The sequence below is a fragment of the Streptomyces sp. NPDC012508 genome, assembly GCF_042902595.1.
Lineage (GTDB): Bacteria > Actinomycetota > Actinomycetes > Streptomycetales > Streptomycetaceae > Streptomyces.
This window is the reverse complement of the sequence record NZ_JBIBEO010000001.1, coordinates 631,670-744,392: the sequence shown is the minus strand read 5'-3', so window position 1 is coordinate 744,392 and position 112,723 is coordinate 631,670. Positions and strand designations below refer to the sequence as shown.

Here is a 112,723-nt window from a genome sequence, read left to right as displayed (position 1 = left end):
CGCCGCCGCCGTAACCCTGTCATCCCTGGCCTTCCTGGCCGCCCCCGCCGCCGACGCCGCGGACAACCCCTACCAGCGCGGACCTGCGCCGACCGTGGCCTCCATCGAGGCGGCGCGCGGCTCCTACGCGGTCTCCCAGACCAGCGTCTCCTCCCTCGCCGTCACCGGTTTCGGCGGCGGCACCGTCTACTACCCGACGTCGACGAGCGACGGCACGTTCGGCGCGGTCGTGATCTCCCCCGGCTTCACCGCCTACGAGTCGTCGATCGCCTGGCTGGGCCCGCGTCTTGCCTCGCAGGGCTTCGTCGTCTTCACCATCGACACCCTCACCACGCTCGACCAGCCCGACAGCCGGGGCCGTCAGCTCCTCGCGGCCCTCGACTACCTGACCCAGCGCAGCTCGGTCCGCGGCCGCGTCGACGCCTCGCGCCTGGGCGTGATGGGCCACTCGATGGGCGGCGGCGGCACGTTGGAGGCGGCCAAGAGCCGGCCCTCGCTGAAGGCCGCCATCCCGCTCACCGGCTGGAACACGGACAAGACCTGGCCCGAGATCAGCACGCCCACCCTGGTCGTGGGCGCCGACGGCGACACCGTCGCATCGGTCGCCACCCACTCGGAGCCGTTCTACGAGAGCCTGCCGGCGTCCCTGGACAAGGCGTACCTGGAACTCAACGGCGCGACCCACTTCACGCCGAACAGCTCGAACACGACGATCGCGAAGTACAGCATCTCCTGGCTCAAGCGGTTCATCGACAACGACACCCGCTACGACCAGTTCCTCTGCCCGCTGCCCCGGCCGAGTCTGACGATCGAGGAGTACCGGGGCACCTGCCCGCTCGGCTCCTGACGGCTGCCGCCGTCCCCGCCACGCGCCCCGAGCATGGAGCGCGTGCGCGGGGCGGGGGTGACGCTTGTCCCGGTGCACAGCGGGTGTCCCACAGGTGTGGGCCCTGGCCCAACACACAGCCCTTCCCCCGGTCCTTACCCGCCAGTACCGTTGCGGCGTGAGTGGAGCGACGAGGGCCGCCGCTGCTCCGCGGCTGTACGACCGTACGTCCGAACTCGCCGCCGGGGCGGCGCTCGCGGCGCGGGCCGCCGAGGGGTCGGGCGGTGTTCTGCTGGTCACCGCGGGCCCCGGCATGGGCCGCACGGCGCTGCTCGACCGGACGGTACGGGAGTGCGCGATCCGGGCGCACCGCGTGGGCGCGCCGAGCGGCAACCGGGTTCCCTGGAGCGGTGTGCGGGCCCTGGTGTCCGCACTCGCCCCGACGCCCTCGGCCGCGCGACGCGCCGTGCGGGCGGCCCGCGGCCCGGAGGGCGTGGCAGGGGCGCTGACCGCCCTGCGCCCCGGTGAACCCCTGCTGCTCTGCGTGGACGACCTCCATCTCTGGGACGCGCACTCGCGCACCGCGCTCGACGCGGTGTGGCGTGCGAGCCCCGTGCCCTGGGCGTGGGTCGTCTCGTTCGCGGGGCACCACCGGCCGCCCGAGGTGCCCGGTTCCCGGGTGCTGCGCCTGGGGCGGCTGGGCAGGCAGAGCGCCGCCGCCCTGCTCGACGAGGCGTGCCGGGCGCCGCTGACCGCCTCCGTACGCGCCCGGCTGCTCGACGAGGCCGCCGGGCACCCCGGGGTCCTGACGGCGATGGCCGCACGACTCTCCGCGGCGGACGGGCCGGCGGGTGCCGGGGGCGGCCCGCCGGGCTCCGTGACGGACGACGCGGTGCTGTCCGAGGTGTACCGGGGGCTGCTGGAGTCCTTACCGGCCGAATGCGAACGGGTGTTGACGCTGGTGGCGGTCGCCGGCGAACCGGACCCGGCGGCGGCCGGGCCTGGTGACGTGCGCCCTGTCGGCGCCGATGCCGTCCTGGCGGCGGCACGCGCCGTACGGGCATCGCCCGAAGCGCTCGACCGGCTGGTGGCCTACGGGCTGCTGCGGGGGACCCGCGAGGCGCTCCGCTTCGAGGACGCCCTTCTGCGGCGCGCCGTCCTGGGCACCGTACCGCCGTCACGGCGCCGGGAGTTGCGTGCGCTCCTCGCCCCACCGGCCGGGGCTGGGGCCGTGGTCGGGGCGGGGGCCGCCGTTGCCGGGGCGGAGGAGGAGCCCGACCGGCTCCGGGCCGCCGAGGAGGTGCGCGCGCCGGCCGGCGTGGTGCGGGGACGGGCCGAGCTGGTGCGCGGTCTGGCCGTACTGGCCGACGGCCCGGCCGGGGACGCCCACCAGGTGCTGCTCCTCGCCGCCTCGCTGCTGCGCGAGGCCGCGCCCGAGGAGGCGGCCGAGGCGCGGTTCTTCGCCATGGAGGCCGCCTGGGCCGCGGGGGACGCCGAAGCCTGCGCGACCGCGCTCGGCGGTGGCGACGACATCCGTACCCGCGGCACAGGACTCTCGGACGCGTCCACCGACGCCGCCGAGCGGGACTTTCGTGACGGGATGTGCGCCGCGCTCGCCGTCCGGCTGCACGAGGCACGCGCGCCGCTGGCCCGCGTCGTGGCCCATGACGGAGCGGCCGAGGAACCGCGCCACCTGCTGCGCGCGGGGGCAGCCGCGCTGGTGCTGGGGGACGCGCCCACCGCCGTACGCGTCCACGCCCGCGCGCTGGCCAAGGTACGGGCCGAGGGCCGTACCGCGCTGCTCCCGCGGGTCCTCGAGCACCTGGCGTACGCCGAGCTGAGGGCCGGATGCCACGAACGGGCCGCCGCCCACGCCCGGGAGGGGCTCCGTACCGCGGAACTCACGGGCCAGCGCAACGCGGCGGCCCACCAGCACGCGGTGCTCGCCCTCGCCGCCTCGGTCTCGGGCGACCGACACGCCGTGGCCGAACACGCCGGCCGGGCGCTCGGCACCGCCCGGCCGCACGGGCTCGTCCAGGCGACGACCCTCGCCGAGTGGTCACTGGCCCGGGCGGAACTGGCCGACGGGCTCGCCGCCCAGGCCGCGGCACGCCTCGCCCCCCTCGTGGGCCAGGGGCCCCGCAGCGGCCACTTCGCCCTCCGGATGCTGGCCGTGCCCTGCTTCGTCGAGGCCGCCTGCGCGGCGGGCCGGGCGGCGGACGCCCGGGCCGCGGCGGAGGAGTTCGCCGTCTGGGCCGGTCTGGGGGTCGATCCCCAGGCACCCGCCCAACTGGCCCGCTGCCGTGCGCTGCTGGCCGGTGCCGACGACTCCGCGCACTGGTACGGGGAGGCGGTACGGCACCACGAGGAGAGCGGCAACGACTTCGAGCGGGCGCGGACCCTGCTGGCGTACGGAAAGTGGCTGCGCAGGCGCAGGCGGCCGGTCGATGCCAGGGGACCCCTCAGCGACGCGCTCGTCACCTTCGAGCGGGCGGCGGCCGGTGTCTGGGCCGACCAGGCGCGGGCCGAACTGCGGGCTACGGGCGGCGCCGTGGGCGGTACGGCCGCGACGTCACCGGAGGTCGCGGGCGAGCTGACGCCCCAGCAGCAGCGCATCGCGGGTCTGGTGGCGGCGGGAGCGACGAACCGCGAGATCGCGGACCGGCTCTCGCTGAGCCCCCGTACGATCGACCACCATCTGCGGAACGTGTTCGCCCGGCTCGGCGTCCGCTCCCGCGTCGAACTCTCGGGGCTCCTGGCCCGCACCGCCGGGAGCACCGGGGACACCCGGCACGCTCCGGACGCACGCCGGACCGGCCCGTGACGAAGCCGCGGCCCTTCGGTCGTCGGCCCCGCAGGTCACTGCAGCTCAGGCGTCGTCGTCCGGGCCCGCCGACTCCGCCGAGGACGGCGGGGCCGTGCGGTGGACGCTGCGGACGGCCTCGATGTCCGCGGAGACCGCGGGCTTCGGCAGGTGTGCGCTGAACGCGTCGAGCCGGCGCCGGACGCTGGTCGCGATGCCCTTGCCGAGGACGAAGCGCGTCGGGGTGAGAGCCCGGGGCGCGGCGTCGAGGAGCCGGTGGGCCTCGCGGCTGCGCAGACCGGTGTGGGCGAGGACGAGGTGGGTCAGACGGTGCTCGCGCCCGGCCAGCGTCTCGCCGATCGCGGTCGCGGCGCCCAGGTCGACGTGGTTGTCCGCCGCGCCCAGTGTGCCGGCGGCGCGGACCCGGCCGAGGTCGAGCAGTTCGACGCCCGCGCCCGCCGCCGCTGCGACGAGCCGGGCGGTGGCCTCGGGCCCGATGCCGTTGCTGGCGACGGAGAGCCGGGTCGTGCGGCCGTACGGCGCGCGCTCCAGCGCGTCCGCGAGGAGCAGTGCCCCGTCGTCGCCCAGCCGGGCCGCCGAGGCGTACAGCTCACCGACCGCTCCGGAGGCGAGCAGCGCGGCGAGCGGTGCGGCCCCGGTACGGCCGAGCGGATTGCCGCCGACGAAGAGCCGTTCGATCCGGCGTCCGGAGGCCGCCGCCGCGAGCAGCGCCTCCGCGAGAACGGTGAGCCCCGCAGGGTCGAGGCCGGTCTGTACGAGGTCGAGGGTGCGAAGCCCGGACGCGGCGGCCACCAGATCCGCCGCCGCCCGGCCCCCGTCCGTGCCGAGCGGGTTGCGCTTGAGCCAGACCCCGCTGACGACGTGCTCGGAGGCCCGCAGACTGTCGGCGATCCGGCAGGCACCGCCCGCGGTGATGCCGTTGCAGCCCAGATAGAGGGTCTCGACGCCCGCGCCGACGGTCTTCTCCGCGACGTCCGCCGCGCCCTCGTCACCGAGCCCGTCCGTTCCGAGAAGGAGATGACGGACCTGCGTCGGACCGGCCGGGTCGCCCAGGGCCTCGGCGATCAGCGCGGCGCCTTCGGGACCGAGGGCCTGCTTGCACAGGTCGAGCCGTCCGTCCGGCATCGCCGTGCCCGCCGGGAAATCGAGCCTGCGGTCGGCGGCCCCGCCGCCGCGCAGCCAGTCGATCAGCGGACCGAGGTCGGCGATCGAACGGGGGAGGACAGGCGGCACGCCCGCGAAGGAGGTGCCGTCGTCGTCCCCTGCCGAGTTCTCCGGACCGGTCACCACTCCGCCTCCCGGTAGTCCTTGAGGAAGACGCCCGACACCGGCGCGCCGGCCTCGCCGCGCACGATCGGGTCGTACACCCGCGCCGCCCCGTCCACGATGTCGAGCGGCGTACGGAACCCGTCGGCGGCGAGGCGGTTCTTCTTCGGCAGGGGGTTCTCGTCGGTGATCCAGCCGGTGTCGACGCTGCACATATGGACACCCTGGGCGGCGAGTTCCGGCCCGCTCGTGCGCGTGAGCATGTTGAGCGCGGCCTTCGCCATGTTGGTGTGCGGGTGCCCGGCGGTCTTGCGCCGCGCGGCGAAGCGGCCCTCCACCGCGGTCACGTTGACCACGTAACGGTTCGGCCGGGGCGAGGCGAGCAGCAGCGGAAGCAACCGGTCCACCAGGAGAGCGGGCGCGAGCGCGTTGACGAGCTGGGTCTCCAGGAGCTCCGCCGGGTCCAGCGCACCGATCCGGGCCGACCAGGAGTTCACCGGGGCGTGATCGGGCAGCAGACCCGCCTCGTCCGCCTCGGTGAGGACGAGCGCGAGCGCGCCCTCCGCGGAGGGCGCCTCCAGAGCCCGCAGCGGGGCGTAACCAGGGGCGGCCCAGGCGGAACGCGGGAGTGCCGCCGTCTCGCCCGCGGCGAGCAGCGCGTACGACTCGGGCGGGCGACGGACCGTCTGGGCGGCGTTGTTGACCAGGATGTCGAGCGGTTCGCCGTCCTCGCGGAGCCGTTCGCAGAGCCCGAGGACCTGGCGCGGGTCGCGCAGGTCGATGGCGACGACCGTCAGCCGGTCGAGCCACGCCTCGCTGCCGGGCGCGGCCTCGAACCGGCGAAGCGTGTCGTGGGGGAAGCGGGAGGTCACGAGGAGTTCGGCACCGTCCCGGAGCATCATCAGCGCCAGCTGGAAGCCGATCTTGACCCGGCCGCCGGTGAGCAGGGCACGGCGCCCGGTGAGGTCGGTCGACAGGGCGCGGCGGGTGGTGTTGTCGGCCGCGCACGCGGGGCAGAGCGCGTGGTAGAACGCGTCGACCTGCCGGTAGTGCGCCTTGCAGACGTAGCAGCGCCGGGGCCGGTGGAAGACCCCGCCCCCGCCCGCGTGCTCGCGCCCCAGCGGAGCGTCCTCGCGGCGCGCGGCGGCGCCGGTCGCCGTGGCGGCCACGACCGTGGCGTCGGCCTCGCCGAGTGCGCCCTTGCGGGCCTTACGGCGCCGCGTGCGGCCGTCGCGGGCGAAGGATTCGGCGACCTGCTCGGCGCGGAGACGGACCGGATCGTCGACGGGCAGGGCGCGGAGCTTTCCGACCGTACGGTCGAAGGCGGCGAGCTCCTCGTCGCTGATCTCCTCGCCGACCCGCCCCATGTCCGTTCCGCCCCGCTGTCGTTCGATGCCGTGGTCCCGGCCGGGTTCGAACCGGCGTGTCCCCTCCGAGGAGGAGGGCGCGACTGCCTCTGCGCTACAGGACCGGAATGGGCCCGGAAGGTCGGATTCGAACCGACGTGACCCGACCTGAGAAGTCGGTGCGACTGCCTCTGCGCTACATCCGGGTGCGGTGATCATACCGGCGGCGCGCGGGGCACCCGTCGGGCCCTGGCTCCTGCCCGGAACCTCGTGGGACAGGCCCCGGAACCCTCCGGCCCGACGCGGCGTACAGTGGGGGCGGGCGCGGTGTGATCACGAGGAGTATGTGTGACCGCGGTGAGTCTTGAGCACGCCACCGTCCCCGCCGATGCCGGCGAGGTGACCCTGCTGATAGCCCGCCGGGTGGAGCCCGGCTACGAAGCAGCCTTCGAGCGCTGGGCGAAGGGCATCCTGGAGAGCGCGGCCGCCTTCCCCGGCCATCTCGGCTACGGACTCTTCCGCTCCTCAGGCGGCGACGCCCCCTGGTTCCTCGTCCACCGGTTCCGGGACGCGGAGGCCTGCCGGGCCTGGCAGGAGTCGCCGGAGCGGGCGGCCTGGTTCGCCGACTGCGAGGGCCACCATCACACCGAGATCGCCCGGCGGAAACTGACCGGCATGGAGACCTGGTTCGCCAAGCCGGGCTCGACACGGCCCGCGCCGCCCCGGTGGAAGATGGCGATCAGCGCGACCCTGGCGATCTACCCGATCTCCCTGCTCGGCGGCCTCTTCCTCGTGCCCCGCCTGACCGCCCTGCCCCTCGTGCTCAGCAGCGCGGTGATCGCCGCCGTCTTCAATGTCCTGATGACCTACGTGGCGATGCCGGCCGTGAGCAGGCTCCTCCGGGGATGGCTGGGTCGCTAGTGCCGTCCCCCGGCCCTGACCGGACCCCGGCCGGCGGCCGCTGCGGATGCTGCTCCTCGGTGCGGTTCCCGGTGGCGGTCACGAGGTCAGCCCCGTGAGGTCGGCGAGCAGTTCGGAGACCGTCACCGGGTCGATGTCGGCGAACTTCAGGACGTGGTCGCGGCCGGCCCGGTGATCGCACGGCCGCTTGTCGAGCCAGATCGTCTCCAGCGTCTGGTTCTCGAACATCTCGGTGTTGCCCACCGCGATGCCCGGATCCAGGGCGATCACCAGATGCCGCTCGGGGCCGATCCGCCGGGAGAACCACCGCTCCACGCCCGCGTCCTGGGGCTCTCCCCGCTCCCATCCGCGCTTCTGCAGCCCGAGCAGCCTGCCGACCGGAACGGTCACACCCTCGAAGCGGGTGAGGCGGGCACCGGCGGCCTCCTCCTCGGTCGCGGCGAGGACCGGCCGCCCGAGCTGCGGGAAGGGCTGCACGATCTCGTGGTCCGCGAACAGCTCCGACCAGGTGTCGAGCTCGGCGCCACCCAGGTGCAGGGGGTGGGCGAGAATGACGGTGGCGTCTCGGCGACGGAGACGGCCTCGTCCTCGGCGTCCGCGTACGTACGGTCCTCGGCCACCCGGAACGCGGTGACCGTACCCTCCTCGTCGGCGAGCCACACCAGACGGCGCACCAGATGCCACACCAGCGGATGCTCCACGAACAGCTGCCGGAACTCGCCGCCCGTCCAGGAGCGCCGCGTCACCATCGCCTGCTCCAGGCGCCGCACCTGGTCCGATGCGATCGTGCGGGCATCCTTCTTCAGGGCGGTGAACCGCTTGCGCTCGGCCGGGGCGAGCTCCGCGTCGTCCCGTGCGCCCGGCTTCGGAAGATCCTTCAGATGCCGGCCGTCCTCGTCCCGTACGAACGGCTTCAGCTGCTCGTCGAAGCCGACCGTGAAGCGGCGGCCGCCGTAGTCGACGACGGTGCTGCCGTCGGCGTCCAGGCCGAGATCCGGCACCAGACGGTCGGCGAGCTGTTCACCGGTCAGGCCGAGCCCGGCGGCGACGGAGGAGATCTTCTCCTGGGCGCGGAGCTTCAGCGCCTTGAACTTCACCCGCTGGGCGATGCCGTGCAGATGCAGCAGAGCCACGTCGGTGCCGATCGCGGCCAGTACCTCCAGACCGTCGACCGCACGGTGGTGCGCACCTTCGCCCGGCCAGACGCGGATGACCGGAGTCAGCGCGCGGACCGTGTCGTCGTCCCCGAACCAGCCGAGCGCATGCAGGGCCCACGCGTCCTTCGGGGGCATTCCGGCGAGCCGCCACTCCTCGAACAGCGCCCAGGCGAACGCCGCGAGGGAGTCCTTCTCGCAGAGTTCCCGTACGACGGCCACACCCGGATACTCGGCACCCGGCTTGGAGAGGGCGAGCATCGTGAGGAGGTGACCGACGGCCGAGGACGGGAGCGCACCGCCGGCGGATGTCACCAGCTGCGGAAGCGCGAGCGGATCGGCCCACGCGCCCAGCTCGGGCATCCGGGCGGGCAGCGCGGCCGTCAGCGGATCGGAGTCGAGCAGGACCTCGACCGCCTCGGCCGCCTCCTGGCCGTACTCCGCCGCCGCCTTCCGTACGACATCGGCGCCGTGCGCCGACACGATCAGAGCCAGTGCCCGCTCGGCGGCGGTCCGTGCCGCGCCGGGCTTGCCCAGGGCGTCGGGGACGAGCAGCCGCGCCGCGTCGGCGCCGTGCCGGACGAACCATGCCCTGGCCGTCTTCCCGGCCGTCTTGAGCCGTTCCAGCCAGTCCGCCATCAGCCGGGCCACGGCGGGATCGACGAAGGGCATCAGGAGCGGCGCCAGCGCGGTCGGATGGTCCCTGGCGACGCGCAGGACCGCGGGGAACGCGAGGAGTTCGTGCCGGGCGACGAACGGCTTGTATATCTCCGGGCCGTCGTAGGAGCTGTCACCGGGGGTCCAATCGGCGAGCAGCGGCCGGACCGTCTCGACGGGGCCGTGCGTGAACACCGCCACGTCGTGCCAGGAGTTCCGCGAGCCCGAGCGCATCTGCTCGATCAGCTCCTCCATGGGCCGGTACGGCTGCCAGCCGCTGATCCAGGACTCGGCGACCCTCCACAGCTGCTGCTCGCCCGGCTCCCACACGATGCGGGAGTCCGCCGGAGCGACGAGCCCGGCCACCACCCGCGGCTCGACGACCGTGCGCGGCCGGGTCCACGGCGGCGCGGCCAGCAGCTCGGGCAGGGAGCCGAGGGCGACCTCGTCCATGCGTCCGTCCCGGCGCGCGAGAGGCCCCACGATCTCGGCGACCTGCTCGGGGAGGTCCGGAAGGACGGCGAGCGCCGTCTCGCGGTGGGCGGCGACATGCGCCGTGAGCAGCCGCCGGACGGTGGCCGAGGTCTCGCCCCCACCGCCCGCGGCCTCGCCGAGCAGGCGCAGCGCCCGCACCGGGAAGCGGCGCGCGGCGGTGACCAGGACGCTCCGCACATGCTTGTCGTCGACACGGGCGACCAGTTGACGGAAGGCCTCGTCCGAGGGCAGCTCGCCGAGCGCGGTGGCCATGGCCTTGGTGCCCTCCGCGTCGGTGTACTGCCCGTTCAGTTCACCCGCGAGCAGGGGGGCCATGGCCGCCCCCACGCCCTCGCCGACCGTCGCGAGGACGGCCGGGCTCCAGCCGCGCCAGCCGAGGTCGCAGCGGTCACCGAAGAGGGCGGCCTGCTCGGCGGTTCCCAGCGAACACAGCAGCATCATGCGCACATGGGAGTCGGCGTGCACCGGATGCCGCAGCCGTGCGCAGCACTCGTCCACCCACGCGATCTCCGAGGGAACGAGGTACGACACCCTCACCGCCCTGCGGACACTGTGCCGGTGCTCGGCGAGGGCCTCGACCGCGGCCCGGTACGTGGCATCGTCCGTCCCGGCCAGCAGGGCCCTGATCCGGTCGAGGGCCGATCCTGTGACGCCCTGTCCCCAGCCGCTGGAATCCTCGGGGTTCACCTCGACCCCGACGAGGAGGCTGCGGCGGTCCTTCTGCAGCCACACGTTCCGCGCCTCCCCCAGCTCGACCGCGGCGCAGGCGGCGAACGGCAGCCCGAACTCCGCCACCCAGGCGTCCGCGACCGCCCCGTAGGCCCCGCGCTGGAAGTTGACCAGCCGCGCGAGCACCGCCGCTCCGACGGCGTCCGGCGTCCCGTTCCGGTGCCTGCGGGCCGCCTCGACGAGCGCGGGGTCGCTCTGCTCGGACTCCAGCGCGCGCTCGATCGCGTCGGCGTCGCGCGCGAGCCAGACGCGGAGCTTCTCCGGCGCGTCCGCCTCGACCGCGGGCACGGTCCGCCGGACCCCGCCGCGCCGCGGATGCAGATTCCGCTTCCATGCGGCGGGCAGCACGAAGGCGTCCTCGTCGGACAGGGCCGTGGGCGCGGACCCGGCGACCTCGGCAGCCTTCGAGACCTCCGGCTCCGCGCAGTACTCCCAGCGCCGCATGGGCCCTCCCCCTTTTCCCCGATGATCAGTTGTCCGCACACTAACGGGCACCTCTGACAGGGGACGGCCGACGGCCTCGACGGTGCGTCAGGCGCCGGCGGGGGAGACCCGTTCCTGGTGGACCCGCAGGTGCAAGGTCGCCAGGTCGAGGAGTGGGGTGGGTACCGACAGGGTGCGGGCGCGGGCCACCAGGTCGCCGAAGAGGTGCTCGACCTCCGTCGGGCGTCCGGCGATCAGGTCCCGGTAGAGGGAGGGCACCATCGGGGACCCGGTCGCGGTCACGATGCCCAGGGTCGCGGCCCGTTCCGACTCCGGTACGGGATGTCCCGCCGCCGCCGAGACGGCCGAGGCCTCCGCGAGGACCGCCGGGCCCAGGTCCGCGCCGCCCGGGACGGCGTTGATCTCGCCGACCGTGCCGCGCATCAGGCTCGTCACCGCCCCGAAGGTGGTGATGAAGACCCACTTGTGCCACATGGAGGCCATCACGTCCTCCGGGACGAGGACGTCGATGCCGGCCTCGGCCAGGACGGCCCGGATCTTCTCCACCCGGGCGACGGGGACCCGTCCTGCTCGCCGATCGTCAGATGGGCGAGCGGCGCGAGCCGGACGATGTCCCCCTCGTCGCTGAGCGTGGTGACCACCTTGGCGACACCGCCGAGCACCGGCACGGCGCCGAAGCGGGCGTTCAGGGCCTCGACATGGGCGAGACCGTTGAGCAGCGGCACGATCGCCGTGTCCGGCCCCACGGCCGGAGCGATGTCCTCGATCGCCTGCGTGAGGGCGGTGGACTTCACGGAGAGAAGGACGAGGTCGTACGGGGTGGTCAGCTCGTCGGCCGTGACGAGCCGGGGCTCCAGGGTCCACTCCTCGCCACGTCCGGTGATGCGCAGACCGCGGGCGCGCAGCACGGCGGCGCGGTGCGGACGGACCAGGAAGGTGACGTCCTCTCCGGAACGGGCGAGCAGCGCCCCGAAGTAGCCTCCGGTGGCTCCGGCGCCGACGACCAGGATCTTCATGAGTGCGGACCTCTCGGGGAGCGTGGGGTGGTGGACGGTACGAGCAGGGGGCGGAGCAGCCGGTGCGGCCGGGCGAGGGCCGCCGTCACCGGGTCGTCGTCCCCGGTCGGAGGGGGGAGCCCGGGGCCGGGCGCCACGACGAGGTCGCCGACCGGGACCGGGGCCCCGCAGCCCGTACAGCGGCCGTCCCCGGCGACAAGGGCCTCGTCGTCGGCGTGGCGGAAGACGCGCCGTGGGCCGCCGCCCGCCGCGTAGAACTCGTCGCCCCAGGAGGTGAGCGCGCGGACTGCGGGCCACAGCGCGAGCCCCTTGGGCGTCAGCCCGTACACCTCGCGCCGTCCCGTGCCGGGAAGGCGGGCGAGCACACCGGCCTCCGTGAGGCCGGCGAGCCGGTCGGCGAGGACGGCCCGGGGGAGGCGGAGATGTGCGGCGAACTCGCCGAAGCGGCGGACCCCGTAGAACGCGTCCCGGACGATCAGCAGGGTCCAGCGCTCGCCGACGATCTCCATGGAGCGGGAGAGGGAGCAGCTCTGGCCGCTGTAGTCGCGGGGGAGTGGCATGCCGCAGACAGTAGCGCAGAGAGTTCGGTGGTTGAACTCTTTCAGGGGAGAGACGCGGAGTGGGAGGGAAGGGCGAGGTGGGAGGGAGGGGCGAGGCGGATTAGGCTCGACGCACGATGACGAAGACTCCGCGGACCGGGGACGCTCGCCCGAAGGAACGGAAGCCGGTGGAAGAGGGCCGCCCGGCCGAGGGCACACCGGCGGCGGGCGCACCGGCGGCGGGCGCGCGGGCTGCGGGCGCACCGGCGGCGGGCGCGCGGGCTGCGGGCACGCGCGCGGCAGGCACGCCCTCGCGGAGTGCGCCCGGTGAGGAGCGGACGCGGGTGGCGTCGCTGCCCCGGGAGCCCAAGGCCGACAAGGCGAGCGTACGGCGGCACAATCTCAGTCTCGTCCTGCGGACCGTCCACGACGCCGGCGAGACGACCCGCGCGGCCGTCGCCGCGCGCGTGGGGCTCACCCGTGCCGCCGTCTCCTCCCTCGTCGAACAGCTCCTGGAGCAGGGCTTCCTGGTCGAGTCGGGCAAGACCTTCAGCGGACAGGCGGGGAGGCCGGGGACGGTCCTGAAGGCGGCCGACACCGGTCCGGCCGGGCTCGGGGTCGAGATCAACGTCGACTACGTGTCCGTCTGCGTCGTCGACCTCGCGGGAGCCGATCGGGTCCGGGTCACCGAACCCCTCGACAACCGCGCGGCCGAGCCGGACGAGGTCCTCGCGCGCGCGGCCGGGATCGCGGCGCGCGCCCTGCGGAGCGCGGCGGACCTGGAACTGCGTCCGGTGGGCGCACGGCTCGCCCTGCCGGGTCTGGTCTCGTCCGGAACCGTACGCCAGGCGCCCAACCTCGGCTGGAACCGCGTGGCGGCCGACCGGCTCTTCGGCGCCGCGCTCGCGAAGCACCGGGCGCGGCCGGAGCTTCCGGTCGCCTCGGACAACGAGGCGAACGCGGCGGCGCTGGCTGAGCTGTGGTTCGGTGCCCTGGGTGACGTGCGCAGCTTCCTGTACCTCACGGGCGAGATCGGGGTGGGCGGGGCGATCGTCGTCGACGGCGAACTGCTGCGCGGCGCACACGGCTTCGCCGGCGAGATCGGCCATCTGCCCGTGGACGCGAACGGCCCCCTCTGCCGCTGCGGCTCACGCGGCTGCCTCGAACAGTACGCGGGCCAGTCGGCGCTGCTGCGGACGGCGGGCGCGGCCGACGTGGAGGAGCTGGCGCGCCGCGCCGACGCGGGGGAGCCACGGGCCGCGACCGCCGTCGAGGAGGCGGGGCGGATGCTCGGGCTCGCGCTCTCCGGCGCGGTGAACCTGCTCGACCCCGAAGCCGTCGTCCTCGGCGGGATCTACCCGCGGCTGATGCCCCGTCTCGGCCCGGCCGTCGACGCCGAACTCGCCCGCCGCGTGGTCTCCGGCCTCTGGACGCCGGAGGCCGGCCGCCTCCGCGCCGCCTCCACCTCCAGCTCGGCGGCCCGCGGCGCGGCCGCGTTCGTCATCCGCCAAGTCCTGGCGGACCCCCTCTCGTACGAGCCCTGAGCCCCCGGCTCATCGCGGGGGTCGCGTTCGGCGACGTGCTGGGAGCGGGCCAGCAGCATCGGGGTCGAGGTGCCGTTCTCCGTGTCGTGCGTCCGGGCACTGTGCCGTAGCCGGCGAAGCGTCCAGCCGACGGTCGGGCGGCACCGGCCGCCGCTCGATGCCGATCGTGGGAGCGCCTTCGATCCAGCCGGTTGACGGTGTCGGCGTCCATCTCGTCCGCCCACGCCGCCGCCAGCTCGGCCAGCACCTCCGGCAGTGCCGGTTCGCCGGCGAGCGTCCATCCCCACGTCGTCAGCGAGCTCCGGTAGGTCCCCTGCGGAGGACTTCGCGATGCCCGCGCCGGTGAGATGGCGCTCGACCGCCGTGGTGTACGACGGGGCGGGGCGGCCAGAGGTACGACCCGAGCGCGCGGCAACCGAAGCGCACCCCCACGCCCGCGCTCGGTACGCCTCGCCCCGGCGGCCGGAACGGCTCGCCGCATGTCGCGGCGATCACGGGCGCGCAGGGCCTCTGTCGCGGTAAATCCGCCCATTACCGAGGCAGTTGCGAACGCGTTGGCGCAGTCGCGTGCTCACCTGGGGCATGCCCCAGATCCTCCGTCACGGGCAGGCACTCGGCGAGCAGGTCGACGACGTCGCGCCAGGCTCGCTGCGCGTGCCGTGGGTGGTAGCCGACGCCGGGGACCACGGGGTGGTCGACCGGCGGGTGGTGGAAGGCGTGCAAGGCGCCGCCGTAGACCGCGAGGCGCCAGTCGACGCCAGCGGCCTGCATCTCAGCGGTGAACGCGTTCCGTTGCGCGGGCGGCATGATCGGGTCCTCCGACCCGACCCCGGCCCACACCGGGCAGCGAATGCGCGCCGACTCGCCCGGTCGGCCCGTGGTCAGTGCGTTGACCGTCCCGATCGCACGCAGGCTGACGCCGCCGCGCCCGAGTTCCAGCCCGACGGCGCCCCCGGTGCCGTAGCCGACGGCGGCGATCCGGTCGGGGTCGGTCCGCGGTTCGGTGCGCAACACGTCGAGCGCCGCTTGGCCGATGCCCCGCATCCGGTCGGGATCGGCGAGCAGCGGCAGGCAGCGGGCCAGCATCTCCTCGGGGTCGCCCAGATAGCGCCCGCCGTGAAGGTCGAAGGCCAGCGCTACGTAACCCAGTTCGGCGAGGGCATCGGCCCGGCGGCGCTCGACGTCGCTGAGCCCCATGCCCTCTGGTCCGAGCAGCACCGCGGGCCGGCGGCCGACACCGGCCGGGAGCGCGAGGTGCCCGATCATCGTCAAACCGTCGGCCGGATACTCGACCGTGCGCGTCGTCATCGTCGTCATGGGACTGGACGGTAGTGATCGTCGAGCCCGGTCCGGCTGGTGTTCTGCCACCGGCAGAACAGCGCCCACCGCTCGGCTCAGCCCGTGGCCCACGCGGTCCTGAGCCACCGACCCTCGTCCCTGCCCCGAGCCACCGCCTCCGGTTCTCTCATCCCACTCTCACGCGGGCCTTATCCAGCCATCACCGCGCGCACCTAGCTTCGCGCCCATGTTCTTCACCTACCTCCGGCGCGAGCTGCGCCGTCGCAGAAAGGCGGCGCTCGTCGTCGCCTCCGGGCTCGCGCTCGGTATCGCGTTGGTCATCGTCGTCAACTCCGTGGCATCCGGCATGAAGCAGGCCCAGACCCAGGTCCTGGAGTCCCTCTACGGCCTCGGTACCGATCTGACCGTCACCAAGGCCCGTGAGGAGCCCCAGGCCGGTGGCCAGGCTCAGCGGCCGCGGTTCGAGTTCGACGCCGACGAGGACGGCGAGGAGCAGAGCAGCGACCGGCTGATGGTCCAGGGGTTCCAGACCCTGCCCGCCTCCACGTCCGCCACGGTCGCGAAGCAGGCCGGCGTCGCTCAGGCCGTGGGCGGTCTCAGCCTCCTCAACCTCAAGATCGACGGTGAGTTCAAGCGCGGCGAGTTCAAGCAGACCCAGCCCGCCCAGCCCGGCACCCCGGGCGGCGGCAACGGCGGCGGCAGCGGCGGTGGAGGCCGGGTCGAAGGCGGTGGCGCCGCCTTCGACGTCAACTCCTTCACCCTCTACGGCACCGACGTCACCGCCCCCGACCTCGGCCCCCTCACCACCTCCACCGTCACCAAGGGCCGCACGTTCAAGGCCACCGAGACCGACTCCGCGGTCGTCGTGATCGACAGCGCCTACGCCAAGCAGGAGGGCCTCGACGTCGGCGAGACGCTCACGGTCAAGGGCGTGAAGTTCGAGGTCGTCGGCATCGCCACCGCCGACAGCGGCCAGGCCGCCGCCCAGGTCTACCTGCCGCTCACGAAGGCGCAGACGCTCTCCGACTCCAAGGACAAGATCACCACCGTCTATGTGAAGGCGACCGACTCGACGAAGATCGAGGCCGTCAAGGCCGCCATCCAGAAGAACGTCACCGGCACCACGGTCACCACCTCCGCCGATCTCGCCGAGACCGTCTCCGGTTCCCTCGACACCGCCGCCAACCTCGCCACCAACGTGGGCAAGTGGCTCTCGTACGCCGTCCTCGTCGCCGCCGTCCTCGTCGCGGGGCTGCTCACCTCCTCGGCCGTCAGCCGCCGGGTGCGCGAGTTCGGCACGCTCAAGGCGCTCGGCTGGAAGAGCGGCCGGGTCACCCGGCAGGTGATGGGCGAGGCGCTCGTCAACGGCCTCATCGGAGGCGCACTCGGCATCGCCGTGGGCCTCGGCGGCGCGTACCTCGTCACCGCCGTCAGCCCCACCCTCACCGCGGAGCTCGGCGGCGGCGCGCTGACGGGCGGCGGCGGTGGCCGGATGCTCGCCGGACCCGGCATGGCCGCGGCCCGCGACGCCGGCGGCGGCAACACCCTCGACATCGCCCTCACCGCGCCCGTGAGCCTCACCACCGTCGGACTCGCCGTCCTCCTCGCCCTCGGCGGCGGGCTCGTCGCGGGCGGCTTCGGCGCCTGGCGCGCCTCGCGCCTGCGCCCGGCGGACGCGCTGCGCCGCGTCGAGTAGCCGGTAGCCCGAACCCCCTTCCCGTATCGCAGGAGTTGCACCATGTACGAACTCACAGGCGTCACCAAGCAGTACCGCAGGGGCCAGGAGAGAGTCGACGCCCTCGCCGGGATCGACCTCACCATCAGGGAGGGCGACCGGCTTGTCATCCAGGGCCCCACCGGCGGCGGCAAGTCCACGCTGCTGCAGATGCTGGGCGGTCTCGACCGGCCCACGGCCGGCAGTGTCATGCTCGACGGCGTCGATCTGGCCAAGCTGCCGGAGAGCCGGCTGACCGCCGTACGCAGTCAGAACATCGGCTTCGTCTTCCAGTCCTTCAACCTCATCCCCACGCTCACCGCCCAGGAGAACGTGGAGACCGCGCTCGTCCCGATGGGCATCAAGGCCGGTGAACGGCGCTCTCTCGCGGCGGAGGCGCTGGACGCCGTCGGTCTCGGCGAGCGCAGGGCGCACCTGCCGTCCGAGCTCTCGGGCGGACAGCAGCAGCGCGTCGCGATCGCCCGCGCCCTGGTGAAGCGGCCCAAGGTGCTCCTGGCCGACGAGCCGACCGGCAACCTCGACGAGTCGATGCGCGACGAGATCGTGGAACTGCTCGAAGGGCTCTGGAAGGAGCACGGGCTGACGTTCGTGATGGTCACCCACGACAGCGCCATCGCCCGTCGCGCACCGCGCCTGGCGACCATCCGCAAGGGCCGGATCACGATCAAGGAGAACCGCCACGCGGAGGCCGTGGAGGCGTAGGACCCGGACCCGCCACCCCGGACCCCCCGGTGATGCCATGATGTGCGCCATCACGTACGAAACTCGCACAAAGACCCGGGGGGGTTCGTGGGAACGATCGGGACCGCGCTGGCCGAGCTGAAGTCCGCCCAGAAGTCAGCGAAGGGGGTCTCGCTCTACTCGCGGTTCGTGAACCGTCCTGTGGGGCGCCTCCTCGCGGCAGGTTCGTACGCCGCAGGACTGACGCCAAATCAAGTCACTCTGATCAGCGCTCTCTTCAGCTTCGCCGCTGTCGCCGGAGTGGCCCTGGGCGGTCCGTCCTGGGCGCTCGGTCTGCTGGTCTGGATCGGTCTCGCCGTCGGATTCGCCTTCGACTCCGCCGACGGGCAGCTCGCGCGGCTGCGTGGCGGTGGCAGCCCGGCGGGGGAGTGGCTCGACCACGTCGTGGACTGCGCGAAGATCACCGCGCTGCACACCGCGGTACTGATCGCCTTCTACCGCCACCCCGAGCATTTCGGTACCGAGGCGGACGGCTGGCTCCTCGTCCCGCTCGGGTTCCAACTCGCCGCCGTGGTCACCTTCTTCGGCGGTCTGCTGACCGAGAAGCTCAAGCCCCGCCCGGCCCCGGGCAGTCCCGCCCCGCAGCCCTCCACCCTGCGCGCGGTGGCCCTGCTCCCCGTCGACCACGGCGTCTTCTGCCTGGTCTTCCTGCTCCTCGGTGGCGGATCGGCCTTCCGCTGGGGCTACACCGCGCTCGGCGTCGCGAGCGCGGTGTTCCTCCTCGCCTTCCTCGCCAAGTGGTTCCGCGAACTCAGCGCAGCCCCTCGCTGACGCCGCTGATCCCGCCCACGCCGGTGCCGACACCGGCGACCCCGGATCCCGGCTCGGCCTCCTGCGTCAGGAGGTCGAGCGCGCGCCGGAGTTGGGTGCTGGAGGTGTGCATCGTGTACGGGAAGTAGACGATCTCCACCCCCACGCCCGCGAAGTCCCGCTCGAGCCGGTCCCCCTTGGGTGTCCCGCGCCAGTCGTCACCCTTGAACAGCACGTCGAACCGGACCTGCTTCCAGGTCTCCAGCTTGTCCGGCACCGTCTCCACGAAGGCCGCGTCGACGTACTTCACATGGCGCACGATCTCCAGCCGCTCGACGAGCGGAATCACCGGCCGCCGGCCCTTGGCCAGCTCGGCCATCTCGTCCGAGACCACACCCGCCACCAGGTAGTCGCACTGGCTGCGCGCGTGCCGGAGGATGTTGAGATGCCCGATGTGAAAGAGGTCGTAGGCCCCCGGCGCGTAGCCGACGCGGTACGGCCTTCCTGTGGTCATGTACGAAACCCCCCAGGTGCGTTCGCGCTCCCCAGCGCGAAGGAGTTTCGACGATAGCGTGCACGTTCCGTTGAGAGTGGGTGAACGACTAGGGTGATGACCGGTTCGCGTCGGGGGAGAGGGGCGGTCGCGTGGGCGGACGGACGGCGGGGAACAGCGGCTCGGGTACACCGGAGGGGCGCAGGCGCCTGCTGATGGTGTCCACCAACTATGCACCGGAGCACGCGGGTATAGGACCCTACGCGACACAGATCGCCGAACACTGGGCGGCCGTCGGCCACGAGACCCATGTCCTCGCCGGAATGCCGCACTACCCCTCCTGGACCCTCGACCCGGCCTACGCCAAGGTCTGGCGCCGCACCGAAGAGCGCGCAGGAGTCGTCGTCCACCGCCGACGCCACACCGTCCCGCCTCGCCAAACCGCCCTGAGGCGCGCCGCGTTCGAAGCGAGCGTGCTCGCCCACGGCCTGGTGGCACCGCCCACGATGGCCCGTCCGCACGCTGTCCTCGCCCAGATGCCCAGCCTCGCCGGCGGCATCATCGGCGCCCGGCTCGCGGCCCGTTGGCGCGTTCCGTACGTCCCCGTCGTCCAGGATCTGATGGGCGCGGCGGCAGCACAGAGCGGGATCGCCGGCGGGGACCGCGCCGCCGCGCTCGCCGCCCGGGCCGAGACGTACGCCCTGCGTCGCGCCGCCCTCGTCGGTGTCATCCACGAGACGTTCGTCGACAAGGTCGCCGCCATGGGCGTCGACCGCGGCCGCATCCGGCTCGTCCCCAACTGGTCCCATGTGACCGGCCCTTCGGCGCCCCGCGCCGAGACCCGGCAGAGGCTCGGCTGGAGCGAGGGCGAGACCGTCGTCCTGCACTCCGGAAACATGGGCCTCAAGCAGGGGCTCGAGGTGCTCGTCGAAGCGGCCCGCCGCGACCCGAAGACCAGGGTCGTACTCCTGGGCGACGGCAACCAGCGGGCCCATCTGGCGGAGCTGGGCGCCGGCATCCCCAACCTGGAGTTCATGGCGCCCGTCGGCGACGACGAGTTCCCCGACACCCTCGCCGCGGCCGACGTCCTCGCCGTCACCCAGCGGGCCTCGGTCCTCGACATGAGCGTGCCGTCCAAGCTGACCTCGTACTTCGCCGCCGGACGCCCCGTCGTCGCCTCCGTGGCCGCCGAGGGCGGCACCGCACACGAGGTCCTGCGCTCCGGCGCCGGCGTCCTCGTACCTCCGGAGGATCCCGACGCGCTGCTCGCCGAGATCCGTAGACTCGGCGACGATCCGGCGGCCGCCGAGGCGCTCGGCGCCCAGGGGCCCCGCCACGTCGAGGCCCATCTGACGCGGGCGGCCGGGCTCGCCCGGATCGACGCACTGATCGAAGAGGCTCTGGGGGGTCCGAGCACGTGACACACTCGCACGTCACCGCGGTGGAGGACGACGAACCGGAGCTGCTGCGCGACCAGTTCCGCCAGCTCCTGCGCTACCGCGCGATCATCGCCGCCGGCATCGGGATCGGTCTGCTCGGCGGCGTCTGGTTCGGGATGTCCAACGCGGACACCTACGTGGCCACCAGCCAGGTCGTTCTCCGGGCTCCCGTCAACGACCCCTTCAACCCCAGCATCTCGCAGGAGAAGACCCTCAACATGGGGTCCGAGCGGCAGACGGCGCTCAGCAGCAGCGTCGCCGAGCAGGCCGCGAAGAAGCTCCGCTGGACCGGCACCGTCGGCAAGCTCCAGAAGGACCTCCAGGTCACCAACCCGCCCCAGAGCCAGGTGCTCCAGTTCACCTACACGGCCGACACCCCGCAGGCCGCCGCCGACCGGGCCAACGCGGTCACCCAGGCCTACCTCGACCTCCGCAAGAAGCAGTGGACCGACCTGAGGGCCACCATGCTGGACGGGCAGCAGAAACAGCTCGACGAGGTGGCCAAGAAGCACGACCAGAAGACCAAGGAACTCGACCGGATGCCCGACGGGGCGGCCCGGGACGCCGAGTACGGCGTGAAGACCAACCTGCTCAACCGCATCAACGAACTCGACGGCCGGATCTCCCAGCTGAAGTCGCTCGACATGTCCCCGGGCACCGTCATCCGCGTCGCCACCGCCCCTGGCTACTCCGACGGTCCCGGTCTCCCCATGAGCCTCGGACTCGGCGCCCTCGTCGGCGTGGCGCTCGGTCTGCTCGTGGCCTGGGTCAGGCTCGTCTTCGACCCCGCGCCGCGCTCCGCGGGCGACGTCGCCCGCGCCGTGCGCGCCCCCGTCCTCGGCACCCTGCCCCGCGGGGCCACCGACGTCCTCCTCGCCGAGGACCACACCGACGCCCGGGCCGCCGAGGAGTACCGCTCCGTGGCCTTCCGGCTCGCCTACGACCAGCGTTTCGCCGACCGCCGGCGCCTCCTCGTCGTCGCCCCGCGCGGCTCCAACGAGGCCGCCGTCGCCGTCGCCTCCCACCTCGCGGCCTCCTTCGCCGAGACCGGGAAGGACGTCCTGCTCATCGAGGCCGACCTGCGCGCTCCCACCCTCTCCGGACGGCTGCGCGCCCACGCGGCGGCCGCTCCGCGCTGGAGCAACCCGGTGGAGAGCGAGGAGAGCGGCTGGCCCGCAAGGCGCCAGCTCTCCGTCGACGCGGGGGAATCGGGCTCCTTCGGTCTGGTGCCGGGTGAGCGGGTACGGAACGTGGCGCGCGCCCTGACCGGCCCCCGGGTCTCCCGGCTGATCGCCGAGGCGGACTCGCCCAACTCCACCGTCGTCGTGCTCGCCCCGCCCGTCCTCAACTACGCAGACGCGCTCGCGCTCGTCGACCGCGTCGACGGTGTCCTCATCGTCTGCGACCCGCGCGGCGTCCACCGTACGGACCTCCAGCGCATCCGCGAGCTGATAGCGGGCGCCGGCGGTACCGTCCTGGGCGCCGTCGTGTACACCCCGGGCCGCGGCCGCCGCCGGGCCGCCAAGCAGCAGGCCGCCCGCCGCGGCTCGGGCGGCGGTCGGGGCGGACGGACCGCACCGGAGCCGGCCGGGACGGAGGAGTTCGCCGCCGAACCCGAGCAGATCCTCGTGGGCGACGGCTCCGATACCGTCGCCCTGCGCGCGCTGCGCACGGAGGACCTGCGGACCGGCGACATCCGCGCGGGCGACCGTTGAGACGTGCCGTCACCGTCGCCGCCTCGGTCCTCGACCAGGCGGCGGCCAGTCTCACCAACATCGCCGTCCTGGTGATCGCGGCGCGGGCCTCCAGCGCGGACGGCTTCGCCGCCTTCTCCATGGTGTACATCGTCTTCACCGTGCTCCTCGGCCTGGGCGCGGCCTACGTCGGGCAGAGCGTCGTCCTGGAGAAGGGCGAGGAGCACGAGACCGGAGCGGCGGTCCGGTCCGCCGTCGCCTTCACCGCCACCGCCTCCACGGCGGCCGGGGCCCTGCTCCTCGCGGCCGGCGCCGTCCTCGGCGATGCCACCGGACTCGCCGTGCTCGCCCTCGGCGCGGTCCTCCCCGTCGTCCTCGTCCAGGACGGTCTGCGCTACGGCTTCTCCGCGCTGCGCAGGCCCCACCTGGCCCTCGCCGCCGACCTGCTCCGGCTCGCCTGCGCCGTACCGGCCCTGCTGCTCCAGCCGCACGGCAGCTCACCGGCCCGCCTCGTCCTCGTCTGGGGCCTGTCGGCGCTGCCCGCCACCCTCCTCGGGCTCGCCCTGCTCCACCCTTACGTACGGAACCGGCCCTGGTCACTCCGCCGCCTGCTGGGCAAGGACCACCTCGGCCGGCGCTTCGTCGTCGAGTTCGGCGTCGGCAGCGCCTCGAGTCAGCTCGCCGTCCTCGGTCTGGGACTCCTCGCCGGCCCCCTCGTCGTCGGCGCGCTGCGCGGGGCGACCACCCTCTTCGGCCCGCTCAACACACTGTTCACCTCCGTCAACGCCTTCGGCCCGCCCCTCCTCGGCAGGGCCGGCGGCCGTCGCGCGACGGTACGGGCCGCCGCCGCGCTCGCCGCCGTCCTCGCTCTCGTCGCGCTCGGGTGGGCCGCCGTCCTGTACGCACTGCCCGACCGCGTCGGACGCCAACTCCTCGGTGCCACCTGGCAGTCCACCGCCGCGCTGCTGCCCGCCACCGGCAGCCAGTACGCCGTGATGGCGGCGGGCACCTGCGCCCTGGTCACCCTCCGCGTCCTCAGCCCGCGCGCCACACTCTCCGTGCAGGTGGTCTTCTCGCTGCTCTCCGTCGCCCTGATGCTCGCCGGATACGGAGTCGGCGGCGCCGCGGGCGCGGCCTGGGGCCTGGCGGCCGGCTCCGCCCTGAAGGCCCTCGCCGCGTGGACACGGGTGGCGCGCGCCCGCCCCGAGCCGGCCGCGTCGCGGCCGGAGGATCAGCGCAGCGCCGCGCCCTTGTCCTGACGCCAGGTCATCACCAGGGCGACACAGATCAGCGCGATCGCCACCCGCCCGGAGGCCTGGAGCAGCGGGCCCCGCAGCAGGATGAAGGAGTAGCCCGCCACCAGCGGCACCACCAGCGAGATCAGAGAGCCCGGGGGAGCCCTGCGCGTGCCGCGGCGGGCGAACCGCCCGTCGACCCGGGCCGCCGCGTAGCCGAGCCCCATCATCCCGGCGCCCATGCCCACGGCCCCGAAGTCGATCCACAGCTCGGCCCAGACGGGAGAGGAGAGATTGGTGTTCACCGTCCCCATCCACTGGCCGACCATCACCCCCGTGTCCCGCGGCTTGCCCGGCCACACCGAGCGCGGCACGGCGAAGAACACGGACCCGGCCAGCTGACGTCCGTACCGGTGCCGGCTGCCCGAGTTCACCAGAGTGATGGTGTTGGCGAACATGCCGACCTGGTCGTAGTCCTTCAGCGCCAGCGGCTCCAGGACGGACGTCGTCTCGACCGGGCGGTAGTTCTTCTCGTCGTACCGGAAGCGGTCCGAGAACGGGAAGACGATCAGCGCCATGACCACACCGAGGCTCAGCGCCGACCGGTACATCGCGGCGCTCACCGGGAAGACGGTGAACAGCAGCGAGAACATCACCGTCAGGAACCAGTACCGTGGGTTCGAGATCGGGTTGTTCACCACGCCGTTGAGCAGCACCAGGGCCACGAAGACGGCGAGCACCATCGGGCGGCGCCTGGCCCGCCGCGAGGTGACCAGCCAGCGGCTGTACACGAGCAGAGCGAAGAGCGCGGGGACCGTGCCGAAGCCGCGCAGGAACGCCTGCCCGGCCTGGGAGTCGGCCTGCGAGACGCCCGCCTCCTCGATCCCCGCGATGATCTCCTGGCGACTGGAGAAGAAGACCGCGGGCCCGCCGAGCTTGACGACGAACAGACCGCTGCACACGAAGGCCAGCAGCACGAGAAGGTAGAGGCGTCGCCGGTGCACCAGCACCGGGCGGCCCTCCGCCTTCCGCGACGTGCCCGGCCGGCCGCGGGCCAGCAGCGACCCCACGTCGAACGCGGCGCAGCCGACCAGGACCAGCGCCACCGCCGTCGTCAGATCGGAGCGCGGACCCACCACGGGCGTCGGCACCCGGCCCAGGACGGCCTGGGCGAGCGGCGCCACCCCCATCGCCATGTAGACGAAGAGCCAGAACGACCCCTGGAGCAGCTTGCGCCGGCTGGTGAGGATCATCGCCGACAGCCGGGCCCCGGCGTACATGGTCAGCGCGATCTGGAGGTAGTACGCGGCGTCGTGCACACCCGCGCCGGGCTGGATCGCCACGAGCAGCGGCAGGAACACCGTGAAGCCGAGCACCAGCGGGATCGACAGGGCGCGCGAGAGCAGCGTCCGCGGGGACACCGCGGGGGCGAGCAGCAGCGGTGCGGGCGCGGCCGGCTCCGGGCGCGCCTGGGCGTCCGCACCGCGTACATCGGTCGTCATTCCGCCCCCTGGACTCCCCGGAGCCGCGGCCCCGAGGACGTCGAAGTCCCCACCCCGGAACATCACTTCGCGGCAGTGTACCGACGCCCCCCTGTCACCTCGTGTCAACCGTTAGTCTGAACGCCGGGCGCCTGGGGAGGCGCCGGTGGGGGTGAACTCATGCGGAATCTACCGGCCTTCACGCTGGCCGGATACGACAAGGGCCGCGGCAAGCTCGTGCAGGCCCTCTGGTTCGCGGTGATGAACACGGTCTTCATGGCCTGGTTCTGCCCGGCCGGGCTGAGGGTCGCGCTGCTGCGGGCCTTCGGCGCGAACATAGGCGACGGTGTGCTCATACGGCACCGGGTGCGGATCCTGTGGCCGTGGAAGCTGACCGTCGGCGACCACACCTGGATCGGCGAGGGCGCCTGGCTGCTCAACCTGGAGCCGATCACGCTCGGTGCCCATGTCTGCGTCTCCCAGGAGGCGTTGCTCTGCACCGGCAGCCACGACCATCGCGCCGCGGACTTCCGCTACCGCAACGCCCCGATCGCCGTGGAGGACGGCGCCTGGGTCGCGGCACGCGCGACCGTCCTCGCCGGCGTCACCGTCGGCCGCCACGCGGTCGTCGCCGCCGGTACGACGCTCCACAAGGACCTGCCCGAGCTGACGCTGCACACGGCCGAAGGCCGCCGACCGGTTCCGGTGCCCGCGTGAGCGGCCTCAGGATCCTCCACGCGGTCACGCTGCACAGCCCCACCCACGCCTTCGGCGGACCGGTCAGGGTCGCGGTGAACCTCTGCCGCGGGCTTGCCGCACGTGGCCACCGGACGCGGTTGACGGCTCTCGGCGACGGCTTCCCGGGCACTCTCCCGACCGACGTGGAGGGCGTACCGGCCCGGCTCTACCAGGCCCGTTCGATCCTCCCGCTGGGCTTCAGCGGCATCACCTCGCCCGCGCTGCTCGCCGGGGCGAGCGCGCTGGTCAAGGACGCCGATGTGGTCCACGTCCACCTGGCCCGCGATCTCGTCACCCTGCCCGTCGCGCTCGCCGCGCTCCGGGCCGGCCGCCCGCTGGTGCTCCAGACGCACGGCATGGTCGACCCCAGCGACAGACCGCTGGCCAAGCTCCTCGACGCGGTCGCCGTCCGCCGTGTGCTGCGCGGCGCCTCCGCCGTGCTGTACCTGACGGACCGCGAGCGCCGGGACCTGGACGCGGTCGTCGGCGGGCCGCTCGCCGGGTCCGTACGCCTGGTCAACGGCGTCCCGGCCCAGGAGCCGCGTCCGGCGCCCACCGGCCCGCCCCGCATCCTCTACGCGGCCCGGCTGCAGTCCCGCAAACGGCCCACGGACTTCGTCGCGGCCGTCCCGGAGATCCTGCGCCACCACCCGGACGCCCACTTCGTCCTCGCCGGGCCGGACGAGGGCGAGCGGGCCGGGGTGGACGCCCTCGTCGCCGACCTGGGCGTCGGTGACCGCGTGAGCCGCCCGGGACCGCTGACGTCCGAGCAGATGCTCCACGAACTGCGCCGGGCGCACGTGTACGTCCTGCCGTCGGTCGACGAGCCGTTCCCGATGTCCGTCCTGGAATCGCTGTCGGTCGGCACCCCGGCCGTCGTCACCACCTCCAACGGCCTCGCCCGGGACATCGAGGAGACGGGCGCGGGACGGGTGGTCGCGGACGCGTCGGGCCTGGCCCCGGCCGTGTGCGCGCTCCTGGACCCCGGCGCGAACGACGCCGCGTCGGCGGCGGCCCGGAAGCTCGCGGCGGAGGCGTTCTCGATGGACGCGGTCCTCGACACCCTGCTCGGGGTCTACGAAGGCGCGGCGGGCGGCGTCTGACCTGGTCCAGTACGGGTGAGCCCGGTGCGGTCTGGCGACCGCACCGGGCTCACCCGTGTCACGCGGTTCTTACGCGGGCACCCAGGCGTAGCAGGCGCTGGAGGTGAACTCCCTTGTTCCCGACGGGATCTTCGCCCGCACCGGCCCTGTGGAGCCGGTCGTCGGCCCCGAGGCGAGGATCTTGCCGTCCGCGCCGGTCGCCCGCCAGGTGCAGGCGGGATGGGTGGTGAGGGCGCGGTAGGTGCCGGCCTTCGGGTTCGTCGCCGTGCCGTCGGGGAAACCGGTCCTCGCCGTGGCGAAGAGAGGCTTCTGCGCCGGGCATAGATGGGTCACCACGGCCTCGGCGTCGCGGATGTCGCCGGCGATGATCGCGCCGACGGCCGCGTCCTTGTCGCGCTTGGCGGTGCGTTCCAGACGCTGGCAGGACTCCTGGCCGGTCTGCAGGACGGCGGCCGGGTCCGTGTTCTGCGGCACCCGCCCGCTCAGGAACTTCTTCTCCTTCTCCGTGAACGAGCCGGTGACCGGCTTGAGCGCGGAGTCGGGCACGACCGGGCCCTTGGTGGTCGCGGTCGGGGCGGGGCTCGTGGGCTCCGCCTCGGCCTGCCGGTCGGGCACGGCCGCCGAGCGCGTGGGCGCGGCGGCCTTCGCCGCCCCGTCGGCGCCCTCGCTCTCCGAGGAACAGGCGGACAGGGCGAGCAGCGCGGCGAGCACGGCCGCCGCAGCTGCCGGGCGCCGCTGAAGAGATCGACGCATGAGGGAACTCCTGTGGTACGGCGGATGCGGAGCCCGGAGTGCCGGGCCCCGCATCCGTGAGGGAGGTACGACGATCCGTTACGGAGCGCCGAAGGTCAGCACCAGCTGCGGAGTGCCCTCCGCCGCCGTCGCTTCGGACGCCCAGAGCCACAGCGGGTCCGTACCGGTGCTGGTCAGCGCCAGTCCGTACGAGCTGCCGAGAGCCGCCGAGACGGCCGTGGTGTCCAGCGCGGCCGAGTAGACCACCGAGCCGTCCACCGCGCCGCTGAGCGTCCCGACCGGGTTCGCGTCGAGCGTCGGCCGGTTGTTGTACGTCAGCGTGTCCTCGGCCCACGAGCCCGTGATCGGCACGACCGACTGGGAGTCGGCCGAGCCCGCACCGGTCATCGTGGTGGTCTTCACCGCGAGCCGGGCGCTCTTCAGGACCGTGCCGGCCGGAGCGGTCGGCAGCGGGAACCGGAGGTAGGACGCGTACGGCGAGGTGCCGCGGACGGCCAGCGAGCTGGACGTGCCGTAGTTGGTGCTCGGCGCGCCGGCGTTGGCGTAGGTGTCCTCGGATGCCGCGACGGTGGTGACCGAGTCGGCCGGGGCCTTCGCCAGGTTGTAGTGCTGGGAGACCTGCGTCCCGGTGAGCGCCGACGGGTAGACGGCGACCTCGTCGATCTGACCGGCGAAGAAGTTGCTCGTCGGCCGCAGCGGCCAGCTGGAGAGGTTGTCCGCGCCGACGTGCCAGTAGCCGTCGTACTGCTGGTTGGTGGTGACGTTGTTGGAACCGACCAGCTGGCCGTCGATGTACAGCCTCATGCCCTCGGGGCCCTGGGTGCCGACGGCGTGGTGCCACTGGCCGTTGTTGTACGAGCCGAGGGAGGTGAGCGTCCGGGTGGACCCGGTGTACACGCCGAACACCACGTTGCCAAAGTTCGTCATGTACAGGTGCTTGTCGTAACTACCGCTGTTGCGGGTCGTGTTGTTGCCGAAGCCGATGAGCTTGCCGCCACGGTTCGTGGTGGTCTTGAACCACGTCTCGACGGTGAAGGCACCGGTGACGCTCTGTCGCCGGTCGCTGTGGATCTGCTCGTCCGTGCCGTTGAGCGCGACGGCCGTGGACGAGCCGGAGACGGCGCCCGGAGTCTGCCGCATCGCGGGGGCGTTGACGTACAGACCGCTGTTGTTGCCACCGCCGGAGGAGTCGGCCGCGTAGGGCGTGGTCGACTCGTCGAAGCGCCAGTACAGCCCGGCGCCGTCGGCGATCACCTTGGAGGCGTACGGCTCCGGCGAGGTCGGCACGGTCACCGTGGAGGTCGCCGAGAGGGCGCTGGTGTTGCCGTCCGCGTCACCCGCGGTCACCCGGTAGCTGTAGGTCTGGCCCGGGGTCACGCCGGTGTCCTTGAAGGAGACCTGCGGGCGGGACCAGTGCAGCGAGTCGCCCTGGACGGTCGCGATCGGCGTCGCGGCGCCGTTGCGGTAGACCTTGTAGGTCAGCTTCGAGTCGTCCAGATCGAGGCTGGAGCGCCACCGGATCTGGACCGCGTTCGGGCCGACGGCCGCCGCGCTGGCGACCGGAACGGTCGGAGCGCCGGTGTCCGGACCGGACGCGAAGCGGGTCAGACCCTGAGCCGGAGCGCCGTTGGTGGTGGTGAACTCACCACCCACCCAGAGGTACTTGGCGGAACCGGTGCCCGAGATGGTGAACGCGCGCGGCCCGATGCCCTCGCCGATGCCGTCGTTGGTGTCCGGGAACCAGCCGAGCTTGCCGGTCGACGTGGTCGGCTGGGCGAGCAGGTGGTAGCGGCGCCCGTCGGGGAACTCGCCGACGCTGGCGCAGTCGTGGGCGTGCGATGCGCTGTAGAGCACACCCTCGTAGGAGCGGACGGCCTGGGTGGCGCCCAGGCACGTGTCGCGCCAGCGCTGCTCGAAGTTCGAGAGGTTCAGGGCTATGCGGCCGTCGAAGACGCCGCCGCCGGTGCCCTCGTTGCCGGTGTAGAAGCCCGTCGCGTCCGTCTCGATGTCCTTGACGACGGAGTTCGACGGGATCCAGCCGTTCGGGTACGCCTTGGTCACGGCGCCGGTCGTGGCGTTCACCACGGCGAGCGCGTGCGAGTTGGCCCCGTTCACGCTGAAGAAGTCGCCGCCGAGCAGGACGTTCTGTCCGTCGGGGGTCACCTCGATGGCCCGGCCCGGCTCGTCGGCGTTCGCCGTGAACGGCAGCAGCGCGCCGGCGGTGGTGATCGCGGCGAACCGCTCCCGCGTCTGCCCTTCGACGGTGCCGAAGTCGCCGGCCGCGTAGATGGTGGTGTCGGTGACGGCGAGCGCCCGCACGGTGGCGGGGAAGCTCGGGGTGAAGGACGCCTTCGGCGTGCAGGTGGCGATGTCGATCGCGGCGAGGCTGGAGACCGGGGTGCCGTTGACGGCGCCGAAGTATCCACCCGCGTACAGCGTCTTCTTGTCCGGCGACACCACCAGGGTCCGCACGGTCGCGGTGCCGCTGCCGACGGTGAAGGAGAGGTTGCAGCTGGTGGGCGCGCCCGTGGCCGCGTCCATCGCCGCGAAGTTGACGGCACTCCGCGGAGTGCCGGTTCCGCCGTCGGGCGGACGCACCTCGGAGAAGGTGCCGCCGACGAAGACGGTGTCGTTCGCCTCGGCGAGCGCCCAGACGACACCGTTGGTCTGCCAAGTCGGCAGATCGTCCGCGGTGAAGGCCACCGGCGGCGTCAGTGCCGCGGCCGTCGGGGCCAGAGAGCCTCCGGCTCCGGCCGCGACGGTCAGGACGAGGGCAGTGGTGAGCCCCCAGGATCTACGCATGTTCCCCCCAGGCGTGATAGCCCAGTCAATGTGGCGTGAAGTGGTGCAACTGCCATCTGATGAATGCGAACTGTATGACGAAGTGGCAGTCGGACAAGCCAACTTGACCAATTCTGTATCTGCCGGCCCGGGAGCCGCCCGGGGCCGCGCGGAACGCAGGCGCCTCTCGGGCCCCGGGCGCGGCCGAAAGGTGCAGCTCAGCGGTCGATGCGTACCGTCACGCCGGCCAACTGGTCCTCGACGAGACGGACATCGGCGTCGACCATGATCCGGGCCAGTTCGTCCACCTGCACCGAGGGCTTCCAGCCAAGGAGGTCCCGGGCCTTGCTCGCGTCACCGATCAGCGCGTCCACCTCACTGGGCCGCTCGTACTTGGGGTCGTAGCGGACGTGCTCGGCCCAGTCGAGCCCGGCATGCGTGAACGCGGTCTCCACGAACTGCCGTACGGTCGCGGCGACTCCGGTCGCCACCACGTAGTCGGTCGGCTCGTCCTGCTGGAGCATCCGCCACATGGCGTCGACGTACTCCGGGGCGTAACCCCAGTCGCGTACGGCGTCGAGGTTCCCCAGATAGAGCCGGTCCTGAAGCCCGGCCTTGATCCGGGCGACGGCCCGGGTCACCTTGCGCGTCACGAAGGTCTCGCCCCGGCGCGGCGACTCATGGTTGAACAGGACGCCGTTCACGGCGAACATGCCGTACGCCTCGCGGTAGTTGACCGTCGTCCAGTAGGCGAAGACCTTGGCGGCTCCGTACGGGCTGCGCGGGTGGAAGGGGGTCTCCTCGTTCTGCGGCGGCGGGGTCGCGCCGAACATCTCGGAGGAGGACGCCTGGTAGATCCGGGTGTCGACACCGCTGGCGCGGATCGCCTCCAGGAGTCGCAGGGCACCGAGACCCGTCACGTCACCGGTGTACAGCGGTGCGTCGAAGGAGACCCGTACATGGGACTGGGCGCCCAGGTTGTAGACCTCGTCGGGGCGTATGTCGCGGAGCAGGTTCACCAGCGCGACACCGTCCGCGAGATCCGCGTGGTGGAGCACGAAGGAGCGGTTCGCCTGCTGGGGATCCTGGTAGATGTGGTCGATCCGCTCGGTGTTGAAGCTCGACGAGCGGCGGACGAGGCCGTGCACCGTGTAGCCCTTGGACAGCAGCAGCTCGGCCAGGTAGGAGCCGTCCTGCCCGGTGACGCCGCTGATCAGTGCGGTCTTGCTCATGCGTCGTGCCCCTCCCTGACGGACCGGCCCCCAGCCGGTCCGTATCTTGCGGATATGAAGTGATCCGAGCAGAAAATCCGGATCTGGTGTACTGCGGTCCTGCTCGGCCTGGCATGATCCGGGCCATGACTGAATCGACGAGCGCCTCTGCGAGCGCATCGACGTCGTACCTGCCCGAGCGGGCCCGGATATTCGTCGCGGGACACCGCGGCCTCGTCGGCTCCGCGATCACCCGCCGGCTCGCCGCCGACGGGCACGAGGTGATCACCCGGACCCGTGCCGAACTCGACCTGCGGGACGCGGCGCGGACCGCCGCCTTCCTCACCCAGACCCGCCCCGACGCCGTGGTGCTCGCCGCCGCCAAGGTCGGCGGGATCATGGCGAACAGCACCTACCCGGTGCAGTTCCTGGAGGAGAACCTCCAGATCCAGCTCGCCGTCGTCGCCGGCGCGCACGCCGCCGGAGTCCGGCGCCTGCTCTTCCTCGGCTCGTCCTGCATCTATCCCCGGCTCGCCCCGCAGCCCATCAGCGAGGACGCGCTCCTGACCGGTCCGCTCGAGCCCACCAACGAGGCCTACGCGCTCGCCAAGATCGCCGGAATCGTCCAGATCCAGGCGTACCGGAAGCAGTACGGCGCACGGTACGTCTCCGCGATGCCGACCAATCTCTACGGCCCCGGCGACAACTTCGACCTGGAGACCTCGCACGTCCTGCCCGCGCTGATCCGCCGCTTCCACGAAGCCCGCGAGGAGGGGCGGGAGGAGATCACGCTCTGGGGCTCCGGCAGCCCGCGCCGCGAGTTCCTGCACGTCGACGACCTCGCCGCCGCCTGCGCGCTCCTGCTGCGCGGCTACGACGGCGACGAGCCGGTCAACATCGGCTGCGGCGAGGACCTCACCATCCGCGAACTCGCCGAAACAGTCGCGGAGGTGACGGGCTATCAGGGCCGGATCGCCTGGGACACGAGCAAGCCCGACGGCACCCCGCGCAAGCTCCTCGACGTCTCCCGGCTGACCGGTCTCGGCTGGAAGCCCGCCATTGCCCTGCCGGACGGGATCGCCGCCACCTACGCCTGGTGGCGGCAACAGCACTGATCTCATGCGCGGCGGCCCGTCAGTACGCTCCGCGACCGTCGACGACGGCGCGGAACGTACGGGCCATGACATCCACATCACTCGTGAACGACCAGTTGTCGACGTAGTGCAGATCGAGCTCGACGGTCTCGTCCCACGACAGGTCCGAACGGCCGCTGATCTGCCACAGCCCCGTCATCCCCGGCCGCACCGCCAGGCGGCGCAGCTCCACGTCCCCGTACCGGGCGACCTCCTCCGGCAGCGGCGGACGCGGCCCGACCAGGGACATCGAACCGAGCAGCACATTGATCAGCTGGGGCAGTTCGTCGAGCGAGGTGCGGCGAAGCAGCCGGCCGACGCGGGTCACCCGCGGATCGCGGCGCATCTTGAACATCAGCCCGTCGTGCTCGTTGGCCCGCTCCAGTTCCGCCTTGCGGGCGTCGGCGTCCAGGAACATCGTGCGGAACTTCCACATCACGAACGGCACGCGGCCCTGGCCGACCCGCACCTGCCGGTAGAAGACCGGCCCCTGCGAGCCCAGCCGGACCGCGGCGCCGATCGCCAGGAAGACCGGGGACAGCAGGAGCAGCCCGAGCGCCGCGCCCGCCCGGTCCATCGCGGACTTCAGGAACGGCTGGACCCCGCTGCGCAGCGGCGGAGCGACCCGGAGCAGGGCTAGACCGGCGGCCGACGTGGTTTCGAGGCGCTTGACCGCGCACTCCACCAGGCCGGGGGCCAGGGCGAGTTCGGTCCCGGCGTCATGCAGTCCCCAGGAGAGCCGGCGCAACCGCTCGCCCGCCATCAGGGGTCCCGCCGCCACCAGGACGACGTCGGCCTCCAGCTCGCGGGCGGCGGCCAGCACCTGGCGCGTGTCGCCGTCCGCGGCCTCCGGCATCAGGACGCCGAGCCGCGCGGCCACCGGCGCACCGGTACGGACGGCGCCCTCGCCGATCGCGACGATCCCTACCACCACGTACGGATGCTCGGTCCGTCCGGCGAGATGCTCGGCGACGTCCCCGGCGGCGGTGGGCTCACCGAGGAGCAGCACGCGGGTCACCACCTGCGCCTCGCGACGGGCGGCCACCAGGTGGTGCCACGTCAACTTCGAGCAGGTCAGGGTCAGTACGGGCGCCGGCAGCAGCGCGGCGAGACAGAGCAGCGCCGGGTGGTGGAGATCGGCGGCGGCCCGCAGCACGGCGAGGACCCCGAGCAGGATCAGCCAGTCGTGGAGGACGGGCAGACTGCCTCGCGACTCTCCGAGCTCGCGCCGCGCGTACCGTCGGCGCAGGGACCGCACCGCGGCCCAGGCGAGAGCGGCCACGAGGGCGCTGGCATAGGCGTACGGCTGGCGCTCGACGCGCAGGATCAGCGCGACCGGCAGACCCACGCCGAGCACGTCGACGGTCAGCGCGACGACCGGATACCAGCCCGCCTTCGTGCGAGGGCGCGTCGCTGTAACAGTTGAACCGGCCGCAGTTCCGGTGGAGTTGGTCTCAGTTGTGCGGGCATGCCACATGTACCCCCCAGGCACGTGTCGACGTTCGCCACCCCGTTCGTCGACCCCCTGATCGACGAACAAGCGTCGCAACGCCGGAACAGTACGACATACACGTGCACGTCCGCTGCAGTTCACGCGAACGACCTCGGAAGGAGATGGCGTATTCATCTCGTGACGTGAGGGCCGGTGTGGACACGGCCGAGCGCATGATACGTCTGTTCAAAGGGAGTTGGCGCACGTGGGGCCATGGAAGGAAGGGGTGGGAGCGTGTCGGAGGGGGACCAGGTCACGGAGGGGGAGAGAGCCGGCACTGTGGCGGAAAGCACACCGTCCGTCACGCCCCGCAAGCGCCGAGTGAGCCCGAAACGCGTCCTGTTGGTGGCGCTGGCCCTGCTGGGCATCGGGATCCTGATGGTCGGCGGCGCCGGCTGGTGGGCGGTCGAGCACTACACCGGGAAGGTCGACCGCATCCCGGGCGCGTTCCCGACCCACGTACCACCGGCTCAGCAGCCCGCACCCTCCAAGGGCGGTCAGACCTTCCTCCTCGTCGGCGTCGACAGCCGGTCCGACCTGCCGACCACCGGGCGCGACGCCAAGGCACCGTCCTGGACGTACGGCGCCCAGCGCAGCGACACGATGATGCTCGTCCACCTGCCGGCCGACCATTCCAACGCGTACGTCGTCTCACTGCCCCGCGACTCCTGGGTCGACATCCCCGGGCACGGCACCGCCAAGCTCAACGCCGCCTTCTCCTGGGGAGGTCCGCCCCTGCTCATCGACACCGTCCAGCGCCTCACCGACGTCCGCGTGGACCATCTCGCGATCATCGACTGGGAGGGGTTCAAGGAACTCACCGACGCGGTCGGCGGGGTCGACCTCCGCGTGGACGGCACGGTCCGCCACATGAACGGCACCCAGGCCCTCGCCTACGTCCGCGAACGCAAGAACCTTCCCCGCGGCGACTTCGACCGCACCCACCGCCAGCAGAACTTCCTGCGCGCCGTCCTCACCAGGACGATGACCACGCGCAACCTCACCAACCCCGTCCGGGCGGCCGAACTGCTCGACACGCTCACCGCCAGTGTCAGCGTCGACGACCGGCTCAGCGACGCCGACCTGCGCGAACTCCTCTGGGACAACCGGTCGGTGAGGCCCGGCGACATGGTCTTCATGAACGCGCCCGTCGCCCGCACGGCCATGATCAAGGGCCAGTCCGTCGTCCTCCTCGACCGAGGGAAATCCGACGCGTTGTGGGCGGCGATGCGGAACGACACCCTGGCCGCGTACGTCGCCGGTCACCGCACCGACCGTCTCGGAAGCGGTACGCCGTAGGCCCCCGCGGCCGGTCCGCCACACGCCCGACGGTGGTTGTTCCCCCGTCCGCCATCGGCTGTACTACAGCCAGCCCGCGGCCCCGCGACAGCCGCGACCGACCCTAAGGACGCCCATGGCGGACAAGTCCTCCGCCCGGACCACCCACCGGGCTCCGGGGCGGCGGCGGCTCGCCCCGGGAATCGCCCTCGGCGTGCTCCTCGTCGGAGCCCTGGCCGGCATCGGCGCGGCGAACTCGCTCCGCGCGAACGCCCCCGCCGAGGCGAACGCCACGCCCCCGAAGGCGTACAGCACCGCCCTCCCCTTCGACCTGCCGCCCGCCGCCGAACTGCGCCGCTCGGACAAGCTGGTCTTCGCCCACTACTTCACCCCGTACCCGCTCTCCCTGGACAACGAGCCCGCCGACCGCGACTACTACGCGCGGAACTACCTCACCCCGGACGGCGAGAAGGGCAGACATCAGGCGTACGGAGGGCTGTTGCGCGACCGCCCGCTCCCGGCCGCGCCCGAGGCCGGGGACTGGGAACTGGCCCATCTGCGCCAGGAGGTCCGCACCGCCCGCGACGCCGGACTCGACGGCTTCACCCTCGACCTGCTCTCCGAGACCGGACGCAACCGGGACCGCGCCGAACTGCTGCTCCGCGCCGCCCACGAGGAGGACCCCGGGTTCCGGATCCAGCTCATGCCGGACATGACGGCCCTGACGTCGGCCACCCCCGCCGGCCTCGCCGATTCGCTCGCGCAACTGGCCAAGAGCCCCTCGGCACACCGGCTGCCCGACGGACGGCTGGTCGTCTCCCCCTTCAAGGCCGAGGAGAAGGACCCCGACTGGTGGCGGCGGATGACGGGCGAACTGGAAGCGCGGCACGGCATCCGCACCGCACTCGTTCCGCTCTTCCTCGACTTCACACCGGAGCGGGACGCGTACGCGGCGATCAGCCACGGCCTCTCCGAGTGGGGCGCCCGCAGCGCCGGCCGCCAGGCGGGGGCTGCGGCCGACGCCGAACGGGCCCACCGGCTCGGGAAGATCTGGATGCAGCCGGTCTCCGTCCAGGACGCCCGCCCCAACCAGGGCGTCTACGACGAGGCCGGCAACACCGAGACCCTGCGCGCGAGCTGGGGAGCCGCCATCGACTCGGACGCGGACTGGGTCCAGCTCACCACGTGGAACGACTACTCCGAAGGCACCCACGTCGCGCCCTCGCTGCACAACGGCTACGCGTACCTGGACCTGTCCTCGTACTACCTGACGCGGTTCAAGACCGGAGCCTGGCCGAAGATCCTGCGCGACACGCTCTATCTGACCTCACGTGTCCAGTTCGCCGACGACCTTCCGCCGCCCGCGCGCCAGCCTCAGGTGATACGGCCCCGCGAGGGCACCGCGGACCCCCGCGACACCGTGGAGGTCCTCTCCTTCCTCACGGCCCCCGCGGACATCCGCACGAGGACCGGTGACACCGAGAGCGGCTACCGGGCGCCGGCCGGTGTGCACGCGCAACTCTTGCCGTTGCGTACGGGACACAGTGCCGCGACCGTCGTACGCGCCGGGGCGACCACGACGAAGGTCACGAGCCGCTACCCGGTCCGGCGGCCGGTCGACAAGCAGGACCTGCAGTACTACGCCGTGACGAGCGGCCGCAGCCAGCGCTGAGCGCGGTTGTCGGTGGCGGGTCCTAGCGTGGGGGCATGACGAAGAACCGGGGGACCTTCGAGGCGGCGACGGGGGACGGCCCGCCGCTCCCGGAGGGAGACAGGGAGCAGCGGTCCCGTGAGGTACGGGCCGCGGTCGAAGGGCTGCTCCAGATACGGCGGCTGACCGGCGGCCACGGAGGCGGCGATCCGCGGCAGCGGCCCGCCGAGTGGGAGCGCAGGCAGCCCGTCCGGGCGGTGGCGCTCGCCCTGGAGGCGGCGGGGGCCGCGCCCTCGGCGGTCGACGCCGCGGGCGGCCGGACGGCTACCGGCTACCGGGTCACGGCCGGGGAGCGGCCCGGCACCGCCGTCGTGGAGTGGGTGGGGCCGCCCGGCGGGGGAGCGGTCCAGGAGGAGGAGTCCGCCCTGGGCGCGTGCGTGCCCGTCCTGGAGCGGCTCGGCTGGGAGGCGCTGCTCTACCGGGGGCCGCGCCGCAGACGGTTCCTCGAAGTCGAGCCGATGGGGCGCTGAACGGGCGGCCCGTGGCGGCCCGGCCCGGATCAGGCGATGGAGGCGGAGACGATCGCCGAGACCGCGATGTTGCACGAGGCCGTGACCCAGACCGCCGGGTGGGGCTGGGGGTCGACGAGGGTGGCGCCGAGCTTGCCCGGCGTGACCAGGTCCACGACCAGGAACGCCACGGCCATCATGACCAGGCCGAGCAGTCCGAAGGCGGCCGTCGAGGCGAGGCCCTTGCCGAAGTCGTCGTACGTCGTCCATATGGAGGTGAAGACGATGCCGCCGATACCGAGCAGCGCGGAGCTCAGGAGCGTCGCGGCGTTCCGGTTGCGCTCCTCCCAGATCTGCCGGCCGAGCTTCCCGGGCGTGAGCAGGTCCACGAGGACGATGCCGAGGATCAGCAGCACCACGCCGAGGGCGCCGTAGGCGGTGGCACGGCCGAGGCCGTTGACGATGTCGCTCATGTGTTGCCGGCTCCGAGGAGAGGGATCGTGAATGATCGCGGTCAAGGACCGGCAAAATGTAGCGCATGCGTCCTGTCCCCCCGCCGGGCGGCCACCCGTCGCGCGGCAGGGCCCACGTGGCACAGAGCGTTCCCTGTATGGAGCAACAACGCACCGGCCTCGGCCCTCACAGAGGTGACAGTGGAAGTCGTACGGTTCCGGCTCTGCCCAGGGAGACCCAGATGACCACCCTCAACCGACGCGACATCGGGCTTCTCGTCCTCCGGGTCGGCACCGGCGCCGTCCTTGTCGCGCACGGCACACAGAAGCTGTTCGGCTTCTTCGGGGGAGGCGGACTGGAGGGGACGACGAAGGCGATGGAGGCCATGGGCTTCCACCCGCCGCGCGAGAGCGCGATCGCCGCGGGGCTCGGCGAGGCGGGCGGTGGGGTCATGCTGGCCCTTGGCCTGGCCACCCCGGCCGCCGGCGCCGCCGCGGCCGGAGCGATGGCGGGCGCGGTCTCCGTCCACGCCCCGGCCGGCTTCTTCGCCCAGGGCGGTGGCTACGAGTACCCCGCCTTCCTCGGCTTCACCTCGGCCGCCATCGGTGTCGCGGGCGCCGGCCGCTACTCCCTCGACCACGCCACCGGCCACGTCCTGGACCGTCCCTGGGTCGTCGCCACCGCGTTCCTCGGCAGTGCCCTCGCGGCCGCCGCCGTCGTGGGCCGCCGCGCCCAGGCGCGGAGCGCCGCGGCCCACGAGGAGGACAGCATCGACTGAACCGGGCTCTCTCCAGGCGCGGCGGCTCCCCGGTAAGTCCGGGGAGCCGTCGCGTTTCTGAGCGTGCGGACGCTCGATCCACCCGAAACTCCCGATGACGCCCATACGCCCACATACGTGTGAAAGCGCGGCGCCCCGCCCATGCGGCGGGGCGCCGCGCCGCTGTTCCGGCGGCCACCGCCCTGCGCGCGCCGAACTCGGCGCCGATGACGGGCTGTCGACGACCGAGCCCCACAACCCCTCCTCGGCACCGGCCCTTCCCTCCCGCGAAACCTTTCGGGGGCGCGCTCGTCATGACGGTGTGTGAGCCGCGGGGCTCATGCGCGGCGTTGAACGATGTGAGCCCACCTGGAGCGGAGCCTTCCACCGAGCTGCCTCGTCTGTTGCACTAGGAGTCATCTCCCGGCAACTGACTGCGCTTTGCCTTGCCTTACGTTCCTACGACGGAAGGACGCTCATGCAGCGCAAGTCCCTCTCCCTCCTGGCGGCGGCTGCGACGGTTCTGGGCACGGCTTCGGCGGTGCCCGTCGCGGAGGCGGCGCCGCCGCAGAGCTCCGAGGCGGCCAGAGCGTCGGCCGTCGCCCGCACCCCGCACCCGTTCATCCCGAGCGCTCCTTCGGTCAGCACGACCGTGGCGCCCGGTGTGACGCTGACCTCCACCTCGTACGGCAAGCAGAACGCCGACGACCGGTGGACCGTTCATGTCTATCTGCCCGTGGCCCCCGACGGCCCGCTGCCGTCCGCGGGTACGGCCCTCGGCCCCCGGGCCACCGCCGACCGGGTGGCCACGGCGCTGCGCGAGAAGGGGTTCGAGCCCCGCGTCGAGGAGGTCGTCGCCCCGGCGTTCGCCGACCGCCGCCCCGGCACGCTCGGCTGGACCGTCCGCGTCGGCCTCCACGCGAACGAAGCCGACGCGGCGGCGCAGCTGAGCCGGATCAAGTCCGCCGGTTTCGCGGGTGGTACGCGCTACACGGCGCAGGACGGCACCGACAAGCAGGCACCGCAGAAGGTGCATGTGCTGCGCCTGGACTTCCGTACGTTCAAGGGCAGCGTGGGCACGGACTTCGGGCCCAAGCTCAACGGCACGGAGACGCTGACCGACCTCATCGCCTCCACCGGTGCCCTCGCCGGCATCAACGCCCAGTGGTTCTACAACCAGGCTCCGGGCGGCCTGTACGTGAAGGACGGCAAGCTGCTCGGCTCCGCGACCCAGGGCCGGGCGGGCCTCAAGGTGACCAACGGCGGCCGCTCCTTCGCCGTGGACACGTTCACCGCGCGCGTGACGCTCAAGGCCGGGACGGAGACCGTCGAGGTCGACGGGGTGAACCGGGTGCCCGGTGACGTCTGGAACTGCGGCGGTGTCGGCGGCGACCTGCCGACACAGAAGCCGCAGCACGACCTGAAGTGCACCGACAGCAGCGAGCTGGTGCGCTTCACCCCGGAGTGGGGGACGCCGCCGGCCGGGGCGGGCGCGGAGGCCGTGCTCGACGGCGCCGGCCGCGTGACGGCGGTGCACACCTCGCGCGGCGCGAGCGTGCCCGACGGCGGGTCGACCGTCCAGGCGACCGGCGCGAGCGCGGAGTGGCTGCTGCAGCACGCCGTGGTCGGCCAGACGCTGACGTTCTCCGAGCGGGTGGAGGACGGCAGGGGCCGTCAGGTGCCGCTCACCTCCGACACGACGATCCTTCAGGTCGGCCCGGCCCTGGTACGTGAGGGGAAGGTGTCGGTCAACGCCCAGGCGGAGGGCATCATCCGCGACGGCGCGGACCAGACCTTCACGTACAACTGGACCCTGCGCAGCAACCCGCGCTCCATGGTCGGCGTGGACGACCTGGGCAGGCTGATGCTCGTGGTCGTCGACGGCCGGCAGCCCGGGTACAGCGAGGGGCTCGGCGTCGCGCAGGCCGCTCAGCTGATGAAGCAGCTCGGCGCGCGCCAGGCGATGAACCTCGACGGCGGCGGCTCCAGCGTCCTGGCCACCGCGAGGTCGGGCATCGTCAACCGGCCCTCGGACACGACGGGCCAGCGCTCGCTGGGCAACGTCCTGGTCGTCCGTCCCTGACGGCGCCGGTCCCCACGGCCGGCCGCGTGCGGAACCTCACCGCGCGCGGCCGGCCGTCGTCGTCAGCCCGGCTCAGCTCGCGCTCGTCCCGCGATCGGGCCATCGCGCCGACTCGTCGTACATCTCGTTCCCCCTTCGAAGCCCTCGGGGAGCTGAACGGCCATGCCGCCGTCCCCATCGCCGATCACGCCCGATGGTGTCACGGCGGCTGCCCCGACAGACCCTTCCCGCGTGCGACGTGCGGCGAGTGTGGCAAGACTGGTGCCATGGCGCACAAGGTGTTTCTGGAGGGCGGGCCGGACGATCTCCCTGAGCGGATCGTTCAGGTCGAGGCCCCCGGCGAGGACGTGAAGCTCCCGCATCTCGGGGGATACGAGCACTTCAGGGAGACCCCGCGCCGCGAGGACACCGCCGCGGGGACCCTGCGGGTGTACGAGTGGTGGGAGCGTACGGAGATCGCCGAATAGGCGGCGCGTCCGAAGCGTCCCCTTCGAACCGCACCCTTCCCACGACGCATGACGCATACCGGCCCGCGCCCCGGGCACGCGATGGGGAAGAGGTCGACGCGCGCGGGATAGGCGAGGCGAATCGAGTCATGGCCGACAAGAAGATCATCACGGTGATCGGGGCGACCGGGAAACAGGGCGGCGGACTCGTCCGCGCCGTCCTGGCCGACCCGGACGAGGAGTTCGCGGTACGGGCCGTCACCCGGAACCCCGAGGGAGACGCGGCGCAGGAGCTCAAGCGCCTCGGCGTCACCGACATCGTCCACGGCGACCTCGACGACCCGCCCAGCCTCGCCCCGGCCTTCGAGCACGCCTACGGCGCCTTCCTCGTCACCCCCTTCTGGGAGCACATGTCCGCCGCCCAGGAGCTGACCCAGGCCCTGGCGCTCGCCCGGGCCGCCTCGCACGCGGGCGTGCAGCACGCCGTGTGGTCCACGCTGGAGGACACGCGCGCGTTCATCCCGCTCGACGACGACCGGATGCCCACGCTCCAGGAGCGGTACAAGGTGCCGCACTTCGACGCCAAGGCGGAGGCCGACCACTACTTCACCGACGAAGGCGTACCGACCACCTTCCTGCGCACCACCTTCTACTGGGAGAACCTCCTCGACTTCTTCCCCCCGCAGCGCGGCGAGGACGGCACCCTCCAGCTGAACTTCCCGATGGGCGACCACCGGCTCTCGGGCATCGCCGCCGTCGACATCGGCAGGACCGCACTGGCCGTCTTCAAGCGGGGCACGGACCTCATCGCCGCCACGGTCAGCATCGCCGGGGAGCACCTCAAGGTCGCCGACCTCGCCGCCGCGCTCGGGGAGGCGCGCGGCGAACCCGTGCTGTACCGGCCGCTGACGCCGGACGCGTACCGGGCGCAGGGGCATCCGGGCGCGGACGAGGCGGGGAACATGTTCCAGTTCTTCGCCGACTGCGAGGAGCCGTACATCAGGGCCCGCGACCTCACCGCCGCCCGTGAGCTCAACCCCGCGCTGCAGGACTTCGCCGACTGGCTCGCGGTGCACCGGGAGGATGTCCGCAAGGCCTGGCAGACCTGACCTCGGCGGCCCCCGACCTCGGTCTCACTCTCGACCCGACCCTCGAACTCGACCCCCCGACGGCGGGAGACGCACATGGCGCCCCAGCAGGCGGAACTGGCGGAGTACCGCCGGCGCAGGGACTTCTCGAAGACGACGGAACCGGAGGACACCACCGCGGCGGAGCCGGGTGAGCGGCCGTCCTTCGTCGTCCAGATCCACGACGCGACAGCCATGCACTTCGACTTCCGGCTGGAGGTCGACGGCGTCCTGAAGTCCTGGGCCGTGCCCAAGGGGCCGTCGACCGACCCGCACGACAAGCGGCTGGCCATGCCCACCGAGGACCACCCCCTGGCGTACCGCGAGTTCGAGGGCGTCATCGGTGAGGGGGAGTACGGCGCCGGCACCGTGATCGTCTGGGACGAGGGCACGTACCGCAATCTCTCGACGCGGCGGGACGGGCATACGGAGATCCCGTTCGCGCAGGCCCTGGCGGACGGCCACGTCTCGTTCTGGCTCGACGGGCACAAGCTGCGCGGCGGCTGGTCCCTCACCCGCTTCCGTACCGACACGGACGGCGGGCGGGAGACATGGCTCCTGGTCAAACGCTCCGACGAGCGCGCCTCAGGAGCGGGCACGCCCGACCCCCGGCGCGCCCGCTCGGTGCGTACCGGCCACACGCTGGGGCAGATCGCCACGGGGAGGACGGCATGACCGCCCCGCAGAAGATCCGGGCGGGCCGGCGCACGGTCGAGGTCGGCCGGCCGGAGAAGGTGCTCTTCCCCGAGGACGGCATCACCAAGGCCGGCCTGGCGACGTACTACCGCACCGTCGCCCGCCGGATGCTGCCGCATCTGCGCGGCCGCCCCCTGATGCTGGAGCGGCACCCGGACGGCGTCGGAGACCGGGGATTCATGCAGAAGGACATCCCCGACCACTTCCCGGACTGGGTCCACCGCGCGGAACTGCCCAAGGAGGGCGGCACGGTGACCTACGTCCTGTGCGAGGACACGGCCACCCTGGTCCTGCTCGCCGATCAGGGCTGTATCACCCCGCACCGATGGCTCTCCAGGGCCGACCTGCCGGACCGGCCCGACCGGCTCGTCTTCGACCTCGACCCGTCCGACGACGACTTCGCACGGGTCCGCGACGCCGCGCGGTGGCTCCACGACCTGCTGGACGAGCTGCGACTGCCCTCGCAGCTGATGACCACCGGCTCACGCGGCCTGCACGTGAGCGTCCCGCTGGACCGCGGCGCGGCCTTCGACGAGGTACGGGCGTTCGCCGCCGACGTCGCCGGTGTCCTCACCGCCCGCCACCCCGACCGGCTCACCACCGAGGCCCGTAAGAAGGCGCGCGGCGGGCGGCTCTACGTCGACCTCCAGCGCAACGCGTACGGGCAGACGTCCGTCGCGCCCTACGCGGTACGCGCCCGCCCCGGCGCACCCGTCGCCGCGCCGATCGCCTGGGGCGACCTGGACGACCCGGGACTCGACGCCCGGCGCTGGACCCTCGCCGACGCGGACCGGCTCGTCGAGGACGACCCCTGGACCCCCGCCCCGCGCCCCCGCTCGCTCTGCCCGGCGGCACAGCGCCTGCGTCGCGTCGCCGAGGGTCATGCCGCACGCGCATGACCGTGACGTTCGGGGACGGGGCTTTCGGGAACTCGCGGGGCGTCGGACAGTCTCGGTGAGGCGGGTGAGGGCCATGGCGCGGCCGGTGTGGTCGGGAAGTCTGACGTTCGGCCTGGTCAGCGTGCCGGTCGGGCTCTACACGGCCACGGACAGTCACACCGTTCACTTCCACCAGCTCCAGCGCGGCACCTCGGACCGTGTCCGCAACCGCAGGGTGAACGAGCGGACGGGCGAGGAGGTCGACCTGGACGACATCGTCAAGGGCTACGACGCGGGGGACGAGTACGTCCTCGTCGAGCCCCAGGAGCTGGAGGACATCGCGCCAGGTCGCTCGAAGACGCTGGAGATCACCGGGTTCGTCGACCTCGACGAGGTGGACCCGATCTTCTTCGACAAGACGTACTACCTCGGTCCGCGTGGCAAGGAGCACGGCAAGATCTACCGGCTGCTCGAACAGGCGCTGTCGGAGGCCAACCGGGCCGGGATCGCCACGTTCGTGATGCGGCAGCACGAGTACCTGGTCGCGGTGAAGGCCGAGAACGGGCTGCTGACCTGCCACACCCTGCACTGGGCCGACGAGATCCGCGATCCGCGGAAGGAGATCGACACACTGCCCGGCCGGGTGAAGACCTCGGGCAAGGAACGGAAGATGGCCGACCAGCTCATCGAGACGCTGGCGATCGACTGGGACCCGGAGGAGTACCGGGACACCTTCCAGGAGAAGGTCGCCGCGCTGATCGAGGCGAAGCGGTCCGGGGAGACCGTGGAGAAGGCGGAACCGCCGGCCGAGTCCACGAACGTCGTCGACCTCATGGACGCGCTGCGCGCCAGCGTGGAGAAGGCGGGCGGACGCAAGGGGACTCGCCCGCGGGCCCGCGACCTCCAGGAACTCACCAAGTCCGAGCTCTACGACATGGCCGCGGGGGCGGGGATACGCGGCCGCTCGACGATGACGCGCGACGAGCTCATCAAGACGCTCGCCGCCTGAAGCCCGTGCCACGGTTGGCGGTGACGTGGCGGGGAAGTCGCCGTGGGGACCCCCGACCGCGAGACGAATCAGGCGATACCCATGACCACCGCACGTGACCTGATGACGGCGGACGCCACCTGCGTCCGCGCGAGCGAGACCATCGTCGAGGCCGCGCGGAAGATGGCGGACCTCGGCGTCGGAGCCCTGCCGATCTGCGGCCCCGACGAGAAGCTCCACGGCATGCTGACCGATCGCGACATCGTCGTGAAGGTCATCGCCCGGGGCAAGGACCCCGCCGCGTGCACGGCCGGAGACCTCGCGCAGGACTCGATCGTCACGGTCGCCGCGGACGACACCGCCGAGCAGGTGCTCCGCGTCATGAGCGAGCACAAGATCCGACGCGTACCCGTCATCGACCACCATGTCCTCGTCGGCATCATCGCCCAGGCCGACGTCGCCAGGACACTCTCCGAGGGCCAGGTCGGCGACTTCGTCGAAACCGTCTCCACCGAGTCCTGACCTGACGCTCCCTGTCCGGCCGGCCGTTCGCTCTCCGGCTCCCCGACGCGCTGACACCGCATGCTGTGCGGGCCGTCGACCGGAACACGGATCGCCTCAACCGCCCCACGGGCCTGCGCATCCGGCAACAATTGCGTGACGTCGCCCGCGGGCAGCGGAACGCGGGCGACGGACCTTTCGGCGAGCAGAAGGCGAGACACCAGGCATGCATGTCAGCGCGCACATCGAGGCCGTCTACACCGAGATCTGCCGACGCAACCCCGGCGAGGCGGAGTTCCACCAGGCGGCGGCCGAGGTGCTCGACTCCCTCGCACCCGCGCTCGACCGGCACCCGGAGTACGCGGAGACCGGGATCCTGGAACGGTTGTGCGAGCCGGAGCGGCAGCTGCTCTTCCGGGTCCCGTGGGTCGACGACCAGGGCGCCGTGCGGGTGAACCGGGGCTTCCGGGTGGAGTTCAACAGCGCCCTCGGCCCGTACAAGGGCGGGCTGCGGTTCCATCCGAGCGTCAACCTGGGCATCGTGAAGTTCCTCGGGTTCGAGCAGATCTTCAAGAACGCGCTGACCGGGATGGCCATCGGCGGCGGCAAGGGCGGCGCCGACTTCGACCCCAAGGGCCGCTCGGACGGCGAGATCATGCGCTTCTGCCAGTCCTTCATGACCGAGCTGTACCGGCACCTGGGCGAGCACACCGACGTTCCCGCCGGGGACATCGGCGTCGGGGCGCGCGAGATCGGCTTCCTGTTCGGCCAGTACAAGCGGATCACCAACCGGTACGAGTCCGGTGTCCTCACCGGGAAGCCGGTGGGCTGGGGCGGCTCCCACGTCCGTACCGAGGCGACGGGCTACGGCGCGGTGTACTTCGCCGAGGAGATGCTCGCCACGCGCGGTGACGGCTTCGACGGGCGCCGCGTGGTGGTCTCCGGGTCCGGGAACGTGGCCGTGTACGCGGCGGAGAAGGTGCACGCCCTGGGGGGCCGCGTCGTGGCGTGCAGCGACTCGTCGGGCTACCTCGTCGACGAGGACGGCATCGACCTGGAGCTGCTCAAGGACGTCAAGCAGGTACGCAGGGCCCGGATCTCCGCCTATGCGGAGGCCAAGCCGACCGCGCGCTTCTCGGCCCGCGGCACGGTGTACGACGTCCCGTGCGACATCGCCCTGCCCTGCGCGACGCAGAACGAGCTGGGCCGCGACGACGCCGTGGCCCTGGTCAAGCACGGCGTCCTCGCCGTCGCCGAGGGCGCGAACATGCCCTGTACACCCGAGGCGGTGAAGGTGCTCCGGGAGGCCGGGGTGCTCTTCGGACCTGGAAAGGCCGCCAACGCGGGCGGTGTGGCGACCTCGGCGCTGGAGATGCAGCAGAACGCGGCCCGCGACAGCTGGTCCTTCGAGGAGACGGAGACGCGGCTCGCCACGGTCATGCGCGGGGTCCACGCCGAGTGCCGCGCCACCGCCGAGGCGTACGGCGGCAATCCCGAGGACTATGTGCTCGGCGCCAACGTCGCGGGGTTCCTGAAGGTGGCTGGGGCGATGACGGCGCAGGGCGTCATCTGACCCCATCGTCGGACCTGAGCGGCCCCACGGTGCCAGGGGGGCCGCTCGGGGGTGGGGTGCGCCCGTGTCGGCGTGCTCGCACGGGTCGGCGGGGGCATCGGTCGTACGCTGCGTCTGTCCGAGGCCCCGTCGAAAGCGCGGATGCTCTTGATCGCCGTCACTGTCATCGCGGGCATTCTCTTCACCTGGTGCGTCCTGTCACACCGGCTCGCGCGATGGAGCATCACCGCACCGATCGCCATGATGGTCGCGGGCATCGCCCTCACCAGCGGCTCCGACCCGCCGCTGGTCTTCGACTTCGGCGACATGGCCGGCTTCGAGCACGCCGTGGAGGTCGTCCTCGCGCTCCTCCTCTTCGTCGACGCGACCGAGGTGCCCAAGGGAGTCATCCGGCGTGAGAGGAGCGTCGTCTTCCGACTCCTCGGCGGCGCGCTGCCGCTCACCCTGGCCGCCGCCTTCCTGACCGCGCTCGCCTTCTTCCCCGACCAGCCCGGATGGGTGCTGGCGGTACTGGCCACCGTCGTCGTACCCCTCGACCTGGCCCCCACCGCCGCCGTGATCCGGGACAAGCGCATCCCGGCGCGCCTGCGGGACGTGCTCAACGTCGAGGGAGGCCTGAACGACGGCATCGTCTCCCCGGTGTTCCTGCTCTGTGTCGCCGCCGCCGTCGAGTCCCACACGGCGAGCGACGACTACGCAGAGGCCGTCCTCGACGCGATCGGAGCGGCGGCCTGGGCGCTGGGGGCCGGATCCCTCGTCGGCTACGTGGCCGGCTGGCTGCTCCGCCGCTCCTGGGCGCGAGGCTGGACGCAGCCCGCCGCGACGAGGCTCGCCGTGCTGAGCGTGCCCATCGCCGCGTACACCCTGTCCGCGTTCCTGGGCGGCAACGGCTTCGTCGCCTCCTTCGTGGCCGGGGTGTGCATCGCGCCGGCGCTGCGGCATCTGCCGAAGGACGCCGTGGTGATGACCGACGACCTGGTCACCCTGCTGACGCTCGCCCTGTGGTTCCTCTTCGGCCAGCTGGTCAACGACGAGTTCTGGGACGGCTTCCACGTCTCCGTCATCCTCTACGGGCTCCTCGCCGTCACCCTGGTGCGGATGGTGCCTGTGATGCTCGTGCTGATCGGTACGGATGTGTCCCTGCCGGACCGGCTCTTCCTGGGCTGGATGGGGCCCCGCGGCGTGACCTCGGTGGTCTTCGGGCTCCTCGCCGCGCTGGAGCTGCTGGCCGCCGGCGGCGGTGACTTCATCTCCCGGGTGATGGTGATCACCGTCATGGTCAGCATCGTGCTGCACGGCCTGAGCAGCGAGCCCGTCGGCCGGCTCTACGCCCGCCGCCGGCGCGCCTCGCCACCGCCGGAGCCGGAGCCCCGGGGCGTGGCCTGACACGTACCGGGGCTCCGGCTCCGGGAGGGCGCGGGCGCCTGGGAGGGCGGCGGACCGGCTTCGTGCCCGGTCCGCCGCGCCCGCGTCAGGACGGGAGCCACGCCCGCCAGGTGGCCTCGTTCTCCTTCACCCAGCGGCCCGCCGCCTCCTGCGGCGACAGCTTCTGCTCCGCGATCATCAGGGCGACGTCGTTCTGCATCTCGGTCGTCCAGCGGAACTTCTTCAGGAAGGCCGCGGCGTCGCCCCCGCCGTCCGCGAAGCGGGCGTTGAGGAACTTCTGCAGCGGCGTGTGCGGGTACGCGCAGGCCACCTTCTCCGGGTCGGCGTCGCAGCCCTCGGTGTACGCGGGCAGCTTCACCTCCGTCATCGGAACCTTCTCGAACAGCCACTGGGGCTTGTACCAGTAGCTCAGGAAGGGCTTCTTCTCCTTGGCGAACTGCTCGATCTGGGTGATCTGCGCCGCCTCGGAGCCCGCGAACACGACCTGGTAGTCGAGGTCCAGGTTCTCCACGAGAGCCTTGTCGTTCGTGACGTAGGACGGGGACCCGTCCAGCAACTGGCCCTTGCCGCCGCTCTCCGCGGTACGGAACTCCTCGGCGTACTTGTTCAGGTTCTTCCAGTCGGTGACGTCCGGGTGCTTCTCGGCGAAGTACGTCGGTACGAACCAGCCGATGTGGCCGGTCACCCCGAGATCGCCACCGCGCGCGATCGTCCCCTTGTCGTCGATGTACCGCTTCTCCTGCTCCGGGTGGCCCCAGTCCTCCAGGATGGCGTCCACCCGGCCCTGGCTGAGCGCGTCCCAGGCGGGCACCTCGTCGATCTGGACGGTGTCCACCCGGTAGCCGAGCTCGTGCTCCAGCAGGTACTGCGCGACGGCGACGTTGGCCTGCGCGCCCACCCACGACTGCGCCGACAGGGTCACCGTGCGGGAGCCCTTCGCGTCGGCGTACGGGGAGGCCTGGCGGGTCATGTCCGCGGCGCCGCAGCCGGTGAGGCCGACCGCCAGGGCGGCCGCGGTCACGAGTGCGGCGATGCGTGTGCGAGCCATCTCAGGCCCCCTTTCCGGCGAGTTCACGGCGTTCTGTCGGCTGGGTGACGCGGTCGAGCATCAGGCCCAGGCAGACGATCGCCGCGCCCGCGACCAGACCGGTCGCCAGGTCGCCCTGGGCGAGACCGAAGACCGCGTCGTACCCGAGCGCGCCGCCGCCCACGAGACCGCCGATGACGACCACGGCGAGGACCAGCACCACGCCCTGGTTGACGGCGAGGAGCAACGCGGGCCTGGCCAGCGGGAGCTGGACCTGGAACAGCTGCTGCCGCCCGGTCGCGCCCAGCGAGCGCGAGGACTCCATCGCGGCCGGGTCCACCCCGCGCACGCCCTGGGCCGTGATCCGTACGACGGCGGGCAGCGCGTACACCACGGCGGCGGCTACCGCCGGGGCGCGGCCCACACCGAACAGGGCGACCACAGGGATCAGATAGACGAACTGCGGCATCGTCTGGAAGACGTCGAGCACCGGACGCAGGGCGCGTCCGAGGCGCGTGCTGCGGGCCGCAGCGACCCCCAGCGCGACACCGAGCACCAGCGTCACGGCGACGGCGGCGAGCACCTGCGACAGCGTGTCCAGCGCCGGGTCCCAGACGCCCAGTACACCGATCGCCGCCATCGCGAGGACGGCCGTCGCGGCGGTGCGCAAGGTGCCGATGAGCAGGGCGAGCGCGCCCACGGCCAGCAGGACCGCCCACCAGGGCAGCCACTGCAGGCCGTCGCGCAGGGGGTTGAGGACCCATGTGGTGAACCGCCCCGCCCAGTCGGCGGTGCCGCCGACGAGCGGCACGCCGGAGTACAGGTGGGCGGTCATCCAGTCGACCGCGCCGTTGACGGGCTCGGCGATGTCCACCGTCCACGCGTCGGGCCAGGAGAGCCGGTCGGCCAGGCGGCCCGCGACGGCGACGACGGCGGTCACCGCGAGAGCGACGGCCCAGCCGAGTCCGGCCCGGCGGACGGGAGCGGCGCCGATCCGCTCTCCGGCCGCGGCGGTGACCCGGTCCAGGACGATGGCGAGCAGCACGATCGGCACACCGGCCGCGAGCGCCGCACCGACGTCGACGGAGGCCAGCGCCTGGTACACCCGGTCGCCGAGGCCGCCCGCGCCGATGACGGACGCGATCACGGCCATGCCGAGCGCCATCATGATCGACTGGTTGACGCCGAGCAGAAGCTCCTTGCGGGCCAGCGGAAGCCGGGCCGTCAACAGCCGCTGACGGCCGGTGGCGCCGAGCGACGCGGCGGCCTCCATGACCCCCGCGTCCGCGCCGCGCAGCCCGAGCGCGGTGAGACGGGCCATGGGCGGCGCGGCGTAGACGACGGTCGCGAGGACGGCCGCGGGCACGCCGATGAAGACCAGGACGACGGGCAGCAGATACGCGAAGGCCGGCAGCACCTGCATGGTGTCGAGCACCGGGCGCAGGATCCGGTGCATCCGGTCCGACAGGCCGGCGGCCAGCCCGAGGAGGCCGCCGAGCAGCACGGACGCGGCGACGGCGACCACCATCAGGGCGAGCGTCTGCATCGTCGGCACCCACATGCCGAGCAGGCCGCAGGCGGCGAAGGCGGCGACGGAGGTCAGCGCGAGCCGCACACCCGCGACACGCCAGGCCACGAGCCCGGCGGCGGCGGTGACGCCGGCCCAGCCGAGCGCGAGCAGCACCAGGTACACCGCGCGGACGGACACGACCACGACGTTGCTGACGTGCCCGAGGAAGTAGAGGAAGAGCGGGTGGCCGTCCCGGTTGTCGATGATCCAGTCGCTGGTGCGCTCCAGCGGCCCCGACAGATCGACGGCGAGCGACGCGGGCCAGCTTCCGCCGCCCAGGAGTACGGCTCCGAGGACGAGCGCGACGGCCACGCCGGCGCCGATCAGCCGGCCGCGGTGGCGCGCGAGCGCGCGCAGCGCACCGGACCCGGCGTCGCGGGCGGCCGTGGGGCCGGGAGGAGCGGGAGTGACGGTGGCGGTCATCGGCCCCACCGCCGGGTGGAGGGGGTCGCGCTCGCACGACGGGCGGCGGCCCGGTCACCGGTGCCGTTCGTTCCGCCCGGGCGCGGCGAGGTCGCGGCACCGCTCGTGCCGCGGGTGGCCCGACTGCCGGTACCGTTCGTGCCGCCCGGCGGCGGCCAGGTCGTATGGGCGTACATCAGGCCACCGCCTTCCCCGTGGTGGCCGGGACCCCGGCGACGACACCGAGGAGACCCGCCTGGTCGACCACGCCCAGGCACCGGCCGTTCTCGACGACCCGCGCGTTCTCGCCCGTACGGGCGACGGCCTCGATGGCCTCGTGGACGGTGGCGCTCGGGGCGAGCGCGGGTCCGGCCTCGTGTTCGTCGGCGAGCGCCGGGCGCATCGCCGAGCGGACGGTCAGCACCTGCTCGCGCGGCACGTCCCGGACGAAGTCCCTGACGTAGTCGTCGGCGGGGGAGCCCACGATCTCCTCAGGAGTGCCGAGCTGGACGATCCGTCCGTCGCGCATCAGCGCGATGCGGTCGCCCAGCTTCAGCGCCTCGCTCAGGTCGTGCGTGATGAAGACCATCGTGCGTCCCTCCTCCCGGTGCAGGCGGACGACCTCCTCCTGCATGTCCCGGCGGATCAGCGGGTCGAGGGCGCTGAACGGCTCGTCGAACAGCAGGACTTCGGGATCCACGGCGAGCGCGCGGGCCAGGCCGACCCGCTGCTGCTGGCCACCGGACAGCTGGCTCGGCCTGCGGTGCTCCATACCGTCCAGGCCCACCTTGGTGACGAACTCCGCGGCCCGCTCACGCCGTTCGGCGCGCCCTAGGCCCTGGATCTCGAGCCCGTAGGCGACGTTGTCGAGCACCGTCCGGTGCGGCAGCAGCCCGAAGTGCTGGAAGACCATCGCCGCCCGGTGCCGGCGCAGCTCCCGGAGCCGGCCGGTGTCCATGGACAGCACGTCCTCGCCGTCGATGGCGATGGTGCCCGAGGTCGGCTCGATCAGCCGGGTCAGGCAGCGGACGAGCGTCGACTTGCCCGAGCCCGAGAGGCCCATGACGACGAAGACCTCGCCCTTGCGGACATCGAACGAGACATCGCGGACGGCGGCGGTGCAGCCGGTCCGCTCGCGCAGCTCGGCGGCGTCGAGGGAACCGAGCTCCGGGTCGGCGGGCACCCGGTCGGCCTTCGGACCGAAGACCTTCCACAGGTCACGTACGGAGAAGACGGGATGCGCAGGATTCTGCGACGGGGTGTGCGGAGTGGTCATCGGGCTGTGCCTCCCAGCAGGTCGGCGCATTTCTCGCCGACCATGAGCACGCCGATCATCGGGTTCACGGCGGTCATGGTCGGGAAGATCGACGCGTCGGCGATCCGGATGCCGTCGAGGCCCCGGATCCTCAGATCGGGCGCGACGACGGCGAGTTCGTCGTCGGCGGCCCCCATCCGGCACGTACCGGCCGGGTGGTAGACGGTGTGCGCGACCTGGCGGGCGTACGCGCTGAGTTCCTCGTCGGACGTCACCTCCGGCCCCGGGCACACCTCGCGCTTCAGCCATCCGGCCAGCGGTTCGCTCGCCGCGATCTGCCGGGCGATGCGGATGCCGTCGACGAGGGTCCGGCCGTCGTAGTCGTCCTCGTCGGTGAAGTACCGGAAGTCGAGCGCGGGCTTGACCTCGGGGTCGGCGCTCGTCAGGTAGAGCCGGCCGCGGCTGCGCGGCTTGGGGATGTTCGGAGTCAACGACACGCCGTGCGCGGGCCGTTCGTAGCCCAGGCGCTCGGGGTTGTCGGTGAAGGGGATCTGGTAGAAGTGGAACATCAGGTCCGGCCCCTCGGACTCCGGGTCGCGGCGGACGAACAGTCCGGCGTCGGAGTCCATCGCGGAGTTCTCCGGGATCGGGCCGTGCGTCTCCCACACGATGACCGACTCGGGGTGGTCGAGGAGGTTCTCCCCGACACCCGGCAGGTCGTGTACGACGGGGATGCCGAGCTTCTCCAGGTCGGCGCGCGGCCCGACGCCGGAGTGCAGCAGCAGGCGCGGGGTGTCCACGGCGCCCGCGCACACCAGGACCTCGCGCCGGGCGCGTACGACGTGCTCCGCGCCCTCCTTCGTACGGATGTGCACGCCGGTGGCGCGGGTGCCCTCGAACTCGAGCCGGAACGCCCAGGTCTCCAGGGCGATGTGCAGGTTCGGCCGGTCCAGGAACGGGTGCAGATAGGCGACCGAGGCGGACGACCGCTTGTTGTTCTCCGGGTGGTACGCGAGGTCGAAGAAGCCGACGCCCTCGTGGAAGGGGCTCTTGTTGAAGCCCTCCACGCGCGGAACGCCGAGCGTGGTCTGCGCAGCGTCGACGAAGTCCCGGGCGATCGCGTTCCGGTCGGCCTCGTCGACGGGCACGATGTTGTTGCGCAGCCGGGCGAAGTACGGATCCATGGCGGCCGCGTCCCACCCCTCGGCGCCGGCCTCGGCCCACTCGTCCCAGTCGGAGGGCAGGGGCTTGAAGGCGATGAGGGTGTTGTGCGAGGAACAGCCGCCGAGGACCCGCGCACGGCTGTGACGGATGTACGAGTTGCCCCGGGGCTGCTGGGTGGTGGGGTAGTCGTAGTCCAGCTCCCCGCCGAGCAGGCCCATCCAGCGGCGCAGGGTGAGGACGTCGTCGCGGCCGACGTCGCTGGGGCCGCCCTCGATGACGGCGACGCTGACGTCCGGGTCCTCGGTCAGCCGGGAGGCGATGACCGAACCCGCGGTGCCGCCGCCGACGACGACGTAGTCGTACACGTGCTGGTCGTTCATGCCTGGTCCTTCGCCGTCGTGCCCGCGAACCAGCGCACGGGGCGCGGAGCGAGGTTCTGGTAGATGTGCTTGGCCTCGCGGTACTCGGCGAGACCGCTGGGGCCCAGTTCGCGGCCGATGCCGGACTTTCCGAAGCCGCCCCATTCCGTCTGCGGCAGGTAGGGGTGGAAGTCGTTGATCCAGACGGTGCCGTGGCGCAGCCGGGCGGCGACGCGCCGGGCACGGTCCTCGTCGGCGGTCCACACCGCTCCGGCGAGGCCGTACTCGGTGTCGTTGGCGAGAGTGACGGCCTCCTCCTCGGTCCGGAAGGTCTCCACGGTGAGGACGGGTCCGAAGACCTCCTCGCGCACGACCCGCATGGAGCGGTGGCACCGGTCCAGGACCGTCGGCCGGTAGAAGTAGCCGGGACCGGCCGGCTTCTCGCCGCCGGCCCGCAGGACCGCGCCCTCGCCGAGGGCGGAGGCCACGTACTCCTCGGTCTTGGCGACCTGTGCCGCGGAGACCAGCGGACCGCACTCGACGCCCGCGTCGGTGCCGCGGCCGAGCCGGATCAGTTCGGCCCGGCGGGCGAGCTCGGCGACGAACCGCTCGCGCAGCGGCTCCTCGACGATGAGGCGGGAGCCGGCGGAGCAGACCTGGCCGCTGTGGATGAAGGCGGCGTTGAGCGCCTGGTCGACGGCGGTGTCGAAGCCCTCGGGTGTCGCGCAGGCGTCGGCGAACACCACGTTGGGGTTCTTGCCGCCCAGTTCGAGGGCGACCTTCTTCACGCTGTCGGCGGCCGCGCGGGCGACCTTCGTCCCGCTGACGAGACCGCCCGTGAACGAGACGAGGTCGACGTCGGGGTGGTCGGCGAGCCGGGCGCCGACGGTATGGCCGGGGCCGGTGACGATGTTGGCCGCGCCGAGCGGCAGCCCGGCCTCCAGGAGCAGTTCGACCAGGACGACGGTGCTCAGCGGGGTGATCTCGCTGGGCTTGATCACGAACGTGTTGCCGGCGGCGAGGGCGGGCGCGATCTTCCAGCTGGCCTGGAGCAGCGGATAGTTCCACGGCGTGATGAGGGCGCATACGCCGACGGGCTCGTGCACGACGACGCTGCGGATCTCGTCCGACCCGGCGTCGACGACGCGTGCGCCGCTCTCGCTCTCCACGAGGTCGGCGAAGTAGCGGAAGGCGTCGCGGACGCAGTCGACGTCGACGCGGCCCTCCTCCAGCGTCTTGCCCGCGTCCTGGCTCTCCAGGGCGCCGATGCGCTCGCGGTCGCGCTCGAGCAGGTCGGCTGCCCGCCGCAGCAGGGTGGCCCGCTCGGCGACCGGCGTACGCGGCCAGGCACCGTCGTCGAACGCGGCCCGTGCTGCGGCCACGGCGTCGTCGGTGTCCGCGACATCGCCCTCCGACACGACCGCGAAAGCGGTCGCGTCGACGGGGTCGATGATGTCGCGCGTGGCGCCGGAGAGGGCCGCTCGCCACTCTCCGCCCACATGGATGGTCTGTTGTTCTGCGGTCACGTCGCGTATGGCCCTTCGTTTCCATGAGTCCCCCTGCCGGTTGCCCGGCGGTCGTGCCGCCTGCCCCGAGCCCGGAAATCCATGCGCAATGCCTCACGCAGAGTGCTCTGTCTCACGCTCGATTGCGGTGCGAAAGCGGACATTCCACTCAAGTCGCATGAGTGAGGGGTGTGAGGTGGGGGGCGGGAATCCGCGGCTGTCATGGACCGTTGCACAGGCGAGGGCGATCGCCGCCGACGCGTGCACCACTCACGGAAGAGAGCTGCCGATGCAGTCGAGAGAAGCCGCCACCGTGGAGGCCACCCTCCCCGACGGCCGTCGCATGACCCTGTCCCTGCCTCCGACCGGCGCCGCCTGGGCCGCCGGTGGCGTCGACGGTCTGCGCCCCGTCCCCGCCCTCTACGAGGGGCGCGGCGACGAGCCGCACGACCTTCCGTCCGTTCCGGACCTGCGTGCGCTGAACCTCGCCGTCCTCGGCCTGGGGGCCTGAGACCGTACGGCGGCAGGGTGCCCGACGCGAAACGCCCGGTCGGGCACCCTGCCGCGCGAGTCCTCGGCTACGGGGCGTCGACCAGGATCCGGCCGTCGGCGGGGATGCGCAGGGCGGCGCCGTTGGCGTAGGCGGACTCCACCCGGGCCCGCTCGGTCGCGTTCGGGACCGCGTTGACGCAACTCGTACCGGCGCTCGACCCCGACATCAGCTGCGAGCACGGGCCGGGTTTGGTGTCGGGGAGTCCCAGGCTGTGGCCGAGTTCATGGGCGGCTATCCGGGTCTTGTCGTACCCCTGTGTCACCGCCTGGCTCCCGAGCTCGACGCGGACCTGCCGGCCCGGACGGACGGGGCCGAGGGTGGCCTGGGGCCAGCCCGTCGTGGCCACGATCACGATCTCCGCGCGGGTTCCCGGCGCGGCCTCGACCAGCTTGACGTTGCCGACGTTCGCGTTCCATGAGGCGACTCCGGCCGCGACAGCCGCCTCCCAGCCGCCGGCCCTGCTGTCGTCGTAACGAAGTGTCACCACCGCCGACGCGCCCGCCGTCGACGGCTGCGGTGTGGTCGCGGGTGCGGCGGTCGCCGCCGTCGCGGTGGCCAGGGCGACCGCCGCGGCGGTGGTGCCTGCCTTCAGCCATGTGGAGAGGGGCATGCTGCTCCTTCACTCGTGGGGGGCTCGGAACCGTAGGGGAACGTGTGGAACGTGCGGAACCGAGAGTGCGGGAACCTCGACGGTATGCCCCCGCACCCCATGTCCGCCATGTACCTGTCATTTTTGACTGACCGTCAACTCTCATACGGGGGAACGGCGTCGGAGGGGCACGCCGCGACCGAGTCCCGAAATCCTCGCGTGCTACTTGGCGGTAAGGAATGATGACGGGCATCCATCTCCACACGGTCGGGGGCTGAGGCAGCAGTGACGACTTTCGACGAACGGACCACGGTGCACGCGTTCCGGGACGACGCCCTGGGAGACCACGACGCCGTCGGTCTCGCCTCGGCGATCCGGCGGGGTGAGGTCGGCGCCGCCGAGGTCGCACGGGACGCGGCGCAGCGGGTGCGGGCCGTCGACGCCCGGCTCCACGCGGTCCAGGTGCACGTCGACCTTCCGGCGCACGCGGCCGGCGGGAGCGGAGCCTTCGCCGGGGTGCCGACCTTCGTCAAGGACAACACCGACCACCAGGGGCTGCCGACCGGCCACGGCAGCGCCGCCTTCACGCCGAGGGCCGCCCGCCGGCACGCGCCGTTCGCCCGGCAGCTCCTGAGCAGCGGTGTCACGGTGCTGGGCAAGACCCGGCTGCCCGAGTTCGGATTCAGCCCGACCACGGAGTACGAGGGCGCCGAGCCCGTCCGTAACCCCTGGAACACCGGCTACTCGGCGGGTGGTTCGTCCGGGGGCAGCGCCGCGCTCGTCGCGGCCGGGGCGGTCCCGATCGCGCACGCCAACGACGGCGGTGGTTCGATCCGGATCCCCGCCGCCTGCTGCGGACTCGTCGGCCTCAAGCCGACGCGCGGCCGGGTCGTGGCGAACGCCCAGAGCCGCCAACTGCCGCTGGACCTCGTCTCCGACGGGGTCGTGAGCCGCTCCGTGCGGGACACCGCCGCCTTCCTCGCCTCCGCGGAGACACACTGGCGCAACCCGAAGCTGCCGCCGCTGGGCCTGGTCGAAGGCCCCTCGGGGCGGCGGCTGCGGATCGGCTTCCTGCTCGACTCGCCCAACGGGGTCCGCTCGGACGCCGCCACCCGTGCGGCCGTCACGGAGACCGCGGCCACCCTGGAACGACTCGGCCACACCGTGGAGCCGGTGGAACTGGCCCTCGACCCGCGCTTCACCGAGGACTTCCTCGCCTACTGGGGGATGCTGTCGTTCCTCCTCGGCATCACCGGCCGGACCCTCGGCGCGGACTTCGACCGGCGCCGGATGGACGGCCTCAGCCGGGGCCTGCGCGAGGCGTACCTCGCGACCTGGCAGCGCACCCCGGGCGTGCTGCGGAGACTGAAGCGGACGGAGCGTGCGTACGCGGCGGCGTTCCGCGGTCTCGACCTCATCCTGTCGCCGGTGCTCGCCCACACCACGCCGCCGATCGGTCACCTCAGCCCGACCGTTCCGTACGAGACGCTGATCGAACGGATCCTCGCGTACGTCGCGTTCACACCGGTCAACAACGTCGTCGGCACTCCGTCGATCTCGGTGCCCGCCGCAAGCGCAACCGAGGACGGACTCCCCATCGGCGTCATGTTCTCCGGCCGCCCGGGCGGTGAACAGACGCTCCTGGAGGTCGCGTTCGCGCTGGAGGCGGAGAGGCCCTTCCGGCGTATCCAGGACGTGTGACCTCACCTCCCCGAAGACACCCCACCGGTCTGACATGCTGCCCCGGTGCGCGTGTTGATCGTGACGGGCGGAAAGCTGGGGCGACGTCGCTCCCTGCACCGGCCTTGGCGTGCGGCTGCGCGCGGCGGGCCACGACGTGGCGCTCGCCACCCGGGGCCCGCCCCTGCGCTTCCAGCGGGTGACGGCGGAGCGCCTGGCGGCCGCGATCACCACCGCGACCGGCGACCCCGCCCTGCGCACACGCTCCCGTCTCCTCGCCGCGCACCTGGCGCGGGAGGACGGCGCACAGCCCGTACCGGACAGCCTGGAGCGCCTCGCCTAGCACCGCCCGCCGAAGAGAAAGCCGAGCATGAAGCACACCCCGATATCGATCACCGCCCTTGGCACCTGCGCGCTCGTCGCCTCCCTCCTCGCCGTCCCCGCCACGGCGGCCGAGGCGGAGCCCGAGCAGGCCCTCTACGGCGAACTGGCGCGCAACGGCACCTTCGCCACGAACACCGAGGACTGGTGGGGAACCTCCGGCGTCTCGATGACCGCCGAGGACGGTGCGCTGCGGGCCGCGGTCGAACCGGCGCCGGCGGACCAGGTCGGCCAGTCGTACCGCACGGTCATGGGCCAGAACCGGATCACGCTGCGCCCGGGCGTCACCTACACCCTGTCCTTCGACGCGAGCGCCTCCAGGGCGACGAAGATCAGGTCGACGGTCCAGCTCGGAACGGAGCCCTACCCGGCGTCCCTGGCGAACGAACTCGACCTCACCACCGCCGCCCAGCACTTCAGCTGGACCTTCACCTCCTCCCTCGACTCGGCCGACGGCCACATCGACTTCCAGGTCGGAGGCCAGGACGTCAGAACCGACATCGTCCTGGACAACGTCTCGCTGACCACGTCGACCGCCCGCGAGGGCTTCTACACCGACCCCGCCAGTACGGCCATGACATGGGTGCGCGGGACGACGGACCCCCGGGCCGCGAAGATCGCCTCGGCCGTCGCGGACCACACCACCGTGAAGTGGTTCGGCAACTGGGACGCCGACGGCGACCCGGCCACCGGCGTCCGGGACGAGGTGGGCGCCTACGTGGGCGCGGCGGCGGCGCGGGGCGAGCTTCCCGTGCTCGTCGCGTACAACATCCCCGGCCGTGACTGCGGCGGCGCTTCCTCGGGCGGTTCCGAGGACGCCGACCGCTACAAGGCGTGGATCGACGCCTTCGCCCAGGGCATCGGGGGCCGGCCCGCCGTCGTGATCCTGGAGCCCGACGCGGTCGCCCAGTCCGCCGACCCGGGATGCATCTCGGGCGAAGCGCTCGAAGCCCGCTTCGACATGCTCTGGTACGCCAACCAGCACCTTCAGGCGCAGGGCGGCTTCGTCCGGACGTACCTCGACGGAGGCAACGCCACCTGGACCCTGGGGCAGGACCTCAGTGGCGACGGCGGCATCGGCCTGCAGCGGATGGCCTATCTGCTCAACCGCTCCGGCGTCTCGATGGCCCGCGGGGTCTCGGTCGGCGTCTCCAACTTCGACTCCACGGACATCTCCAACCAGTACGGCAGCAGGCTGGCCGCCCAGCTCAAGGCCGACTTCGGCGTCGACGCCCGATGGGTGGTGGACACCGCGCGCAACGGCAACGGGGCCTATGTCACCCCCGGCGACCCCGGCAGCGGGCACGTGGGCTTCTGCAACCCGCCGGGGCGCAAGCTGGGCGTGACGTCCCGAGCCGGCGAAGGCGGTGCCGAGTACCTCCTGTGGATCAAGAACCCCGGGGACTCGGACGGCGACTCGGCCGCGTGCCCGCCGGGCTCCCCGCCGGCGGGCTCCTTCTCGCCGGACCTGGCCGACGCCCTCATCGAAGGCCGCTGAGCCGGCCTCGTGGCTGCCGGGGGTCTCCGTGTATCGCGGGCGTATCGAAAATCGCATACGCCCCCGCAACGGTCCTCCGTCTCCAATGGGGCCATGAACCATGACACATCCCCGTCGGCACCGCCCCGCCGCACCCGCAGGACCGTGCTGCTCGGCCTGGCCGTCCTCGGAGTGGCGAGCGCCCTGTTCGTCGTGCGCGGGCCGCTCATGATGTCCGCCCCGAGGTGCATGGCCGGGCGGTGGCACGGCTGCTACGACACGTTCAACGGGGTCGTGCTGATGACGCTGGTCGCGTTGCCCCTGGCCGTGCTGGTGGCGTGGGCTCTCGCGCGCCGGCGTCGCGCCGCCGGCGTCCGGTCGCCGTGGCGGAGGTCGCTGGCCGAGGTGGGCATGGTCCACGGGACGGTGCCGTTCCTGTGGCTGACCATGATGCCGGGCGCCGCGCCGGGCATCGCCCCCGCACGGGTGAGCCTGGTACCGCTGCGGGACCTGGTCGCGATGGGATCGCTCGGGATCGTCGGCAACCTGCTGGTCTTCGCGTCGCTGGGGTTCTTCGCCCCGATGCGGTTCGCGGCGCTCGCGTCCCTTCCGCGGATCCTGGCGCTCGGGGCCGGCTGCTCGATCCTGGTCGAGACCGCACAGTACGTTCTGCGGCTCGACCGGGTCTCCTCCGTGGACGACGTCCTGGTCAACGCCACCGGCGCCGTGCTGGCCGGGCTGGCGTCCCGTCGCTGGTGGCGCACCGCGGCGGAGGTCCCGGTGGACCGGCCTCGCCCCGCGATGGCGCAGGCACGCTGAGTCACGTGTACGGTCCGCCCAGGCCTCGCATACGCCGACGACATGGTCTCCTGCTTAGGCTTCCCGCATGCGCGTACTGATCGTGGAGGACGAGCCGTACCTGGCGGAGGCCGTCCGTGACGGCCTCCGGCTGGAGGCGATCGCCGCCGACATCGCCGGCGACGGCGACTCGGCCCTGGAGCTGCTCAGCGTCCACTCCTACGACCTCGCGGTCCTCGACCGTGACATCCCCGGCCCCTCCGGCGACGAGGTCGCCCGGCGCATCGTCGCCTCCGGCAGCGGGATCCCGATCCTCATGCTCACCGCTGCCGACCGGATCGACGACAAGGCCTCCGGCTTCGGGCTCGGCGCCGACGACTACCTCACCAAACCGTTCGAGCTGCGGGAGCTCGTCCTGCGGCTGAGGGCGCTCGACCGCAGACGCGCGCACACCCGGCCCCCGGTCCGCGAGCTCGCGGGCCTGCGGGTCGACCCCTTCCGCCGGGAGGTGTTCCGCGACGGTCGCTATGTCGCGCTCACCCGCAAACAGTTCGCCGTCCTCGAAGTCCTCGTCGCCGCCGAGGGCGGGGTCGTCAGCGCCGAAGAGCTGCTCGAACGGGCCTGGGACGAGAACGCCGACCCTCTCACCAACGCCGTGCGCATCACCGTCTCGGCCCTGCGCAAACGTCTCGGCGAACCATGGCTGATCGCCACGGTTCCCGGCGTCGGCTACCGCATCGAGACCGGCTCCGACACCACCCTTCCCGGCAGTACCCGTGCGTAGACGCCCAGGGCTCAGCGTCCGACTGAAGCTCACCCTCAGTTACGCCGGGTTCCTCGCCGTCGCCGGCGCTCTCCTGCTGGCCGTCGTGTGGATGTTCCTGCTGCGCTACGTACCCGACAACTCGCAGGGGCTGCTCGGGATCTCGCCCAACCGCTACCTCCTTGTCCGCACCTTCCTCCCCGCCGCGGCCGTGGCGATGGTCTTCCTGCTCGGCTTCGGCCTCGTCGGGGGATGGATCCTCGCCGGCCGGATGCTCGCCCCCCTCACACAGATCACGGATGCGGCCCGGAGGGCCGGGAACGGGTCGCTGTCCCACCGGATCCGTATGAAGGGCCGCCAAGACGAGTTCCGGGAACTCTCCGACACGTTCGACTCGATGCTCCACCGCCTGGAGTCCCATGTCGCCGAGCAGCAGCGGTTCGCCGCGAACGCGTCCCACGAACTGCGCACCCCGCTGGCCATCTCGCGGACGCTCCTCGACGTCGCCCGCAAGGACCCCACGCAGGACCGGGGTGAACTCGTCGAACGCCTGCACGCGGTCAACACGCGGGCGATCGACCTCACCGAGGCCCTCCTGGTGCTCAGCCGCGGCGACAGCGGAAACGTCATCCGCGAGAGCGTCGACCTCTCGCTCCTCGCCGAAGAAGCCGCCGAAACGCTGCTTCCCCTCGCCGAACAGCGCCGGATCACCCTCGACGTCACCGGCGGGGCGGCACCTACCAGCGGCTCCGCGGAGCTCCTGCTGCGGATGGTGACGAACCTCGTCCAGAACGCCGTCGTCCACAACATCCCCGCCGACGGCACCGTGAGGGTCCACACCGAGGCGCTCGGAGACACGAGCGTGCTACGGGTCGAGAACACGGGTCCTCGGCTCCCCCCGGACCTGGTACCGACCCTCACCGAACCCTTCCAGCGCGGAACGGAACGCGTACGCACCGACGAGCACGCCGGCGTGGGCCTCGGCCTGGCCATCGTGCACAGCATCGTCCGCGCGCACGACGGAACCCTCGACCTCACCCCCCGCCCCGCCGGCGGCCTCCTGGTCACGGTCCGGCTTCCCGGCAGGGCGCGGACGTCGTCGGACGCGGCCCTCTAGATCTCCTGCCCTTGAGCTAGATACCTGTCCTTGGTGCCGGCCGGAGCTCAGGCGGCGTGGACCTGGAACCAGACCCACTTGCCTCGGTCACCCACAGTGGCCACACCCCAGGCCCCGGCCACCGCGTCCAGCAGATCCAGCCCACGACCCGTCTCCAGCTCCGTCTCGGCGGTGTCCGCCTCGTCCCGGCTCGACCGGGCCCCCGACCCCATCCGAGGGTTCGTGTCGAAGACGGCGCCGGTCACCACACCGGCACCGCGGTCGTAGCCGAGGGCGATCTCGATGGCCGGTCCGTCCGCGTGCCGGACCGCGTTCGAGACGACCTCACTCAGAAGCAGGGCCGCCATGTCGACCTCGACGTGACCCTCGGGAGCGATCCGGCCGAGGACGTGACGGGCGTCGGCGGCGGCGCGGGGGTGGCGGGGCAGGACGGCGATGCCGCTGTGTGCGTTCACGGTGGACTCCAAGTCTTGGTGCGCCCGGACGAGCGCAACGGCCCCCTGGGGCGGCGCCGCCCTGCCGAGGAGGGGGGAGGAGGAGGGGCGGTGCCGCGCCACTACTCCATCGTCACGGCGCTTCGGGGCCCGCCGAGGTGTCCATCGTCGGCCTCGGAGGTGACGAAAGTAGGGGTCGCGGGTGCGGGATCGCGGCCCGGCGCGGGGCTGCGCAGCCGCGTCGGTCGGCCTTGCGCCACGGGTTCGATCGTCCTGAGCGAACGATCGATGGGATCCCGGTCAGGAAGGGCGCACGAACGTGTAGTCGAGCTCTCCCCGACGGGGGTCGATCCGCAGGTCGGTGACCTCCAACGGCCGGTCGAACTGGTCGTGCACGAACTGCCGCACGGCGAGCCACATCCGCTTGCAGCCGGCCCTGTCGACCCGCACCCGGTCGCGCCGGACGGGGCGCAATCCGGACTCGGCCATCCACAGGTACAGATGGCGGAGGTCCGGCTCGGACTGGGCGGCCCGACCGCGGACCCGCCGTACCCGCCTGCCCAGCCTGGGCACATGGGCGAGCGCGGTGGGTGAGAAGTACGAGACGGCCTCCTGGACGGTCTCCCCGCACAGCAGGGTGAGCCCGTGCCGATGGACGAGCGTGGGCCGCTCGGGGGAGAGGCCGAGCAGCGCCTCGACGGGCGGCGGCACCGACTCGTACGACAGGCGGGCGCGGGAGCGGACGGCGAGCCCGGGGAAGGTCCCGCCGGCGGGGAACAGCGGCGGGGAGCGTCGACCCGCGACGGGACGTGCGGGGGCGCTGTGCCCGGTGTACGTGTAGGTGCCCGAGCGGTCGGTGTGCATCAGGCCACGGGCCCGCAGGTGTTCCAGGGCGCGCCGCAAGGTCTGCCGGTTGACCCCCATGGAGGCGGCGAGCACGCGCTCGGCGGGAATCCTGCGGAGCCCGGAAGCGTCGCCTCCGAGGCGCTGGGCGTCCTGGATGATCTGCTCGGCCAGCCGCATGTACAGCGGTACGCCCCCGGGAGGTGCGCCGGACACGATCAGGCCTTCTTCGGTGAGCGCGGGGCAGCCGGCGCCGTGGTCCCCGCGCACCAGGGCTGACCGGTCATGCCGACCGGTCCAGGCCGCGTGGCGTCGGCAGGACGTTCGGCAGATCGCGGAGCAGGGAGCCGGCAGACGGCATGGCGGTCATGGCGCGACCATATTGATCGATCATTCGCTCGTCAAGATCGGTCGAGCGATCGATTGAAATCGCGCATTTTGATCGGACGAGTAGGGTGACCGCCAGGGCGGAGCGCGACTGGGACAACGGGAGACGGTGTGCGGTACACGGTGGACGAACGCCATGAGCGGATCGTGGAGCTCGTGCGGGAGTACGGCAGCCTGCGCGTGGCCGACCTGGCCGACCACCTGGGAATCTCGGCGGTCACCGCGCGCCGGGACGTCGAGGCCCTGGCGTCCGAAGGCCGTCTGGACCGCGTCCGGGGGGCCGTCCACTGGCCGGGCACCCCCGCACCCCAGGGCCGCACGCGGCAGACCCTCCCCGAGGCCCGTCCCGCGGAACGGACGCCGGAGCCCCAGGACGTGGTCATCGGCATGGTCGTCCCGCAGTCCAGGCACTACTTCGGAGAGATCGTCCGAGGGGCCAGGGAAGCCGTCACGGCGGCCGGCGGCCGACTCGTGCTCGGTTACTCGGACTACCGGCTCGACCAGGACGCCGTGCAGGTCCGGCGCATGCTGGAGGCCGGCGTCCACGGGCTGTTGCTCACGCCCAGCTGGCCGAGCGGGACCGGGGGGTCCGAGAACGAGGACGACATCGCCGTGCCCGCGGTCCTTCTCGAGCGCCGGGGCGAGGTGGGGACCCGTGCCGCCGGGCTCGACCGGGTCTGCACCGACCACGCGGGCGGTGCCGGGCTGGCGGTGCGGCACCTCGTCGAGCTCGGGCACGAGAAGATCGCCCTGGTGGCCGGGGACAGCCCCACCACCGTGCAGCTCCGGGCCGGATACGAGGCCGCGCTCCAGGTCTTCGGGGTGACCGCCCCGCCGGTCGAGCCCATCGTGCTGGAGGCCGGGGACCGCGCCGCGGCCGGCATGGACGCCGCCGCGGAGCGGCTGTCCGTGCTGGTGGCGAAGGGTGAGGTCACGGCCGCGATCGTGCTGAGCGACACCGACGCGATTCTGCTCCTCCAGAGCCTGCGGGGCCTGAAGGAGCGGATCCGGGTCCCCGAGGACCTCGCCCTGGTCGCGTACGACGACGACGTGGCGGCGCTCTCCGACCTGCCGCTGACGGCGGTGGCGCCGCCGAAGTTCGAGGTGGGAGAGACCGCCGCCACGCTGCTGCTCCAGCGCGTGCGGGAACGCGCCGCCGGCGCGTCCCCGGGGGCCCGACGCCACCTCGATCTCCTGCCCGAGCTACGGGTCCGCGCCTCCTGCGGGGAGTCGGCGCCGGACGGCCTGAAGGAAAGCCGGTAGAAAGCTGTATCGATCATACTGATCGACAGATCGAAAGATCGATCTCGCACGTGAAGGGTCGCCGTCGTGAAGGAGTACACGGCCACGCGCGGCGCCAGGTCGGCCGAGACACTCGCGAAGGAGTACGCGGCTGCCGCCGGCTGATCGCCGCCACGGCCCGCCGCGCGCCGGTCAGTCCGTGTCCAGTCCCGCCCGGTAGGCCACACGGGCCGCCTGGACCCGGCTGTCCGCGCCCAGTTTGGCCAGGACGGCACTCACATAGCCCTTGACCGTCCCCTCCGTGGTGCCGAGTTCGGCCGCGATGTCGTGGTTCGTGAGTCCCCGGGAGAGCAACCGCAGCACGTCGAGCTCGCGCCCGGTGAGCGAGTCGAGCCCGCGCTGTTCCTCCGGAGCGAGCGCGGGCGAGCTGCGGGCGAGGCCGTCCACCAGGCGCCTGGCAACCGGTGGGCCGAGGGCGGCCCGGCCTGCGTGGACATCGCGGATCGCGCGCAGCAGCTCGTCCGGTGGGGTGTCCTTCAGCAGGAATCCGGAGGCCCCGGCACGCAGCGCCGACCTCACCTGCTCGTCGTCGTGGAAGGTGGTGAGCATCAGCACCTTCGGCGGCTTCGGCAACGCCAGCAGCCGGGGGAGGGCGGCCAGACCGTCGGCCCCGGGCATCCGGATGTCGAGGAGAACCACGTCCGGCCCGGTCTCCTCGGCCCGGACGAGGGTCTCCTCCCCGTCCGCCGCCTGGCCGCACACCTCGATGTCGCCGGTGGCGTCGATGATCCACAGCAGTCCGCGCCGGGTGATCTCGTTGTCGTCGGCGAGCAGGACCCGGATGCTCATGGTGCTCCTCGTGAGGGTGCTCCCCGGCGGGCAGGGAAGAAGGCCGAGAGCAGGAAGCCGCCGTCGTGCGGCCCCGCGGTCAGTGTCCCGCCGAGCAGGGCGACCCGCTCGGTCAGTCCGACGACTCCGTGCCCGCCGCTGGGCAGATCGGGCGACGTGGCCCGCGTGGGAGCCGTGTTGGCGACATCGAGGTGCACGCCGTCGACACGGCAGGCGAGGTCGACGCGCACGGCGGCCCCAGGAGCGTGCTTCGCGGCGTTGGTCAGCGACTCCCGCACGATCCGGTGCAAGGCGCGCTGCACGGGGAGCGGCAGGATCTCCGGATGACCGTCCACCCGCAGCTCCACCTGCTGGCCCCGCTCGCGGGCGTGCGCCACGAGGTCGGACAGCTCCTCCGTGTCCGGCCCGGACGGCACCGGGGCCCGTACTCCCGCGCTCGCTCCGGCTGCCACATGGGCGGGAGCGAGCACCCCGAGGATCTCGCGGAGTTCCTCCAGCGCCTGCCGGCCGTCGGTCCGGATCAGCTCCGCCGTACGGGCCGCCTCCGGCACTCCCGCGGCCGGGCCCGACTCCAGGGCACCCGCCGCCAGCACCATGTTGCTCACCCGATGGCCGACCACATCGTGCATCTCACGGGCGATCTCGGCCCGCTCCTCGGCCCGTGCCCGCTCGTCCAGAAGCCGGTTCGCGCGCTCCAGGACCGCCACCCGGGCCTGCACCGCGGTCGTCAGATCACGCCGTACACCGACCGCGTACCCCACGGCCAGCGGTCCGACGATCGCGGCCAGCGAGTACGCGGCCTCGCGGATCCCGGCGTTCGGCAGCCCCCCGTGCAGTCCGACGAGACCGGCGACGAACCCGGCCACGCCGTACGCGAAGAGCACTTTCAGCCGCCGGTCCAGGCTGCCGACGGTGTACATCGCGGCGGCCAGCGCGACCGGAGTGAAGGACACCACGTGCATGACCGTCACGAACACGGCCACCAGATGGGGCCAGCGCCTGCGCCACCACAGACTGAGCCCGACGGCCGCCGCGCAGGCCGCGATCGCCGGCGTGGGCAGACCGGTCAGCAGACCGCTGGACGGCTTCACCCACGAATCGGCGATGCCGAGCGCGACGACCACCGCGGTGACCAGGGCGTCGACGCGCCGATCAGGCCAGCGGGAGAGCGGCGTAGCGGCCATGTCGCCACGGTAGTCAGCGAGGATGCCCGGGGCACGGCGAGCGGTCGCGGCCCTCACCCGTACGGTCCGTCCCGTCGCCCGCGTCCGCGATCCGGGCGAGCATGGGCCCATGAGGCTCAGCTCATGATCACGGTCCTCGTCGCGGACGACGACCCGGCCGTACGCGACGGGCTGCGGGTGATCATCGACTCCGCGCCGGACCTGCGCGTGATCGCGGAGGCGTGGGACGGGCACACCGCGGTCGACCAGGCTCGTCGCCTGCTGCCCGACATCGTGGCGATGGACGTGCGGATGCCCGGCATGGACGGGATCGCCGCGACCCGGCGGCTGAGGGAGCTGCCGTCGCCGCCCGCCGTCCTGATCCTCACCACGTTCGGCCAGGACGACTACGTCGAGCAGGCCCTCGCGGCCGGAGCGGTCGGCTTCCTCGTCAAGGACACCCCACCGGCCGAGCTGCTCGGAGCCCTGCGCAGCGTCGCCGAGGGCCACGCGGCGTTCGGCCCTACGGTGACCGGCCACGTCATCGACCTCACCACACGCGACGGGGGCCGGCCGACCGCCGAGGAGGACCCCCGTGTCGCCTCGCTGACCGGCCGCCAGGTCGATGTGCTGCGGCTGCTCGGGCGGGGGTTGTCCAACGCGGACATCGGAGCCGAACTGGGCATGACCGAAGGCACGGTCAAGGCGCACGTCACTCAGCTCCTCGCCCGGCTCGGCGTGTCCAACCGGGTCGAGGCGGCCCGGATCGCGTACCGCTCGGGCCTGTCCGCCGACGACGCCTAGGGGGTGTCCGGCCCCGTCTCCCGCCTGTCGAAAGTCAGGGGCCGCACCCCACTTTCGAGAGGCGGGGCTCCGCCGTCCGCGGGTGACGATGGAACGGATGCCGTGCGGAGTGCGTCCCCCCGCCCGTCCGCACGGCATCGCCCGTACACGGCGGCAGGCATCGGTGGGGGAGAAGCCCGGTCGACATGTCCCTCACGGAAGTCCCGACTGCGCGCAGGACCTGGGTTCTGACGCAGGGCAGCCCGCTGAGCCACTGCATCACCGGCCTGATCGTTCCCGCGCTCGGCGGCACCGTGCTCGTCCAGCGAGACGCCCCCGCCTCGCTGCTCGACGGCCTCGTCGTGTCCGGCCTGGACGCCCGCACCCTCCTGCCGGTCCTCGACCTGGAACAGGGCATCGCGCACTGTGTACGGCCCGAGGACCTGGCCGCGGCGGCCGCGGAACGGACCGACGTGGCGGCGGCCCTCGTCGTCTCGCCCACACGGTACGGCGCGGTGGCCGACATCCGCGCACTGGCCGAGGCGGCGCACGCCTCGGGGGTTCCGCTGATCGTGGACGAGAGCCGGCGCTCCCCGGTCTTCGGGCGACACCCCGAGCTCCTCCCCGACGCCCTGGCGTACGGCGCCGACCTCTCGGTCTCCTCGGGCACCGCCACCGTGCTGCGGCTGGGCGACGGGCCCCACGCCGAACTGCTGCGGCCGCTCGTCGAGCGTGCCGTGGACCTGACCCGGCAGTCGGCCTGCGACGCCCTTCCCGCGCAGCCGCTCGCCCGCGACTGGCACCACGTCCTCGCGTCACTGGAGACGGCCGCCGCGCTCGGCGCGGGTGTCCGCAAGGAGAGCCGCTTCTCGCTCGTCGCCGACGAGTTCGGCGACGTCCACGGGATCGCCGGCGCCGACCCGCTGAGGGTGGCGATCAACACCCACGTCGGCGGAGTGACGGGCCGTGCGGCGCACCGTCTCCTCGGCCGGGCGGGTCTGGGCCGCGCCGTCGTGGGCGCGACCGAGACCGTGCTCACCCTGGCCCTGGGCGAGGAGGGCGAGCCGGACGCCCAGCGGCTTCTCGACGCGCTGCACGCCCTGCCGACGAGCGCCGCGGACCTGGCGGAACCGCTACGCCTCACCCTCCCCGAACCCGGCCCCGCCCGGCTCACCCTCCGGGCGGCCTTCTTCGGCCACCACCGCGTCGTGGACTGCGCCGAGGCGGTGGGCATGGTCTCCGCCGCCCGGGTCACCGCCTGCCCGCCCGGAATTCCGGTGCTCCTGCCCGGTGAGGTCGTCACGGCCGAGACCGTCGCCTACCTCCGGCTCCTGGCCCGGTCGAGGGAGAGCCGGATCCGAGGCGCCGCCGACGCGGGCGCCACGACGCTCCGGGTGGTGCAGGAGCCGACCGGTCTGTGGTGAGCGGCAATGAGCGGAAGGCCCGCTTCCGAACCGTCAAGGTTCCGTGGTCCCCCTCGGAGAGAAGTCGCCGGGAATTCCCGTGATCCACATCACGCGCCGAAGCGTGCTGCGGCGTGCCGGAATTCCGGGGCGCCCGCATGACACGCATAGACCGTCACCGAACTCACGGGTAGGGCAGCACGCAGTACCGCCTCACCGTTCGCATCACGGTCAGGACACATTTCGCCGAATTCCCGCCGCCGATACGGAGTGTTAGCGTCCATCGCCGCGAAGCCGCACCATGAACGGAGGCAATGTGGCGCACCTGCACCATTTCGGCGCGGGATGGATTTCCCCGGTCCTCGCCTATGCGATGGCCTGCGTCGGATCCGCCCTCGGACTGCGCTGTACCGTCCGGGCGTTGGCCACCGAAGGCCGCTCGCGGCGCAATTGGCTGCTGACGGCATCCGCCGCCATCGGCTCGGGAATCTGGACGATGCATTTCATCGCGATGCTCGGCTTCGGCGTCGCCGGATCCGCCATCCGTTACGACGTGCCGCTCACCGTCCTCAGTCTTCTGGTGGCCATGGCCGTCGTGGGCGCGGGGGTATTCACCGTCGGCTATGGCCGCTCCCGTTCGCGCTCCCTGCTGCTCGGCGGACTCGGAACCGGGATCGGCGTCGCGGCCATGCACTATCTCGGCATGGCGGCGCTCCGCCTGAACGGCAGCGTCGCATACGACCTGCCCATGGTGGTCCTTTCCCTCGTCATCGCCGTCGTGGCGGCGACCGCCGCGCTCTGGGCGGCACTCGCGGTCCGGGGCGCCGCCGGTGCGGTGATCGCCTCGCTGGTCATGGGCGCCGCCGTCAGCAGCATGCACTACACCGGCATGGCCGCCGTACGGATCACGATCGGCCGGACCCGCGTGGTGCTCGACGGAGTCACGGCGATGGACTTCGTCTTTCCGCTCGCCGTCGTGCTCGGATCGTTCCTCTTCCTGGCCTCCGCCTTCGTCGCCCTGTCGCCGACGGCACGGCAGGCCGCCGTGACCGCAACTCCCCGCCCCTGACTGTTTCGAGGAACCGATGAGCGCACCTCTGGTCCCCCGCTCGATCCGGGCGAAGACCGTCTGCCTCCTGATGGTCCCCGCCGTGTCCCTGATGGCACTGTGGGCGTTCGCGACCGTCACCACCGCACGCAACGTCTCGGAGCTGAACAGCTTCAAAGAGGCCAACACCACGCTGTTGAGGCCTGTGGACGCCGTCGTCGCCGCAGTGCAGGCGGAACGCGCCGGAGCTCTGCGCCAGTTCGCCGGCGCGAGCGGGGACCGGGCGGAGTCGCAGGGCGGCCGCGAGCGGGACACCGACACCGCCGCCACCGCACTGCGCCGGGGTGCCGAGGAGAGCACCCTGGACGTCCAGCACATCGGCGGCGAATTCGCCGGGCGCATCGACCGGCTCGTGGCGGACCTCGACGGCCTCGGCGCGCTGCGCGAGCAGGCGCGACGCGCCGACGGCGAGTGGAGGGACGTCTACGACGCGTACGGCTCCGTGATCGACCACGCCCTCGCGCTCCAGGGCTCGCTGGCCGCCCTGCACGATCCCGAGCACGCCTCCGCCGCGCGGGTCGTCCACGAGCTCGCCTGGGCCCGGGAGATGCTCGCCCGCGAGGACGCCCTCATGGGTGCGGCGCAGACGTCGGGCCGTCTGGATCCCGCGCAGTACCGCGAGTTCGTCGGCTCGGCCCACACCCAGCGGCGGCTGCTCTCCACGGCCGTGGACGACCTGCGGCCGGTGGACGCCGCCGCGTACCGGACGGTCCTGGCCGGTGCCGAGATGCGCTCCCTGCGGATCGTCGAGGACAAGCTCCTGTCGGCCGGCAGCGCCACCGCCGCCAGGACCGTGACCGAGACCGCCCACTGGCAGGAGCCGGCCCAGGCCGTCCTCCTCCAACTGGGCACGGCGCAGACGGAGGCGAGCACGGCCGCCGCCGAGAGCGCCGACCCCCTCTCGTTCGCCGTGCTCGGCGGCTCCGGCATCGCCGTCGCCCTCGGACTCGTCGGCGTCCTGCTCTCGCTCCTCATCTCGGTGCGGATCGGCCGGGGACTCGTGGACGAACTCACGGATCTGCGCGACTCCGCCCTCACCCTCGCCGACCGCGAACTCCCCGAAACCATCCGGCGGTTGCACGCGGGCGACACCGTCGACCTCGACGCCGTCGCCCCGTTGCGCGACCACCGCGACGACGAGATCGGCCAGGTCGGCGCGGCGCTCGCCGCCGTCCACCGGGCCGCGGTCGAGTCGGCGGCGGAACGGGCCCAGGTGCTCCACGGGATCTCCGGTGTCTACGTGAATCTGGCCCGCCGCAGCCAGGCGCTGCTCCACCGTCAGCTCACGCTCCTCGACACCATGGAACGCCGCAACGAGGACCCGGTGGAACTGGAGGACCTCTTCCGGCTGGACCACCTCACCACCCGGATGCGGCGGCACGCCGAGAGCCTGATCATCCTCTCCGGCGCCACGCCGGGCCGAGGCTGGCGCCGGCCCGTCGGCCTGATGGACGTGGTGAGGGCCGCCGTGGCCGAGGTCGAGGACTTCGGCCGGGTGGAGGTCCACGGCATCCCCGGCGTACGGCTGCACGGAGCGGCGGTCGCCGACCTCACCCATCTCCTCGCCGAACTCGTCGAGAACGCCACCTCCTTCTCGCCTCCCCAGACCAAGGTCGAGGTACGGGGCCAGCGGGTGGGATCCGGGGTCGTCCTGGAGATCGAGGACCGGGGCCTCGGCATGAGCGCCGAGGGCTTCGCCGAGGCGAACAGCCGGATCGAGGACACGGGCCGTATCGATCTGCTCGACAGCGGACAGCTCGGCCTCTTCGTGGTGAACCGCCTCGCCCACCGGCTGGACGTGCGCGTGGGGCTGCGGCCTTCCGTGTACGGAGGTGTCGTCGCCGTGGTCCTGCTGCCGACGGCCCTCCTCAGTGAGGACGCGCGGGAGGAGGGCCAGGACAAGCCCGGCACCGCCACCGGCAACGGACTTCCGCGCAGGCGCCCGCCGGGGCGGCACGCCGCCCGCCCGCGGGTCGTCCGCGACGCCCTGCCGACGGCCGAGAGGGCGGCGCCCCCGGCGCCCCCGGCGCCCTCGCACCGCGAGGCGCCTCCGTACCCGGCAGCACCTCCGGAGCAGGCAGCGCCTGCGGAGCCCGTGGCCCCTGCGGAGCACATGACACCCCCGCACCCCGTGGCACCCCCACCCCCCGTAGCACCTCCGGCGTACGCGGCGCCCGTGGCGAACGGCGCACCCGGCGTACCCGCGGCGCCCGGCGACAAGGCCCCCCTGCCGCGCCGCGCACGCCGCCGTGACCTGGAAGGAGACGACGTCGGCGAGTCGTACGAGCCGCCGACGGAGCACGGTCCGCGCCGCTCCCCGGAGCAGGCGCGCGCCACCATGGCGTCGTTCCGCGCCGGCTGGGCGCGCGGCACCGTGGACCGCCCGACACGGCCGGGGCCGGCGGGCGAGGAGAAGCCAGAACGTGAAGGAGAGAGCCGATGAACGGCAACGGCAACCTGTACCGGTCAGGCGACCTCGGCTGGCTGTTGGAGGAACTGGTCACCCACGTACCGGAGATCAGACACGTGATCGTGCTCTCCGGCGACGGACTGCCGGTCGGCACGTCGGCCCGGCTGGGCCGGGACGAGGCCGAGCGGTTCGCCGCGATCGCTTCCGGGTTCCACAGTCTCGCCAAGGGAACCGGACGCCACTTCGGGGCCGGCGGAGTCATCCAGACCCTGGTCGAGCTGGAGGACGGATTCCTGTTCGTCGTCGCCGCCGGCGAGGGCTCCTGTCTCGCCGTGTTCAGCGAGGCGAGCGCCGATGTGGGCCTCGTGGCCTACGAGATGGCCCGGCTGGTCAAGCGGGTCGGTGCGCACCTCGGCACCCCGGCACGCGAGGAAGCGGCCGCCGTGTCCCGTGTCGATGAGTGACGACGGCCGACGCTGGTACGACGACGAGGCCGGACCGCTGGTGCGCCTCTACGCGATGACCTCGGGACGTGCGCGGCCCGCCGGCGGGGAACCCTTCGACCTGATGACCCTCGTCCACGGCTGTCACCCGCCGGAACGGGGTCCGCTGCTCTCGCCGGAGGAGGCGCAGCTCCACCGACTGTGCGTGTCCAGGCCGCAACCCGTGGCCGACATGGCCTCCGACGCGGGGCTGCCGCTCGCCGTCGTACGGGTGCTGCTCGGGAACCTGCTCCAGGCCGGGCTCATCCGCGTCACTCCGCCCGTTCCGCCCGCCCGACTTCCCGACCCGCGCATCCTCAAGAGAGTGATCGATGGACTCCGAGACCTCTGACGTCCCCTTCCTCGCCCTGAAGATCCTTGTGGCCGGCGGATTCGGGGTCGGCAAGACCACCCTGATCGGATCGGTCAGCGAGATCCGGCCCCTGAACACCGAGGAGATACTGACCGAGGCCGGCCGCCCCACGGACAGCCTCGACGGCGTAGCGGAGAAGCGCACGACCACCGTGGCCCTGGACTTCGGGCGCATCACGCTCTCCGACGACCTCGCGCTCTACCTCTTCGGCACGCCCGGACAGAACCGCTTCTGGTTCCTGTGGGACGAGCTGGCGCGAGGTGCGCTGGGCGCGGTGGTCCTCGCGGACACCCGGCGACTGGTGGACTCCTTCCCCGCGATCGACTACTTCGAGCGCCGCCGCCTGCCGTTCGTCGTCGCGGTCAACTGCTTCGACGGCGCCCGGGACTACAGCGCGCGGGAGGTCGCGGACGCCCTCGACCTGGACCCGGGAACACCGGTGGTGCTGTGCGACGCGCGGGAGCGGGAGTCGGGCAAGGAAGTCCTCATCTCCCTGGTCGAGCTGGCGGGCCGCCAGGGATGAGGGTGAGACAGGGACACTCCTGCGAGGTGCGTCTCGACGAGCCGCCACGAGTGCTCAGCCTCGGTGTCGGAGTCCACGGCACGACGAGTCCGGTCGACGTGTTCCGGCTGCCGGACCTGTGGCAGCTGCACCTCTACCGGTACACCGCCGAGCTCGTCGTCGACGGCGTGCTCCATGTCATCCGCCCGGGGTACGTGTCCCTCGTCCCACCGGGCACGGAGGTGCGTTTCCGCTACCGCGGACGGTCCGAGCACCTGTACGCCCACCTGAGCCTCTCCGGTACGGGGAAGGCCGTCACCCTGCCCGTCGTCCAGGACGCCGGTGCGCGGACACCGGCCCTCTCGGAACTGCTGCTGCGGGCCATCGCGGTGGCTCCGCGTGCTCCCCGCAGGGCGGACGCCGAAGTCTGGACGGCGTTGTGGGAGCTGGCCGAACTGGCGGAGCCGGCGGGGCGCGAGAGCGGTCCGCACGCCTCGCTCGCCGCCGCCGTCGCGTACATCGAGTCGCATCTGGCGGAGCGGCTCCTCGTTCCCGAGGTGGCGCGGGCGGCGGGTGTGTCGCACAACCATCTGCTGCGGCTCTTCCGCGCCGAGACCGGCACCACCGTCGTGGCGTACATCCGGCAGCGGCGCATGGAGCGGGCACGGCATCTGCTCCGCGAGTCGACCCTGTCGATCCCGGCGGTGGCGGCGGCGGTCGGAATCGACGACCTGCAGGCGTTCAACAAGGCGTGCCGGCGCGAACTGGGCGTCTCTCCGCGAGCGGTTCGCGCCGGCGGCTGAGCGGGGCGCGGCAGCCGCCCCGCCGGGCGGCCTCAGGTCCGGCCGGTACCCCGGTAGAGGTCGAGTTCGCCGTCGAGTTCGACGGCCAGCACGGTCGCGGACCCGTCGACGTCGGCCGCCTCCGGAGCGTCGATCCACAGCACTCCCGGCACCTCGTGGAGTCCACCGGTCACCCGATGGGCCAGCTCGGCGCCGGTACCGAGGACGGTCACGCGCTCCACCTTGTTGCGCAGGCCGCGCAGCGAGACCGATTCACGGGGGGCGTCGAAGCAGACCAGAAAGAGCGTGCGCCGGTCGGCGGAGAGCGTGCTGGGGCCGTAGTGGTGTCCGGCCGGCAGCCCGGCCACCGTCCCGTACACCGCCCGTTCGTGCCGGGCGATCCAGGCCCCGAGACCTTCCAGCCGCTCGACCTGCTCCGCCGGGATCGTGCCGTCCTCCCTGGGGCCCACGGCAAGGAGCAGATTGCCGCCCATGCCGATGGTCTCCGTGAAGTAGCGCACCAGCTGGCGGACCGACTTCTGGTTGTGGTCCCGGTGCTGGTAGCCCCAGGAGTCGTTCATGGTCAGGCAGAGCTCCCACGGCCCGTCCGGCGGCAGGAGCGGCACACCCTGCTCGGGCGTGGAGTAGTCGCCGTGGCTGAGCATGCGCGCGTTGAGGACCGTCCCGGGGTTCCCGGCGAGGATCTGCTCGGCCAGCGCGCCCATGCCCCACTGTTCCTCGCTGCGTTCCCACTCGCCGTCGAACCACAGCAGATCGGGGCGGAAGCGGGAGACCAGCTCACCGACCTGGGCGTCCCGGTACGCGACGTAACGTCTCCAGGCCTCCGGGTCCTCGACCCCGTCCTTCGGAGCGACGAGCGGGTGGGTGGCCACGTCCTCGTTCGGCGGCTCGGGGTGCACCACGCTCGCGTAGTCGGGGTGGTTCCAGTCCGAATGCGAGTAGTACAGGCCGACCTTGAGGCCCCTCTCGCGCAGCGCCTGGGCGTACCCGGCCACGAGGTCGCGGCCGGCCGGCGTGTGCCGTACGACGTTCAGATCGCCGTGGTCGGTGTCCCACAGGGCCACGCCGTCGTGGTGGCGCGCGGTCAGCACGGCGTACCGGGCGCCCGCGCGGGTGAAGAGCTCCGCCCAGGCCTTCGGGTCGTACGCGGAGGCGGTGAAGCCGTCCAGCTGCCGCATGTACTCCTCGTGCGGAACCTGCCCGCTGTAGAACGACCAGGACTCGGGCACCCCGTCGACCGCGTAGATGCCGTAGTGGAGGAAGATGCCCAACTTGGCATCGGGGAACCAGGGTTGCATGGGCATGGGATCAGTCCTCGGTGAAAGCGGCGGCGGGCGGGGCGGGGATTCCCCGCACCGTCCACGCTAGGTCGGCCCGGCGGTCCCGCGCGTGGGCGGCACTCACCCTCACTGGTCCGTTTTCACCAAGCCGTCGGGACTCTCACGCGTCCGGACGGGTCCGCATCCACTCCTCGACCTCGCCGACGTGCGCGGCGGCGGAGGCCCGGGCCGCCTCGGGGTCCCGGGCGACCAAGGCGCGATGGATGGCGGCATGCTCGCGGCGGGTGCGTTCGAACGCGCCTTCCTGCGCATGGCCGCGCCGGACGCGCGCACGGAAGGTACGGGACGACAGCCCCTCGAGGATGGCGGCCATGGTCCCGTTGCCGGAGGCCGCGTTGATCGCGCGGTGGAACGCCAGGTCGTGGGCGAGGATCTCCTCCGGATCGTCGGTCCCGTCCATCGCCCGCAGATGGCCGGTCACGACCGCCAGCTGATCCTCGTCGATCCGGGCGGCGGCCAGGGCGGTTGCCGCGGACTCCAGGACGCGGCGGACCTCCAGGAGTTCGACGAGCTGCTCACCGCGCGAGAGGTCGGCGACGACACCGAAGGTCTCAAGGAGATCGCCGGCCCCCAGTCGGGTCACGTAGATCCCGGAGCCGTGCCGGGCCTCCAGTACGCCCATGACTGTGAGCGCGCGGACCGCCTCCCGCATCGAGCTGCGGGAGAGACCCAACTGGGCGGCGAGGTCCCGCTCCGTGGGCAGCCGCTCCCCGGGCTGCAGCTCGCCCTGCGCGATCATCGCCTTGACCTGTTCGATCGCGCGCCGGGTCACGGTCGCCCTGGGCGGGGTGCGCTCCTCCACCGAATCTCTCCCTTGTCCGATTCGGGCAGTCTAGTCAGCGAAGTGGTCGGACCACTTCGACGTCAGATCGCGGAATTTCCCCACGGTAGGGTGTCGCGGGCGTCAAGTGGTCTGATAAGTGTAGGTCGGCCGAGGGCGTTCCGCGTGAGCCCCGGCCAGGGATCCGGCCCCGCCCGGCCGTCGCCGCCGTGGTGCGCACTGCCACGGCCGTGATCACGGATCCCTCGTGAGGGTGGGGCCGTTCCTCCGAGCCGGCCCCAGCTCCCCGTGCCTGAGAGGCCCCACATGACCGCAGCATCCGCCGCCCGCGTCACCGCGGTCGACACGTACGACATCCGCTTCCCCACCTCGCGGGAACAGGACGGCTCCGACGCCATGAACCCCGACCCCGACTACTCCGCCGCCTACGTCGTCCTGCGCACCGACGCGGGCGACGGCCTCGAAGGCCACGGCTTCACCTTCACCATCGGCCGCGGCAACGACGTCCAGGTCGCCGCCCTCGACGCGCTGCGCCCGCGCCTCGTCGGACGCCCGGTCGCAGAGCTCTGCGCCGACCCCGGACCACTGAGCCGCGACCTGATCGGGGACAGCCAACTGCGGTGGCTCGGCCCGGAGAAGGGTGTGATGCACATGGCCGTCGGCGCCGTCCTCAACGCCGTCTGGGACCTCGCCGCCAAGCGCGCCGAGAAGCCGCTGTGGCAGTTCCTCGCGGACGCCGATCCCGAATGGCTCGTCTCCCAGATCGACTTCCGGTACATCGTCGACGCCCTCACCCCCGACGACGCGCTCGGACTCCTCCGCCGCGGCAGGATCGGCGCCCCTGAACGTACGGCCGCGCTCCGCGAACACGGCTACCCCGCCTACACCACCTCGCCCGGCTGGCTCGGCCACTCGGACGAGAAGCTCACCCGGCTCGCGCAGGACGCCGTCGCCGCCGGATTCACGCAGATCAAACTGAAGGTCGGCGCCGACCTCGCGGACGACGTCCGACGGATGCGCACGGCGCGCGCCGCCGTCGGCCCGTCCACCCGCATCGCCATCGACGCCAACCAGCGCTGGAACGTCGACGAGGCCGTCGAATGGACCAAGGCGCTGGCCGAGTTCGACCCGTACTGGATCGAGGAGCCCACCAGCCCGGACGACATCCTCGGCCACGCCGCCGTGCGCGGGGCGGTCGCTCCCATCAAGGTCGCCACCGGCGAGCACGTACCGAACAGGATCGGTTCCAAGCAACTGCTGCAGGCCGGCGCCATCGACATCCTGCAGATCGACGCCGCACGCGTCGGCGGGGTCAACGAGAACCTGGCCATCCTGCTGCTCGCCGCCCACCACGACGTGCCCGTGTGCCCGCACGCCGGCGGCGTCGGCCTGTGCGAACTGGTCCAGCACCTGTCGATGTTCGACTACGTCGCCCTGTCGGGCACCACCGAGAACCGGGTCGTCGAGTACGTCGACCACCTCCACGAACACTTCGTCACTCCGGCGGAGATCCGCGACGGCCGCTACCGCGCCCCGCTCGCGCCCGGCTTCTCCGCCGACATGCACCCGGAGTCGATCGAGGAGTACGCCTACCCCGACGGCCCTTTCTGGACCGCCGACCGCGCTACGAAGGAAGGGACCCGGGCATGAGCGACCTCATCGGCCTGCGAGCAGTAGTGACCGGCGGCGCCTCCGGCATCGGCCTGGCCACCGCCGAACTGCTCGCCGCGCGCGGCGCCGCCGTCGCCGTGCTCGATCTCGCGCCCGATGGCCTTCCCGCCGCCCTTCTCGGCCACAGGGCAGACGTCACCGACGACGTCTCCGTACGGTCCGCCGTCACCGCCGCGGCAGCCGGACTCGGCGGCATCGACATTCTGGTGAACAACGCAGGCATCGGCGCGGTCGGAACCGTCGAGGACAACGACGACGCGCAGTGGCACCGAGTCCTCGACGTCAACCTGCTCGGCATCGTCCGCACCGTCCGCGCCGCCCTCCCGTGTCTGCGCGCGTCCCGGGCGGCCGCCGTCGTCAACACCTGTTCGATCGCCGCAACCGCCGGGCTGCCCCAGCGGGCCCTCTACAGCGCCAGCAAGGGCGCGGTGCTCTCGCTGACCCTCGCCATGGCCGCCGACCACGTCAGTGAGGGGATCCGTGTCAACTGCGTGAACCCCGGTACGGTCGACACCCCCTGGGTCGGGAGGCTCCTGGACGCCGCGGACGACCCGACAGCGGAGCGGGCGGCGCTCGACGCGCGCCAGCCCACCGGTCGTCTGGTCAGCGCCGCCGAAGTCGCCGCCGCCATCGTGTACCTGGCGAGCCCGGCCGCCGGGTCCGTCACCGGCACGGCGCTCGCCGTCGACGGCGGCATGCAGGGACTCCGCCTGCGCCCGGCAGAGAAATGAGAGGCACACGCCCGTGCGTCACCACCCCCTCGGCTCCAGCAAGGTCCAGGTCACCTCGCTCTCCTTCGGCGCGGCCGGCATCGGCAATCTCTACTCCCCGGTCGACGGGGCACAGGCAGAAGGCGCCGTCGACGCCGCCTGGGACGCGGGCATCCGCTCCTTCGACACCGCCCCGCACTACGGCCTCGGCCTCTCCGAGGAACGCCTGGGCGCCGCGCTGCGCACCCGCCCGCGCGACGCGTACGTCCTCTCCACCAAGGTCGGCCGACTGCTCAGGCCGTTCGGGGGAGGCGGGGACGATCTCGCCGACGGGTTCGCCGTACCGGCCACCCACCGCCGAGTCTGGGACTTCTCCGCCGACGGCGTGCGCCGCAGCATCCAGGAGAGCCTGCTGCGCCTCGGGCACGACCGCGTCGACATCGTCTACCTCCACGACCCGGACGACCATGCCGAGGAGGCCTTCCGACAGGCGTACCCGGAGCTGGAGCGCCTGCGTGCCGAGGGCGTGATCGGCGCGATCGGCGCCGGCATGAACCAGACCGGGATGCTCACCCGGTTCGTCCGCGACACGGACGTCGACGTCGTGCTCTGCGCGGGCCGGTACACCCTCCTCGATCGGAGCGCCCTCACGGACCTCCTGCCGGAGGCCGCCGCACGCGGCAAGAGCGTCGTGATCGGTGGCGTGTTCAACTCCGGCCTGCTCGCGGATCCCCGGCCCGGCGCGACCTTCGACTACACCGCGGCACCTCCACATCTCCTGGACCGTGCCCTGCGCCTCCAGTCCGTCGCCGAGCGCCACGGCGTCCCCCTGCGCGCCCTCGCCGTGCGCTTCCCCTTCGGCCATCCGGCCGTGGCGAGCGTGCTCGTCGGCACCCGCTCCGCCCACGAGGTCCGCGACGCCGCCGATCAGTTCGCGCGCCCCGTCCCGGCGGACGTGTGGACGGAGCTGCGCGACGAGGGCCTCCTGCCGGACGACGTACCGGTGCCGGAGGAGACATAGCCGTGGGTACCGCAGGAATCGCCGTCCCCCGTCCCGCCGAGGAGCCGTCATGAGGATCGCGCTGCACACCAGGGTCCGCGCCGACCGCGTCACCGCGTACGAGAACGCGCATCGAGCCGTCCCCGAAGAACTGACCGACGCCGTCCGCGCCGCCGGTGCCACGTCCTGGACGATCTGGCGAAGCGGCACCGACCTCTTCCACGTTCTGGAGTGCGAGGACTACGCCAGGCTGCTCGCCGAGCTGGAGAGGCTCCCGGTCAACCTCGACTGGCAGGCACGCATGGCCGACCTGCTGGAGATCGTCCACGACTACAGCGCCGAGGGAACGGACGCCGGTCTGCCCGTCGTCTGGGAACTGTGAGCGACATGCGCGTCGTGGACGCCCACCACCACGTCTGGGACCTCTCCGTGCGAAGTCAGGGCTGGATCACGGGTGACGAACTCGCCCCTCTGCGAAGGAACTTCGCACTCGCCGACCTCGAACCGGAGGCGAGGGCGGCCGGAGTGGCGGCCACGGTCCTGGTGCAGACGGTCAACGTCGCCGGGGAGACCCCCGAACTCCTCGCGCTCGCGGCGGACCACGACCTCGTCGGCGGGGTCGTCGGGTGGACCGACCTCACGGCACCCGGCGTGGCCGACGAACTCGCCCGGCTGCGTGAACTGCCCGGCGGTGAAAGCATGGTGGGGATCCGCCACCAGGTCCAGAGCGAGCCCGACCCGCAGTGGCTGCTGCGACGCGACGTGCTGCGCGGCCTGGAGGCCGTGGCGGCGGCGGGACTGGTCCACGACCTGGTGATTCTCCCGCACCAGCTGCCGGCCGCGGCAGCGGCGGCCTTCCTTCTGCCGCATCTCACCTTCGTACTGGACCACCTCGGCAAGCCGCCCGTCGCCACCGGCGAACACGACGTCTGGGCACGGCACCTGCACGACCTGGCCGCCCTACCCAACACCGTGGCCAAGCTCTCGGGCCTGGTCACCGAGGCCCGCTGGGACTCCTGGACGCCCGACGACCTGCGCCCGTACACGGAGACGGCCCTCGAAGCCTTCGGCGCGGACCGCCTGATGTTCGGCTCCGACTGGCCCGTCTGCCTGCTCGCCGCCTCGTACGGCGAGGTGGTCGACACGGCACGCTCGCTGACCGCGGACCTCAGCGGATCGGAACGGTCGGCGGCTTTCGGCGGAACGGCGACGCGCGTGTACGGCCTGGAGTGAGCCGGGCGTGTCCGGGTGCCGGTCGACGTCGGCCCGGGTGCCGCGCGGGGTCCCTCGCAGGGCAAAAACGATGCGTAACCGATGCGTCTTGAAGAGAGGCTTCTCACCGCCGGATGCTGAGGGAGCCGGAAGCGCCTGCCTTCGGGGGGCGGATCGGCACCCCGTGGCCGACGCCTGCCAGCCGACCACGCCCGTACGCCGGACAGAAGGAGTGGCCGTCATGATCACAGCGCCCTCGGCGCGCCGCCTCCGCCCTCTCGCGACCGACACACCGCCCGCCCCGCGCCCCCTCCTGCCCGCCCCGGACGTACGTCCCGTACGAGTGCACCCGGACGAGCCCACGGACGAGGAGATCGGCGCCGGGCTCGTCCGCGGCGACGAGTACTGCCTGGCTCTGGCGTACCGGCGCTGGGGCGGTCTCGTGCACACGCTCGCCAGTCGTACGATCGGCGACTCCCGCGAGGCGGAGGACGTCACACAGCAGGTCTTTCTCGCCGCCTGGCGCGGCCGTCAGGGGTACCACCCTGAGAGAGGGCCGGTCCCGGCCTGGCTGGTCGGCATCGCGCGCCGCAAGATCGCCGACGCGCTCTCCGCCCGCACCCGCAGGACCGCCCTCATCGCCGCGGCCGGAGCCGCACTGCCCCCGCACACGACGACGGCCGACGGGCCCGAGCACGTGCTCGACCGCCTCGTCGTCAGAGGCGAGCTGGCCCGGCTGCCGGGCGTCCAGCGCGACGTACTGACCCTCGCGTACTTCGGGGACCTGACCCAGGCGCAGATCGCGCGGCGGACCGGTCTGCCGCTGGGCACCGTCAAGAGCCATGCCCGGCGCGGGATGCAGCGGCTCCGCTGCAGCCTGGCCCCCCACGTGGCGGACGGCTGGAAGCCCGCGGACACGAGGGGGAACGCATGAACCGGAGGACCGTCGCCGTCGTCGGGGCGGGCGTGGCCGGCCTGACCGCCGCCCACGTGCTGTCCCGCTCGTGCGACGTCGTGCTCTACGAGGCCGACTCCCGGCTCGGCGGGCATGCCCACACCCACGAGCTGCCGACCCGGGCGGGCGGCACGGTGCGCGTGGACACCGGCTTCATCGTCCACAACGAGCGCACCTATCCGAACCTGATCCGTCTCTTCCGCGAACTGGGCGTCGCCACCCAGGACTCCGAGATGAGCATGTCCGTCCGGTGCGACGGCTGCGGTCTCGCGTACGCCGGTGCCCGCGGCCCGCGCGGGCTGCTCGGCGGCGGAAACCTGCGCCGCGGCCGCCATCTGCGGTTGCTCGCCGACGTGCCGCGCTTCCACCGCGCCGCCCGTCGGCTGCTCGCCACCGGGAACGACAGCCTGACTCTCGGCGCCTTCCTGGAGCGTGGAGGGTTCTCGCCGTACTTCGTCGGACACTTCGCGATCCCGCTGGTCTCCGCCGTGTGGTCCTGCGCGCCGGACACCGCGCTGCTCTACCCGGCGGCCTACCTCTTCCGCTTCCTCGACCACCACGGACTGCTCTCCACCACCGGCTCACCCCAGTGGAGGACGGTCACCGGCGGTTCCTCCGCGTACGTCGAGAAGGCGGTCAAGCGGCTCTCCGCCGTCCGCACGGCCACCCCCGTCCGGGCCGTCGAACGCGCTCCGGACCACGCGCGCGTGACCACCGAGGACGGCGAGTCCGACGCGTACGCCGCCGTCGTCGTGGCCGTCCACCCCGACCAGGCCCTGCGGATCCTCGCCGACGCCACTCCCGACGAGCGCCGGGTCCTCGGAGCGTTCACGTACTCCCGCAACCCCACCGTCCTGCACCGGGACACCTCGGTTCTGCCGCGGTCACCGTACGCCCGCGCCTCCTGGAACTACTGGCTCCCCTCGTGCGAGGCGCGCCCCGAGTCCGTGCGCGTCAGCTACGACATGAACCGGCTCCAGCGCCTCCCGGTGGACGAGCCGCACATCGTGACCCTCAACGCCGGCGGCCGCGTCGACGAGAACACCGTCCTCGCGCGCATGGTGTACGAACACCCCGTCTACACGCCCCGTTCCGTCGCCGCCCAGCGTGAACTGCCCGGCCTCGCCACGTCCGTCACCGCCTTCGCCGGCGCCTACCACGGCTGGGGTTTCCACGAGGACGGCTGCCGCTCCGGAGTCGAGGCGGCCCGAGCCCTGGGGGTGGAGTGGTGACAGCTCCAGCCGCCGCCGTCCCGCCCGTCACCGGTACCGTCGTACGCGTCCCGGTGCCGGCCCTCTACATGAGCGAGGTCGCGCACACCCGCGTCCAGCCGGTGCGCCACAGCCTGCGCCGACGTACCTACCTCTGGCTCGTGGACCTCGACGACCTGCCGCGACTGCCCCGCCTTCTGCGGCCGCTCGCCCGCTTCGAGGCCCGCGACCACTTCGGGGGGCGGGCGCCCACGCTGCGCGCGGGACTCGACGCGTACCTCGCCTCCCAAGGCGTACGGAACGCCGACGGTCAGGTGCTCATGCTCGCCAACGCCCGGGTCTTCGGCCATGTCTTCAACCCGCTGACCCTGTACTGGTGCCACGACCGGGCCGGACACCCCGTCTGCGTCGTCGCCGAGGTGCACAACACCTACGGCGGCCGGCACTGCTACCTGCTGCGGCCCGACGCCCACGGGCGCGCGGACGTCGCCAAGGACTTCTACGTCTCGCCGTTCTTCGACATCGAAGGCTCCTACCGGATGCGACTCCCGCTCCCTGCCGAGCGCCTCGACCTCACCGTCCAACTGCGGCACGACGACGGGAGCCGCCCCCTCACCGCCACCGTCCGAGGCCACCGCCGTCCGGCCGACACCCGCGGCCTGCTCGCCGCCGCGCTGCGCCACCCCTGGTCCACCGTGGCGGTCAGCGCCGGCATCCGGTGGCACGGAATCCGCCTGTACCTCAAGGGACTTCCCGTCCGTCCCCGACCCGTGTCGCCCACCCGAGAAGGCATGCTGTGACCGTCACCGTCCCGTCGCCCGAACCCGTCGCCACAGGTCCCGCCCACCCGCGCGTCGACGCCGAGCGCTGGCCCGACGTCGCCCGCCTCCCGCGGGCCTCCGCCCTCCGTACCGCCATCTCCCGGCGCGTCGTCGAACGCGCCCTCGTCCGTCTGCCGCTGCGGATACAGAACGGCACCACGCTCACGGCTGTTCCCCACCCGGCCGCGAGCGGGGAGGGGCCGCCCACGCTGACCCTGCACGATCCCGCCGCCTTCCACCGGCGGATCGGCGCCGACGGCCTGATCGGCTTCGGTGAGTCGTACATGGCCGGAGAGTGGACCAGCGACGACCTCGTCGGCGTGCTCACCGTCCTCGCCACCCATGTGGACGACCTCGTACCTGCTCCCCTGCGCCGCCTCCGGGGTGCGTGGGCGCACCGGCGCCCCGACCGCGACCGCAACACCCTCGACGGAGCCCGGGACAACATCCAGCGCCACTACGACCTGTCGAACGACCTGTTCGCTCTCTTCCTGGACCCGAGCCTGACCTACTCCTCAGCCGTGTTCGACACGCTCCCGGCCACATCGCGTGCCTTCCGCGCCGCCCAGCACCGCAAGATCGACCGCCTGCTCGACCTGGCCGGGGTCGGCCCGGGGACCCGGCTCCTGGAGATCGGCACCGGCTGGGGCGAACTCGCCGTCCGCGCCGCGTCCCGGGGCGCCCACGTCCTCACCGTCACCCTCTCCGCGGAGCAGCGCGAGCTGGCCCTGCGAAGGATCGCCGACGCGGGCGCCACAGACCGGGTCACCGTCGAACTCCGCGACTACCGCGAGGTCGAGGGGCGGTTCGACGCCGTCCTCAGCGTCGAGATGATCGAGGCGGTCGGCGCCGAGTACTGGCGCGCGTACTTCACCGCCCTGCGCCGCCTGCTCGCGCCCGGCGGCAGGGTCGCCCTCCAGTCCATCACCATGGCGCACGAGCGGATGCTCGACACCGCCCGTACGCACACCTGGATCAGCAAGTACGTGTTCCCCGGCGGTCTCATCCCGTCGCCCGAGGCCATCGCCCGTGAGAGCGCCGCCGCCGGCCTGAGGATCACCCACGACACCGGGTTCGGCGACCACTACGCCGAGACGCTACGGCTCTGGCGCGAGCGGTTCGTCGCGGAGTCGGAGGCGGTCGGCGCGCTCGGCTTCGACCAGGTCTTCCGCCGCATGTGGGAGCTGTACCTGGCCTATTCCGAGGCGGGGTTCCGCTCGCGCTACCTCGACGTGCGCCAACTCCGGCTGGTCGCCGACGGCCGGGAACCGGAGGAGCCGCGATGACGACGTCCGCGTTCGCCGTGAACCTGGCCGCGTCGGCCGGTGCCGCTCTCGTCGTCATGCTCGTGACCTTCGCCGTGGCCCTGGTGAAGGGCGTCCACCGGATCGTCGACATCGCCTGGGGCCTGGCGTTCGCCGCCGTCGCCCTGGTCACCTGGGTCCTCTCCGCCGGGTACGGGGACGACGGGCGCCGACTCGCCGTCACCCTCGCGACCCTTCTCTGGGGGCTGCGGCTCGCGCTCCACATCGCGCGCCGGGGACGCGGCCACGGCGAAGATCCCCGGTACGCCCGCATGCTCGCCGACGCCCCCGGCAGTCCCGCCCTCTACGCGCTGCGCAAGGTCTACCTCCTGCAGGGCGGCCTCGTCTGGCTCGTCTCGCTCCCCGTCCAGGCCGCGGCCTACCTGCCTCAGGGCGCGGACGTCCTGCTGGTCGCCGGACTCGTTCTGTGGGCCGTCGGGCTCGCCTTCGAGACCGTGGGCGACCACCAGCTCCGCCGCTTCAAGTCCGACCCCGCCAACCGGGGACGGATCATGGACCAGGGGCTGTGGAGCTGGACCCGCCACCCCAACTACTTCGGCGACTTCCTCGTCTGGTGGGGGCTGTACCTGACCGCCTGCGCGAGCCCGCAGACCGCCGCGCTCACCCTTGTGTCGCCGCTGGTCATGAGCGGACTCCTCATCTGGGGGAGCGGAAAGCGGCTGCTGGAAGCCCATATGAAGGGGCGCCCGGGATACGCGGCCTACGCGGCCCGCACCAGTGGATTCCTGCCTCGGCCTCCCCGCCGGCAGCCCCCTGCGCCCCGATCGGGCGCGTCGGGGAGCGAGGCCGGATGACGGACGGTCCGGGCTTCGGGCTCCGGCGGGGTGAGGAGGGCTCGCTGGTCGTGCGCAGTGCGCCGGCGGTTCCGGTCGCGGCCGTTCTTCTGCTCCACGGCGGCAGGTCCGAGGGGCTGGAGCCACCGCCTGTCGTCAACTTCCCCGCCCTGCGCATGCGTCCGTTCGCGGCGGCCGTCGCACGCGTGCTCTCCGGACGGGACGTCCTGGTCGCCGACGTCCGCTACCGGCACCGCGGCTGGAACGGAGCGCGCTGCGACCCCGTTCGCGACGCGCAGGCCGCGCTCGTGCGGCTGCGGGACGACTTCGGCGCGGTCCCCGTCGTGCTGGTCGGCCACTCGATGGGCGGCCGCGCCGCCCTGAGCGCCGCCCGGGATCCGATGGTCCGCGGTGTGGTGGGCCTGGCCCCGTGGTGCCCGCCCGGGGAACCCGTCGAGCACCTCGAAGGGCGGGGCATCTACCTGCTGCACGACGAGGCCGACCGGGTCACGTCCGCGCGCGAGACCTGGGGGTTCGTGCGCAGGGCCCGGTGCGCGGGCGCCGACGCGGTCGGGGTCCCGATGCCTTACGGAGGGCACGCCATGCTCGCCGGCGCCTCCCGCTGGCACCGTCGTACCGCCGAACTCACCGCGCGGCTGCTCGTCCGCCCGTAAGGCGCGGCCGACCCCGTGACCGGCGGAACACCCGATGCGACGCCCCGGGAACCGGCTCAGCCGCCCGTGTGGCGAACCGCGTCGGTGTGGGGGCCGGCCGTACAGCGGTGGACGAGGATGTCGAGTGCCTCGCGCAGCCCGCCGGGACGGAGCATCCCCGGTGCGGTGGCGCGGCCGGCCCAGCCGGGACCGGCGAGCAGCACCAGGGGATGGGTCCGGGCGCCCCTGACGCCGAAGGACATGTCCGCCACGTGCCGTGCCAGGGCGTGACTGGCGGTGGAACGCGCCTGCGACCAGAGGACGACGGCCGTCGGGCCCAGGCGCCGCACCGCGGCGTCCAGGGCTTCGGCCGGCACAGCCGCTCCGAACATCCGGGTCGGCAGCCCTCGTTCGGTCAGTCCGGCGGCCAGCGCCTCGATCGGAAGGGTGTGCTGCTCGGCGGGGACGCAGGCCAGCAGCACCGGATTCACGTGGTCGCGCGGGCTCGCGGCGCCGATCAGCTGGCGGAGGGCCGTGGAGATGTGCCAGGACAGAAGGTGCTCCACCTCGACGTACCGGTCACCCGAGGACTCCCATTTGCGGCCGACGGCGTGGAGTGTCGGCGCCATCACCTCTTCCCAGGCGGTGACGAGCCCGTGTTCGGCCACCAGATCGTGCAGCAAGGTGTGCATGGTGGGGCTGTCGAGGCGCACCGCCGCCCGGGCCAGTCCGCGGAACTCCTGGTGGACCTTGTCGAGGGGCAGCCCGTTGCCGGAACCCGGGGCGTGCGCGGGCGGGGGAGCGGATGCCGTCCTGTCGGGAGCCGGCTGATCGGACGCGTCCTGGGGCTGCCGCCGGGACTGCTCCCCGGCGAGCTCCCCGGCCGGCTCCCCGGGCTGGCGACCGGCGCGCGCCCGGGCGACCCGGGCGGCCTCGGCCGGCGGCACCCCCGACGTGGTGAGCCGGCACATCGCCTCCAGCATCTCGACGTCCGCCGGTGACCAGCGCCGGTGCCGCCCGTCCTCACGCGCCGCCGGGCCGATGCCGTAACGCTGGTCCCACGATCGCAGCGTGGTGGGGGAGACACCCAGCCGTCGAGCCACGGCCCCTGTCGTGATGCCGGCCGCCGTTTCGGTCATACGACCAGGATACGACGCACAAGTGATGCGAGCCGAGGTCGGACCCAGGTGCTCCGGCAGTCGACCCTGCCCGATCCGATCCGTAGGGGAGTGGGCCACGGGCTCATCCGTACGGCACCCGACGGCGGAAGTACGGATGCGCCTCGGTGTGACGTGGCGTGCAGCGGGGGCACCCCGACTGAAGAGGAGCGGCAGCGGTGATGCGGAAGACGGACGGTGGAATCGATGTCGTCGTCGTCGGGGCCGGTGCGGCCGGTCTGGCCTGTGCGGCGGACCTCGTCGCCGCGGGGGTACGTGTGCGCCTGCTGGAGAGCGACGACACCGTCGGCGGGAGGATGCGGACCGACCGGATCGCGGGGTTCACCGTCGACCGCGGCTTCCAGGTGTTCAACACCTCCTATCCGCAGGTCAAGCGGCGTCTGAACCTACGGAGGCTCCGGCTGGGGCCGCTCACTCCGGGCGTGCTGGTACACACGGACGACGGGCCGCGCCGGTTCACCGACCCCACCCGGCGCCTCCGGGAGAGCCGTGACCTCCTGCCCGGCCGACTGGCCTCCGCCCGTGACCTCGCGGCCCTGGGCGTGCTCTCCGCGCGTGACACGCTGCTGCCCGCCTCACGGCTCCGTGCGCGACCCGACGCCACGACCCTTCGCGCCCTCTCCGACGCAGGCCTCTCACCCGGACTCGTGGAGACGCTCCTGCGGCCGTTCCTGTCCGGGGTGTTCCTCGAGGACGACCTGGAGACCTCGGCACGCTTCTTCCATCTCGTCTGGCGGTCCATGGTGCGCGGCACGCTGTGTCTGCCGGCCGACGGGATCGGCGCGGTCCCCGCTCAGCTCGCCTCCGGTCTCCCCGCCGGGGTCGTACGCACCGGTTCGCCGGTCGCCTCGCTCACCGCCGACGGGGTGGCGCCGGCCGACGGAGGCGAGCTGAAGGCACGCGCCGTCGTCGTCGCCACGGGGCAGAGCGCGGCCGGACGTCTGCTGCCCGGCCTCGACGTACCACCCGGCCGGACCGTCACCACCCTCTACCACGCGGCGGAGCGATCACCCCTGGCCGAGCCGACCCTCGTGGTCGACGCGCGCCGGCGCTTCCTGAACACCTGCGTCGTGACCGAAGCCCAGCGCGGCTGGTCCGGCGACGGGCGGGCGTTGGTGTCGACCTCCGTCCTCGGTTCGCCGGGTCCGGCGGAGGAAGAAGCCGTCCGCGAGGCCCTCGGCGAGGTGTACGGCACGGACACGGCGGCCTGGGAAGCCGTGCATCGCGTCACGGTGCACGACGCCCTCCCCGTGATGCTCCCGCCGCTGGAGCTCTCGCGGACCACCCGTTTCGCGCCGGGCAGGTACGTCTGCGGTGACCACCGGGCGACGGGCTCGCTGCAGGGGGCGCTGGCTTCCGGATCCCGCGCGGCCCGTGAGGTGCTGGCCGACCTCGATCGACTCGCCCCCGCCTGATCCGGAGAGGGGTGCCGCTCCGAATACCTCGTGAGAGTGCAATTCCAGCCCATGGCCGGGCCCCGGTTCCGGGACCCGGCCCAGGAGGAGGAAGCATCATGAACACCTCGCACGTCATGCGCCGCGTCGCCGCGGCCGCCGCGGCCGTCGCCCTCCCGGTGTCGCTGGGCGTACTGGCCCCGCAGGCTGTCGCCGCGGAGGGGAACGGACCGTTCGGGCCCGGCTGCAGCGCCCTCCCGGCGGAAGGCGAGGGCAGCGTCGACGGCATGGCCGACGACCCGGTCGCGACCGCGGCGTCGAACAACCCGGAACTGTCCACGCTTGTCTCCGCCGTCAAGGCGGCCGGACTGGTCGACACGCTGAACGGAGCCAAGGACATCACCGTCTTCGCGCCGACGAACGACGCCTTCGCGAAGATCCCGAAGGCGGACCTGGACAAGGTCCTCGCGGACAAGGCCGCCCTGACCAAGATCCTCACGTACCACGTCGTGGACCAGGAGGTCGGCAAGGCGGAGCTGGCCGACGGCTCGTTCAAGACGCTCCAGGGCGGCACGGTGACGACCGACGGCTCCGGCGACGCCTACACGGTCAACGGCACCGCCAAGATCGTCTGCGGCGATGTGCCGACCTCGAACGCCACCGTCCACGTGATCGACACCGTGCTGATGCCGAACTGAACAATGACCGCCGCGGGAACGCGGCGGTCAGGACGTTCCGGAGACCGCGCCACGACGCGGTCTCCGGAACGTGGCGCGGCGTCTCCGGAACGTGGCGCGGCGGCCGGACCAATCAGCGGTAGTGCTTCGCGACCGCGGCCGGGAGACGTTCGGTCACGCCGTCACCGAGCCGTTCGAACTCCGTCCGCAGGAAAGGCGTGGCCAGCTTCGCCAGACCGTGGAACTTGAGGGACCCGACGTACGTCAGCGCGGTCTCCGTGGCGGACCGCGCCTCGAAGGTCATGTCATCGGTCGCGGTCACTGTCTTGTTCTTCCCCACGAACATGAGGCGGGCGGGCTCCCGGGCCTCGAGCCGGTAGAGGAGCTCGCTGGTACGCCCCCGGAAACGTGACGTGTTGCGCCAGGACGATCCCGGCCGCACCGGCCCCTCGTCGACCCGCACGCAGCGCACCGTCCCGGGATCCCATTCCTCGGTCCGGCCGAAGTCCTCCAGATAGGCGACCGCCTCGTCCAGAGGACAGGAAAGGAGCATGCTCCGTCGCACCACAATCACTGTGCCGCCTCCTTCGTCCGGCCCGAGGGCCGCCGTGCGTTGGTCGACCCTCCTTCCCCTCACAGGGCGTCGGTGGATGCACGAATCCGGCCCGGACCACACGATCGTGGGGGGCGGCCGGCCGCGAGGAGCAGCCGCATCCGCGAGCACTCGGTGAGGAGAAAGAGGAACGTAGTGCACGTGCAGCAGCCCACCGGGCGTACCCGCCTCCGCCCCGGTGCTCGATCGCCAGGAGTGGTGCCATGAACGTCTCGGTCGTCCTGTTCACCTCGGACCTCCGGCTCCACGACCACCCGCCCCTGCGCGCCGCGCTGGAATCGGCACCCGAGGTGGTACCCCTGTTCGTCCGCGACCCCGCCGTGGACCGTGCGGGCTTCGCCGCGCCCAACCGGCTCGCGTTCCTGGCCGACTGCCTGACCGACCTCGACGCAGGGCTGCGGGAGCGGGGCGGCCGACTCGTCGTGCGGCACGGCGACACGGTGGACGAGGTGTGCGCCCTGGTCCGGGAGGTCGACGCCGACGAGGTGCACATGGCGGCGGGCTGCAGCGCCTTCGCACGCCGACGAGAGGAGCGCCTGCGGCACGCCCTGGAGACGGACGGCCGCCGGCTGTACGTCCACGACGGGGTGATCACCGTGCTGCCCGCCGGCGCTGTCGCCCCTGGTGGATCGGACCACTTCGCTGTCTTCACCCCGTACCACCGGAGGTGGTCGGCCGAGTCGCCGCGCTCCCCGGTCGCGGCTCCCCGGGCGGTCCCGGTGCCCGGCGCCGTACGCTCCGACGACGTGCCGTCGCGGAGCTCGATCGCCGCCGTGTCCGAGGGACTGGCCGTCGGCGGCGAGCGGGAGGGGCGCCGGCGCCTCGCGGCGTGGATGTCACGCCACGTCGACGCGTACGAGGACATGCACGACGACCTCGCCGGCGACGCCACCTCCCGTCTCTCGCCGTATCTGCACTTCGGCGCGGTCTCCGCGACCGAGGTGGTGCACCGCGCGCGGTCCCGGGGCGGGGCCGGCGCCGACGCGTTCGTACGGCAGATGTGCTGGCGGGACTTCCACCACCAGGTGCTGAACGCCCGCCCGCACAGCTCCACGGAGGACTACCGTCCGCGCCACGACCGCTGGCGCGAGGGCAAGCGGGCCGAGGCGGATCTCCTGGCCTGGAAGGAGGGGCGGACCGGGTATCCGGTGGTGGACGCCGCGATGCGGCAACTCGCCCACGAAGGCTGGATGCACAACAGGGGGCGGCTGCTCGCGGCCTCCTTCCTGACCAAGACGCTCTACCTCGACTGGAGGGACGGGGCCCGCCACTTCCTCGACCTTCTCGTCGACGGCGATGTCGCCAACAACCAGCTGAACTGGCAGTGGGTCGCGGGCACGGGCACCGACACCCGTCCCAACCGCGTCCTCAATCCCGTACTCCAGGCCAAGAGATACGACCCGGACGGTGCCTACGTCCGCCGCTGGGTCCCGGAACTCTCCGGTCTGGAGGCCCCGGCGGTCCACGAACCGTGGAAGCTCAACGGGCGGCTGGACGTCTCCCTCGACTACCCCGACCCGATCGTCACGCTCGTCGACGGCCTGGCCCGCTTCCGCCGCGCCCGCGGCCAGGACTGACGCCGGGAGTCAGTGCTCGCAGAGGGAGAATTCTCGTTCGTAGAGCTGCTCGTTGTGTTCGTCGACGAAGAACTTGCGCTCCTGCATGAGTTGTTCGCGGAAGTTTTTGGCCTGCTCAAGCGTCATGGTCGAGGTGGCGGACCACGGTTGCTGCGGTGGCACGTCGGAGGTCGAGACGATCTTCTCCGACGGGTCGACCAGGAAGAACGCGAGAATCTTGCGATGTCCTGGGCGGGTGGGGTCCATGAGGCGGAACGAGCCGACGCGGTGTTGCAGGATGTTCGGGAACGCCAGGCAGCGGCCTTCCGGCGTCGACGCCGATCCCAGCATCTGGTTCAGTGCGTCTTCGTCCTCCAGGCCGTAGACCTCACGCAGACCGTTGTCGTCGTTCTGTTCGTAGTTCGGGTCGTCGAGGGCCGCCCGGAAACTCAGGCTGCTCTCGGTGATGTTCTCGTTGTCCCAGTAGTAGATGCCGGTCGAGACGATCCGCTCGTTCAGCATCCCCTCGACATGCCAGGAACCGCCGGGGTACTCGGGCTTGTCCGGGGTGAGATGAATGGTGGCGAGCTTGACGATGACCTGGAGACGGCGGCCGCGCAGGTCGACCCGGGCGGATTCGTCGGGCACCTCGGGCGCGGTGAAGGCCGGGGCGTCCGGGACGACCGGGCGGCGGTTCTCCCACCAGTCGTCCTGGGCGGCTTCCCAGGCACGGAGGGCTTCCGCGTGGGCCGCGGCATCACTGTAGGAAGACTTGTCCGGATACTCCGGCTCCGAGTCGTACCACCCGTATGGATCGGCCTCGATCCGCAGGGGTCGCGGATGGCGCAGATCGGTGAGCACGTTCTCCAGCAGCGGGCGCATGCGCGCGAACAAGTCCGGCAGGACGGAGGCCAGTTCGTGATGAGTCTCGGGGTGGACGTTGTTGACGTAGGAACGGAAGGCGACATCGCCGTCGTCATTCACGTCGACGTCCGTCGGCAGCCACTGAAACTTCTCCGAGAACTCGTACTTCGAGTACTGGTTCGTCGGGTTCTCCCAGGCCCGATCGGGAGCTCCGCTCACCTCACGCACCAGACAGAACAGTGAGGGATGAACCAGATCCAGTACCTGGCCGTCGGATCCGGGATGCCAGTCCAGTTCTTCCTCGGGAACCTGTTCCAGAACCCGAACCGCCTCACGCAGCCGGGCCCTGAGCTTGTCGTCGATCAGTGCGTCCGACTGCCACACGCCGTCGACGGCGGACACCTCGACGCCGGTCCGTCCGTCCCGCAGCGCGGCGTAATGCCGGAGTTCGGCAAGGACGTAACGAACCTGCGCCTCGGTGAGGCCCTGGGCGACCGCCTCCTGCGTCCACCGGGCGACGATGTCGGCGTCGTTCATCTTGTCGAACCACCCCGGCTTCGCCCGGATGTGCGAGCTGCACTGCATCATCTGAAGTTCCCGCAGTGTTCGGGGCGTAGCGAACGCTATGGAACGGGAAGCATGAAAGGGCAGCGGGAAAGCGGACAGGCCGGTCAATTCTCTTGATCCTCACGGTCGGTGTGCGGTGCCGGGAAGGATACTTCGGCGGACTGACACCGCAGCCGCAGCCCCTGTCAGCGCCGGCCCGGGAGCCGGGGCTGCGACGCGCTCGCGTGATGCCCGGCCGCGGTCGGCGTCGGCCGGCTCATCCCGCTTCGTCCGGTCGTCCGAGTGGACAACTCCAGTCGTATGTCGCCCTTTTGCTGCGCGATGCGTCCGAACTCCTAGAACATGCGCATGAGCCTGTGGCGGTGCGGTCGACCTCGGACGTGGCCCACCCGGCACTGCGGCTCCACCCACGTGCCGTTCTTGCAGGCATCGTGGACCCGGCGATCACAGTGGATACGGAGAACCTCAATGAGTACGTACACCGACCCACTCGTCGACGCCGCAACCCCGATGAGCGAGTACGAGGGGCGGGTCTGGGACACGCTCAACGAGCACTGGCAGGGGCGCAACAACCGCCGCGGTCTGCCGAACTGGGCGAGCGCCGCCCTCGGTCGCACCGGTGAGGTCGCCGGCAACGCCATGAGACGGGTCACGGACGCTGTGCCGGAGACGGTCACGGAACCGATCCGTCGCGCGGGCGACGCGGTCGCCGACAAGGCCATGAGACCGGCGCTCGCAGGAGCGGCCGCCTTGCTCGAGCTGGTCAACGACTGGGCCATGGAGCTCAACGACCCGAAGAACGTCGAGAAGCTCGCCCGGAAGCAAGGCCTCGAACTCGACAGCTTCGCCGAACTGCGGCAGCAGGATCTCAAGGTCTGCGACCGGCTGCTGTCCCGGAACACCCTGAGGTGGCGCACCGCAGGCGCGTTCGAAGGCGGCGCCATGGGCCTGCTGGCCATGGTCCCCGTCGCCGGTATTCCCGTCGCGATCACAGCGGACATCCTCGTCATCCAGGTCCTGAGCACGTCGATCGCATCGCGCATCGCGTACTCCTACGGCTACGACGCCAAGGACCCCAAAGAGCAGGACTTCATCCAACGCCTGGTACAGCGGTCCTTCATGGCGCAGGCGGCCAAGGCCAAGCCGTTGCGTGAGACCGCACAGGCGGCGAACGCGATCAAAGGGCGCATGAAGTGGTCACAGAAGCTCCGCCAGGACCACCGCCTCCTGGCAGCCCTGGAGAAGCTGATGCAGCAGCTGGGCCCGGCCGGCACCAGGGTGCCGGTCAAGAACGTCGCCAAGGTCGTGCCGTTCGTGGGCGTCCTCATCGGTGCCGGCATGAATTCCGCGATCCTCGGCAGGGTGGCCGCCGACGCCCAGCGGTACTGCCAGACCCGCTTCCTGTGCGACAAGTACGGGCTGCCGCTGCCGACGGCACTGGCGACCGACCGGGACGACGACCCCCGGACCGGCGACCCCCGGACCGACGGTGTGAGCCCTGAGACACCTGTGGGCAGCTGACCGGACAGGTGAATCGTTGTAGTCTCCGAAGATCGCCCTTGACCTGCAATAAGCAGGCAGGGAGCAGACAAATCGGGCGTCTGTTCATGCTTCGTACCATGTTCAAGTCCAAGATCTGACTATTTGGCGTCGCCGCAGGTCAGGGGCATCATGTGCCCCCCTCGGGTCAGCAAACGGTCAGCATGCGTCCGCATGGTGTCCGCGCTTGCTGACCTTCGACCTGCAACAGGCGCCTGAGCATGATTCTTGGGCTGGACCGGATGGTTCGCGACATGGCCCGACAGCTCGCCCGCGGCATGGGGTCCTTCTTCAAGGACTGCGGCTGTGCCAAGCCCACCCGCTGCCCTCACCCTTACTCGATCCGTTTCCGCGACGCCCTCGGCAAGCAGCGCGAGGAGTCCGGATACGACACGCAGGACGATGCGATCGAGTATGCGGAGAAGAAGACCACGGCGCCCACCGTGGCGGCGGCCCGCCGCGAACTGGGTCAACAGACGGTCGAGGAGTACGCCAAGCAGTGGGTCCTGTTCAATCCCGCGTTCATGGCACTGGTCTGCGCACGGGCTGTGCGCGAACACCGAGGGCACGACGAGCGCTGCCCCCTCGCGGTCGCTGTAACTGCGGCGGTCATGGCACTGCAACCCGGGATCCGTGACGTGCTGCCCAGGAACACCAATGCCAGCGTGGCCAAATGGGACGATGACCATGCCGAGATCCGCGTCATGATGGCCGCGAATACCACCGCGCTAACCCCCGTGGCTCGGGCCGGACTGCTCTTCGCCACCCAGACAGGCGTCCTGACAGCGCACCCGGATGCCAGCCTGAGCCTCGCGACCCCTCGCGCCATCCCCGCCCAGCCCCGCGACAGCGCACCCACGGCGCTCGCGATCCAGAAAGCGGCCGGCATGCTCGGACGCTGGCTGCCGACCGCCGGCAGCACCGTCACCACCCTGACTCTGCTCGGAGTTCGTCCGTGACCTGCCAGATCCGTGCCGTCGTCCTCTACGGCAAGCAGCCCGACCAGATGGAGCTCCTCCCGTTCGAGCTCGGGAAACTGAGCATCGTCACCGGCGATTCCCGCACCGGCAAGACATCGATCGCGACCATCACCGACTACTGCCTAGGCAGCGGTAACTACCCGGTAAAGGCCGGCGTCGTCCGCGACTACGTCCAGATTTATGCACTGCAACTGGTGGTGGGGGAGCGGCAACTGTTCACCGCCCGCCCGGCATCCAACAGCACGACCGCCGCCCCGCGCCTGTGCCTGCAGTTCCAGCCGGCCGGATCCCCGCCGCCGGCTTTCGACGAACTCGAAGCCGGACGGGCCTTCAAGGACTTCGAACTCCTGGCCAGGGGCGGGAGGTGGGCGCACGTGGGGCGCTAGCATCAGTGCGCCCGCTGCTTGACCACCGAGAAGGCGAATTCGCGCGATGGCTGATGACGCATTCCTGTTCCTCCTCCCTCCCCGGCATCCCCGGATCGGGGCGGCCCTGGCCACCGTCGGGGCGCTCGAATGCTCCGAAACCCCGGCCGTGCACGGCTGGTTGCAGGCCCACGGAGTCTCCGCCTCCTCCGAGGAGATCCGGATCCTCCCTGCGGAGGCGGAGATGTTCATCCCGCAGGACGCGGAGCGTCTGCCGGTGCCCCTGAGCGAGGAGGAGACTCTCCGTGTTCAGCAGGAGTGTGCGCCCCAGTCCGTCACGGACATGGAGAGCGAACTGCTCGGCTTCCGGGACGCGACCCAGGAATGGGAGGCTCTCGTGCACCGGGCCCTCACCGCGGGCATCCCCGCGCAGCGCATCGCCCAACTGACCGGCCTGGACCCGCAGGACATCGCTCGCCTGACCGCCTGACCCGCGGGACGTGCACAGACCGGACCGCCGTCGCCCCTCACTCGTGGCGACGGCGGTCCGCGTGCGTCATCAGGGCACTTTCGTTCGGGGCTCCCGGACACCGACGCCTCCGATCGGCTGAGCCGCAGGGGCGTGCATCGGCTGTCATCCGCTCCGTGAACGGGGCAGAGGCGAGAGCGGACGCAGCCGGGGCCGGCCCGTCGATGACGGGCCGGCCCCGGCGTAGTCGGACTCCGCGTCAGTGACGGAAGGCGTCCTTGGCCTTCTCCTTGGCCTGGCGCGCGTCGCCCCTGGCCTGTTCGGCGCGGCCCTCGGCCGTCATGCCTTCGTTGCCAACGGCCCGGCCGACGGTCTCCTTGACCTTGCCCTTGGCCTGCTCGGCCTTCGCCGTGGACTTCTGCTTGCCCGACATGGGGACCTCCTCGTGGCGTACCGGATTGGTCGTAGGCCCCTTCTGCTCGCCCACGCCGATCCCAAACACCACCCCCACGATCGAAGTCCCGCTGTACGCCGGCCACTGCCCTTCCGTGCAAGGGGCAGCGGCCGATGCTGCTGTGCCTGCCGACGTGGCCAGTCCAGAATGCTGCCGTGACCGAAGACGGACAGAGCGGCATAGAACCGCGTTCATTCCTGGCGTGCGCAACGGAGGTAGCTCGGCTGCTGGGCGTCGAAGACCTATCAATGAAGTCGGACGACCGGCCTGCCCGCCACCTCGCCCACGCGGTGCGTAAGCCACTGCTCGAACGTGCATGTCTGCCCGAGGAGCTGTTCGCCCCGTTGATGGCGGCAGCCGTATGCGACCCAGATCGCAGCTTCTGCCGCTGGTTCGTCGAACCAGCGGTCTACGCGTTCGGACGCCGCCGAGTGATGGCAGCATTGGTCGATTATCTCCGGATCGGCACGGATGCTGAGCGAGCGGGTGCCGTGCGGGCCTGGTACTGCGCCCATGCGCCTTTGCGCGCAGATCGATCCCCGGCGTACGGACCCGGTGGGGTACGTGATCCAGCTCTGGACGAGTCGCAGGACATCAAGTACGCGTGGCTGGAGGCCTCCATACGGGTGTTCGCCGAGGCCACCGATCTGCGGTTGCGCCACCGCGTCCTGCTGAGCCTGCCCACGTCCCGCGCGGCATACCCACCGCACCTGCACAAACTCCTTGAAAGTGCACTCGCATCCGCCCAGGCTCATCCCGACCAGCACATCCGTCGCTGGGCCGCAGCAGCACACCACGACGCAGTGTGAGCCTGGCCGTCACCCCCCCCGGCAGTTACGGGGCAGCCCTTAGGCCTCGGGGTCGGCGGAAGTGCGTTTGTAGTGACATGAGTACGGATAGGGGTCCCCGCCGTCCGCGCGGACAGTCCCGTCCATCCACAGCTTTCCGTGCTCCATATAGAACGGCAGAAACTGGTGGTCGTTGTGATTCTTGAAACGAAGCACCAGATAAGGCGTCAGGCCGGGGTCCTTGTTGACCCCATGCCATGTCCCGTCGCTTGAACGGCGTGTCACCTGCGAGTCCGGCCCGGGGCCGTCCCACTGGACCGGAAAGTCCTTGCTGGAGAAGGTGTAGTCGTCGCGTAGCCGGACGATCGGCGATCCGCATTTCCCCTCCCCGTCCCACCGGCCGACCAATTCGGCATGAGTGACGGCCTTCGGGGCGGGGGCGGGTTTGGCTGTCCCGCAGGCGGACGGGGCGAATGCCAACACGGTGGCGGTCGCAAGGCTTGCGCCGATGCGAAATATGTCGAATTGCACGCTGTCTGCTTCCCACCGTTGGATGACGCCCAGTATGCCGGTCGGTGATCCGAAGGAGACGGCCCGGTACGCCAGCTGCAGATCTCGATCTTCCTGTCCGAGTGAGCCGAGGCTCGACAGTTGCCACATCGGCATGCCTGGTGTCACGGTGGCCGGGTTGAGGCGGCAGGAGACTGTCGGTGGCCGGTGGCAGGATCACCGGCATGGGTTCCGTACGAACTACTCCGCCGCGGCCTGTGGATGTGACCGCGGCCTTTCCCGAGCTGGCTCCCCTGGCGCGACCTGCGATGCGGCTGCATCCGCGTCCGGGGTCGCCTTCGGTCAGGGACAGCTCGGTCGGTGGGCCCCTGCTGTGGCCGGCTGAGGAGCCGTGGCCGCACTGCGAAGACGCACATCTGCACGTGGACACCGGATTCCGCCGGTCACCGACCGAAGTGCGGCTCCAGAGACGCATGCAGTCCCGGTGGACCCCTGATGGCCGACCTCCCGCGTTCACGCCCGAGGAGGAAGCGCTCAAGGAGCGCAATGCCGCGTGGCTCGCCGAACGGATCGACGCCGGCCCTCCCTGGCCCGCCGAATGCCCGGTCCCGATGCTGCCCGTGGCTCAGCTCTTCCTGCGTGACATACCCCTGCTGCGGCCGCCAGGGCAGGCCGATCTGCTTCAGATTCTCTGGTGCCCGCACGAGCACGAACCGGACTACAAGCCGGCGACCGCACTGTTCTGGCGGTCGGCCGCGGAGGTCGGCGACATCCTCGCCACACCACCAGAACCGTACGAGGCGGACTATCCGGGTTACGTGCCGGAACGGTGCCTGCTGGCGCCAGAAGCGATCACCGAGTACCCCAACAGCCTGGACCTGAGCCCGGAGCTGCAGCGGATGCTGGAGGACTGGAACAGGTGGCAGGCAGCCGGCGCCGGCCTGGACAGCTCCTACGCGGAGTACCCGCGCGACTTCTACTCCATCCATCTGGGCAACGCACCCGGCTGGAAGGTCGGCGGCTGGCCCCCTTGGGGCCGCACCGATCCGAACCCCCGGTACTGCGTGGTGTGCGAGGTGCAGATGGTCCCGCTACTGACGATCGCTTCATGGGAGTGGGACGGCGGTGAAGGTCACAGCTGGGCGCCGCGGGAAGACCGGGCCGCCGCCCTCGCCGACTCCCACTACGCGGGTCAGGATCCCTCGCAGCCGACGAGGGTTGAAGTGGGCAGCACGGACAACATGCAGATCTACGTCTGCCCGACCTCCCCCGAACATCCCCACACCGACCTGATCCAATGAACCGTCGGGCCTGCACACACCCTCCAGACCGCGGTGCTGCCACGCAGCTGAGGCCGTACGGGGTCACGGAGCCGTGCGTGACCCGGCCGTCGAAGGGCGGGAGGCAGAGGGCCGGGGTCGGAAAGGGGCCGACGGTCAGACTCCGGGATCCGGCCCGGCCGGCTCTTCCACTCCCGCCCGCACGGCTTCCAGCTGTGCGGCGAACGCGACGCCGAGGAAGAGGGCCAGCGACGTCAGGTACGACCACAGCAGCAACGCCATGACCGCGCTGAGCGGCCCGTACACACTGGTGAAGGAACTGCTCGCCCCGACGTACAGGCTCAGCCCCCAGGTCGCCGCGTTCCACAGCACCAGGTACAGGATCGCGCCGAAGGCCAGCCACGTGTAGCCGGGCTGGTCCCGGCGCGGGGAGAGCCGGAAGATCGCGCTGGTGGCCAGCACGGCCAGCAGCACTCCCGCCGGCCAACGCACCACTTCCCAGGCGCGGGTGGCGCCCGGCCCGAGACCGTAGACGTCCGCGAACGCCTGGGTCAGATCGGAGCCGAGGACGGTGAGGAGGAAACTCAGCCCCAGGGGCAACCCGGCCAGCACGGCCATCACCGTCCCCCGGAGGTATTTGCGCAGGAAGGGCCGGTCCCGTTCGACGCCGTAGATGCGGTTGGCGCCGCGTTCGACCTGGCACAGGCTGGTCGTGACATTGACAAGCGAGAAGAGCAGCCCCAGCCAGAGCGCCGCCTCACCCCCGTCGCCCGCGTGCCGGCGGCTCAGGCTCAGCGCCTCTTCGACCATCTCCTGGCTGGGGCCGCTGGTGATCCGACGGATGGTCAGCTCGGCGACACGACCGATGCCCTCCGTGTGCAGCACCCCGGAGAGGCCGATCGCCACGATGGCCAGCGGTACGAGGGAGAGCACGGTCTGCAGCGCCAGGGCGCGCGAGTGAGTGAAGCCGTCGGCGTAACGGAAACGTATGAACGAGTCCCTCGCCAGGCTCCACCCCCCGTACCGGCGTAGAGCGGTCCACGCCTCGTCACCGGACAGTTCGTCCCCGACGACGTCACGTCGCTGCGGTACGCGTGTGGCGGTGCCCATCATCGTCCTTTCCGTGCAGCCGACGATCGCGTCACATCGACGTCCGCTCGCGGGGCGAGTGTGCCCCGGACGTCGCCGATCCACCGCCCGCGCCGTCGAGCGGGGTCGGGTCCGGCCCGCAGCCCGCCAGGGCCACCGGCCTCCTCACCGAGTGCCGTACCAAGCACCGCCTCGGACGGTCGCGGACGGCCGGGGCGGTCCTCGGCGGGGGAGCGGGCCGACAGTACGACCCACCCCACGAGCAGGAGCGTCAGGGTGCCGTTGAGCAGACCGCCCAGGACGTCGGTGGGATAGTGCATGCCACGGTGGATCCGGGACACCCCCACGGCTGCGGGAACCAGGAGCAGCACGGTCGATGCGTACCGCCACGGCCCGCGGGCACGAGCGAGCGCCAGTACGACCCATCCGCCGTACAGGGCGACGGAGGCACCCACATGCCCCGAGGGGAAGCTCGACGTCGGCGGCGCCGTGTCCAAGGGAGCAACCCCTGGGCGCGGCCGCTGCACCCAGGCGGTGACGGCGAGAAAGACCGCCGACTGCAGAGCGACCGCGGCCCCCAGGAACCCGGCCTCACGCCACCATCGCCCGCCCGACAACAGCAGCAGCGCCACGAGGGACGCCAGCGTCACGCCGACGACCGTCTCCGTGCGGGCCAGTGCCGACAACCACTGGGACACCACGTCGAGCCGGTCCCCGCGGTACGCCACCGCCTCACGCATGGCGCGCAGCTCCAGGGACTCCAGCCGCGTGTGCGTCCCGGCAGACGTCACGGCGAGTCCCGCCCCCACCATCAAAGTCGTCTGCACCGGCACCAGCGCCGCGAGCCGGCAGAACCTCGCACCCGAACCCCACCCCGTTGTCATGACAGTCTGGTTGCCCGGCCACCGCCGGATGATGTGCCGATCCCCGCCGCGCATCCTTCTCGCCCACGGGCACGTCGACCGGTCTCCGGGAGAAATGCCGTACGCGCTCCGATGGTTCTCGCCGTCCGGGGTACACGGGCCGGCATGGCACCGAAGACTGATCACCTCACGTCCTTGCGGGCCGCGCGGCAACTGCGCCGGGTCCGTGCCTTCTACGCGGCAGGCTTCCTTTTGTGGGCGGCCGCGGCGGTGTGGACGGGACGGGCGCATCCCGGGAGCCGGCAGATGTGGGTCTCCGTGCTTCTCTCGGTGATCTTCGCCGCCCTGCTGGGCGCGGCCTCCCATTGGCTCCGACGCCTTCGACCGGAAACCGGCCGCGAGCCGGCCCATCACGCGGCGCCGCGCCACGCAACCGCTCCGCGACCCGCCCTCGTTCCACGAATGACGGCTGCGCCCCGAAAGGCAGCGCGTCCCCGACAGACAGCGGCTCCGCGGCACGCCGGCGCCTGATGCGCCCGCTCGCCGCCTCGCTCGCCGCGTCGGTCGCCCCGGCGCGGCCCGAGGCGGTTCTTCGCGTCCCTCATCCTCCTTCTGCGGGTGGCCCGTTGGAGTTCTCCATACGTCGCAGGCGAGGCGCCGGAGGGCAGGGGCGTTACTGAGGGCTCAGTGCCGCACGAACGGCAGATCCCCCGGCTGCACCCGCTCGCGCGGACCCGCCGCCTGCAGCACCACGTCCAGCACCCGTGCCGGGTCAGCGGCGTACGCGTGGGAGAACCACGCCATGTTGGCCTCCACCACGGCCCACCGGTGGCCGGGGCGGTACGGGTCGCGCAGCTGTCCGACGTCCACGACGACGGCGCTCGGCAGGGCGGGGCCGGCCGAGGCGACCAGGCGGTCGACGAACTCGGCGATCTCCTCGGCGATGGCCCCGTGGCTGTCGAGCGGACGTGGGTCGAGCCGGCCGAACACCGCGTACCGGCTGCCCGCGGCGATCCGTCCGTCGAGCAGGAACATCCGGTACTCGGCGGCGAAGGTCACCACCTCGGAGAGCAGCACCGGTGTCGCCGGGTCCAGATCGGCGGGCAGCCGGGAGCCATCGGCGTAGACGTCCGCCGGGAAGGACTTGTCACGCGGCGGCTTGACGAACATCGGCCGCTCGACCGCCCACGCGTCGGCGACAGTGGCCGCACGGACCTCGCGACCGGTGAACTCCTCCGGCAGCTCGGCAAGCCAGTCGTCCGCCGGTTCGAGCAACGCGAACCCGAGCCGTCCGGCCAGCCGCGCCCCCGCCGTACCAGTGGGCCGGTCCCACCGCCGCGCCGGTCTCCTCCGCCGCCAGGACCACCATCCCCCGCGCCGCGGCCTCAACGGCCGACAGCTCCATCGTCGACGTCCGCCGCCCGGGCATGACCAGCACCGCTTCCTCCTCCGAACACGTGCAAAGCCGCCACGCCAGACCTGTCCCCTCCCAGCCGCACGCGAGTATCAGGGCCCGCGGAGCAGGTCCGACACACGCTCGCGCACGGACCGAGTGTTCGTCACAAGACGACGGGCCGGCATTCCAGGGGCTGATCGACCCTTCGGCAGCCGGCGGGTCCCGCCCCTCGGCCGGACGATGAAGTCGTCGGATCGTCCACCCCCTTCGGGCTCAACGGAGGGTTCACCGCAGGGCTTCACCGGAGGGGGCCGCCCGGGGAAGACGGGATCAGGACATTCCCCGACGGCCCCGGTCGGCCCCGCACCCCGTCGGCCTGCGCACCGGTCGTACGCAGGAAACGGTTCCGGCCCCGGCGCCCCGGAGTGCGCCCCCTGTGCGCCCGGTGCCGCGTTCTTGCGCGGGAGACAAGGGCAGAGGGGTGAGGGGCTGATCGCGGCATGCCCTGCGGGTATGCCGCAGACCGAAGGGGTGGGGAATGGTACGGGTGACGGTGGTGTACGAGGCGCAGCTCCTGCGTGCCGCGCTGGTGGATCTGCTGCGGTCGGACGCCGGGGTCGTGGTCGTCTCCTCGATGTCCCAATGGCCACAGGAGCCGGAGTCCGTCGCATCGGCGCCGGACGTGTTCGTCGCCGACGCCGAGTGTCTGCCGCCCTCCGGGGCGGAGCCCGACAGCGCCGTCGCATCGGTATCGGCGTCACTCTCGGGCGGTTCGGCCCTGCTGGCGCTGGTCCCCGCGCAGCGGCCCGGTGTGCTGCGCCGGGCGCACGCGGCGGGGGCGACCGGTTTCGTCGACAAGAACGGTTCGAAGAGCCGATTACTCCATGCCCTGCACCGTGTCGCCAAGGGTGAACGTTTCATCGACGACGGGCTCGCCCTCGGGTTCCTCCAGGCCGCCGAGATGCCTCTCACCCGGCGTGAGCTGAGCGTCCTCTCGCTGGCGGCCAAGGGAGCGCCCGTCGGTGAGATCGCCGCGACGCTGTACCTCTCCAAGGGAACCGTCCGGAACTACATGGCGAGCGTCATCCGCAAGGTCGGCGCACGCAACCGGGTGGACGCCATCCGGATCGCCCAGGGGGCCGGGTGGACCTGACCGCCGCCGCGTGACGTCTCCGCGGGCGCGGTCCCTGTTCAGTGCCGGACGTTCCAGTGCCCCACCAGATCGCGGTAGAGAGCCGACCGTACGAGCAGGTCCTCGTGCGTGCCGCACTGGACGCGGGTGCCGTCGAGGACGAGGATCCGGTCCGCGCGCAACGCCGACGACAGCCGGTGGGCGACGACGACCAACGTCCCGGGCCGGGCGCGCAGGGCGTGTTCGGCGGTGGCCTCCGCGACGGGGTCCACGTGGCAGGTCGCCTCGTCGAGCAGCAGCAGCGGGGCCGGGGACAGGTGGGCGCGCGCGAGGGCGACCAGCTGCCGTTCGCCGAGGGACAGGGCCTCCGGCCGCAGCGGTCGGTCGAGCCCGCCGACGCGGTCGACGAGCGGTTCCAGCCCGAGGGCCCGTACGGCGTCGTCGACGTCGGACGGGCCCGCGTCGGGCCGCAGATAGCGGAGGTTGTCCCGCAGGGTGCCCGTGAAGACGTACGCCTCCTGCGGGATCAGTACCCGCAGGGCGGCGAGTTCGGCCGGCCGGTACTGACCGGCGGGGCGGCCGGAGAGGCACACGTCGCCCCGATCCGGCGTCAGCAGGCCTGCCGCGACCTGCAGGAGGGTCGACTTCCCGATGCCGCTCGGGCCGACGACCGCGATGTGCCCCCCGTCCTCGACGGTCAGGTCCAGAGCGTCGAGGACGGCACGGGCGCCGGGACCGTACGCGGCTCGCACGCGGCGCAGCTCCAGGGCCGCCGTCGCCCGATCCTCCGGGCCCTGTCCGCGCGCGGGGAGCGTGGCGGAGGGGGACGGGAGGGCGGGTGGTGATCCGGGGAGCGGACCGGTGAGCCGGTCGAGGATGACGAAGAGACGCGCCCCCGCGGCCCCCAGGACGGTCATGAGCGTGTGCAGGGCCGGCAGCAGCGCCTGGAGGACGTAGGTGAGCGCACCCACGAGGGCGCCCGCCGTGAGGCCCTGGCGAAGGAGCCACGGGGTTGCCGCCAGGAGCAGGAACACGGGCAACTGGCCCGCCGTCGCCACGCACAGCGTACGGACCGCCGCCCAGCGGGCCATGGCGCGCTGGGCGGCGGCGGCCTCCTCGGTCGCACGGCGGTTCCGGGCGGCGGTCGGCTCCTGGGTGCCGCAGGCGACGATGTCGCGCAGGGCGGCACGGGTGATCTCCGCGCGCCGTCCCACGGCCTCGTCCGCGTCGAGGTAGCGGTGCTGGGCTCGCGCCATGGGCCGCAGGGTGGCGGTGAACAGGATGAGGCCCAGGACGAGCGGCGGAAGGACGACGAGGAGGAACTGCGGCGCGAGGGACACGAGGCCGACGAGGGCTCCGGCGGCGACGAAGACGAAGGAGCGGGCGGCGAGGACCAGCCCGGCGAAGCTGTCCCGGGCGATCTCCGTCTGGCTCGTCAGGCGTGACACCGCGGTCGTGTCCACGGCTCCACCCCGGGCGGTGGCAGCGCGTAGTGCGCGCGCGACCGACCGCCGAACCAGGTGGTCGCGCAACGGTTCCGTGAGATGCGGGAGTTGGGCGAAGACGCCCCGGACGACCGGCGCGCCGAGCAGGATGGCCACGGCGGCTCCCACGAGCCAGAGAAGGCCGGTGGCGGTGGCACCCCGCAGGAATCCGTCGTCCAACGACCGGGCCACGCAGAACCCGCCGAGGAACGTCTGCGCGGATTCGGCCGCGGACCATGCCGCCAGTTTGGCCAGGACGCGCTTGCGGCGGCCGAGGAACCCGCGTGCCGAAGCCATGACCCGCCGGGACGTCCCCTCGACGGCCGGGGCGGGTTCGACGGTGGCTGCTGCCGGCCGGGGACCTCCCGTGGCCGACCCGAGCTCTCCCGCTGCCGGTCGGGGTCGTCCCGTAGCCGGCGGCGGCTTCGGATCCGTCGTCCGTCCCGCGTCCGCTCCCGGGTTCACTCGCCGCTCCCGAGGCCGTCGCGGGCGGACTGCCCGGCGGGACGCGTGTCCTGTCGGGCGGCTCGCCCGGCAGGGCGGGTGTCCGTCGCGACCACGGGGTCAGGAGTGGACGGCGTGCCCGGGGCGGCAGGCGCCCCCGCCCCCGTGCCGGCAGTCCCCGCCTCGGCCCCGCCCCCCACCGAGGCGACCGTCCCCGTGGGCACCGCAGACGCCTCGGTCAGGAACACGGCGCGGTAGTCCGGGTCCTCCCACAGCAGGTGGTGCGGTGCGCATCTCCGCACCCGTCCGGCCTCGAGCCAGACCACCCGGTCCGCACGGGCCGCCGTGGAGACCCGGTGAGCCACGATGAGCTTGGTGCACGGCCGCAGCGACGTGGCGAGGGCGAGCTCCACCTGCCGTTCGGTCGCCGTGTCGAGGCTCGACGTCGCGTCGTCCAGGATCATCAGCCGCCCGGCACCGATGAACGCCCGTGCCAGGCCGAGTCGTTGACTCTCGCCGCCGGAGAGCGGCGCGTCGTCGAGGGGTGTGTCGTACCCCAGTGGCAGCAGGCGGATGAAGGTGTCGGCGCTCGCGGCCCTGGCGGCGTGTCCGACTTCCTCCGCCACGGCTTCGGCCGTAGCCGTAGCCGTAGCCGTAGCCGTAGCCGTAGCCGTAGCCCGGCCCTGTGCGGGCCCGAGCCCCGTGGCGATCGCGGAGCGGACCGTGGCGGCGGCACCGCTGTCGAATACGGGACGCGCGAAGGCGTAGGCCGTCGACCCGCGCAGTTCCGCGCGGCCCAGCTCGGCCAGGTCGACCCCGTCCAGGAGGACGCGCCCTTCGTCGGGGTCGGTCAGCCGGCCCGCGACGGCGGCCAGCGTGGACTTGCCGGCGCCGGAACGGCCCACGACGGCGACCGTCGCCCCGCCGTCGATCGTGAGCGTCACGTCCGTGAGCAGTGGGACGCCGTGGCGTACCACTCCCACCCCCCTCAGTTCCAGTTCGCCGGGCCTGTCGGCCGGCAGGGCGGCGGAACCGTGGGCCATCGGCGGGAGGTCGGCCAGAGCGGCCGTGCGGCGGCCCGCGCTGCGGGCCCGGACCAGCGTGCCGAGCGGGGCCGCGATGCCTCCGATGCCGGCGGCGAGGGCGGCGTACCGCGAGGCGGCGAGCAGGTCGCCGATGCTGAGGTCCCCCGCGGCCAGTCTGGCCCCCGCCACCGCCACGACCGCCGTGGTGAGCAACGGGAGCAGGACGCCGCTGCGGGCCACGGCGCGGCCGTGGACGAGCCACATGCGCGTTCCGTGCCGCGCCATGTCCTCCAGCGGGGCGAGGATGCGTTCCTCCTCGCGGCGTGCCGTGTGCGCGGCGGCGATGGTCCGCGCACCGCTCAGCGCCTCGGTCAGGCGCGCGGCGATGGTGCCCTGCGCCTGCTGGTAGCGGCCGACCGAGTCGGACGACTGGTGCGCGAACGTACGCAGCAACAGCAGGAGCAGCGGCAGGCCGGCCGCGAAGACGGCGGCGGTCCAGGGGTCGATCAGGGCCAGCGCGACGAGGGCGCCGGCCGGGACGAGGACGGAGGACACCGATGTCGTGAGGGCCGCCGGTGCGGCGCCGCTGTCCGTGGCGTTGACGCACAGTCGGGCGGCGACGTCGCCGCCCGAGAGGGGCGCGGCCCGGTGAGGGGCGGTGCCGAGCAGACCGTTCAGTGCGCGGAGGCGGACCCAGGCGGTGGCGCGGGCGGTGGTGAGCTGGGTCAGCAGGACCGCGGCGGTCTCGAGCAGGACTTCCGCGGCGAGCAGTACGGCGGCCCATGCCAGCCACGTACCCGCGCCGGGTCGTTGGTGCAGGAGCAGGTCGAGCGCGCGGCCGGCGACGGCGGGGACGGCGAGCGCGCAGGCCGCACCGGCGACCGAGCAGACGAGCAGCACCGCCGCGCTGCCCGCGGTGTGCCGTACGGCGCCGCGCAGCAGCCGGTCGGACCCGGTCGGCGAGGCCATCCGATGCCCTTTCTCCTGGCGGGTACGGCAGGGGTACGGCGGGTACGGCGAGAGCGGTGAGTGCGGCGAGCATGGCGGGTGGTCGCCGGGCGGCCGGCCTCGGCGGCTCCGAAGGCCCGCGCCCAGGGCCCACGGCCGGTGCCCCGGGAGCTTCGCTTCCGGGGCACCGTGACTTCGCGTCGCCCGCCTCGGCGGCCGTGCGTGGAGCCGGATCGGGTCAGTTACAGGTCGTCACGCTGAGGCTGCTGTCCCCGCAGAGCAGCAGGCTCGCGCGGCTGCCGGTCTCGACGTCGCCGACGGCCTCGTCCTTGGGGGTCTCCAGCGACTGCAGGTCGAACAGGTTCATGATCGTTTCCTTTCGTGTGGGGACGGTGGTGCTGTGCGACCCCGGAGCGGGGCCGGTTCGTGGGGCCGCCGAAGCGGCGGGAGGAAGGGCAGGTGTGCCGGGCCGTCGCCCAGGGCTGCCGAGAGGGCCAGCAGGACGCCCGCCGTGCCGGTGGCGACGTCCATGGAGAGCCGCATCATCTGTTCGCCGGGGAAGGCGAGATGGCCTCGGTAGGACATCGCGTGCCAGGTCAGGCAGCCGATCTGGCGGCGTACGTCCTCGGGCGCCGTGCCGGGTCCGCCGGCGTTCGTGCGGGCGAGGTGCAGGACCATCCCGGCGACGCCGCGGAAGAGGCCCGGCTGGGCGTAGAAGGTGGCCTGCGCCGCCTGCACGATGTCGCGCCGGGCCCGGTCGAGGGTCTCGTCGTGGCGGTGGAGGAGGTAGTCGTCGATCACCATGCCGATGCCCACGCTGCCTGCGCCGAGGTACGGCATCGTGCGCCAGCCCTCGTCGACCTGCAGGGTGCCGGAGACTCCGCGCACACAGCGGGTGAGGTCGTCGTGGAGCGCTTCGGCGGCGAGGTCGAGGAGCGCGGTGTCCCGGGTGCGTTCGTAGAGCCGTACGAACAGCAGGGCTCGGCCGGCGGCGCCGTGCAGCAGTCCGGTCCGCACCCGGCCCGGCGCCGCATCCACGGACCCGGCGGACGCGGCGGGCGGGCGGGCCGCCAGTTCGGCGCACCTCAGCGCCGCCGCGTGCAGGCCGGTCTCGCCGGTGGAGGTGGCCAGGGAGTCGAGGGCGAGGCCGATTCCGGCGGTTCCGCCGTGGAGGTCCGGCGCGAGGGCGACGTGGTCCTGGGCGAGGACGAGTTCGGCCAGCTCGAGGGCGGACGCCGTGTGCCCGAGGCGTTGGAGGGTCCAGGCGATGCCGGTGAGCCCGTCGTAGAAGCCGAGCGGCGTGCCGGACTCGGGCTGCTTGGCGTACCGTAAGAGCTTCTCCTCCGCGGCCGGACATCGTGCGGCCCCGCTCTCGTGCAGGGCATGGAGGACCCCCGCGGTGCCGTAGGCGACGGACATGCCGCCCCCGGCAGTGGCGAACTGGGCGATGTCGCCGGGGAAGAAACGGTCCTCCCGGTCGGGCGTCGCCGACGCCAGGATCGCGTGGACCATCGAGTCGCGGCTGTGGGGCCACTGCGCCGGCTCCACGGGCAGGAAAGCGGAGCTGCTGCCGACGGCGCCGCCGAGTGCGGTGACGCCCCGGGGGAGTGGGGCGCTGTCGTGAGGCCGGGCAAGGTCGGGTGGCGAGGCGCCGACAGGGGTCGGTGCGCCGGTACCGGCCGAGGTGTCGGTGCGGACCTCGTTTCCGGTGCGGGTCGGTGCGCCCGTGCGGGCCGAGGTGCCGGCGGGCTGGCGCACGATCTCCCGTACCGCGGCGTCCAAGAAGCCGGGAGGCAGGGGGAATTGCGCCGCCGCGACCTCCGCCAGATGGGCGGCCTTGGCCCGGTCCACGGCGAGCAGACTCGTGAGCGGGACGAACAGGGCGATCCTCAGACAGGCGAGTGCGTAGCGGTCCACATCGAAGCCACGCCGGTCGGCGGGTGCGACGAACGCCGGGTTGGCGACGGTCTGCCGGCCGCCCTGTGCGGCCGGCTGGGCCGCCTCGAAGTCCAGAAGCACCACGGAGCTCTCGTCCTCGGACACCATGATGTTGAACAGGTGCAGGTCGTTGAAGACGATCCCCCGTGCGTGCACCGCGGCCACGGCCTGCTCGACGAGACCGTGGATCCGCAGGGCCCAGTCCGTGTACTCGGCGAGCCGCTCCGCCGACGGTTCGGCCTCCATCAGGGGATGCCTGCGGGCGAAGAAGGTGTTGAGCGGCCTGCCCTCCACGAATTCGAGGGCCAGGAAGTGGTGGTCGCCGAGGGTGAAGCTGTCGAGGACCTCCGGTGTGCAGTCGAGCCCGGACAGCCGTTCCAGCGCGCTGCGTTCGCGGTGCAGCCGGGTGACGGCGTCGGCCCCGTCGGCGGCCAGCCCGGCGAACGGACGTGCCTCCTTCAGGACGACCCGACGGCCCGTCACGCGGTGCCGCGCCTCGTACACGCCCCCGCCGTTGGAGAAGTGCAGTGCCTTGTCGATCTCGTACGGCATCTCCTGCACCGTCACCGCGGCTCTCGCCTCGAGGTGCGGGCGCAGGAACGACGGCGGAGTGACCCAGTCGGGCACGCGGAAGACGGGCCCGCGCGCGTCGGGCACGAGGGTGCCGGTGCCGTCCTCGATGGCCGGCCTCAGCTCCCCGTGTGCGTCGTAGCAGTGGCGGCGGGTGAAGCTGCCGTACCGCAGGTGCACGGGGCCCTTTCCCCAGCGCAGATCGCTGAGGACGTACGGGCCGGGCTCGCCGTCGAGCAGGTGCGCCAGGTCGGTCGCCAGACGCTCGCACTGCTCGTCGTCGGCCGGGTACACCGTGATGAACTTGCCGCTGGCGGCGCGGTCCGCGTACTTGGCGTTGCGCTGGTGCAGCAGGTACCGGCTCGGCACGAACTTGAACGCCACCTCGTGCCGCAGGCAGTGTTCCCGGACCGTGTCGAGGACCCGCTCCGCGTTGTCGAGGCAGGCCGAGACGTGGATCTTCCAGCCCTGCGACGGGAGGTTGCGGCCCAGCGGACGCAGGGCGAGCCAGTCACCCGTCCGATGGCTGGTCCACCCCCCGGGGACGGGAAGAGCGGCGGC

The 112,723-nt window shown here is 72.3% G+C and carries 99 protein-coding genes, 2 tRNA genes and 2 pseudogenes (2 of these 103 cut by a window edge); 63 read left to right on the top strand and 40 right to left on the bottom strand.

The genetic code is table 11. From position 1 onward, the window contains the following. Together ACFY8U_RS03130 and ACFY8U_RS03125 are read left to right on the top strand one after the other, a co-directional pair. Window positions 1-847: the 3' portion of an alpha/beta hydrolase family protein gene (locus tag ACFY8U_RS03130; protein ID WP_389564885.1), read on the top strand. 14 nt of this gene lie to the left of the window's left edge; the window shows 847 of its 861 coding nt (coding positions 15-861); its start codon lies beyond the left edge, outside the window; the stop codon is at window positions 845-847. A 157-nt stretch (window positions 848-1,004) separates the two neighbouring features. Next, a complete protein-coding gene (locus ACFY8U_RS03125) occupies window positions 1,005-3,650 on the top strand; it encodes a LuxR C-terminal-related transcriptional regulator (protein ID WP_389564883.1) in 2,646 nt (881 codons plus the stop codon). Window positions 3,651-3,695: 45 nt separating this feature from the next. Here ACFY8U_RS03125 and ACFY8U_RS03120 read toward each other — a convergent pair whose 3' ends face one another. The 4 genes from ACFY8U_RS03120 to ACFY8U_RS03105 all read right to left on the bottom strand — a co-directional run bounded on the left by ACFY8U_RS03120 (window position 3,696) and on the right by ACFY8U_RS03105 (window position 6,469). After that, window positions 3,696-4,937 (bottom strand): ribonuclease inhibitor, encoded by a 1,242-nt coding sequence (locus tag ACFY8U_RS03120; protein ID WP_389564880.1) that lies wholly within the window; start codon window positions 4,935-4,937, stop codon window positions 3,696-3,698. Beyond that, a complete protein-coding gene (locus tag ACFY8U_RS03115) occupies window positions 4,934-6,283 on the bottom strand; it encodes an SDR family NAD(P)-dependent oxidoreductase (RefSeq protein ID WP_389564877.1) in 1,350 nt (449 codons plus the stop codon). The genes ACFY8U_RS03120 and ACFY8U_RS03115 overlap by 4 nt, the downstream gene beginning before the upstream one ends. A 31-nt stretch (window positions 6,284-6,314) precedes the next feature. Further along, window positions 6,315-6,387, bottom strand: a tRNA-Arg gene (locus ACFY8U_RS03110). A 4-nt stretch (window positions 6,388-6,391) separates the two neighbouring features. Beyond that, window positions 6,392-6,469, bottom strand: a tRNA-Glu gene (locus tag ACFY8U_RS03105). 141 nt (window positions 6,470-6,610) lie between these two features. Between ACFY8U_RS03105 and ACFY8U_RS03100 the strand changes: the two genes are divergently transcribed. Next, complete coding sequence (locus ACFY8U_RS03100) at window positions 6,611-7,183, top strand: antibiotic biosynthesis monooxygenase (protein ID WP_389564875.1); 573 nt, start codon at window positions 6,611-6,613, stop codon at window positions 7,181-7,183. Between the two features lie 78 nt (window positions 7,184-7,261). Here the strand turns inward: ACFY8U_RS03100 and ACFY8U_RS03095 are convergent. From ACFY8U_RS03095 to ACFY8U_RS03080, 4 genes and pseudogenes are all read right to left on the bottom strand, one after another. Then, window positions 7,262-8,475 (bottom strand): annotated as a pseudogene (locus ACFY8U_RS03095) (DUF4132 domain-containing protein). A 2,274-nt stretch (window positions 8,476-10,749) separates the two neighbouring features. Then, complete coding sequence (locus ACFY8U_RS03090; protein WP_389564872.1) at window positions 10,750-11,208, bottom strand: ketopantoate reductase C-terminal domain-containing protein; 459 nt, start codon at window positions 11,206-11,208, stop codon at window positions 10,750-10,752. Continuing rightward, window positions 11,145-11,678 carry a ketopantoate reductase family protein gene (locus ACFY8U_RS03085; RefSeq protein ID WP_389564869.1) on the bottom strand — a complete coding sequence of 178 codons (534 nt, stop codon included), beginning with the start codon at window positions 11,676-11,678 and terminating at the stop codon, window positions 11,145-11,147. The genes ACFY8U_RS03090 and ACFY8U_RS03085 overlap by 64 nt, the downstream gene beginning before the upstream one ends. Next, on the bottom strand, window positions 11,675-12,238 hold the full coding sequence (locus tag ACFY8U_RS03080) for a winged helix-turn-helix transcriptional regulator (protein ID WP_389564867.1): 564 nt from the start codon (window positions 12,236-12,238) through the stop codon (window positions 11,675-11,677). Before ACFY8U_RS03080 ends, ACFY8U_RS03085 begins: the two co-directional genes overlap by 4 nt. 116 nt (window positions 12,239-12,354) lie before the next feature. On the opposite strand from ACFY8U_RS03080, the gene ACFY8U_RS03075 reads away from it, so the two are divergent. Continuing rightward, the gene (locus ACFY8U_RS03075; protein ID WP_389564865.1) at window positions 12,355-13,761 is read left to right on the top strand and encodes an ROK family protein; all 1,407 of its coding nucleotides are present in this window, start codon (window positions 12,355-12,357) and stop codon (window positions 13,759-13,761) included. 531 nt (window positions 13,762-14,292) lie between these two features. Here the strand turns inward: ACFY8U_RS03075 and ACFY8U_RS03070 are convergent. Further along, window positions 14,293-15,078 (bottom strand): dienelactone hydrolase family protein, encoded by a 786-nt coding sequence (locus ACFY8U_RS03070; protein ID WP_389564863.1) that lies wholly within the window; start codon window positions 15,076-15,078, stop codon window positions 14,293-14,295. A 208-nt stretch (window positions 15,079-15,286) separates the two neighbouring features. On the opposite strand from ACFY8U_RS03070, the gene ACFY8U_RS03065 reads away from it, so the two are divergent. The 3 genes from ACFY8U_RS03065 (at window position 15,287) to ACFY8U_RS03055 (ending at window position 18,307) form a co-directional block, all read left to right on the top strand. Further along, window positions 15,287-16,756 carry an ABC transporter permease gene (locus tag ACFY8U_RS03065; RefSeq protein ID WP_389564860.1) on the top strand — a complete coding sequence of 490 codons (1,470 nt, stop codon included), beginning with the start codon at window positions 15,287-15,289 and terminating at the stop codon, window positions 16,754-16,756. Between the two features lie 42 nt (window positions 16,757-16,798). Continuing rightward, window positions 16,799-17,497, top strand: coding sequence for an ABC transporter ATP-binding protein (locus ACFY8U_RS03060; protein ID WP_389564857.1), 699 nt, complete (start codon window positions 16,799-16,801; stop codon window positions 17,495-17,497). Between the two features lie 87 nt (window positions 17,498-17,584). Further along, window positions 17,585-18,307 carry a CDP-alcohol phosphatidyltransferase family protein gene (locus ACFY8U_RS03055; RefSeq protein WP_361595087.1) on the top strand — a complete coding sequence of 241 codons (723 nt, stop codon included), beginning with the start codon at window positions 17,585-17,587 and terminating at the stop codon, window positions 18,305-18,307. Here the strand turns inward: ACFY8U_RS03055 and ACFY8U_RS03050 are convergent. After that, window positions 18,288-18,800 (bottom strand): adenylyltransferase/cytidyltransferase family protein, encoded by a 513-nt coding sequence (locus ACFY8U_RS03050; RefSeq protein WP_389564854.1) that lies wholly within the window; start codon window positions 18,798-18,800, stop codon window positions 18,288-18,290. The genes ACFY8U_RS03055 and ACFY8U_RS03050 overlap by 20 nt on opposite strands. Before the next feature lie 194 nt (window positions 18,801-18,994). On the opposite strand from ACFY8U_RS03050, the gene ACFY8U_RS03045 reads away from it, so the two are divergent. The 3 genes from ACFY8U_RS03045 to ACFY8U_RS03035 are packed head-to-tail and all read left to right on the top strand — an operon-like array spanning window position 18,995 to window position 23,171. After that, a complete protein-coding gene (locus ACFY8U_RS03045) occupies window positions 18,995-20,200 on the top strand; it encodes a glycosyltransferase family 4 protein (protein WP_389566127.1) in 1,206 nt (401 codons plus the stop codon). After that, window positions 20,197-21,933 carry a lipopolysaccharide biosynthesis protein gene (locus ACFY8U_RS03040; RefSeq protein WP_389564851.1) on the top strand — a complete coding sequence of 579 codons (1,737 nt, stop codon included), beginning with the start codon at window positions 20,197-20,199 and terminating at the stop codon, window positions 21,931-21,933. Before ACFY8U_RS03045 ends, ACFY8U_RS03040 begins: the two co-directional genes overlap by 4 nt. Further along, entirely contained in the window at window positions 21,930-23,171 is a 1,242-nt protein-coding gene (locus ACFY8U_RS03035; protein ID WP_389564848.1) for a hypothetical protein, read from the top strand. The genes ACFY8U_RS03040 and ACFY8U_RS03035 overlap by 4 nt, the downstream gene beginning before the upstream one ends. Here the strand turns inward: ACFY8U_RS03035 and ACFY8U_RS03030 are convergent. Next, entirely contained in the window at window positions 23,144-24,649 is a 1,506-nt protein-coding gene (locus ACFY8U_RS03030; protein WP_389564845.1) for a hypothetical protein, read from the bottom strand. The two genes, ACFY8U_RS03035 and ACFY8U_RS03030, sit on opposite strands and share 28 nt — an antisense overlap. Window positions 24,650-24,808: 159 nt before the next feature. Between ACFY8U_RS03030 and ACFY8U_RS03025 the strand changes: the two genes are divergently transcribed. Both ACFY8U_RS03025 and ACFY8U_RS03020 read left to right on the top strand, forming a co-directional pair. Beyond that, entirely contained in the window at window positions 24,809-25,345 is a 537-nt protein-coding gene (locus tag ACFY8U_RS03025; RefSeq protein WP_389564842.1) for a WcaF family extracellular polysaccharide biosynthesis acetyltransferase, read from the top strand. Then, complete coding sequence (locus ACFY8U_RS03020; RefSeq protein ID WP_389564839.1) at window positions 25,342-26,469, top strand: glycosyltransferase; 1,128 nt, start codon at window positions 25,342-25,344, stop codon at window positions 26,467-26,469. Before ACFY8U_RS03025 ends, ACFY8U_RS03020 begins: the two co-directional genes overlap by 4 nt. 69 nt (window positions 26,470-26,538) lie before the next feature. On the opposite strand, the gene ACFY8U_RS03015 is transcribed toward ACFY8U_RS03020, so the two are convergent. The 3 genes from ACFY8U_RS03015 to gmd all read right to left on the bottom strand — a co-directional run bounded on the left by ACFY8U_RS03015 (window position 26,539) and on the right by gmd (window position 31,235). Beyond that, window positions 26,539-27,222 (bottom strand): hypothetical protein, encoded by a 684-nt coding sequence (locus ACFY8U_RS03015; RefSeq protein ID WP_389564836.1) that lies wholly within the window; start codon window positions 27,220-27,222, stop codon window positions 26,539-26,541. Between the two features lie 78 nt (window positions 27,223-27,300). Further along, a complete protein-coding gene (locus ACFY8U_RS03010; protein ID WP_389564833.1) occupies window positions 27,301-30,024 on the bottom strand; it encodes a LamG-like jellyroll fold domain-containing protein in 2,724 nt (907 codons plus the stop codon). Between the two features lie 197 nt (window positions 30,025-30,221). Beyond that, entirely contained in the window at window positions 30,222-31,235 is a 1,014-nt protein-coding gene (gene gmd, locus ACFY8U_RS03005; RefSeq protein WP_361756827.1) for a GDP-mannose 4,6-dehydratase, read from the bottom strand. Between the two features lie 125 nt (window positions 31,236-31,360). Here gmd and ACFY8U_RS03000 point away from each other — a divergent pair, with 125 nt between their 5' ends. Further along, window positions 31,361-32,329, top strand: coding sequence for a GDP-L-fucose synthase family protein (locus ACFY8U_RS03000; RefSeq protein ID WP_389564830.1), 969 nt, complete (start codon window positions 31,361-31,363; stop codon window positions 32,327-32,329). A 19-nt stretch (window positions 32,330-32,348) separates the two neighbouring features. Here the strand turns inward: ACFY8U_RS03000 and ACFY8U_RS02995 are convergent, their stop codons facing one another. Beyond that, a complete protein-coding gene (locus tag ACFY8U_RS02995; RefSeq protein WP_389564828.1) occupies window positions 32,349-33,824 on the bottom strand; it encodes a sugar transferase in 1,476 nt (491 codons plus the stop codon). A gap of 336 nt (window positions 33,825-34,160) precedes the next feature. Here ACFY8U_RS02995 and ACFY8U_RS02990 point away from each other — a divergent pair, with 336 nt between their 5' ends. From ACFY8U_RS02990 to ACFY8U_RS02980, 3 genes are all read left to right on the top strand, one after another. Next, on the top strand, window positions 34,161-35,138 hold the full coding sequence (locus tag ACFY8U_RS02990; protein WP_389564825.1) for an LCP family protein: 978 nt from the start codon (window positions 34,161-34,163) through the stop codon (window positions 35,136-35,138). A gap of 115 nt (window positions 35,139-35,253) precedes the next feature. Then, window positions 35,254-36,789: a glycoside hydrolase family 71 protein gene (locus ACFY8U_RS02985; RefSeq protein WP_389564822.1), complete on the top strand. Its 1,536-nt coding sequence runs from the start codon at window positions 35,254-35,256 to the stop codon at window positions 36,787-36,789. 35 nt (window positions 36,790-36,824) lie between these two features. Next, window positions 36,825-37,298, top strand: a complete 474-nt coding sequence (locus ACFY8U_RS02980; RefSeq protein WP_389564819.1) for a hypothetical protein — start codon at window positions 36,825-36,827, stop codon at window positions 37,296-37,298. A gap of 29 nt (window positions 37,299-37,327) precedes the next feature. Here the strand turns inward: ACFY8U_RS02980 and ACFY8U_RS02975 are convergent, their stop codons facing one another. Continuing rightward, a complete protein-coding gene (locus ACFY8U_RS02975) occupies window positions 37,328-37,750 on the bottom strand; it encodes a DUF350 domain-containing protein (RefSeq protein WP_352189376.1) in 423 nt (140 codons plus the stop codon). A 221-nt stretch (window positions 37,751-37,971) separates the two neighbouring features. On the opposite strand from ACFY8U_RS02975, the gene ACFY8U_RS02970 reads away from it, so the two are divergent. The 10 genes from ACFY8U_RS02970 (at window position 37,972) to ACFY8U_RS02925 (ending at window position 48,165) form a co-directional block, all read left to right on the top strand. Beyond that, complete coding sequence (locus ACFY8U_RS02970; protein ID WP_361439989.1) at window positions 37,972-38,508, top strand: DoxX family protein; 537 nt, start codon at window positions 37,972-37,974, stop codon at window positions 38,506-38,508. A 457-nt stretch (window positions 38,509-38,965) separates the two neighbouring features. Further along, the gene (locus tag ACFY8U_RS02965; RefSeq protein ID WP_389564814.1) at window positions 38,966-40,570 is read left to right on the top strand and encodes a phosphodiester glycosidase family protein; all 1,605 of its coding nucleotides are present in this window, start codon (window positions 38,966-38,968) and stop codon (window positions 40,568-40,570) included. A gap of 266 nt (window positions 40,571-40,836) precedes the next feature. Continuing rightward, window positions 40,837-41,037, top strand: a complete 201-nt coding sequence (locus tag ACFY8U_RS02960) for a DUF5988 family protein (RefSeq protein WP_361439980.1) — start codon at window positions 40,837-40,839, stop codon at window positions 41,035-41,037. A 128-nt stretch (window positions 41,038-41,165) separates the two neighbouring features. Continuing rightward, window positions 41,166-42,125, top strand: a complete 960-nt coding sequence (locus ACFY8U_RS02955) for an NmrA/HSCARG family protein (RefSeq protein ID WP_389564811.1) — start codon at window positions 41,166-41,168, stop codon at window positions 42,123-42,125. Between the two features lie 75 nt (window positions 42,126-42,200). Beyond that, the gene (locus ACFY8U_RS02950; protein ID WP_389564808.1) at window positions 42,201-42,818 is read left to right on the top strand and encodes a DNA polymerase ligase N-terminal domain-containing protein; all 618 of its coding nucleotides are present in this window, start codon (window positions 42,201-42,203) and stop codon (window positions 42,816-42,818) included. Then, entirely contained in the window at window positions 42,815-43,738 is a 924-nt protein-coding gene (ligD, locus tag ACFY8U_RS02945; RefSeq protein WP_389564805.1) for a non-homologous end-joining DNA ligase, read from the top strand. The genes ACFY8U_RS02950 and ligD overlap by 4 nt, the downstream gene beginning before the upstream one ends. Before the next feature lie 73 nt (window positions 43,739-43,811). Further along, the gene (locus ACFY8U_RS02940; protein WP_389564802.1) at window positions 43,812-44,726 is read left to right on the top strand and encodes a Ku protein; all 915 of its coding nucleotides are present in this window, start codon (window positions 43,812-43,814) and stop codon (window positions 44,724-44,726) included. 81 nt (window positions 44,727-44,807) lie between these two features. Next, a complete protein-coding gene (locus ACFY8U_RS02935) occupies window positions 44,808-45,227 on the top strand; it encodes a CBS domain-containing protein (RefSeq protein ID WP_361595132.1) in 420 nt (139 codons plus the stop codon). 205 nt (window positions 45,228-45,432) lie between these two features. Next, window positions 45,433-46,779: an NADP-specific glutamate dehydrogenase gene (gdhA, locus tag ACFY8U_RS02930; RefSeq protein WP_389564799.1), complete on the top strand. Its 1,347-nt coding sequence runs from the start codon at window positions 45,433-45,435 to the stop codon at window positions 46,777-46,779. A 141-nt stretch (window positions 46,780-46,920) separates the two neighbouring features. Beyond that, window positions 46,921-48,165, top strand: coding sequence for a cation:proton antiporter (locus ACFY8U_RS02925; protein WP_389564797.1), 1,245 nt, complete (start codon window positions 46,921-46,923; stop codon window positions 48,163-48,165). Window positions 48,166-48,250: 85 nt separating this feature from the next. Here the strand turns inward: ACFY8U_RS02925 and ACFY8U_RS02920 are convergent, their stop codons facing one another. The 5 genes from ACFY8U_RS02920 to ACFY8U_RS02900 all read right to left on the bottom strand — a co-directional run bounded on the left by ACFY8U_RS02920 (window position 48,251) and on the right by ACFY8U_RS02900 (window position 55,468). Beyond that, window positions 48,251-49,213 (bottom strand): ABC transporter substrate-binding protein, encoded by a 963-nt coding sequence (locus tag ACFY8U_RS02920; protein WP_389564795.1) that lies wholly within the window; start codon window positions 49,211-49,213, stop codon window positions 48,251-48,253. Window position 49,214: 1 nt separating this feature from the next. Then, window positions 49,215-51,185: an ABC transporter permease subunit gene (locus ACFY8U_RS02915; RefSeq protein ID WP_389564793.1), complete on the bottom strand. Its 1,971-nt coding sequence runs from the start codon at window positions 51,183-51,185 to the stop codon at window positions 49,215-49,217. 175 nt (window positions 51,186-51,360) lie between these two features. Then, entirely contained in the window at window positions 51,361-52,440 is a 1,080-nt protein-coding gene (locus ACFY8U_RS02910; protein WP_389564790.1) for a glycine betaine/L-proline ABC transporter ATP-binding protein, read from the bottom strand. After that, window positions 52,437-53,963 carry a GMC family oxidoreductase gene (locus tag ACFY8U_RS02905; protein ID WP_389564787.1) on the bottom strand — a complete coding sequence of 509 codons (1,527 nt, stop codon included), beginning with the start codon at window positions 53,961-53,963 and terminating at the stop codon, window positions 52,437-52,439. Before ACFY8U_RS02905 ends, ACFY8U_RS02910 begins: the two co-directional genes overlap by 4 nt. Then, complete coding sequence (locus ACFY8U_RS02900; protein WP_389564784.1) at window positions 53,960-55,468, bottom strand: aldehyde dehydrogenase family protein; 1,509 nt, start codon at window positions 55,466-55,468, stop codon at window positions 53,960-53,962. The genes ACFY8U_RS02905 and ACFY8U_RS02900 overlap by 4 nt, the downstream gene beginning before the upstream one ends. A 268-nt stretch (window positions 55,469-55,736) precedes the next feature. Between ACFY8U_RS02900 and ACFY8U_RS02895 the strand changes: the two genes are divergently transcribed. Continuing rightward, the gene (locus ACFY8U_RS02895; protein WP_361595148.1) at window positions 55,737-55,958 is read left to right on the top strand and encodes a hypothetical protein; all 222 of its coding nucleotides are present in this window, start codon (window positions 55,737-55,739) and stop codon (window positions 55,956-55,958) included. A gap of 67 nt (window positions 55,959-56,025) precedes the next feature. Here the strand turns inward: ACFY8U_RS02895 and ACFY8U_RS02890 are convergent, their stop codons facing one another. Then, window positions 56,026-56,610 carry a snapalysin family zinc-dependent metalloprotease gene (locus tag ACFY8U_RS02890; RefSeq protein WP_389564781.1) on the bottom strand — a complete coding sequence of 195 codons (585 nt, stop codon included), beginning with the start codon at window positions 56,608-56,610 and terminating at the stop codon, window positions 56,026-56,028. 264 nt (window positions 56,611-56,874) lie between these two features. On the opposite strand from ACFY8U_RS02890, the gene ACFY8U_RS02885 reads away from it, so the two are divergent. The 6 genes from ACFY8U_RS02885 to ACFY8U_RS02860 all read left to right on the top strand — a co-directional run bounded on the left by ACFY8U_RS02885 (window position 56,875) and on the right by ACFY8U_RS02860 (window position 62,805). Beyond that, window positions 56,875-58,290, top strand: coding sequence for an amidase (locus tag ACFY8U_RS02885; protein WP_389564779.1), 1,416 nt, complete (start codon window positions 56,875-56,877; stop codon window positions 58,288-58,290). A 109-nt stretch (window positions 58,291-58,399) separates the two neighbouring features. Further along, window positions 58,400-58,612, top strand: coding sequence for a hypothetical protein (locus ACFY8U_RS02880; RefSeq protein ID WP_389564777.1), 213 nt, complete (start codon window positions 58,400-58,402; stop codon window positions 58,610-58,612). A 27-nt stretch (window positions 58,613-58,639) separates the two neighbouring features. After that, complete coding sequence (locus ACFY8U_RS02875; protein ID WP_389564774.1) at window positions 58,640-60,148, top strand: glycoside hydrolase family 6 protein; 1,509 nt, start codon at window positions 58,640-58,642, stop codon at window positions 60,146-60,148. 93 nt (window positions 60,149-60,241) lie between these two features. Beyond that, entirely contained in the window at window positions 60,242-60,946 is a 705-nt protein-coding gene (locus ACFY8U_RS02870) for a VanZ family protein (protein ID WP_389564771.1), read from the top strand. A gap of 67 nt (window positions 60,947-61,013) precedes the next feature. After that, complete coding sequence (locus ACFY8U_RS02865) at window positions 61,014-61,709, top strand: response regulator transcription factor (RefSeq protein ID WP_389564768.1); 696 nt, start codon at window positions 61,014-61,016, stop codon at window positions 61,707-61,709. Beyond that, window positions 61,702-62,805: a sensor histidine kinase gene (locus ACFY8U_RS02860; RefSeq protein ID WP_389564765.1), complete on the top strand. Its 1,104-nt coding sequence runs from the start codon at window positions 61,702-61,704 to the stop codon at window positions 62,803-62,805. Before ACFY8U_RS02865 ends, ACFY8U_RS02860 begins: the two co-directional genes overlap by 8 nt. 47 nt (window positions 62,806-62,852) lie before the next feature. On the opposite strand, the gene ACFY8U_RS02855 is transcribed toward ACFY8U_RS02860, so the two are convergent. Both ACFY8U_RS02855 and ACFY8U_RS02850 read right to left on the bottom strand, forming a co-directional pair. Then, window positions 62,853-63,260, bottom strand: a complete 408-nt coding sequence (locus tag ACFY8U_RS02855; protein WP_389564762.1) for an ATP-binding protein — start codon at window positions 63,258-63,260, stop codon at window positions 62,853-62,855. 279 nt (window positions 63,261-63,539) lie between these two features. Then, entirely contained in the window at window positions 63,540-64,298 is a 759-nt protein-coding gene (locus ACFY8U_RS02850) for a GntR family transcriptional regulator (RefSeq protein ID WP_389564759.1), read from the bottom strand. Window positions 64,299-64,592: 294 nt separating this feature from the next. On the opposite strand from ACFY8U_RS02850, the gene ACFY8U_RS02845 reads away from it, so the two are divergent. After that, on the top strand, window positions 64,593-65,732 hold the full coding sequence (locus tag ACFY8U_RS02845) for a substrate-binding domain-containing protein (protein WP_389564756.1): 1,140 nt from the start codon (window positions 64,593-64,595) through the stop codon (window positions 65,730-65,732). Window positions 65,733-65,903: 171 nt separating this feature from the next. On the opposite strand, the gene ACFY8U_RS02840 is transcribed toward ACFY8U_RS02845, so the two are convergent. Further along, a complete protein-coding gene (locus ACFY8U_RS02840) occupies window positions 65,904-66,560 on the bottom strand; it encodes a response regulator (protein WP_389564753.1) in 657 nt (218 codons plus the stop codon). Beyond that, entirely contained in the window at window positions 66,557-67,744 is a 1,188-nt protein-coding gene (locus tag ACFY8U_RS02835) for a sensor histidine kinase (RefSeq protein ID WP_389564750.1), read from the bottom strand. Before ACFY8U_RS02835 ends, ACFY8U_RS02840 begins: the two co-directional genes overlap by 4 nt. A 123-nt stretch (window positions 67,745-67,867) precedes the next feature. On the opposite strand from ACFY8U_RS02835, the gene ACFY8U_RS02830 reads away from it, so the two are divergent. From ACFY8U_RS02830 to ACFY8U_RS02795, 8 genes are all read left to right on the top strand, one after another. Beyond that, window positions 67,868-68,527 carry a response regulator gene (locus ACFY8U_RS02830; protein WP_389564747.1) on the top strand — a complete coding sequence of 220 codons (660 nt, stop codon included), beginning with the start codon at window positions 67,868-67,870 and terminating at the stop codon, window positions 68,525-68,527. Window positions 68,528-68,712: 185 nt separating this feature from the next. Then, a complete protein-coding gene (locus tag ACFY8U_RS02825) occupies window positions 68,713-69,930 on the top strand; it encodes an amino acid decarboxylase (RefSeq protein WP_389564744.1) in 1,218 nt (405 codons plus the stop codon). 295 nt (window positions 69,931-70,225) lie between these two features. Next, window positions 70,226-70,978, top strand: coding sequence for an MHYT domain-containing protein (locus tag ACFY8U_RS02820; protein ID WP_389566124.1), 753 nt, complete (start codon window positions 70,226-70,228; stop codon window positions 70,976-70,978). A 16-nt stretch (window positions 70,979-70,994) separates the two neighbouring features. Beyond that, window positions 70,995-73,460: a nitrate- and nitrite sensing domain-containing protein gene (locus tag ACFY8U_RS02815; protein ID WP_389564741.1), complete on the top strand. Its 2,466-nt coding sequence runs from the start codon at window positions 70,995-70,997 to the stop codon at window positions 73,458-73,460. Beyond that, entirely contained in the window at window positions 73,457-73,891 is a 435-nt protein-coding gene (locus ACFY8U_RS02810; RefSeq protein WP_389564738.1) for a roadblock/LC7 domain-containing protein, read from the top strand. The genes ACFY8U_RS02815 and ACFY8U_RS02810 overlap by 4 nt, the downstream gene beginning before the upstream one ends. Continuing rightward, a complete protein-coding gene (locus ACFY8U_RS02805; RefSeq protein WP_389564735.1) occupies window positions 73,884-74,261 on the top strand; it encodes a DUF742 domain-containing protein in 378 nt (125 codons plus the stop codon). The genes ACFY8U_RS02810 and ACFY8U_RS02805 overlap by 8 nt, the downstream gene beginning before the upstream one ends. Then, on the top strand, window positions 74,242-74,805 hold the full coding sequence (locus ACFY8U_RS02800; RefSeq protein ID WP_389564733.1) for an ATP/GTP-binding protein: 564 nt from the start codon (window positions 74,242-74,244) through the stop codon (window positions 74,803-74,805). The genes ACFY8U_RS02805 and ACFY8U_RS02800 overlap by 20 nt, the downstream gene beginning before the upstream one ends. Next, a complete protein-coding gene (locus tag ACFY8U_RS02795; protein ID WP_389564730.1) occupies window positions 74,802-75,587 on the top strand; it encodes a helix-turn-helix domain-containing protein in 786 nt (261 codons plus the stop codon). The genes ACFY8U_RS02800 and ACFY8U_RS02795 overlap by 4 nt, the downstream gene beginning before the upstream one ends. A gap of 32 nt (window positions 75,588-75,619) precedes the next feature. On the opposite strand, the gene ACFY8U_RS02790 is transcribed toward ACFY8U_RS02795, so the two are convergent. Then, entirely contained in the window at window positions 75,620-76,891 is a 1,272-nt protein-coding gene (locus ACFY8U_RS02790) for an alpha-L-fucosidase (RefSeq protein ID WP_389564728.1), read from the bottom strand. Window positions 76,892-77,027: 136 nt separating this feature from the next. Next, the gene (locus ACFY8U_RS02785; RefSeq protein ID WP_389564725.1) at window positions 77,028-77,729 is read right to left on the bottom strand and encodes a FadR/GntR family transcriptional regulator; all 702 of its coding nucleotides are present in this window, start codon (window positions 77,727-77,729) and stop codon (window positions 77,028-77,030) included. Between the two features lie 285 nt (window positions 77,730-78,014). On the opposite strand from ACFY8U_RS02785, the gene ACFY8U_RS02780 reads away from it, so the two are divergent. The 11 genes from ACFY8U_RS02780 (at window position 78,015) to ACFY8U_RS02730 (ending at window position 88,060) form a co-directional block, all read left to right on the top strand. Next, window positions 78,015-79,358: an enolase C-terminal domain-like protein gene (locus ACFY8U_RS02780; RefSeq protein ID WP_389564722.1), complete on the top strand. Its 1,344-nt coding sequence runs from the start codon at window positions 78,015-78,017 to the stop codon at window positions 79,356-79,358. Beyond that, window positions 79,355-80,110: an SDR family NAD(P)-dependent oxidoreductase gene (locus tag ACFY8U_RS02775; RefSeq protein WP_389564719.1), complete on the top strand. Its 756-nt coding sequence runs from the start codon at window positions 79,355-79,357 to the stop codon at window positions 80,108-80,110. Before ACFY8U_RS02780 ends, ACFY8U_RS02775 begins: the two co-directional genes overlap by 4 nt. A 13-nt stretch (window positions 80,111-80,123) precedes the next feature. Then, complete coding sequence (locus tag ACFY8U_RS02770) at window positions 80,124-81,110, top strand: aldo/keto reductase (RefSeq protein WP_389564716.1); 987 nt, start codon at window positions 80,124-80,126, stop codon at window positions 81,108-81,110. Between the two features lie 49 nt (window positions 81,111-81,159). Beyond that, window positions 81,160-81,471 (top strand): L-rhamnose mutarotase, encoded by a 312-nt coding sequence (locus tag ACFY8U_RS02765; protein WP_389564713.1) that lies wholly within the window; start codon window positions 81,160-81,162, stop codon window positions 81,469-81,471. 5 nt (window positions 81,472-81,476) lie between these two features. Then, entirely contained in the window at window positions 81,477-82,322 is an 846-nt protein-coding gene (locus ACFY8U_RS02760; protein ID WP_389566121.1) for an amidohydrolase family protein, read from the top strand. Window positions 82,323-82,542: 220 nt separating this feature from the next. After that, window positions 82,543-83,235 (top strand): sigma-70 family RNA polymerase sigma factor, encoded by a 693-nt coding sequence (locus ACFY8U_RS02755; protein WP_389564711.1) that lies wholly within the window; start codon window positions 82,543-82,545, stop codon window positions 83,233-83,235. Further along, complete coding sequence (locus ACFY8U_RS02750) at window positions 83,232-84,488, top strand: NAD(P)/FAD-dependent oxidoreductase (RefSeq protein ID WP_389564708.1); 1,257 nt, start codon at window positions 83,232-83,234, stop codon at window positions 84,486-84,488. Before ACFY8U_RS02755 ends, ACFY8U_RS02750 begins: the two co-directional genes overlap by 4 nt. Window positions 84,489-84,556: 68 nt before the next feature. Next, a complete protein-coding gene (locus tag ACFY8U_RS02745; protein WP_389566118.1) occupies window positions 84,557-85,267 on the top strand; it encodes a DUF1365 domain-containing protein in 711 nt (236 codons plus the stop codon). Next, the gene (locus tag ACFY8U_RS02740) at window positions 85,264-86,574 is read left to right on the top strand and encodes a class I SAM-dependent methyltransferase (protein ID WP_389564705.1); all 1,311 of its coding nucleotides are present in this window, start codon (window positions 85,264-85,266) and stop codon (window positions 86,572-86,574) included. Before ACFY8U_RS02745 ends, ACFY8U_RS02740 begins: the two co-directional genes overlap by 4 nt. Next, on the top strand, window positions 86,571-87,407 hold the full coding sequence (locus ACFY8U_RS02735; protein WP_389564702.1) for a DUF1295 domain-containing protein: 837 nt from the start codon (window positions 86,571-86,573) through the stop codon (window positions 87,405-87,407). Before ACFY8U_RS02740 ends, ACFY8U_RS02735 begins: the two co-directional genes overlap by 4 nt. Continuing rightward, the gene (locus ACFY8U_RS02730; RefSeq protein WP_389564699.1) at window positions 87,404-88,060 is read left to right on the top strand and encodes an alpha/beta fold hydrolase; all 657 of its coding nucleotides are present in this window, start codon (window positions 87,404-87,406) and stop codon (window positions 88,058-88,060) included. The genes ACFY8U_RS02735 and ACFY8U_RS02730 overlap by 4 nt, the downstream gene beginning before the upstream one ends. A 56-nt stretch (window positions 88,061-88,116) precedes the next feature. Here the strand turns inward: ACFY8U_RS02730 and ACFY8U_RS02725 are convergent, their stop codons facing one another. Next, entirely contained in the window at window positions 88,117-89,178 is a 1,062-nt protein-coding gene (locus tag ACFY8U_RS02725) for a MerR family transcriptional regulator (protein WP_389564696.1), read from the bottom strand. Window positions 89,179-89,378: 200 nt separating this feature from the next. Between ACFY8U_RS02725 and ACFY8U_RS02720 the strand changes: the two genes are divergently transcribed. Continuing rightward, window positions 89,379-90,632, top strand: coding sequence for an NAD(P)/FAD-dependent oxidoreductase (locus tag ACFY8U_RS02720; protein ID WP_389564693.1), 1,254 nt, complete (start codon window positions 89,379-89,381; stop codon window positions 90,630-90,632). Between the two features lie 98 nt (window positions 90,633-90,730). Continuing rightward, complete coding sequence (locus ACFY8U_RS02715) at window positions 90,731-91,309, top strand: fasciclin domain-containing protein (RefSeq protein ID WP_389564690.1); 579 nt, start codon at window positions 90,731-90,733, stop codon at window positions 91,307-91,309. Window positions 91,310-91,421: 112 nt separating this feature from the next. Here ACFY8U_RS02715 and ACFY8U_RS02710 read toward each other — a convergent pair whose 3' ends face one another. Next, the gene (locus tag ACFY8U_RS02710) at window positions 91,422-91,853 is read right to left on the bottom strand and encodes an SRPBCC family protein (RefSeq protein WP_389564687.1); all 432 of its coding nucleotides are present in this window, start codon (window positions 91,851-91,853) and stop codon (window positions 91,422-91,424) included. A gap of 251 nt (window positions 91,854-92,104) precedes the next feature. Here ACFY8U_RS02710 and ACFY8U_RS02705 point away from each other — a divergent pair, with 251 nt between their 5' ends. Continuing rightward, complete coding sequence (locus ACFY8U_RS02705) at window positions 92,105-93,478, top strand: cryptochrome/photolyase family protein (protein ID WP_389564684.1); 1,374 nt, start codon at window positions 92,105-92,107, stop codon at window positions 93,476-93,478. 9 nt (window positions 93,479-93,487) lie between these two features. On the opposite strand, the gene ACFY8U_RS02700 is transcribed toward ACFY8U_RS02705, so the two are convergent. Next, window positions 93,488-94,996 (bottom strand): DUF4246 domain-containing protein, encoded by a 1,509-nt coding sequence (locus ACFY8U_RS02700; RefSeq protein ID WP_389564681.1) that lies wholly within the window; start codon window positions 94,994-94,996, stop codon window positions 93,488-93,490. A 360-nt stretch (window positions 94,997-95,356) separates the two neighbouring features. On the opposite strand from ACFY8U_RS02700, the gene ACFY8U_RS02695 reads away from it, so the two are divergent. The 4 genes from ACFY8U_RS02695 (at window position 95,357) to ACFY8U_RS02680 (ending at window position 98,262) form a co-directional block, all read left to right on the top strand. After that, window positions 95,357-96,409 carry an EcsC family protein gene (locus ACFY8U_RS02695; protein WP_389564678.1) on the top strand — a complete coding sequence of 351 codons (1,053 nt, stop codon included), beginning with the start codon at window positions 95,357-95,359 and terminating at the stop codon, window positions 96,407-96,409. Window positions 96,410-96,648: 239 nt separating this feature from the next. Beyond that, on the top strand, window positions 96,649-97,386 hold the full coding sequence (locus ACFY8U_RS02690) for a three component ABC system middle component (RefSeq protein WP_389564675.1): 738 nt from the start codon (window positions 96,649-96,651) through the stop codon (window positions 97,384-97,386). After that, a complete protein-coding gene (locus ACFY8U_RS02685; RefSeq protein ID WP_389564672.1) occupies window positions 97,383-97,793 on the top strand; it encodes a hypothetical protein in 411 nt (136 codons plus the stop codon). The genes ACFY8U_RS02690 and ACFY8U_RS02685 overlap by 4 nt, the downstream gene beginning before the upstream one ends. Window positions 97,794-97,839: 46 nt before the next feature. Beyond that, entirely contained in the window at window positions 97,840-98,262 is a 423-nt protein-coding gene (locus ACFY8U_RS02680) for a DUF6003 family protein (RefSeq protein ID WP_389564669.1), read from the top strand. A 238-nt stretch (window positions 98,263-98,500) separates the two neighbouring features. Here the strand turns inward: ACFY8U_RS02680 and ACFY8U_RS02675 are convergent, their stop codons facing one another. Further along, window positions 98,501-98,674 (bottom strand): CsbD family protein, encoded by a 174-nt coding sequence (locus tag ACFY8U_RS02675; RefSeq protein ID WP_389564666.1) that lies wholly within the window; start codon window positions 98,672-98,674, stop codon window positions 98,501-98,503. Window positions 98,675-98,850: 176 nt separating this feature from the next. Here ACFY8U_RS02675 and ACFY8U_RS02670 point away from each other — a divergent pair, with 176 nt between their 5' ends. Next, entirely contained in the window at window positions 98,851-99,504 is a 654-nt protein-coding gene (locus ACFY8U_RS02670; RefSeq protein ID WP_389564663.1) for a hypothetical protein, read from the top strand. A 39-nt stretch (window positions 99,505-99,543) separates the two neighbouring features. Here the strand turns inward: ACFY8U_RS02670 and ACFY8U_RS02665 are convergent, their stop codons facing one another. Further along, window positions 99,544-100,149, bottom strand: a complete 606-nt coding sequence (locus ACFY8U_RS02665) for a hypothetical protein (RefSeq protein WP_389564660.1) — start codon at window positions 100,147-100,149, stop codon at window positions 99,544-99,546. A gap of 68 nt (window positions 100,150-100,217) precedes the next feature. Between ACFY8U_RS02665 and ACFY8U_RS02660 the strand changes: the two genes are divergently transcribed. Continuing rightward, window positions 100,218-101,294 carry a hypothetical protein gene (locus ACFY8U_RS02660; protein WP_389564658.1) on the top strand — a complete coding sequence of 359 codons (1,077 nt, stop codon included), beginning with the start codon at window positions 100,218-100,220 and terminating at the stop codon, window positions 101,292-101,294. A gap of 135 nt (window positions 101,295-101,429) precedes the next feature. On the opposite strand, the gene ACFY8U_RS02655 is transcribed toward ACFY8U_RS02660, so the two are convergent. The 3 genes and pseudogenes from ACFY8U_RS02655 to ACFY8U_RS02645 all read right to left on the bottom strand — a co-directional run bounded on the left by ACFY8U_RS02655 (window position 101,430) and on the right by ACFY8U_RS02645 (window position 104,630). Then, window positions 101,430-102,383: a YihY/virulence factor BrkB family protein gene (locus ACFY8U_RS02655; RefSeq protein ID WP_389564655.1), complete on the bottom strand. Its 954-nt coding sequence runs from the start codon at window positions 102,381-102,383 to the stop codon at window positions 101,430-101,432. Next, window positions 102,383-103,246: a phosphatase PAP2 family protein gene (locus ACFY8U_RS02650; RefSeq protein WP_389564652.1), complete on the bottom strand. Its 864-nt coding sequence runs from the start codon at window positions 103,244-103,246 to the stop codon at window positions 102,383-102,385. The genes ACFY8U_RS02655 and ACFY8U_RS02650 overlap by 1 nt, the downstream gene beginning before the upstream one ends. A gap of 663 nt (window positions 103,247-103,909) precedes the next feature. Next, window positions 103,910-104,630 (bottom strand): annotated as a pseudogene (locus ACFY8U_RS02645) (ATP-grasp domain-containing protein). A gap of 529 nt (window positions 104,631-105,159) precedes the next feature. On the opposite strand from ACFY8U_RS02645, the gene ACFY8U_RS02640 reads away from it, so the two are divergent. Further along, window positions 105,160-105,774, top strand: a complete 615-nt coding sequence (locus ACFY8U_RS02640; protein WP_389564649.1) for a LuxR C-terminal-related transcriptional regulator — start codon at window positions 105,160-105,162, stop codon at window positions 105,772-105,774. A gap of 38 nt (window positions 105,775-105,812) precedes the next feature. On the opposite strand, the gene ACFY8U_RS02635 is transcribed toward ACFY8U_RS02640, so the two are convergent. The 4 genes from ACFY8U_RS02635 to lanKC all read right to left on the bottom strand — a co-directional run. Continuing rightward, the gene (locus tag ACFY8U_RS02635) at window positions 105,813-107,534 is read right to left on the bottom strand and encodes an ATP-binding cassette domain-containing protein (RefSeq protein ID WP_389564646.1); all 1,722 of its coding nucleotides are present in this window, start codon (window positions 107,532-107,534) and stop codon (window positions 105,813-105,815) included. A 164-nt stretch (window positions 107,535-107,698) separates the two neighbouring features. Next, window positions 107,699-109,675 carry an ATP-binding cassette domain-containing protein gene (locus tag ACFY8U_RS02630; protein WP_389564643.1) on the bottom strand — a complete coding sequence of 659 codons (1,977 nt, stop codon included), beginning with the start codon at window positions 109,673-109,675 and terminating at the stop codon, window positions 107,699-107,701. Between the two features lie 217 nt (window positions 109,676-109,892). Then, the gene (locus tag ACFY8U_RS02625; RefSeq protein WP_260227011.1) at window positions 109,893-110,021 is read right to left on the bottom strand and encodes a SapB/AmfS family lanthipeptide; all 129 of its coding nucleotides are present in this window, start codon (window positions 110,019-110,021) and stop codon (window positions 109,893-109,895) included. After that, a protein-coding gene (gene lanKC / locus ACFY8U_RS02620; protein WP_389564639.1) for a class III lanthionine synthetase LanKC crosses the window boundary here: on the bottom strand, window positions 110,018-112,723 show its 3' portion. 102 nt of this gene lie beyond the right edge of the window; only the last 2,706 of its 2,808 coding nucleotides appear in the window; its start codon lies off the right edge, out of view — the gene reads right to left on this strand; its stop codon occupies window positions 110,018-110,020. The genes ACFY8U_RS02625 and lanKC overlap by 4 nt, the downstream gene beginning before the upstream one ends.

Bases quoted from the DNA above. Each gene is read 5' to 3' on its own strand.
- ACFY8U_RS03065 (WP_389564860.1), top strand. From the start codon at position 15,287: ATGTTCTTCACCTACCTCCGGCGCGAGCTGCGCCGTCGCAGAAAGGCG.
- ACFY8U_RS02715 (WP_389564690.1), top strand. From the start codon at position 90,731: ATGAACACCTCGCACGTCATGCGCCGCGTCGCCGCGGCCGCCGCGGCC.
- ACFY8U_RS02695 (WP_389564678.1), top strand. From the start codon at position 95,357: ATGAGTACGTACACCGACCCACTCGTCGACGCCGCAACCCCGATGAGC.
- ACFY8U_RS02725 (WP_389564696.1), bottom strand. From the start codon at position 89,178: ATGACCGAAACGGCGGCCGGCATCACGACAGGGGCCGTGGCTCGACGG.
- ACFY8U_RS02905 (WP_389564787.1), bottom strand. From the start codon at position 53,963: ATGAACGACCAGCACGTGTACGACTACGTCGTCGTCGGCGGCGGCACC.
- ACFY8U_RS02895 (WP_361595148.1), top strand. From the start codon at position 55,737: ATGCAGTCGAGAGAAGCCGCCACCGTGGAGGCCACCCTCCCCGACGGC.
- ACFY8U_RS02955 (WP_389564811.1), top strand. From the start codon at position 41,166: ATGGCCGACAAGAAGATCATCACGGTGATCGGGGCGACCGGGAAACAG.
- ACFY8U_RS02865 (WP_389564768.1), top strand. From the start codon at position 61,014: ATGCGCGTACTGATCGTGGAGGACGAGCCGTACCTGGCGGAGGCCGTC.
- ACFY8U_RS02835 (WP_389564750.1), bottom strand. From the start codon at position 67,744: ATGGCCGCTACGCCGCTCTCCCGCTGGCCTGATCGGCGCGTCGACGCC.
- ACFY8U_RS02980 (WP_389564819.1), top strand. From the start codon at position 36,825: ATGACGAAGAACCGGGGGACCTTCGAGGCGGCGACGGGGGACGGCCCG.
- ACFY8U_RS02810 (WP_389564738.1), top strand. From the start codon at position 73,457: ATGAACGGCAACGGCAACCTGTACCGGTCAGGCGACCTCGGCTGGCTG.
- ACFY8U_RS02795 (WP_389564730.1), top strand. From the start codon at position 74,802: ATGAGGGTGAGACAGGGACACTCCTGCGAGGTGCGTCTCGACGAGCCG.
- ACFY8U_RS02960 (WP_361439980.1), top strand. From the start codon at position 40,837: ATGGCGCACAAGGTGTTTCTGGAGGGCGGGCCGGACGATCTCCCTGAG.
- ACFY8U_RS02950 (WP_389564808.1), top strand. From the start codon at position 42,201: ATGGCGCCCCAGCAGGCGGAACTGGCGGAGTACCGCCGGCGCAGGGAC.
- ACFY8U_RS03010 (WP_389564833.1), bottom strand. From the start codon at position 30,024: ATGCGTAGATCCTGGGGGCTCACCACTGCCCTCGTCCTGACCGTCGCG.
- ACFY8U_RS03080 (WP_389564867.1), bottom strand. From the start codon at position 12,238: ATGCCACTCCCCCGCGACTACAGCGGCCAGAGCTGCTCCCTCTCCCGC.
- ACFY8U_RS02985 (WP_389564822.1), top strand. From the start codon at position 35,254: ATGGCGGACAAGTCCTCCGCCCGGACCACCCACCGGGCTCCGGGGCGG.
- ACFY8U_RS02935 (WP_361595132.1), top strand. From the start codon at position 44,808: ATGACCACCGCACGTGACCTGATGACGGCGGACGCCACCTGCGTCCGC.
- ACFY8U_RS02625 (WP_260227011.1), bottom strand. From the start codon at position 110,021: ATGAACCTGTTCGACCTGCAGTCGCTGGAGACCCCCAAGGACGAGGCC.
- ACFY8U_RS03045 (WP_389566127.1), top strand. From the start codon at position 18,995: ATGGTGTCCACCAACTATGCACCGGAGCACGCGGGTATAGGACCCTAC.
- ACFY8U_RS02680 (WP_389564669.1), top strand. From the start codon at position 97,840: ATGGCTGATGACGCATTCCTGTTCCTCCTCCCTCCCCGGCATCCCCGG.
- ACFY8U_RS02765 (WP_389564713.1), top strand. From the start codon at position 81,160: ATGAGGATCGCGCTGCACACCAGGGTCCGCGCCGACCGCGTCACCGCG.
- ACFY8U_RS02965 (WP_389564814.1), top strand. From the start codon at position 38,966: ATGCAGCGCAAGTCCCTCTCCCTCCTGGCGGCGGCTGCGACGGTTCTG.
- ACFY8U_RS02775 (WP_389564719.1), top strand. From the start codon at position 79,355: ATGAGCGACCTCATCGGCCTGCGAGCAGTAGTGACCGGCGGCGCCTCC.
- ACFY8U_RS02915 (WP_389564793.1), bottom strand. From the start codon at position 51,185: ATGACCGCCACCGTCACTCCCGCTCCTCCCGGCCCCACGGCCGCCCGC.
- ACFY8U_RS02790 (WP_389564728.1), bottom strand. From the start codon at position 76,891: ATGCCCATGCAACCCTGGTTCCCCGATGCCAAGTTGGGCATCTTCCTC.
- ACFY8U_RS02870 (WP_389564771.1), top strand. From the start codon at position 60,242: ATGAACCATGACACATCCCCGTCGGCACCGCCCCGCCGCACCCGCAGG.
- ACFY8U_RS02675 (WP_389564666.1), bottom strand. From the start codon at position 98,674: ATGTCGGGCAAGCAGAAGTCCACGGCGAAGGCCGAGCAGGCCAAGGGC.
- ACFY8U_RS02975 (WP_352189376.1), bottom strand. From the start codon at position 37,750: ATGAGCGACATCGTCAACGGCCTCGGCCGTGCCACCGCCTACGGCGCC.
- ACFY8U_RS02630 (WP_389564643.1), bottom strand. From the start codon at position 109,675: ATGGCCTCGCCGACCGGGTCCGACCGGCTGCTGCGCGGCGCCGTACGG.
- ACFY8U_RS03075 (WP_389564865.1), top strand. From the start codon at position 12,355: ATGACGAAGACTCCGCGGACCGGGGACGCTCGCCCGAAGGAACGGAAG.
- ACFY8U_RS02650 (WP_389564652.1), bottom strand. From the start codon at position 103,246: ATGACAACGGGGTGGGGTTCGGGTGCGAGGTTCTGCCGGCTCGCGGCG.
- ACFY8U_RS03030 (WP_389564845.1), bottom strand. From the start codon at position 24,649: ATGACGACCGATGTACGCGGTGCGGACGCCCAGGCGCGCCCGGAGCCG.
- ACFY8U_RS03070 (WP_389564863.1), bottom strand. From the start codon at position 15,078: ATGACGACGATGACGACGCGCACGGTCGAGTATCCGGCCGACGGTTTG.
- ACFY8U_RS02800 (WP_389564733.1), top strand. From the start codon at position 74,242: ATGGACTCCGAGACCTCTGACGTCCCCTTCCTCGCCCTGAAGATCCTT.
- ACFY8U_RS03025 (WP_389564842.1), top strand. From the start codon at position 24,809: ATGCGGAATCTACCGGCCTTCACGCTGGCCGGATACGACAAGGGCCGC.
- ACFY8U_RS02745 (WP_389566118.1), top strand. From the start codon at position 84,557: ATGAGCGAGGTCGCGCACACCCGCGTCCAGCCGGTGCGCCACAGCCTG.
- ACFY8U_RS02890 (WP_389564781.1), bottom strand. From the start codon at position 56,610: ATGCCCCTCTCCACATGGCTGAAGGCAGGCACCACCGCCGCGGCGGTC.
- ACFY8U_RS02640 (WP_389564649.1), top strand. From the start codon at position 105,160: ATGGTACGGGTGACGGTGGTGTACGAGGCGCAGCTCCTGCGTGCCGCG.
- ACFY8U_RS02825 (WP_389564744.1), top strand. From the start codon at position 68,713: ATGTCCCTCACGGAAGTCCCGACTGCGCGCAGGACCTGGGTTCTGACG.
- ACFY8U_RS02655 (WP_389564655.1), bottom strand. From the start codon at position 102,383: ATGGGCACCGCCACACGCGTACCGCAGCGACGTGACGTCGTCGGGGAC.
- ACFY8U_RS02730 (WP_389564699.1), top strand. From the start codon at position 87,404: ATGACGGACGGTCCGGGCTTCGGGCTCCGGCGGGGTGAGGAGGGCTCG.
- ACFY8U_RS02970 (WP_361439989.1), top strand. From the start codon at position 37,972: ATGACCACCCTCAACCGACGCGACATCGGGCTTCTCGTCCTCCGGGTC.
- ACFY8U_RS03000 (WP_389564830.1), top strand. From the start codon at position 31,361: ATGACTGAATCGACGAGCGCCTCTGCGAGCGCATCGACGTCGTACCTG.
- ACFY8U_RS02705 (WP_389564684.1), top strand. From the start codon at position 92,105: ATGAACGTCTCGGTCGTCCTGTTCACCTCGGACCTCCGGCTCCACGAC.
- ACFY8U_RS02875 (WP_389564774.1), top strand. From the start codon at position 58,640: ATGAAGCACACCCCGATATCGATCACCGCCCTTGGCACCTGCGCGCTC.
- ACFY8U_RS02665 (WP_389564660.1), bottom strand. From the start codon at position 100,149: ATGCCGATGTGGCAACTGTCGAGCCTCGGCTCACTCGGACAGGAAGAT.
- ACFY8U_RS03015 (WP_389564836.1), bottom strand. From the start codon at position 27,222: ATGCGTCGATCTCTTCAGCGGCGCCCGGCAGCTGCGGCGGCCGTGCTC.
- ACFY8U_RS02660 (WP_389564658.1), top strand. From the start codon at position 100,218: ATGGGTTCCGTACGAACTACTCCGCCGCGGCCTGTGGATGTGACCGCG.
- ACFY8U_RS03060 (WP_389564857.1), top strand. From the start codon at position 16,799: ATGTACGAACTCACAGGCGTCACCAAGCAGTACCGCAGGGGCCAGGAG.
- ACFY8U_RS02755 (WP_389564711.1), top strand. From the start codon at position 82,543: ATGATCACAGCGCCCTCGGCGCGCCGCCTCCGCCCTCTCGCGACCGAC.
- ACFY8U_RS02925 (WP_389564797.1), top strand. From the start codon at position 46,921: ATGCTCTTGATCGCCGTCACTGTCATCGCGGGCATTCTCTTCACCTGG.
- ACFY8U_RS02815 (WP_389564741.1), top strand. From the start codon at position 70,995: ATGAGCGCACCTCTGGTCCCCCGCTCGATCCGGGCGAAGACCGTCTGC.
- ACFY8U_RS02635 (WP_389564646.1), bottom strand. From the start codon at position 107,534: ATGGCTTCGGCACGCGGGTTCCTCGGCCGCCGCAAGCGCGTCCTGGCC.
- gdhA (WP_389564799.1), top strand. From the start codon at position 45,433: ATGCATGTCAGCGCGCACATCGAGGCCGTCTACACCGAGATCTGCCGA.
- ACFY8U_RS02780 (WP_389564722.1), top strand. From the start codon at position 78,015: ATGACCGCAGCATCCGCCGCCCGCGTCACCGCGGTCGACACGTACGAC.
- ACFY8U_RS02690 (WP_389564675.1), top strand. From the start codon at position 96,649: ATGATTCTTGGGCTGGACCGGATGGTTCGCGACATGGCCCGACAGCTC.
- ACFY8U_RS02760 (WP_389566121.1), top strand. From the start codon at position 81,477: ATGCGCGTCGTGGACGCCCACCACCACGTCTGGGACCTCTCCGTGCGA.
- ACFY8U_RS02840 (WP_389564753.1), bottom strand. From the start codon at position 66,560: ATGAGCATCCGGGTCCTGCTCGCCGACGACAACGAGATCACCCGGCGC.
- ACFY8U_RS03050 (WP_389564854.1), bottom strand. From the start codon at position 18,800: ATGACCACAGGAAGGCCGTACCGCGTCGGCTACGCGCCGGGGGCCTAC.
- ACFY8U_RS02940 (WP_389564802.1), top strand. From the start codon at position 43,812: ATGGCGCGGCCGGTGTGGTCGGGAAGTCTGACGTTCGGCCTGGTCAGC.
- ligD (WP_389564805.1), top strand. From the start codon at position 42,815: ATGACCGCCCCGCAGAAGATCCGGGCGGGCCGGCGCACGGTCGAGGTC.
- ACFY8U_RS02910 (WP_389564790.1), bottom strand. From the start codon at position 52,440: ATGACCACTCCGCACACCCCGTCGCAGAATCCTGCGCATCCCGTCTTC.
- ACFY8U_RS02995 (WP_389564828.1), bottom strand. From the start codon at position 33,824: ATGTGGCATGCCCGCACAACTGAGACCAACTCCACCGGAACTGCGGCC.
- ACFY8U_RS02750 (WP_389564708.1), top strand. From the start codon at position 83,232: ATGAACCGGAGGACCGTCGCCGTCGTCGGGGCGGGCGTGGCCGGCCTG.
- ACFY8U_RS02805 (WP_389564735.1), top strand. From the start codon at position 73,884: ATGAGTGACGACGGCCGACGCTGGTACGACGACGAGGCCGGACCGCTG.
- ACFY8U_RS02720 (WP_389564693.1), top strand. From the start codon at position 89,379: ATGCGGAAGACGGACGGTGGAATCGATGTCGTCGTCGTCGGGGCCGGT.
- ACFY8U_RS02830 (WP_389564747.1), top strand. From the start codon at position 67,868: ATGATCACGGTCCTCGTCGCGGACGACGACCCGGCCGTACGCGACGGG.
- ACFY8U_RS03085 (WP_389564869.1), bottom strand. From the start codon at position 11,678: ATGAAGATCCTGGTCGTCGGCGCCGGAGCCACCGGAGGCTACTTCGGG.
- ACFY8U_RS02735 (WP_389564702.1), top strand. From the start codon at position 86,571: ATGACGACGTCCGCGTTCGCCGTGAACCTGGCCGCGTCGGCCGGTGCC.
- ACFY8U_RS02920 (WP_389564795.1), bottom strand. From the start codon at position 49,213: ATGGCTCGCACACGCATCGCCGCACTCGTGACCGCGGCCGCCCTGGCG.
- ACFY8U_RS03115 (WP_389564877.1), bottom strand. From the start codon at position 6,283: ATGGGGCGGGTCGGCGAGGAGATCAGCGACGAGGAGCTCGCCGCCTTC.
- gmd (WP_361756827.1), bottom strand. From the start codon at position 31,235: ATGAGCAAGACCGCACTGATCAGCGGCGTCACCGGGCAGGACGGCTCC.